This window comes from Anabaena sp. UHCC 0187 (assembly GCF_009712035.1).
Classification (GTDB): domain Bacteria; phylum Cyanobacteriota; class Cyanobacteriia; order Cyanobacteriales; family Nostocaceae; genus Dolichospermum.
The window spans coordinates 540,426-655,768 of record NZ_VILB01000013.1; the positions used below are offsets into that span (position 1 = coordinate 540,426).

The 115,343-nt window shown below is 38.8% G+C and carries 103 protein-coding genes and 4 pseudogenes (1 of these 107 only partly in view); 55 read left to right on the top strand and 52 right to left on the bottom strand.

Features of this window, described 5'->3' with window-relative positions:
• Both FJR11_RS23590 and FJR11_RS15390 read right to left on the bottom strand, forming a co-directional pair.
• Positions 1-365 (bottom strand): annotated as a pseudogene (locus FJR11_RS23590) (peptidase M23); the annotation flags it as partial.
• Between the two features lie 224 nt (positions 366-589).
• Positions 590-1,402 (bottom strand): biotin--[acetyl-CoA-carboxylase] ligase, encoded by an 813-nt coding sequence (locus FJR11_RS15390; protein ID WP_168505151.1) that lies wholly within the window; start codon positions 1,400-1,402, stop codon positions 590-592.
• A 117-nt stretch (positions 1,403-1,519) separates the two neighbouring features.
• Here FJR11_RS15390 and pgeF point away from each other — a divergent pair, with 117 nt between their 5' ends.
• The 9 genes from pgeF to gshB all read left to right on the top strand — a co-directional run bounded on the left by pgeF (position 1,520) and on the right by gshB (position 10,343).
• A complete protein-coding gene (gene pgeF, locus FJR11_RS15395) occupies positions 1,520-2,296 on the top strand; it encodes a peptidoglycan editing factor PgeF (protein ID WP_168505152.1) in 777 nt (258 codons plus the stop codon).
• 611 nt (positions 2,297-2,907) lie between these two features.
• Entirely contained in the window at positions 2,908-4,092 is a 1,185-nt protein-coding gene (locus FJR11_RS15400; RefSeq protein WP_168505581.1) for a trypsin-like serine protease, read from the top strand.
• Positions 4,093-4,498: 406 nt separating this feature from the next.
• The gene (locus FJR11_RS15405) at positions 4,499-4,744 is read left to right on the top strand and encodes a Calvin cycle protein CP12 (RefSeq protein WP_168505154.1); all 246 of its coding nucleotides are present in this window, start codon (positions 4,499-4,501) and stop codon (positions 4,742-4,744) included.
• Positions 4,745-4,908: 164 nt separating this feature from the next.
• Entirely contained in the window at positions 4,909-5,499 is a 591-nt protein-coding gene (locus FJR11_RS15410; RefSeq protein WP_168505156.1) for a DUF3177 family protein, read from the top strand.
• A 59-nt stretch (positions 5,500-5,558) separates the two neighbouring features.
• A complete protein-coding gene (locus FJR11_RS15415; RefSeq protein ID WP_168505158.1) occupies positions 5,559-5,858 on the top strand; it encodes a hypothetical protein in 300 nt (99 codons plus the stop codon).
• A gap of 34 nt (positions 5,859-5,892) precedes the next feature.
• Positions 5,893-7,008, top strand: a complete 1,116-nt coding sequence (gene cbiD, locus FJR11_RS15420) for a cobalt-precorrin-5B (C(1))-methyltransferase CbiD (protein WP_168505160.1) — start codon at positions 5,893-5,895, stop codon at positions 7,006-7,008.
• Positions 7,009-7,230: 222 nt separating this feature from the next.
• Entirely contained in the window at positions 7,231-8,853 is a 1,623-nt protein-coding gene (gene guaA, locus FJR11_RS15425) for a glutamine-hydrolyzing GMP synthase (protein WP_168505162.1), read from the top strand.
• 149 nt (positions 8,854-9,002) lie between these two features.
• Positions 9,003-9,263: a glutaredoxin 3 gene (gene grxC / locus FJR11_RS15430; RefSeq protein WP_168505164.1), complete on the top strand. Its 261-nt coding sequence runs from the start codon at positions 9,003-9,005 to the stop codon at positions 9,261-9,263.
• Between the two features lie 117 nt (positions 9,264-9,380).
• The gene (gene gshB, locus FJR11_RS15435) at positions 9,381-10,343 is read left to right on the top strand and encodes a glutathione synthase (protein WP_168505167.1); all 963 of its coding nucleotides are present in this window, start codon (positions 9,381-9,383) and stop codon (positions 10,341-10,343) included.
• 189 nt (positions 10,344-10,532) lie between these two features.
• Here gshB and ftsZ read toward each other — a convergent pair whose 3' ends face one another.
• From ftsZ to FJR11_RS15450, 3 genes are all read right to left on the bottom strand, one after another.
• Complete coding sequence (gene ftsZ / locus FJR11_RS15440; RefSeq protein ID WP_168505169.1) at positions 10,533-11,834, bottom strand: cell division protein FtsZ; 1,302 nt, start codon at positions 11,832-11,834, stop codon at positions 10,533-10,535.
• 826 nt (positions 11,835-12,660) lie between these two features.
• Complete coding sequence (locus FJR11_RS15445; protein WP_168505171.1) at positions 12,661-13,587, bottom strand: cell division protein FtsQ/DivIB; 927 nt, start codon at positions 13,585-13,587, stop codon at positions 12,661-12,663.
• 114 nt (positions 13,588-13,701) lie between these two features.
• Entirely contained in the window at positions 13,702-14,064 is a 363-nt protein-coding gene (locus FJR11_RS15450) for a hypothetical protein (protein WP_168505173.1), read from the bottom strand.
• 394 nt (positions 14,065-14,458) lie between these two features.
• On the opposite strand from FJR11_RS15450, the gene FJR11_RS15455 reads away from it, so the two are divergent.
• From FJR11_RS15455 to FJR11_RS15470, 4 genes are all read left to right on the top strand, one after another.
• A complete protein-coding gene (locus FJR11_RS15455) occupies positions 14,459-15,289 on the top strand; it encodes a photosystem II manganese-stabilizing polypeptide (protein ID WP_168505175.1) in 831 nt (276 codons plus the stop codon).
• 777 nt (positions 15,290-16,066) lie between these two features.
• A complete protein-coding gene (locus FJR11_RS15460; RefSeq protein WP_168505177.1) occupies positions 16,067-16,843 on the top strand; it encodes an RNA polymerase sigma factor SigF in 777 nt (258 codons plus the stop codon).
• A 296-nt stretch (positions 16,844-17,139) separates the two neighbouring features.
• The gene (locus FJR11_RS15465; protein WP_168505179.1) at positions 17,140-18,027 is read left to right on the top strand and encodes a hypothetical protein; all 888 of its coding nucleotides are present in this window, start codon (positions 17,140-17,142) and stop codon (positions 18,025-18,027) included.
• Between the two features lie 2 nt (positions 18,028-18,029).
• A complete protein-coding gene (locus tag FJR11_RS15470; RefSeq protein ID WP_168505181.1) occupies positions 18,030-18,296 on the top strand; it encodes a hypothetical protein in 267 nt (88 codons plus the stop codon).
• Between the two features lie 70 nt (positions 18,297-18,366).
• On the opposite strand, the pseudogene FJR11_RS23905 reads toward FJR11_RS15470, so the two are convergent.
• Both FJR11_RS23905 and FJR11_RS15480 read right to left on the bottom strand, forming a co-directional pair.
• A pseudogene (locus tag FJR11_RS23905) lies at positions 18,367-18,516 on the bottom strand (zinc ribbon domain-containing protein); the annotation flags it as partial.
• Between the two features lie 26 nt (positions 18,517-18,542).
• Positions 18,543-18,728: pseudogene (locus FJR11_RS15480) on the bottom strand (transposase); the annotation flags it as partial.
• Between the two features lie 916 nt (positions 18,729-19,644).
• On the opposite strand from FJR11_RS15480, the gene FJR11_RS15485 reads away from it, so the two are divergent.
• The 8 genes from FJR11_RS15485 (at position 19,645) to FJR11_RS15520 (ending at position 29,117) form a co-directional block, all read left to right on the top strand.
• The gene (locus tag FJR11_RS15485; RefSeq protein WP_168505183.1) at positions 19,645-22,002 is read left to right on the top strand and encodes a hypothetical protein; all 2,358 of its coding nucleotides are present in this window, start codon (positions 19,645-19,647) and stop codon (positions 22,000-22,002) included.
• A 260-nt stretch (positions 22,003-22,262) separates the two neighbouring features.
• Positions 22,263-24,032, top strand: coding sequence for a fatty acyl-AMP ligase (locus FJR11_RS15490; RefSeq protein WP_168505185.1), 1,770 nt, complete (start codon positions 22,263-22,265; stop codon positions 24,030-24,032).
• 144 nt (positions 24,033-24,176) lie between these two features.
• A complete protein-coding gene (locus tag FJR11_RS15495) occupies positions 24,177-25,163 on the top strand; it encodes an acyl-CoA desaturase (protein ID WP_168505187.1) in 987 nt (328 codons plus the stop codon).
• Between the two features lie 73 nt (positions 25,164-25,236).
• Entirely contained in the window at positions 25,237-26,190 is a 954-nt protein-coding gene (locus FJR11_RS15500) for an acyl-CoA desaturase (RefSeq protein WP_168505188.1), read from the top strand.
• A gap of 37 nt (positions 26,191-26,227) precedes the next feature.
• Positions 26,228-27,160, top strand: a complete 933-nt coding sequence (locus tag FJR11_RS15505; protein ID WP_168505190.1) for an acyl-CoA desaturase — start codon at positions 26,228-26,230, stop codon at positions 27,158-27,160.
• A gap of 48 nt (positions 27,161-27,208) precedes the next feature.
• Positions 27,209-28,189, top strand: coding sequence for an acyl-CoA desaturase (locus FJR11_RS15510; RefSeq protein WP_168505192.1), 981 nt, complete (start codon positions 27,209-27,211; stop codon positions 28,187-28,189).
• A gap of 65 nt (positions 28,190-28,254) precedes the next feature.
• Positions 28,255-28,527 (top strand): acyl carrier protein, encoded by a 273-nt coding sequence (locus tag FJR11_RS15515; protein WP_168505194.1) that lies wholly within the window; start codon positions 28,255-28,257, stop codon positions 28,525-28,527.
• A gap of 98 nt (positions 28,528-28,625) precedes the next feature.
• On the top strand, positions 28,626-29,117 hold the full coding sequence (locus tag FJR11_RS15520) for a DUF302 domain-containing protein (RefSeq protein ID WP_168505196.1): 492 nt from the start codon (positions 28,626-28,628) through the stop codon (positions 29,115-29,117).
• Positions 29,118-29,272: 155 nt separating this feature from the next.
• Here the strand turns inward: FJR11_RS15520 and FJR11_RS15525 are convergent, their stop codons facing one another.
• Positions 29,273-30,760: an FAD-linked oxidase C-terminal domain-containing protein gene (locus FJR11_RS15525; protein WP_168505198.1), complete on the bottom strand. Its 1,488-nt coding sequence runs from the start codon at positions 30,758-30,760 to the stop codon at positions 29,273-29,275.
• 40 nt (positions 30,761-30,800) lie between these two features.
• Between FJR11_RS15525 and grxC (FJR11_RS15530) the strand changes: the two genes are divergently transcribed.
• Positions 30,801-31,073, top strand: a complete 273-nt coding sequence (grxC, locus tag FJR11_RS15530; RefSeq protein ID WP_168505583.1) for a glutaredoxin 3 — start codon at positions 30,801-30,803, stop codon at positions 31,071-31,073.
• Here the strand turns inward: grxC (FJR11_RS15530) and gshA are convergent.
• Genes gshA through FJR11_RS15545 form a run of 3 tightly spaced genes read right to left on the bottom strand, consistent with a single transcriptional unit; the run spans position 31,050 to position 34,264 of the window.
• Positions 31,050-32,189, bottom strand: coding sequence for a glutamate--cysteine ligase (gene gshA / locus FJR11_RS15535; RefSeq protein ID WP_168505200.1), 1,140 nt, complete (start codon positions 32,187-32,189; stop codon positions 31,050-31,052). The two genes, grxC (FJR11_RS15530) and gshA, sit on opposite strands and share 24 nt — an antisense overlap.
• Before the next feature lie 19 nt (positions 32,190-32,208).
• Positions 32,209-33,231: a sterol desaturase family protein gene (locus FJR11_RS15540; RefSeq protein WP_168505202.1), complete on the bottom strand. Its 1,023-nt coding sequence runs from the start codon at positions 33,229-33,231 to the stop codon at positions 32,209-32,211.
• Between the two features lie 49 nt (positions 33,232-33,280).
• Positions 33,281-34,264, bottom strand: coding sequence for a DMT family transporter (locus tag FJR11_RS15545; protein ID WP_168505203.1), 984 nt, complete (start codon positions 34,262-34,264; stop codon positions 33,281-33,283).
• A gap of 219 nt (positions 34,265-34,483) precedes the next feature.
• Here FJR11_RS15545 and FJR11_RS15550 point away from each other — a divergent pair, with 219 nt between their 5' ends.
• Positions 34,484-39,256, top strand: a complete 4,773-nt coding sequence (locus tag FJR11_RS15550; RefSeq protein ID WP_168505204.1) for a type I polyketide synthase — start codon at positions 34,484-34,486, stop codon at positions 39,254-39,256.
• A gap of 220 nt (positions 39,257-39,476) precedes the next feature.
• A complete protein-coding gene (gene psaI, locus FJR11_RS15555; protein WP_168505205.1) occupies positions 39,477-39,617 on the top strand; it encodes a photosystem I reaction center subunit VIII in 141 nt (46 codons plus the stop codon).
• 182 nt (positions 39,618-39,799) lie between these two features.
• On the opposite strand, the gene FJR11_RS15560 is transcribed toward psaI, so the two are convergent.
• The gene (locus tag FJR11_RS15560) at positions 39,800-39,919 is read right to left on the bottom strand and encodes a photosystem II reaction center protein J (protein WP_071604787.1); all 120 of its coding nucleotides are present in this window, start codon (positions 39,917-39,919) and stop codon (positions 39,800-39,802) included.
• A gap of 30 nt (positions 39,920-39,949) precedes the next feature.
• On the opposite strand from FJR11_RS15560, the gene FJR11_RS15565 reads away from it, so the two are divergent.
• Positions 39,950-40,114: a hypothetical protein gene (locus FJR11_RS15565; RefSeq protein ID WP_168505207.1), complete on the top strand. Its 165-nt coding sequence runs from the start codon at positions 39,950-39,952 to the stop codon at positions 40,112-40,114.
• A gap of 26 nt (positions 40,115-40,140) precedes the next feature.
• Here the strand turns inward: FJR11_RS15565 and FJR11_RS15570 are convergent, their stop codons facing one another.
• From FJR11_RS15570 to gcvT, 7 genes are all read right to left on the bottom strand, one after another.
• Entirely contained in the window at positions 40,141-40,260 is a 120-nt protein-coding gene (locus FJR11_RS15570; RefSeq protein ID WP_084776858.1) for a photosystem II reaction center protein L, read from the bottom strand.
• 9 nt (positions 40,261-40,269) lie between these two features.
• The gene (gene psbF, locus FJR11_RS15575; protein ID WP_010997987.1) at positions 40,270-40,407 is read right to left on the bottom strand and encodes a cytochrome b559 subunit beta; all 138 of its coding nucleotides are present in this window, start codon (positions 40,405-40,407) and stop codon (positions 40,270-40,272) included.
• Between the two features lie 9 nt (positions 40,408-40,416).
• Positions 40,417-40,665: a cytochrome b559 subunit alpha gene (psbE, locus tag FJR11_RS15580; RefSeq protein WP_168505209.1), complete on the bottom strand. Its 249-nt coding sequence runs from the start codon at positions 40,663-40,665 to the stop codon at positions 40,417-40,419.
• Between the two features lie 112 nt (positions 40,666-40,777).
• Positions 40,778-41,797: a photosynthesis system II assembly factor Ycf48 gene (locus FJR11_RS15585; protein ID WP_168505211.1), complete on the bottom strand. Its 1,020-nt coding sequence runs from the start codon at positions 41,795-41,797 to the stop codon at positions 40,778-40,780.
• A 74-nt stretch (positions 41,798-41,871) separates the two neighbouring features.
• A complete protein-coding gene (locus FJR11_RS15590) occupies positions 41,872-42,216 on the bottom strand; it encodes a rubredoxin (RefSeq protein WP_168505213.1) in 345 nt (114 codons plus the stop codon).
• A gap of 233 nt (positions 42,217-42,449) precedes the next feature.
• The gene (gcvH, locus tag FJR11_RS15595; protein ID WP_168505215.1) at positions 42,450-42,839 is read right to left on the bottom strand and encodes a glycine cleavage system protein GcvH; all 390 of its coding nucleotides are present in this window, start codon (positions 42,837-42,839) and stop codon (positions 42,450-42,452) included.
• Between the two features lie 81 nt (positions 42,840-42,920).
• Positions 42,921-44,057: a glycine cleavage system aminomethyltransferase GcvT gene (gene gcvT / locus FJR11_RS15600; protein WP_168505217.1), complete on the bottom strand. Its 1,137-nt coding sequence runs from the start codon at positions 44,055-44,057 to the stop codon at positions 42,921-42,923.
• Between the two features lie 144 nt (positions 44,058-44,201).
• On the opposite strand from gcvT, the gene FJR11_RS15605 reads away from it, so the two are divergent.
• From FJR11_RS15605 to phnE, 5 genes are all read left to right on the top strand, one after another.
• Positions 44,202-44,699, top strand: a complete 498-nt coding sequence (locus FJR11_RS15605; protein ID WP_168505587.1) for a pentapeptide repeat-containing protein — start codon at positions 44,202-44,204, stop codon at positions 44,697-44,699.
• Between the two features lie 134 nt (positions 44,700-44,833).
• Positions 44,834-46,186 carry a C1 family peptidase gene (locus FJR11_RS15610; RefSeq protein WP_168505219.1) on the top strand — a complete coding sequence of 451 codons (1,353 nt, stop codon included), beginning with the start codon at positions 44,834-44,836 and terminating at the stop codon, positions 46,184-46,186.
• Between the two features lie 356 nt (positions 46,187-46,542).
• Positions 46,543-47,517 carry a phosphate/phosphite/phosphonate ABC transporter substrate-binding protein gene (locus FJR11_RS15615; protein WP_168505221.1) on the top strand — a complete coding sequence of 325 codons (975 nt, stop codon included), beginning with the start codon at positions 46,543-46,545 and terminating at the stop codon, positions 47,515-47,517.
• 99 nt (positions 47,518-47,616) lie between these two features.
• Positions 47,617-48,405, top strand: coding sequence for a phosphonate ABC transporter ATP-binding protein (locus FJR11_RS15620; protein ID WP_168505223.1), 789 nt, complete (start codon positions 47,617-47,619; stop codon positions 48,403-48,405).
• A gap of 55 nt (positions 48,406-48,460) precedes the next feature.
• Positions 48,461-49,255: a phosphonate ABC transporter, permease protein PhnE gene (gene phnE / locus FJR11_RS15625; RefSeq protein ID WP_168505225.1), complete on the top strand. Its 795-nt coding sequence runs from the start codon at positions 48,461-48,463 to the stop codon at positions 49,253-49,255.
• A 38-nt stretch (positions 49,256-49,293) separates the two neighbouring features.
• Here phnE and FJR11_RS15630 read toward each other — a convergent pair whose 3' ends face one another.
• The 5 genes from FJR11_RS15630 to larB form a co-directional block, all read right to left on the bottom strand.
• Positions 49,294-50,103, bottom strand: a complete 810-nt coding sequence (locus tag FJR11_RS15630) for an alpha/beta fold hydrolase (protein WP_168505227.1) — start codon at positions 50,101-50,103, stop codon at positions 49,294-49,296.
• 95 nt (positions 50,104-50,198) lie between these two features.
• A complete protein-coding gene (locus FJR11_RS15635) occupies positions 50,199-50,666 on the bottom strand; it encodes an NUDIX hydrolase (protein ID WP_174763060.1) in 468 nt (155 codons plus the stop codon).
• Positions 50,667-51,520: 854 nt separating this feature from the next.
• Positions 51,521-52,909: an argininosuccinate lyase gene (gene argH / locus FJR11_RS15645; protein WP_168505231.1), complete on the bottom strand. Its 1,389-nt coding sequence runs from the start codon at positions 52,907-52,909 to the stop codon at positions 51,521-51,523.
• 70 nt (positions 52,910-52,979) lie between these two features.
• On the bottom strand, positions 52,980-53,252 hold the full coding sequence (locus tag FJR11_RS15650) for a hypothetical protein (RefSeq protein ID WP_254444761.1): 273 nt from the start codon (positions 53,250-53,252) through the stop codon (positions 52,980-52,982).
• 3 nt (positions 53,253-53,255) lie between these two features.
• Positions 53,256-54,044 (bottom strand): nickel pincer cofactor biosynthesis protein LarB, encoded by a 789-nt coding sequence (gene larB / locus FJR11_RS15655; RefSeq protein WP_168505233.1) that lies wholly within the window; start codon positions 54,042-54,044, stop codon positions 53,256-53,258.
• 201 nt (positions 54,045-54,245) lie between these two features.
• Between larB and FJR11_RS15660 the strand changes: the two genes are divergently transcribed.
• The gene (locus tag FJR11_RS15660; protein WP_168505235.1) at positions 54,246-56,006 is read left to right on the top strand and encodes a mechanosensitive ion channel family protein; all 1,761 of its coding nucleotides are present in this window, start codon (positions 54,246-54,248) and stop codon (positions 56,004-56,006) included.
• Positions 56,007-56,042: 36 nt separating this feature from the next.
• Positions 56,043-56,957: a mechanosensitive ion channel domain-containing protein gene (locus FJR11_RS15665; protein WP_168505237.1), complete on the top strand. Its 915-nt coding sequence runs from the start codon at positions 56,043-56,045 to the stop codon at positions 56,955-56,957.
• A 231-nt stretch (positions 56,958-57,188) separates the two neighbouring features.
• On the opposite strand, the gene FJR11_RS15670 is transcribed toward FJR11_RS15665, so the two are convergent.
• From FJR11_RS15670 to trmD, 4 genes are all read right to left on the bottom strand, one after another.
• Complete coding sequence (locus FJR11_RS15670) at positions 57,189-58,973, bottom strand: ABC transporter substrate-binding protein (protein ID WP_168505239.1); 1,785 nt, start codon at positions 58,971-58,973, stop codon at positions 57,189-57,191.
• Positions 58,974-59,022: 49 nt separating this feature from the next.
• Positions 59,023-59,574, bottom strand: a complete 552-nt coding sequence (locus tag FJR11_RS15675) for a hypothetical protein (protein ID WP_168505241.1) — start codon at positions 59,572-59,574, stop codon at positions 59,023-59,025.
• Positions 59,575-59,600: 26 nt separating this feature from the next.
• Positions 59,601-60,083, bottom strand: a complete 483-nt coding sequence (ispF, locus tag FJR11_RS15680; protein ID WP_168505243.1) for a 2-C-methyl-D-erythritol 2,4-cyclodiphosphate synthase — start codon at positions 60,081-60,083, stop codon at positions 59,601-59,603.
• 66 nt (positions 60,084-60,149) lie between these two features.
• A complete protein-coding gene (gene trmD, locus FJR11_RS15685) occupies positions 60,150-60,872 on the bottom strand; it encodes a tRNA (guanosine(37)-N1)-methyltransferase TrmD (RefSeq protein ID WP_168505245.1) in 723 nt (240 codons plus the stop codon).
• A gap of 520 nt (positions 60,873-61,392) precedes the next feature.
• On the opposite strand from trmD, the gene FJR11_RS15690 reads away from it, so the two are divergent.
• Together FJR11_RS15690 and cphA are read left to right on the top strand one after the other, a co-directional pair.
• Complete coding sequence (locus FJR11_RS15690) at positions 61,393-62,256, top strand: cyanophycinase (RefSeq protein ID WP_168505247.1); 864 nt, start codon at positions 61,393-61,395, stop codon at positions 62,254-62,256.
• Positions 62,257-62,421: 165 nt separating this feature from the next.
• Entirely contained in the window at positions 62,422-65,118 is a 2,697-nt protein-coding gene (gene cphA / locus FJR11_RS15695) for a cyanophycin synthetase (RefSeq protein ID WP_168505591.1), read from the top strand.
• Positions 65,119-65,277: 159 nt separating this feature from the next.
• Here the strand turns inward: cphA and FJR11_RS15700 are convergent.
• A pseudogene (locus FJR11_RS15700) lies at positions 65,278-66,360 on the bottom strand (serine/threonine protein kinase); the annotation flags it as partial.
• A gap of 99 nt (positions 66,361-66,459) precedes the next feature.
• On the opposite strand from FJR11_RS15700, the gene cbiT reads away from it, so the two are divergent.
• Together cbiT and FJR11_RS15710 are read left to right on the top strand one after the other, a co-directional pair.
• Positions 66,460-67,062 (top strand): precorrin-6Y C5,15-methyltransferase subunit CbiT, encoded by a 603-nt coding sequence (gene cbiT, locus FJR11_RS15705; protein WP_168505249.1) that lies wholly within the window; start codon positions 66,460-66,462, stop codon positions 67,060-67,062.
• 59 nt (positions 67,063-67,121) lie between these two features.
• A complete protein-coding gene (locus FJR11_RS15710) occupies positions 67,122-68,012 on the top strand; it encodes a phosphatidate cytidylyltransferase (protein ID WP_168505251.1) in 891 nt (296 codons plus the stop codon).
• Positions 68,013-68,115: 103 nt separating this feature from the next.
• On the opposite strand, the gene FJR11_RS15715 is transcribed toward FJR11_RS15710, so the two are convergent.
• Positions 68,116-68,829: a DUF2993 domain-containing protein gene (locus FJR11_RS15715; protein WP_168505253.1), complete on the bottom strand. Its 714-nt coding sequence runs from the start codon at positions 68,827-68,829 to the stop codon at positions 68,116-68,118.
• Positions 68,830-68,971: 142 nt separating this feature from the next.
• Here FJR11_RS15715 and FJR11_RS15720 point away from each other — a divergent pair, with 142 nt between their 5' ends.
• A complete protein-coding gene (locus FJR11_RS15720) occupies positions 68,972-69,745 on the top strand; it encodes a pseudouridine synthase (protein WP_168505255.1) in 774 nt (257 codons plus the stop codon).
• Positions 69,746-69,761: 16 nt separating this feature from the next.
• A complete protein-coding gene (locus tag FJR11_RS15725) occupies positions 69,762-70,535 on the top strand; it encodes a RodZ domain-containing protein (protein WP_168505257.1) in 774 nt (257 codons plus the stop codon).
• Between the two features lie 170 nt (positions 70,536-70,705).
• Here the strand turns inward: FJR11_RS15725 and malQ are convergent, their stop codons facing one another.
• Positions 70,706-72,214, bottom strand: a complete 1,509-nt coding sequence (malQ, locus tag FJR11_RS15730; protein WP_168505259.1) for a 4-alpha-glucanotransferase — start codon at positions 72,212-72,214, stop codon at positions 70,706-70,708.
• Positions 72,215-72,344: 130 nt separating this feature from the next.
• On the opposite strand from malQ, the gene FJR11_RS15735 reads away from it, so the two are divergent.
• A complete protein-coding gene (locus FJR11_RS15735; protein ID WP_168505261.1) occupies positions 72,345-72,776 on the top strand; it encodes an NUDIX hydrolase in 432 nt (143 codons plus the stop codon).
• A 118-nt stretch (positions 72,777-72,894) separates the two neighbouring features.
• Here FJR11_RS15735 and FJR11_RS15740 read toward each other — a convergent pair whose 3' ends face one another.
• Together FJR11_RS15740 and FJR11_RS15745 are read right to left on the bottom strand one after the other, a co-directional pair.
• On the bottom strand, positions 72,895-73,473 hold the full coding sequence (locus FJR11_RS15740) for a 6-aminohexanoate hydrolase (RefSeq protein ID WP_168505263.1): 579 nt from the start codon (positions 73,471-73,473) through the stop codon (positions 72,895-72,897).
• Positions 73,470-73,706 (bottom strand): hypothetical protein, encoded by a 237-nt coding sequence (locus FJR11_RS15745; RefSeq protein ID WP_168505265.1) that lies wholly within the window; start codon positions 73,704-73,706, stop codon positions 73,470-73,472. The genes FJR11_RS15740 and FJR11_RS15745 overlap by 4 nt, the downstream gene beginning before the upstream one ends.
• A 121-nt stretch (positions 73,707-73,827) precedes the next feature.
• On the opposite strand from FJR11_RS15745, the gene FJR11_RS23815 reads away from it, so the two are divergent.
• A complete protein-coding gene (locus FJR11_RS23815; protein ID WP_168505267.1) occupies positions 73,828-75,087 on the top strand; it encodes a Rid family detoxifying hydrolase in 1,260 nt (419 codons plus the stop codon).
• A gap of 134 nt (positions 75,088-75,221) precedes the next feature.
• Here the strand turns inward: FJR11_RS23815 and FJR11_RS15755 are convergent, their stop codons facing one another.
• On the bottom strand, positions 75,222-75,557 hold the full coding sequence (locus FJR11_RS15755; RefSeq protein ID WP_168505269.1) for a ribbon-helix-helix domain-containing protein: 336 nt from the start codon (positions 75,555-75,557) through the stop codon (positions 75,222-75,224).
• A 400-nt stretch (positions 75,558-75,957) separates the two neighbouring features.
• On the opposite strand from FJR11_RS15755, the gene FJR11_RS15760 reads away from it, so the two are divergent.
• Positions 75,958-76,476, top strand: coding sequence for an HNH endonuclease (locus FJR11_RS15760; protein ID WP_168505270.1), 519 nt, complete (start codon positions 75,958-75,960; stop codon positions 76,474-76,476).
• A 16-nt stretch (positions 76,477-76,492) separates the two neighbouring features.
• Positions 76,493-76,882: an alr0857 family protein gene (locus FJR11_RS15765; RefSeq protein WP_168505272.1), complete on the top strand. Its 390-nt coding sequence runs from the start codon at positions 76,493-76,495 to the stop codon at positions 76,880-76,882.
• 2 nt (positions 76,883-76,884) lie between these two features.
• Here FJR11_RS15765 and FJR11_RS15770 read toward each other — a convergent pair whose 3' ends face one another.
• Positions 76,885-77,733: a polysaccharide deacetylase family protein gene (locus tag FJR11_RS15770; protein ID WP_168505274.1), complete on the bottom strand. Its 849-nt coding sequence runs from the start codon at positions 77,731-77,733 to the stop codon at positions 76,885-76,887.
• Between the two features lie 224 nt (positions 77,734-77,957).
• Between FJR11_RS15770 and FJR11_RS15775 the strand changes: the two genes are divergently transcribed.
• Positions 77,958-78,989, top strand: coding sequence for a VOC family protein (locus FJR11_RS15775; RefSeq protein WP_168505275.1), 1,032 nt, complete (start codon positions 77,958-77,960; stop codon positions 78,987-78,989).
• A gap of 44 nt (positions 78,990-79,033) precedes the next feature.
• Positions 79,034-79,849, top strand: coding sequence for a DUF1838 domain-containing protein (locus FJR11_RS15780; protein WP_168505277.1), 816 nt, complete (start codon positions 79,034-79,036; stop codon positions 79,847-79,849).
• A 4-nt stretch (positions 79,850-79,853) separates the two neighbouring features.
• Here FJR11_RS15780 and FJR11_RS15785 read toward each other — a convergent pair whose 3' ends face one another.
• Positions 79,854-80,222, bottom strand: coding sequence for a pentapeptide repeat-containing protein (locus FJR11_RS15785; protein ID WP_168505279.1), 369 nt, complete (start codon positions 80,220-80,222; stop codon positions 79,854-79,856).
• A 548-nt stretch (positions 80,223-80,770) separates the two neighbouring features.
• Positions 80,771-81,781 (bottom strand): LD-carboxypeptidase, encoded by a 1,011-nt coding sequence (locus FJR11_RS15790; protein ID WP_168505281.1) that lies wholly within the window; start codon positions 81,779-81,781, stop codon positions 80,771-80,773.
• Positions 81,782-81,860: 79 nt separating this feature from the next.
• Here FJR11_RS15790 and FJR11_RS15795 point away from each other — a divergent pair, with 79 nt between their 5' ends.
• The 3 genes from FJR11_RS15795 (at position 81,861) to FJR11_RS15805 (ending at position 83,551) form a co-directional block, all read left to right on the top strand.
• A complete protein-coding gene (locus FJR11_RS15795; RefSeq protein WP_168505283.1) occupies positions 81,861-82,226 on the top strand; it encodes a Lin0512 family protein in 366 nt (121 codons plus the stop codon).
• 111 nt (positions 82,227-82,337) lie between these two features.
• Positions 82,338-82,676: a hypothetical protein gene (locus tag FJR11_RS15800; protein ID WP_168505285.1), complete on the top strand. Its 339-nt coding sequence runs from the start codon at positions 82,338-82,340 to the stop codon at positions 82,674-82,676.
• 347 nt (positions 82,677-83,023) lie between these two features.
• A complete protein-coding gene (locus FJR11_RS15805) occupies positions 83,024-83,551 on the top strand; it encodes a hypothetical protein (protein WP_168505287.1) in 528 nt (175 codons plus the stop codon).
• Positions 83,552-83,645: 94 nt separating this feature from the next.
• Here FJR11_RS15805 and psbA read toward each other — a convergent pair whose 3' ends face one another.
• The 3 genes from psbA to FJR11_RS15820 form a co-directional block, all read right to left on the bottom strand.
• Positions 83,646-84,728 (bottom strand): photosystem II q(b) protein, encoded by a 1,083-nt coding sequence (psbA, locus tag FJR11_RS15810; protein ID WP_168505289.1) that lies wholly within the window; start codon positions 84,726-84,728, stop codon positions 83,646-83,648.
• A 182-nt stretch (positions 84,729-84,910) separates the two neighbouring features.
• Entirely contained in the window at positions 84,911-86,410 is a 1,500-nt protein-coding gene (locus FJR11_RS15815) for an MBOAT family protein (RefSeq protein ID WP_168505291.1), read from the bottom strand.
• Positions 86,411-86,492: 82 nt separating this feature from the next.
• Positions 86,493-89,516 carry a DUF1574 family protein gene (locus FJR11_RS15820; protein WP_168505293.1) on the bottom strand — a complete coding sequence of 1,008 codons (3,024 nt, stop codon included), beginning with the start codon at positions 89,514-89,516 and terminating at the stop codon, positions 86,493-86,495.
• 460 nt (positions 89,517-89,976) lie between these two features.
• Between FJR11_RS15820 and FJR11_RS15825 the strand changes: the two genes are divergently transcribed.
• Positions 89,977-90,201 (top strand): hypothetical protein, encoded by a 225-nt coding sequence (locus FJR11_RS15825; protein ID WP_168505295.1) that lies wholly within the window; start codon positions 89,977-89,979, stop codon positions 90,199-90,201.
• A 17-nt stretch (positions 90,202-90,218) separates the two neighbouring features.
• Positions 90,219-91,256 carry an isochorismatase gene (locus tag FJR11_RS15830; protein WP_168505297.1) on the top strand — a complete coding sequence of 346 codons (1,038 nt, stop codon included), beginning with the start codon at positions 90,219-90,221 and terminating at the stop codon, positions 91,254-91,256.
• Between the two features lie 66 nt (positions 91,257-91,322).
• Here FJR11_RS15830 and FJR11_RS15835 read toward each other — a convergent pair whose 3' ends face one another.
• Positions 91,323-92,198 carry a M23 family metallopeptidase gene (locus FJR11_RS15835; protein WP_168505299.1) on the bottom strand — a complete coding sequence of 292 codons (876 nt, stop codon included), beginning with the start codon at positions 92,196-92,198 and terminating at the stop codon, positions 91,323-91,325.
• Positions 92,199-92,455: 257 nt separating this feature from the next.
• Here FJR11_RS15835 and FJR11_RS15840 point away from each other — a divergent pair, with 257 nt between their 5' ends.
• Positions 92,456-93,658, top strand: coding sequence for an HhoA/HhoB/HtrA family serine endopeptidase (locus FJR11_RS15840; RefSeq protein ID WP_168505301.1), 1,203 nt, complete (start codon positions 92,456-92,458; stop codon positions 93,656-93,658).
• A gap of 109 nt (positions 93,659-93,767) precedes the next feature.
• Here FJR11_RS15840 and FJR11_RS15845 read toward each other — a convergent pair whose 3' ends face one another.
• From FJR11_RS15845 to ispD, 3 genes are all read right to left on the bottom strand, one after another.
• The gene (locus FJR11_RS15845) at positions 93,768-94,112 is read right to left on the bottom strand and encodes a DUF760 domain-containing protein (RefSeq protein ID WP_168505303.1); all 345 of its coding nucleotides are present in this window, start codon (positions 94,110-94,112) and stop codon (positions 93,768-93,770) included.
• 112 nt (positions 94,113-94,224) lie between these two features.
• Entirely contained in the window at positions 94,225-94,782 is a 558-nt protein-coding gene (gene scpB, locus FJR11_RS15850; protein ID WP_168505305.1) for an SMC-Scp complex subunit ScpB, read from the bottom strand.
• A gap of 66 nt (positions 94,783-94,848) precedes the next feature.
• On the bottom strand, positions 94,849-95,529 hold the full coding sequence (gene ispD, locus FJR11_RS15855; RefSeq protein WP_168505307.1) for a 2-C-methyl-D-erythritol 4-phosphate cytidylyltransferase: 681 nt from the start codon (positions 95,527-95,529) through the stop codon (positions 94,849-94,851).
• A gap of 113 nt (positions 95,530-95,642) precedes the next feature.
• Between ispD and FJR11_RS15860 the strand changes: the two genes are divergently transcribed.
• Complete coding sequence (locus FJR11_RS15860) at positions 95,643-96,584, top strand: glycosyltransferase family 9 protein (protein WP_168505308.1); 942 nt, start codon at positions 95,643-95,645, stop codon at positions 96,582-96,584.
• 99 nt (positions 96,585-96,683) lie between these two features.
• Here the strand turns inward: FJR11_RS15860 and FJR11_RS15865 are convergent, their stop codons facing one another.
• Positions 96,684-97,172, bottom strand: coding sequence for a CRR6 family NdhI maturation factor (locus FJR11_RS15865; RefSeq protein WP_168505310.1), 489 nt, complete (start codon positions 97,170-97,172; stop codon positions 96,684-96,686).
• 178 nt (positions 97,173-97,350) lie between these two features.
• Here FJR11_RS15865 and FJR11_RS15870 point away from each other — a divergent pair, with 178 nt between their 5' ends.
• On the top strand, positions 97,351-97,797 hold the full coding sequence (locus FJR11_RS15870) for a Fur family transcriptional regulator (protein WP_168505312.1): 447 nt from the start codon (positions 97,351-97,353) through the stop codon (positions 97,795-97,797).
• 197 nt (positions 97,798-97,994) lie between these two features.
• On the opposite strand, the gene FJR11_RS15875 is transcribed toward FJR11_RS15870, so the two are convergent.
• Positions 97,995-101,045: a pentapeptide repeat-containing protein gene (locus FJR11_RS15875; protein WP_168505314.1), complete on the bottom strand. Its 3,051-nt coding sequence runs from the start codon at positions 101,043-101,045 to the stop codon at positions 97,995-97,997.
• Positions 101,046-101,149: 104 nt separating this feature from the next.
• Here FJR11_RS15875 and FJR11_RS15880 point away from each other — a divergent pair, with 104 nt between their 5' ends.
• Positions 101,150-102,862: a DUF3685 domain-containing protein gene (locus tag FJR11_RS15880; RefSeq protein ID WP_168505316.1), complete on the top strand. Its 1,713-nt coding sequence runs from the start codon at positions 101,150-101,152 to the stop codon at positions 102,860-102,862.
• Positions 102,863-102,875: 13 nt separating this feature from the next.
• Here the strand turns inward: FJR11_RS15880 and FJR11_RS15885 are convergent, their stop codons facing one another.
• From FJR11_RS15885 to FJR11_RS15910, 6 genes are all read right to left on the bottom strand, one after another.
• The gene (locus tag FJR11_RS15885) at positions 102,876-107,231 is read right to left on the bottom strand and encodes a PAS domain S-box protein (RefSeq protein WP_217358235.1); all 4,356 of its coding nucleotides are present in this window, start codon (positions 107,229-107,231) and stop codon (positions 102,876-102,878) included.
• 96 nt (positions 107,232-107,327) lie between these two features.
• The gene (locus FJR11_RS15890; RefSeq protein ID WP_168505320.1) at positions 107,328-108,542 is read right to left on the bottom strand and encodes an RNA-guided endonuclease TnpB family protein; all 1,215 of its coding nucleotides are present in this window, start codon (positions 108,540-108,542) and stop codon (positions 107,328-107,330) included.
• 138 nt (positions 108,543-108,680) lie between these two features.
• Entirely contained in the window at positions 108,681-110,129 is a 1,449-nt protein-coding gene (locus FJR11_RS15895) for an NAD(P)/FAD-dependent oxidoreductase (RefSeq protein ID WP_168505322.1), read from the bottom strand.
• Positions 110,130-110,198: 69 nt separating this feature from the next.
• On the bottom strand, positions 110,199-111,275 hold the full coding sequence (cobD, locus tag FJR11_RS15900; RefSeq protein ID WP_168505324.1) for a threonine-phosphate decarboxylase CobD: 1,077 nt from the start codon (positions 111,273-111,275) through the stop codon (positions 110,199-110,201).
• A 26-nt stretch (positions 111,276-111,301) separates the two neighbouring features.
• The gene (locus tag FJR11_RS15905; RefSeq protein ID WP_168505326.1) at positions 111,302-111,595 is read right to left on the bottom strand and encodes an HU family DNA-binding protein; all 294 of its coding nucleotides are present in this window, start codon (positions 111,593-111,595) and stop codon (positions 111,302-111,304) included.
• Positions 111,596-111,972: 377 nt separating this feature from the next.
• Positions 111,973-112,425, bottom strand: coding sequence for a helix-turn-helix domain-containing protein (locus FJR11_RS15910; protein ID WP_168505328.1), 453 nt, complete (start codon positions 112,423-112,425; stop codon positions 111,973-111,975).
• A gap of 1,561 nt (positions 112,426-113,986) precedes the next feature.
• Between FJR11_RS15910 and FJR11_RS15915 the strand changes: the two genes are divergently transcribed.
• Together FJR11_RS15915 and uvrC are read left to right on the top strand one after the other, a co-directional pair.
• Positions 113,987-114,934, top strand: coding sequence for an NF038130 family PEP-CTERM protein (locus tag FJR11_RS15915; RefSeq protein WP_168505330.1), 948 nt, complete (start codon positions 113,987-113,989; stop codon positions 114,932-114,934).
• Between the two features lie 134 nt (positions 114,935-115,068).
• Positions 115,069-115,343, top strand: the start of a protein-coding gene (uvrC, locus tag FJR11_RS15920) for an excinuclease ABC subunit UvrC (protein ID WP_168505332.1). It continues 1,603 nt past the right edge of the window; the window shows 275 of its 1,878 coding nt (coding positions 1-275); the start codon lies at positions 115,069-115,071; its stop codon lies beyond the right edge, outside the window.

A 115,343-nucleotide genomic window follows, 5' to 3' on the forward strand; every position in this document is an offset into this window, starting at 1 on the left:
ACACTAGCTGTAGGTTTAGCGTCTCTGACAACTTCTGTAGATTCAGCAACACTTTTGCTATTTAGCCTCTTTTTTAGCCTAGCTTGGCGGTCAGAAAAATCTGGCTGTGGCTTTGGCTTGGCTATTTCTGGAATAATAGTTTCTTTCTGGACTGGATTTGTAACTGCTGTGGGTTGGGCATTCTCAATAGTGGGGACAATGTTGTCTATTGATGAAGTTTCCGTTTGAGCAGCCACAAACCCGCTACCGAGAAGACTAAAACTACTTAGCAAACAAAGGCTTTGTGCTGGTAGTCTAGAAGCAAAGCGTTTACTTGTACTACCATAATAAAAATTTTTATGGGCAGATTTATGGTGCTGCGTCATTTTTTCTCTTTTGTTGTGTGTAATAAAACCTAAAGAGTCAATTTTGGATTTTAGATCAACTCTATAGATTAGTTTAATTGCTTTAAAACAATCTGGATGTTTGTTATCCCTGGATAAAGTTGGGAACTGGAAACCCTAATCTCAAATCTCATGTCTCAAATCCAAAATCGTTTCCCTCAGTCGTTTGTTTGCCCAAATAACTAAATTTTTCACAAACTCAATCATTAAACAGAAGCTTGACGATAACCCAAACTAATTGTACCGGGTTGGCAGGAAATTTCTGGTGTTACCGCTGCTTTTGCATCATCAGTTGTCATTCTTAACCGGAGATTTCCCTCTTGAGTAACTCCAACGACTGTACCTAAAAGATTGTTGACATAAACCTGATCACCTATATTTGTGAGTACATCGAGGTAGTTAGATAAGAGGATGTTTATTCCTTCTACCTGTAGACACTCTATACCGGACTTAATTCCTAGTAAAACCTGTGAAGTTAGCCTTTCCAAATGCTGGATGATCTGACAATTCTGGGAATTTTGCCATAATTGCAGATTAATTCCCGTTTCTGGAACTTGATTTGCCCAGTTAATACCAACACCAATAATGGCTTGAGTAATTTGTCCTTTATTGACTTTGGTTTCAGTCAAAATGCCGCCTAATTTACGACCATCTAATACTAAATCATTTGGCCATTTTATGCCGACGGGTATACCACATTTTCGTAATTGCGCTGTAATTCCCCAAGCACTGGCCAAAGTAAGTTGATAACTGCTGGTGGCTTCTAACTTAGGAGCTATTGCCATTGAAAGATATACACCACCAGTAGAAGACTGCCATTGACGACCCCATTGCCCCCGTCCGGCGGTTTGCTCGGTGGCAATAACTACACAGCCTGATTTTTCTCCCTGGTCAATTAGTTGCCACAGGGTTTGATTTGTCGAGGATACAGTGTTAAAAATATGTAGAGAGAATGGTAAATCCTGATGCTTGTATTCTTCCTTGAGGGCATTTACCAAAAGTTGCCGATTAAATTCCACCGCAGTTCCCCATAGTTCAGTTCCAGATTTTTTTACTTTTGGGTAAATCTTTTTTGGCTGTTGTTCAAGTTAACATTGATTGAAGATTGTTAATTTTCTATTGAGGTTTGGTTAAAGATGCACACTTGGCACTGGCACAATTGGGAAGGTCTACCTTATCTGACTTGTAATCTTCTAACACCCTGGCCTCATGGTTTCTTTACCCAACAGTTTTGGCCACGTCCACCCCATGAGCTAACTCACGCACTACAACCAGAGGCTTTAGCTTATCGCTTACAACAGGTACATGGCAATACTGTTTTGACTCCCCAAGAGGTTGATAATCATGTCAACGCCAGTGATGATAATTTGGCCTTGGCAGATGGTTTAATAAGTCAGCGACCTTTACAAGCTGTCTGGGTGGCTTCTGCTGATTGTACACCTGTGTTGATTGGAGATGTTAAAACCGGACAGGTGGCGGCTTTACACGCTGGTTGGCGAGGTACAGCGGCTAAAATTGTTCCTGAAGCTATTATGAAAATGCAATCTCACGGTAGTAATTTAGCAGATTTGCGTGTGGCCATGGGTCCGGCTATTGCTGGGGAAGTTTACCAAGTTTCTGTGGAAGTGGCTGCGGAAATTGGCAACAGCATTATATCACATAATGAACCAGAAGAAATTGTTGCTGCTTTACATAATTTACCCAATTCACCTTTACTCAGAGATCCAGAACCAGGAAAGGTGCGTTTGGATGTGCGGCGGGTAAATGCTTTACAGTTGGAACAATTAGGAATTAGTGGAGAACAAATTGCGATCGCTCCCTATTGTACTTTCCAAACACCAGAACATTTCTTTTCTTATCGTCGAGAACGGGAGAAAAAGGTGCAATGGTCGGGAATTGTCAGTGGATGTTAACAGGCTTCGTAGTGCAAAGTCAGGATGTCTAGCGATAAAATGTAAAACGTGTAATCCATCATATTTCGCTTTTTCTAGTAGTATTACTGTTGACTATCCCATCCCTATAAAGGAATGGGGTGTTACGACGTTTTAAATACAGTAAATACTATAATCTACTCCGTTAAATTACTATGTATTCTCGACTGATTAAAAATCTTTATCTAAAATTTACGTAAAAACACTTGCGTAATTTAACTGAACGTGCAAATATTGATTTTGTGAATTCAAAATAGTTTTTTCCAAAAAGTAGCAGGGTAGTATAAGTAAGTTTGGTGCTTTTATTATATTAAGTAGTAAAAATGCTACTTATCTATAAGTCCAACCATTGATACTATCAATTCTGCAAAAAAGGGTAAAGTCGGTATTCGGTAGGGTAAAGTTTGATATTCCTCCAATAATAAAACCCTCAAGTTTTTATCATCTGCATATTATCTTGATTTAGTTATTGATGCAATTGCTGCCAATGACCCAAATATTCTATGCTCTGATCTAAACAAGCTAGGGTGACAGGGAGGCTGAAAATATGGGCATTATGTTTCCAAATCAACTTCGTAAAAGACATTGGAAAAATGACAATCCATTTTTTTCACAACACTTTCAAGCCATTAACAGCTTCTAACTCTGCTTTCCCCACACAGAGGGGATTTCTATATAAAACTCTGGCTTCAGTCGGTGTGGTTATGACTGCTGTTCTTCACTGGTCTGCAAGTGCAGTAGCAGTTTCATTCACCCCATCTAATTCCCAAGTTGAATACCACAAATTACCCAGCATTTTCACAGACTTTATAGACCCATTAATCGTTGCGGGAGATCCTAATGGTACTCCCCCAGATTCACCAAATCAACGGATTGATCCCAATACTACCACTTCTCCCTTTGCCGGAGTAGGTAGTCTATTCATGAATTTAGGTAATAATACAGGTTTCCTCTGTTCTGGTGCAGCAATTAGCCCACGGCATATTCTCAGTGCTGCTCATTGTCTTGATGCTAATGATGATGGCACTATTTATTTTCCACCTAACAACGTTAGCTTTATTCTCAACTACGGGAGGAGCTTTTCCAATATTATCACCACAGCGGCACTTAACATCCACCCTAATTTTACTGGTTTCAGCAACCCGACAATTAATGACGACCTTGCTATTTTCACTTTGGGGGAGGATTTGCCTACAGGAGTGCCTATTTACGAGCTTTACCGAGAGCCGATGTTAGCAGGTCAGACATTAACTATGGTCGGTTATGGAACAACGGGTGATGGCGTTAATGGGTACTACCCACAAACTGCCAGCTTTGATATCAAGCGTGTAGGTAAGAACAATGCAGACTTTTTTGAGGAAGATGATGAAGGCAGCGGAGAACCAGAAATTTTCTATTACGATTTTGATGGACCTGATTCATCTACCAACTTAATGGGAGGTTTAACACTCGGTAACACAGTGGAAACAAATTTAGGTGGTGGAGATTCTGGTGGACCGAGCTTTATCGAGAAAGATGGGAAGTTTTTACTAGCAGGTGTCAACACTTTTGGTTTTTGGTTTGATGAGCAACAAACACCTGGTACTTTTGGTACTGGTGGAGGTGGGATGATTGTTTCTAGCTATACATCTTGGATTGATAGCATTGTTAAGCCAAAATCAGTACCAGAACCATCTAATATCCTGGGAACTCTCATGATTGGAGTTTTAGGAGCAGGTTATTGGCGAAAACGTCAACAGAAAAAGCCTACTTCTCAATTTTTTGGTAGTTCTAAATAGGGCAAATTAATACTTCCCGCGTCTGTAGGCGCGGGGATTGTCAATAAATTCCAGACAAAATGATACATCTATCACATTTTTGGCATAATTACGTTAAAATAAGTTTTTATAAGAAATTAATCTTACAAGCAAACATATAGACTAATAATAATTAATTAAAAACTTATAAGCAATATTCCCAATCTGTATCCTATGAAAATCATGTAAGTTATAGGTATAACAGCTTATCATATTCATGGGATAATACCCTGGATATATCTTGCTCAACGAGCAAAGACCCTATTTGGAAGATACTACCCACCGGAATTATCACCAAAGGTGTACAACTAGTTATCTCAGCCAGAAAAAACTGCAATTTTCAAAGTTTTTCTATACTAGTAGAAACAAAACATAAAGAGACACAATCATGACCAATACCCAAACACAAACTACTGGCGACATTCAAGAAAAAATCCAAGAAGAAGTTGAACAAGCCCGCGCTGTATGCGACATCTCCGGTGGTAACTCCGCTGAGTGTGCTGCTGCTTGGGATGCTGTAGAAGAATTGCAAGCGGAAGCTTCTCACCAGCGTCAAACCAAGCCCAAAAACGCCCTAGAAAAATACTGCGATGATAATCCAGAAGCGGATGAGTGCCGTCTGTACGAAGACTAGAATCAGCCGCTATACTTTTTGTATTAAGTGACAACTGACGGGGATATCAATGGTTTTAAGCTCCATTACATAGATGGATTTGAACCAGACGGGGAGCTTTTCCCCGTCTTTCACTTTTTGATCAAATATCCATTCACAAATTTTCCTATTTTTTTATTGACTTTATGACACAAGTATGGTTTCGCCCTTATGTTTGGATGGACTATAGACTGGCTTTATTATTTACGCTGATTATTCCTTTGATTCTGCTGATTTGGGCATTTGTGCAAAAAGCAGAAGGAATGCAACGTTTATTAATGATTTATTGGCGAGTAGCTAGTTTATTAGCTATTAGTATGTACTTAATGATTGGCAGTTTTGGAGTTAGTTTTATCTCTGCTTTAATGGCGCGGATTCTCATCCCAATTGCGCTATGGTTTTGGGTAGATATCAATGATGAAATTGACTATTATCCCCATAGTCCCTTAAAACTAATTTTTACCTCTTGGCGTTGGGCGACAACGGTTTATTGTAGTTTAGGAGCAATAGCCCTTTTACCCTTCTTAGGTTGTGCTTTTTCAGGAACTGCGATTAAAACTCCTTACTGTAGCGTCTGGTTAGAAGCACCATTAATCTTTAAAGACTATTTCCACCACAACAGTAAACCTGCTTTTCTAGGGTTTCTGGGTATAGTTACTTTAGCAATTTATGTAATTTACTTAAGTTATTTTGTCGCGGTTAAACTCGGTAAACATGGACGTTCAGCTACACACTAAGCAAATAAATCATCTAAATCAAAATAATCACACAAATCATAGTTCCGACTTCTGAATTAATGAATAACTCTGTTGGTAAAAGACTGGAACAATATACAGTCAAAAAATCCCAAGAAGTTCTCATCGTCACCGTAGAAATTGATGATGAAACCGATGAAATTGCTATATTTAAGGGATTTTCTAGTTCTTTAATGCGTCCAACTGCTTATGATCCAGATGTTCCTGTGTTACCAGATACGGCTACAATTATCGCAATTGACAGGATAGCAAGTCCCTATAATCCTGAGTCACCCCGTTATCTTCAACAAAATATTTCTTGGGAAGATATGCAAGTTTTGTTATCAGAAATTGGGGTATGAGATAATTGATAATGAATAACTTTTAATTGTCACTATGTCCCGTTCTGGATACACTTTGCCGGTTTTCGCTTGTGCTGCTGCGGTTGCGGCTTTGCATTGGTTACGCTATCATCAACCCCTGAATGTGACTTCTATAGATTTGATTGAACCTGCTGAAATTGCCGAAATACCCATTGAACAAGTCGCAGGAATATCAGAAAATCAGGCTTTGGCTATGACTCGTAGTGATCCTGGTGATAACCTAGATTTAACCAAGAATACACCGATTTGGGCTGTGGTGGCATGGTACAAGGGAGATGGAGAAGCGGTAATTATTCAGGGTGGAGAGGGGATTGGGAAGCAACTCAATGGTGAGGGGAAAGCCGCAATTTATGGTTATGCTCAAAAGTTATTAAAGGAAAATTTACAGCGATTATTAAAACCGACAGAAAAAATCAAGGTAACAATTATTTTACCAGAGGGGCGATCGCTCGCGGTGCGGACTTCTAACCCCGCGTTTGGAGTAGTGGAAGGACTGTCTTTACTAGGAACAACAGGGATTTCCCAACCTTTAAGTACACCAGATCAATTAGCAGCTTTTCGCGCTGATTTAGCGGATAAAGCCAGTCAATTTACAACTTTGGTCTTTTGTATTGGGGAAAATGGCCTAGATTTAGCCCAGAAACTTGGTATCAACCCCGCACAACTGGTAAAAACCGCTAACTGGTTAGGCCCAATGTTAGTTGCGGCTGATGTTTTAGGTGTAAAAGAAATTTTATTATTTGGTTATCACGGTAAATTGATGAAATTAGCAGGGGGAATCTTTCATACTCATCATCATTTAGCTGATGGTCGGCGCGAAATTTTAACAGCCCATTGTGCCATGCTAGGATTAAAGTCTCCAGATGTTCAAACTATTTTTAATAGTCCCACAGCAGAAGCAGCACTAAAACACCTGAAAATTCTCGACAGTAATACTGGTAGTAATTGGGTAAATCAAGTATATAGTGCCATTGCGGAAACAATTGATACCCGTTGCCAAGAATATATGAATAGCCACAATGAACAAGGTAAAACCATCATAGCTTGCGGTTCTGTGCTTTTTGACCGCGATCGCCAAATCCTCGTTAAAAGTAAAACTGGTTGTATGTTAGTGGAAAAATTGTGCTAACTTAAGATGAATTATCGTCAGTATCTCCAATAAATATTTTTAACTATGATTTGCATGATTAATTTTAACTATGATTTGCATGATTAATTTTAACTACGATTTATATGATTAATTTGATTTAGATAATTAATTAATCTGTTATCACCATTAATCATAAAAATCACAAAAATCACAAAAATCATAGTTCAGACTTCTTATCCTTAACAACACATCCTCCATAGCATGAATACAGCGGTGACTCTACCAACAGAACAAGTACCTCAAACACAGGAAAATTTGGGGAAACTTAAAGGTCAAATAATTGTAATTTTAGACTTTGGCTCTCAATATTCTGAATTAATCGCTCGTCGTATCCGCGAAACTCAAGTATATTCAGAAGTTCTTTCCTATCGCACCACAGCCGAACAGTTACGTCAAATTAACCCCAAAGGTATTATCCTTTCCGGTGGACCAAATTCCGTATATAGCGACTACGCTCCCCATTGTGACCCAGAAATTTGGAAATTGGGAATACCCGTTCTCGGTGTTTGCTATGGAATGCAACTCATGGTTAATCAACTGGGGGGAGAAGTTATCAAAGCCGAACGGGGTGAATACGGTAAAGCATCCCTATACATAGATGACCCCACAGACTTATTAACTAATGTCGAAGAGGGTACAACCATGTGGATGAGTCATGGAGATTCAGTCACAATTATGCCTTCAGGCTTTGAGTTACTGGCCCATACCGATAATACCTCTTGTGCAGCGATCGCTGACCATGACAAAAAACTTTATGGTGTCCAGTTTCACCCTGAAGTTGTCCATTCTCAGGGTGGTTTAGCCTTAATTCGTAACTTTGTTTACCATATCTGTGACTGTGAACCAACTTGGACAACAGCCGCTTTTGTCGAAGAATCAATTCGGGAAATTCGCGCCAAGGTCGGAGACAAACGGGTATTATTAGCATTGTCTGGCGGTGTAGACTCTTCTACCCTAGCTTTTCTCCTGTATAAAGCCATTGGTGAGCAGCTAACCTGTGTATTTATTGATCAGGGTTTCATGCGGAAATTAGAACCCGAAAGATTAGTAAAGTTATTTAAAGAACAATTTCATATTCCTGTAGAATATGTCAATGCCCGCGAACGATTTATCTCATCTATAGCTGGAGTAACCGATCCAGAGGAAAAACGTCGCCGCATTGGACATGAATTTATCAGTGTTTTTGAGGAGACATCAAAGGAACTTGGTCATTTTGACTACTTAGCTCAAGGTACACTTTATCCAGATGTGATTGAATCTGCTGATACCAACGTTGATCCGAAAAGTGGTGAACGGGTAGCAGTGAAAATTAAAAGTCATCACAATGTAGGTGGTTTACCAAAGGACTTGAGATTTAAACTGGTAGAACCACTGCGGAAACTATTTAAAGATGAAGTTCGCAAAGTTGGGCGTTCCATTGGTTTACCAGAAGAAATTGTGCAACGTCAACCTTTCCCTGGACCTGGTTTAGCAATTCGTATTTTAGGTGAAGTCACCTCCGAACGCTTGAATATTTTGCGAGACGCTGATTTAATTGTCCGTCAAGAAATTAACCAACGTGGTTTATATAACGAAGTTTGGCAAGCTTTTGCTGTGTTATTACCTATTCGCAGTGTGGGAGTGATGGGTGATAAACGCACCTATGCTTACCCCATTGTTTTGCGGATTGTTACCAGCGAAGATGGCATGACCGCAGACTGGGCGCGGATTCCTTACGATGTCCTAGAAGCAATTTCTACTCGCATTGTGAATGAAGTGAAAGGTGTAAACCGTGTGGTTTATGACATTACCTCCAAGCCACCTGGAACTATTGAATGGGAATAGGTAATTGGGAATAGGTGATTGGTGATTGGTGATTGGTGATTGGGAAGAATTTTTTACCATTACCCATTACCCATTACCCATTACCCATTACCCATTACCACTAAACTTCCGTCTAAAATTAAGAAGTATTACATTTCTTTGAGAATATTATGAGTGCGAAAGTAGAAATTTACACTTGGACTACTTGCCCATTTTGTGTGCGTGCCAAAAGTCTACTCAAAAATAAAAGTGTTGATTTTATCGAATACAACATTGATGGAGATGAAATAGCAAGAGATAAAATGTCCCAAAGAGCTAATGGAAAACGTTCTTTACCACAAATTTTTATTAATGATATTCACATTGGTGGTTGTGACGATATCCATACTTTAGAACGTCAAGGTAAATTAGATCAAATGCTAGTTTCTTAAAATATTGTCTATGAGATCCCCGACTTCTGAAATTAATTTAGTCATATTAGCGAAAATTTTGGCAAAGAAGTCGGGGATATTTAGTATGAAAATTCCTAGTGAAAAGAGGTATAAAAGGTGAAACTGGCTTTTATTATTGATCCTATCCATCGGCTTGATCCATGTCATGATACCAGTGTCGCTTTGATGGAAGCAGCGCAAATTCTGGGACACGAAATTTGGATAACTCAAGCAAATTTGCTGAGTGTGATTGATGGCAAAGCTTGGGCTGTCTTGCAGCAGGTAGAACTTGTTCCCGTGGAGTTAGTAGAGGGACGTTGGTTAGCAGTTAATTCTTGGTTTAAATTAAGTCCTAGTGCCTTTACTGCCTTAGAAACAATGGATGCCGTATTTATGCGGACAGATCCACCAATCAATGATGCTTATCTCTATGCTACTTATATTCTCGATTACGTTGACCAAAACAAAACTTTGGTGATCAATAATCCGGCTGGGATTCGTAGTGCTAATGAGAAAATGTATGCCCTGCAATTTAGGGAATGTATTCCCGAAACAATTGTTAGTGCGGATAAACAAGTAATTCGCCAATTTGTCGCAGCCAAAGAAGCAACAATTCTCAAACCCTTGGGGAATAAGGCTGGGGAAGGAATTTTATTTTTACAATCAGGCGATCGCAATTTTAATTCCATTGTCGAACTTAGCACGCTCCAAGGTCAAGTTCCAGTTATGGTACAAAATTATTTACCCCAAGCCAAGGAGGGAGATAAACGGATTATCTTACTCAATGGTGAACCTATAGGTGCGCTAAATCGCCTTTCTAGTGGTAGTGATTTTCGTAATAATATGGCAACCGGTGGCACAGTGGCTCAAACTACTATTACCCCCAGAGAACAGGAAATTTGTAGCCATTTAGCCGCAAAACTCCGGCAAGATGGCTTAATTTTCGTGGGTATTGACGTAATTGGTGGCTACTTAACCGAAGTCAATGTCACAAGCCCCACAGGTATTCGTGAAATTGACCGTCTTGATGGTACTCATCTTGCTCATCAGGTCATTAAATGGGTAGAAGCCAATAAATAGGCAGGGGGCAGGGGGCAGGGGGCAGGGGGCAGGGGGCAGGGGGCAGGGGGCAGGGGATAAATTTATTTACTTCCTCCTCCTGAACTCCTGACAACTGACAACTAACAACTGATAACTAACAACTTGTATACAGCAATCAGCCTCAATTGAGACTGAGAATTTAATCTAAAATCTCATATCCACAATCATTTAATTTCTTGGTGGTGTGCGTCGTCTTTGCAGGAAATCAGGAATATCCAAGGAGGGTTTTTCTTTTGGTTGTTCTACAACTGGACTGGGGTTATTAACAGGTGGTTGTAGTGGAGTAGGTCTTCTAGTAGTGGTAGTGGGAGTGGGTGTAACAACTCTAGGAGTAACTACGGTTTGTGCTGATGGTGGTTGAATTTCACCAGTAAACCCAGTTGCAATTACAGTAATTCTGACTTCTCCTTGCAGTCTGTCATCAATTACCGCTCCAAAAATAATATTGGCATTAGGATCAACCACTTCATAGATTGTTTCCGCCGCAGCATTAACTTCATGGAGGGTCAGATCACTACCACCAGTAATATTAAAGACAACGCCTCTAGCTCCTTCAATGGAACATTCCAATAAAGGTGAAGAAATGGCGGCAATTGCGGCTTCTCTAGCTCTAGATTTACCCGAACTCACCCCAATTCCCATCAAAGCTGATCCAGCATCGGCCATGACAGCCCGCACATCGGCAAAGTCAACGTTAACTAATCCGGGAATGGTAATAATATCAGAAATTCCTTGCACACCTTGACGCAGCACATCATCGGCATAGCGAAAAGCTTCTTGCACAGGGGTTTGTTCCGGAATGACTTCCAACAACTTATTATTGGGAATAATAATTAACGTATCTACCCGACTTTTCAAGCCTTCAATCCCTTGTTCTGCTTGGCTAGTGCGTCTGCGTCCCTCAAAAATAAATGGCCGAGTCACCACACCAACGGTGAGAGCGCCCATTTCCTTGGCTATTTCTGCCACAATTGGGGCTGCACCTGTACCTGTTCCACCCCCCATGCCAGCAGTAATAAACACCAGGTCAGCACCTTCCAAAGCCGTGGCAATCTCATCACGAGATTCCTCTGCTGCCTTTTGACCAATAGCAGGATTGCCCCCTGCACCCAATCCTCTAGTTAGTTTCTGCCCAATTTGTAATCGGCTAGGAGCGCCCGCTAAAGTCAGAGCCTGAGCATCGGTGTTAATTGACCAAAACTCCACCCCAGATACATCAGATTCAATCATGCGGTTGACAGCATTACCACCACCACCACCCACACCAATTACTTTGATGTTGGCAACACGACCGGGAACAATTTCACCAATACCGCTATTTTCAGGAGCAATTCTTTTGCCATCTTTACTTTGAGCAAAGTTCAGCCCAGAATTATTAAAGGGATTGGTGGAGTTAACTGCCAGAGAGAACCCTGGTTGTCCCGCAGATTGAGAGTTATGGGTAAGCCCTTGGTTATTGTCAAGTGTCATTGGATTTGTGAAAGGTAGATAAACGACTTTTCTCGGTGTGATTCACCTAAGAGTCAACTATATTTTGAAATTGCCAGAATTTATTTTGGCACTGCGTTTTATTGTTTTTACTATTTCCCAGCCTACATGATGACAGGCGAGATCTGGCAATTTGTTACGGAGTCAGGTATACAGCCCGTGGGCTTTCTGACTTTTTATTGGTGCATTCTTGAGATGATTAGCTGTATAGTTTACGATCACAGCGGCTAATGTTGCTGACTCCCCCCTATTCTTAAAAAGTATAGTTCCAAAAAGCATAGACATTTATCTTATGCTTGTTATCAGCAGCAGATCACTCCGATAATAATGTTAACTCAACTCCGAAGCAGACAACACTATAACAACTCTATCCCCAGGTAAAAAGCTTTGGCGACAAATCGAACTCAGATATTTAACTGGTTATTAACTGTTTGATACAGCACTTTGTGTAACGGTTTGGTAGAAAACAAAATTCTCTAACCCTTGTCCCATAAACCTTTTAGATATTTAGGTGTGTACTTTAAAAAGAAAAGTGCTGTATAGTTGAGTCTTAGTCGAATTTTTAATGACCTCCTGATATTTTTTAGTTATCAATTTTACAACCTTTAGGATGACTTCTTGACTAATGGCTGAAAAATCCTGTGCATATATGTATAATATATACCTAGTTTACCAAAATATAAAATTAGCACCTGATATTATTAATTAAGAGAATTTGTCTATTCAGACAGGTAGAAGCATAGATAGGTAGCAGTAGAACCAAAATTCTTACCTTCAACGGATTGGTGTTTTGTTTAGTTGTTCTGATTTATTTATCACTAAGCCTACTTTTTTGATTCACTTGTACTACTGGAGTAGTAGGATTTTTGAGATCAATATAATCTATATTCCTAAGATTAACTTTAGTTGGTAAATGGCGCATTTGCACAAGTACCTGAATTTGTTCGGGGATTTTGTTGCTAGGGCTACCTAAATGGACATTTCCTAATTCAGTTTTCAAAATTAAATTTGTAGGATCTTGAAAATCAATTTCTGTCACTTTTAGAGAACTTTGGCTGATAGCTTTATACATTTGAGTCCAAAATAGCTTGTACTGTGCAGTTAAACCAATCACTATCATCTGGGGTAATTTTACTTTGGGATTAATAGATATATACTTGGCCATTGGCATCAACACCCCACTAGCATCAAGTAAACCTAGTTGATTTTCTTGATTAGCCCCATTGCTATTTTGTAAACAAGACTGAATATTACTAGGTTTACCCGTAAATGAAGGGGCAAGAATGCAATTAGTTACTGCTTGATCTTTGCGTATTTGGGCTATTGCCACGGGTACTCGTTCTTGGATTTCAATAATTAAACCAGGTGGTAACAAACGGCGATTAACAGTGGCTTGGGCAATATGTGGTTGTTTTCTTAAAGAGTCAGCAATTACAGAAGGTTCAATCCGCCATAAAGACTGGGGAGAGGATAGCCCCAACAGTGAATAAATATCCTTTTGTGTCAAAAGTTGAGTCCTAGGTCGCGCTTCGCTATCACCGGATTTGATGACTATTTGCTCTGAATCCTTTAATACCCACATTGGTTGGATTGCCACCCATAACAAAGCTGAGGCAAATCCAGTCACGGCAACTGTTCGCCAAATAGCTTGAATAACTTTGATTTGTCGCTGCCGCCGCAATTTCTGACGACGTTGAGCTAAATTTATCCGAGAAACTGACAATATCCCAGCCATTTTTTTCCCCTTGTGAATATCAGTCCAATGTATTTTGGATATTAAATTCGTCTGATGGTGATAGCATCACCATCCAATCCCAAAATATTTGATTTATTAATGTTAAATGTTGCACTATTCTGAGGAGTTATCAATCCTGAAAACATCATGAGTGTAGTTGGGAAGAGCATCCTCATCACTAGCTTCCTCTGATAAATTAACTAATAAAGCTTGTATTCGCATCCGGGCGATATAAGGCCAACCCCCCTCAGACTCAATATCTTTAAGAAGTGAATAGAGTCTTTGGCGATTATCAGGCAAATTTTCCTGAAATACTCCATCTCGAATTTCTTTGTGCAACTCTTCTAAATGCCTTAATAAAGCCAATATCGCAATGACATCCCCACCGCAAGCTTGGGCTACATCTTTAACAGCCGTAGAAATCGCCTCTAACTGCCAGGATAAATCCCTAGATGCCCAATTTTGATCATGATCCATAGAAAGCTTTACTCCATAAAACTAATACGATACTGGAAAAATTACTAAATTGATCAACAAAAGAATCCAAGATAACTTTCTCACTATTCTCAGGTAACAAGAATCCTTGATGGTAAGGTAGAGAAGGCTTTTCCATGATCTGTGCTGTATTACAGCAGGATTTAACCACTAGAGTGCTTTGATTTTGAGTTAAAAAAAATTGTATGATCTGGCTAATTTCCCTATCCAAACATTCTTGATGTCTGTACTGGCAACACATACATCATCCAAAATGGATGCGGTTCGCTGCTTAGTCTATGGTTTGAATTCTAGACTCAGAAACACAATGTGTTTAAGTCCGTTTAGCAAAGCAGTTTGACAACTTAGATATTAATTTTTGACATTGAGGTTGACCATGAGGTATCGCGCTTTAATTGTTGCTTTCTTCGCTCTATGCTTAGGGCTAATCACCGCGTGCAGTGATGCACCATCTACCAGCGCAGGTGATGTTCTCACCTACGAACAAATTCGTGGCACGGGATTGGCTAACAAATGCCCCCAACTGGCAGAAACTAGTCGTGGTTCCATTGCCGTTGATTCTAAATTGACATATACCATCAAAGAACTTTGTTTAGAACCAACCAATTTCTTTGTGAAAGAAGAACCTGCTAACAAACGTCAAGAAGCAGAATTTGTCCCTGGTAAAATTATGACCAGATATACTTCTACTATTGACCAAGTACAAGGTAAGCTCACCAGCAATCCAGATAATAGCTTGACTTTTACAGAAGAAGATGGTCTTGACTTCCAAGCTATCACTGTTAAACTTCCTGGTGGTGAACTAGTACCCTTCCTGTTTACCATCAAAAACTTAGTTGCACAAACACAACCTAATTTAACTAGCATCAACACATCCACTGACTTTGAAGGAACTTTTAAAGTCCCTTCCTATCGTGGTGCAGCTTTCTTAGATCCTAAAGGTCGTGGTGTTGTTAGTGGCTATGATAACGCTGTAGCGTTACCAGCCGGATCTGATAATGAAGATCTAACTCGCACTAATGTCAAGCGGGCAGAAGTTCTCAGTGGTAAAATTTCCTTGCAAGTAGCCAAAGTGGATAACACTTCTGGTGAAATTGCTGGGACTTTTGAAAGTGAACAACCTTCTGATACAGATTTAGGTGCAGGTGAACCTAAAGAAGTGAAGATTCGTGGTTTGTTCTATGGTCGCATTGAGCCTAGCGTTTAAATTTTTATACAAGTTCATGGGGGCGTAAAAATCCATAAAAATTCTGTTAATTTTTTGTGACCTAATATACCTCTCTGGATTTGAGAATAAAATACTTTTTTGGGTATCCCAAATCAAACAATCTCTCCAGATAGTTGTTTAACAGGCAAGATGCCTGACTCCGGAAGAATTTATTTGTTGGCATTCCCTTAACCAAGATGCACATTACTGATAAAGTGCATCTTGGTTTTTTTTAAGAAAACTGGAGCTTTTATCTACATAAATTTATTGACTTAAAATTTTATTGATTTTTAAATTTAAAGCTGAGATGAACTTAATTAATTAGTTACGTAATCTTACTTAGGTAATAGTCGGAGGAAAAAGAGGAGAGGGCAGATAAATAAAAGTAATCGCAGCCTAAACCTTGATAATCATCAACTTGATGGAAATTCTCCAGACCTATAAGCAAATCTCATAGTTAATTAGTTAAATATAGGTACAATCCCGGTTTAATATTGGATAGCTAATTGTATATTTTAATTCTAGGACAGTTTTTTAATAAACTAGGAAACACTCTCAACTAAGTTGAGTCAAAAAATATCCATCCCATCTTGCTGGTGCTAATTGTACTGTTTAACCTATTTACGGCAATTTTATACAGCTAAGACTTTTATTTGACATCAGGTTTTATAAATTCCGGCTCTCAACATCTATCTGATGACTAGGACACCCTTGCTCATTGCCGCTAAGTTTAAAAGCGACTATAAATCCACTTCACTTGTTTAAAAACCAAATATTATGTCTACTACAGCCACAAACGAATTAAAGCATGAAATTTCACAGTTATTGCGAGAGTACCAACAATCCCGTTCAGAAAGGGTTCGCAATCAACTGGTACAACTCAATTTGGGACTAGTTAGAAAAGAAGCACATTATTGGATTAATCAGTGCCATGAGAGCTATGAGGATTTGCTTCAGGTAGGTTGTATAGGCTTGATTAGGGCAATTGAAAAATTTGAACTTTCTAAGGGAAATGCTTTTAGTTCCTATGCGATGCCCTATATTCGTGGTGAAATTCAACACTATCTGCGAGATAAAGGCGTGACTGTGAGAATACCCAGACGTTGGTTAGCGCTGCAACAACAAGCTGTGGGAATTTCTCGTTCCCTCCGTGAGCAATATAATCGCCAACCTACAGATGGGGAATTAGCTACAGCATTAGAAATTACTCTCAGTGAATGGCAAGAAATTAAATTGGCATGGATTAACCGCGCCCCTTTGAGTCTGGATGTTCCCATACAAGATGGAGAAGAAGGTGCTACCTGTTTGGGTGAATTAGTTCCAGATAGCAACTATCGCAGTTTTCAACTAGCCCAAGAAGACCAAATTCGCTTACAACAAGCCCTGGTTCAGTTAGAACAACGGACTCGTGAAGTTGTTGAGTGTGTATTTTTGCAAGATCTAACTCAAAAACAAGTAGCAGAACTTTTGGGTATTAGTGTCGTGACAGTTTCTAGACAAGTGAAAAAGGGATTAAACTTGTTGAAAAATATTATGGGTGTGGCTGAAGATTAGTTATTGATTTTAGGTTCGTAATATTACAAGTAAAGCAACTTCTGAAATGTCAAAATTTAGACTATAGAGTTACTCAGTAAGTATAAAACTCAGTCACTTTAGGTCTAAGATACAAGGGACACTGCGATATCACTCAGTCATCGCGCTCTTTCTTTTTTGAACCACATATTTTATGTGATATGATTATCACTAAGTCAAAAATTAAGTATAATTAACACAACGTAAAAACTTAACTAGATTGGTTAAGTGCGTAGTCTCACCTAACAAAACTTTCCTATAGCATTTGAAAACAGCTAATGGGTACAAATTTACATATTACAGCCGCAGCTATTTTAACAACCTTGGCACTCACTGGATGTACAGTCGGTGAACAGCCAACAGCTACTAATACTGCTATTCCTACTGCTAGTCCTCAAGCAACTGCCCAGCCGACGACACAGCCACAATCTGTGGCTCCACCTTTTAGTAATCCTATTGTGTCTACCCAACCATCCGTGAATCCTGGTGCTGTTGCCAGCTTGATTCAACCGACCAATAGCACAGAGCGATTGATTGTATTACAGAAAGGACGAACAGACCCCTTTGGGCAAATTATCGAGCCGATATTTCCTCAAACTACTCCCCTAAGACCTGGCAACATTTCAGTTCCTAAGTTGCCCCCTTTGCCTACAACAAGCCAACCGAAACCAACTGGAACAACTGCAATCCCACCAAAACCAATCGGGACAACAGCAATTAAACCAGCAACTGCATTAACTAAAAAACCAATGCAGATAGCCCAAAAACCCAAACCCGTTTTACCAATAGTTTTACCTGGATCAGTCACATCTCCCCAACTCACAACTGTATTACCACCAGCACCACAGCCGGTAACTGCCAGAGCAGTTATTGTTACTGGTGTGGTCTTAATTGGTAAAGTCCCCCAAGCAATTATTAAAGTACCGGATGAGCCAACCAGTAGATATGTACAACCGGGACAAAGACTGGTTAATGGCGTATTAGTCAAACGGATTGAGATGAATCAAGGAGTCAGTCCTACTGTAATTTTGGAACAGTATGGTATTGAAGTTGCTAAACAGGTAGGAGAACAACCTACGCAAGAATCTAAACCAGCAACTACAGCTTCTCTAGGTAATGGGATTTCGGTAGTTAGTCCACAGGAAAATCTTGTGGGAGCTTCCTAAAGATGGAGACACAGGAAAAAATAGAATTCCCTGGTTTACCTTTGGCTGTATATCGAGAAATTGCCGCGCATTTACGCCAAGTTGTAGGGGTAGAAGTTGGATTAATACCCCAAACATCTTTAGAGTTTGATTACAGCCAAAGTCAAATTTCTGGCCTATGGATTTCGTGGACAGCAAATGCTGATGGGGAAAGTAGGGAAATATTTAAGCAGATAGTGTCTTATTATCAAAACCGCTATAGTCTGGGATTGGGTAGAAGTCAGGAGTAATTGACACTCCCCGGTCTAAATACACGGGGATTCTACATTCTACGTCAGAATTTGCTCTCTTCAGTTTTCACTCTCTTTGCAACTCACAACCACAACTACATTTGTAAGTACGAGTTGAAAGAGATTTTTTCACAATTACACCACAATTACTGCATTTTTGTGATGTGTAATGGGGAGCAACAGCAACAACAATACTGTTAAACTTCACAGCAAAATATTCGGCTCTTCCAGACTAGATATGATAACTTAGTAGCAGAAATACCAGTCTAGTAAAATCCTTCTTCTAAAACTATCAAAGTTAGTTAAGCCATAAGCTCTTCTTTTAATGAGCTTAATTTTCTGATTAATTCCTTCTACAACTCCTTGAGTGGTTCGGTTATCAAAATAAGCGAGAATCTCATCTATCCATCTACTTATCGTTCGACAACTTTTGGGGAAATATTTATGGCTCTCCTAGACTTGCTATGTAAAATTAATACTTAATTTCATCTGAAATCCTTAGATACAAAAGGTTTTAATATAAAAAAACAATATTTTTATTAAATCTGTATTTTTGGATTAATAAAATCTTTACCTGGTAAAGATTTTGAGATTTTTTTGTTATTAAATAACCATAACTAATCTGGGAGAGCCAGAACAAAAAAACATTTCGTATCTTCAAAAAATTGGTATGTATATAGTACGGGTTTTTACTTTGATAAAGTTTGTTGTCCGCGAAGCACTTCAAAAAGCACAATGAGTTCTCGCTGGTCTTTATGATGGTAATCCTAAGCGAGCTACTGCTCGTCGGGAGCAGCGCGATTTTGTGAGGTCAGGTAAAAAATGTGCTTTTAGCTACTCGCGCTACAGGCATAGCTAAAATATTTTTTTAGCCTTTAAGTAAATTAAATCACATTAAACAAATAAAATTGCCCAAAAAGGTATCTTCTCAAAATATCTCAAGAAGGTGTTTCTTTAATAATTTGGGGCTGAATTAAAATAAGTTACTTACGCAGTATTTCAATGAGTAGGTACTAATTAATACAGAAATGCTTATGAAACTAATCAATCACCCCGTTGGTGTTTCTAGTATACTACTATCATCTAATTCAACCACTGATATTGTCAATGAGCGTGTATATGCTTTGTAGATAAATACATTGAGCAGAAAAGAATAAATAAAATATAGTTGTCATAAATTCAACTGTCTGAATAATTTCTTTCAACTGTGTTGAAAATTAATTATCCAGAGGTTTTGTTTATGACTCGCTTACATCCCCGACCTACTAAGAGTTGAGGAAGGGGAATTGCGCGATGGTGTTAATGCAAAATATTAATTGGCTGCTCTTCGGTTTAGGCGTTACTTATAATGGAAAACTGGCAATTTCTGATACAGAAACAGGGAGATCACACTTGGCGGACCTTGGAATCGCCAAATTTAAAAATTTGGGCGGGTAATTACCGAGTTTTGGCTCGCTCTCATCTGAATAATACAGATGTAGAAGTGCGGGTAAGTCATATATCAACCCAGGAAGTTCCTCCTAAACGGCGAATTCTCAAGCGATCGCGCCGGACTAATGTTGAAGGACTGATGGCAGTAATTCCTTTTACCAACTTCAAACCAGGGATTTGGGAATTACGATGCTCTGGGGATGTGATGTCAGATATGCTAGGTAAATCCTGGCAACATACCCTCGTAATCCAAGTATTACCCCAAGAAACCAATTCACAATCTTCTCCTCAACTGACTGAAGAATCTGACATTGCTTCCGAGGCGGATACTGAAGTAAGCATTGTGATGAATCATGCTACTTCTACCTGGTTTAAGGGTGAAACAACAGAGCAGATTTTACAAAATTTATTAGATCTAGCTTTACCCCAAGATGAACCCTTATTAGAGGAGGAAACTATTGAGAATGCTCCTACCTTGCCGCCACCTCTAGCACTGAATTTGAGTCTAGATCAAGATACTTATGTTGCTCGTTGGGGAGATAATTTTATCATTCATGGCTATGTGGAAGTAAATGAAATAGAGAATTTGGAAAATGAGGGATTTTCTCCAGATGAAATCAGTCAGCTAAGACTAGAAATTGCACTGCGATCTCCTTTAGAGTCAAAAATCCTCAACCAAATCAAGCAGCCATTAACAGATCAAGTCTTACCTTTTGCCTTTAGTACCCTGATTGATATCCCCCCTAAGTGTGAATCAAAGTTACTTTTAGCAGATATTAATTTATATGGTGCATTAGCGGATGTTGGTGAAATTATACTTTTGGCTAGTCATACATTTACAATTACAGCCGATGTTACTGAATTATTAGCACTGCAAACTTTTTCATCGGATTCCCAAGACTTTTTACCAGAAAGTTACCAACCAACGAAGCTAAAGCCTTCTATAAATGTGGGGTTAGAACTTTTTAATTTGGCTAAGACTCCCAAACTAGCTCAGTTTCACATTTTAAAGCCATCCCCTAACCAACCTTTACCACCTCGAATTAAACCCCTGGTATCTTGGGAAGGTTTTTCACCACAACTGCCAAATTTACCTCACCATCCTACGCCAAGGATTACTACTAATTCAGGAAAAGATTCCTTGGACAAAACTCTAATTATTCCGCCAATTGATTTGAAAAAGCTGGTAATTAAACCAATTAACAATTCTTTGCCGTACTTAAAACGGTTAAAAGTTAAGCCAACTAAAGAGGAACCAATTAATAATAAGTTAGATGTGGGAGATTTACCAACTCTCGATTACTCCCCACAGTTACCAACCGTAGTAAATTTATCAGAAAACATACCAGAATTACCAGGAGATAATTTCCCGCAGAGCAATGAGCCTGTGATAGATGACACATCCTACGCAGAATTAATAGCGGAAATTGTGGCGGGGGTGATCCAACGTGAAGAACTAGTTGTGGTTGATACTCAGGAAAATTCCCTAATTCTCAATGGTGAGGAATTAGATGTGGTTGATACTCAAAACAATTCTCCGCTGTTGCAACAATGGATACAAAGCCAAGGATACTTATTAACGGAAGTTGTTTCTGAAGAATCCCCAGACAATAATGCTGAGGAAGAAACTCAAGCTGTAGATGTGCCAATGCTGTTAAATGGGGACATGGAAAGCCAAGAAAATCCTGTTGCTGACGAGAATCTTTCTTTAGAACTTCAGGAAGCGGAAATAGTCAATCTAATCACTCCAATACTAACCCAACCTGTATGGTTGTCTCAAGAAATAGTTATAGATGATCTCGTGATTGAACTGGATTTGGATAGCTTGAGTGGTGAGACTATAGAAGATAACAATTATTCCCCTTCGCTGGAGGAGGAAACTGCGGCAGATTTCTCTCCTGTGATAATGGAGTCTTTAGCAACTCCCCAATTGCATTTACCAGAGGGTGAACTTGTCGCGGGTACATCCATAATGGTGCGTGTAGAATTACCTGAAGTCTCATCTTCAGTAGCAGTCAAGTTATGGGTGGAAGATTACCAAACTCGTAGTTTACTAGATGGACCACATATTCTGCCAGATTTACGTTCTAACGCCTGGGGAGGAGGGGAAACGGCAATTTATCTGAAAATTCCCTTTGGCTGCCTAGAAATTCGCTTGGCCGCGATCGCTCTCAATCAGGCTACTCAGCAAGAAAGTAACAAATTTACCATCATCAAAACAGTAATTCCCCCTGATTTACCCAGGATAGAATTGGATGAAATGTTGGGACTTTGACACTATTCTTACCTCCTTCTAATTCTTCCTCCTGACTCCTGACTCCTAGCCCATGACTTACGTCACGCTGCGCTATCACGAAAAGACTTTTATGGCTTACGCCACGCCCCGCTATCAGCAAGCCCTATTTAAATAGGGTTTGCTCACCGCCAAACCAAACGCAGATGTTACAAATTGTCATAATCAGAATGGGGAATGTAGTTTAAAATCATCACGGTTGCAGTAAATTAATCCTATCTATTCTATTTATTAATGTTGGTATGAGGAATCCAGAAAAGCAATATTCAACTTTAGTACAAATGCTACGGCATCAGGCATTCCATCAACCTAACCAAATAGTATTTAGGTTTCTTCACAATGGAGAACAAGAAACAGATAAATTAACATATCAAGAGTTAGACCAAAAAGCCAGAGCCATTGCATATCAACTACGTCAAACTATTAATCGGGGTGAAAGGGTATTATTGCTATATCCGCCTGGTTTAGAATTTATTAGCGCCTTCTTTGGATGTTTATATGCTGATGCGATCGCCGTTCCCGTGAATCCCCCACGACCAAACAGACCAGCGAATCGACTTTTAGCAATCAAATCCGATTCACAAGCGACATTAGCAATCACTACAACCTCTCTATTAAACAAACTACAACTCAAACTAACTAATTATTTAGAATTAGCAACTTTACCTTTAATAACTACCGATGACATTAATCTTAACCTAGCTTCAGAATGGCAGCCATCAACAGCAAACATAGACTCTTTAGCCTTTCTCCAATACACATCAGGATCTACAGGTACACCTAAAGGAGTAATGGTCACTCATGGTAATCTACTGCATAATTCAGAGTATATAAAACAAGCATTTGAACTCACACCAGAAAGCGTGTCTGTCAGTTGGCTACCCAGTTTTCATGATATGGGTCTAATTGATGGGATTATTCAACCCTTGTACACCGGATTTCTGACAGTTTTGATGGGACCTGAATTTTTTATCCAGTCCCCTGGGCGATGGCTACAGGCGATTACAAACTATAAAGCTACTCACTGCGGTGGACCCAACTTTGCCTATGATATTTGCACTCAAAAGATTACACCTCAACAAATGGAATCCCTGGATCTAAGTAGCTGGGAAAGTGCTTACAGTGGTTCAGAACCGGTGAGAAGGGATACTTTAGAGAATTTTACTGCTAAATTTGCCCCTTATGGTTTCCGTGCCAACTGTTTCTACCCCTGCTATGGTATGGCTGAATCTACGTTAATGATTTCCGGCGGACGAATTCAAGAAAAACCAATTTACTGCACAGTTGCAGCAGAAGCATTAGAACAAAAATTGGTGATAGAAACATCTGAAGACAGCCAAAATATCAGACATATAGTTGGATGTGGACGAGCTTGGCTGAATACAGAAATCGTTATAGTTGAACCAGAATCGCTTCAGCAGTGTACTTCCGAACAAATAGGAGAAATATGGGTATCAGGTGAAAGTGTTGCCCAAGGCTATTGGAACCAACCAGAACTTTCAGAAACAGCCTTTGGTGCTTATTTAGCAAATACTAATGAAGGTCCGTTTCTCCGCACTGGGGATCTGGGATTTTTGCGAGATGGTGAGTTGTTCATTACTGGACGGATGAAGGATCTGATTATTATCAGAGGTCGCAATTATTATCCCCAAGATATCGAACTCACAGCAGAAAGCAGCCATCCAGCTTTGCGTGCTAATTGTTGTGCAACTTTTGCCATAGAACAAGACAATATAGAGCAGTTGATAGTTGTGGTTGAAGTTGAACGTACACACCTGCGGCATCTGAATGTCAAAGATGTAGTAGCAGCAATCTCCGAAGCAATCATGCAGCAACATGAAATCCATGCTTATGGTATGGTGCTGATTAAAACTGGCAGTATTCCTAAAACTTCCAGTGGCAAAATTCAACGGCGTATTTGCAAAGAAAAGTTTCTTGACCAAACTCTGAATATTGTAGGAGGAAAAATTGGCAACTCAGAGTTATCAAGTCCTTTAATTTTAACTGCATAAATTGTCAGAATTCAGGTGAGGCGATAAGATCCCCGACTTCTTTTATGATTGTGTCCATAAATTATAAATTGATCTGGTGAAGTCGGGGATCTGGATATGAATGATTTCTATAGCTGAATACTTACCATAAATTGAGGAAATACAATGTCCATACCATTGGATAGCCCCGCACAACATCAAGGACCAAAGATAACCATAGAAAATGATTATCTCAAATCCCTGCAACAGCGTTACGCCTTTGCTACTATCTTGATTCCTTTTTTTGGGTTAGTAATAGCCATCTATACAACTTTTAAGTTTGGTATCAGTCCAGTAGAAATTGAACTATTCCTGGTAATGTATACCTTGACAATGTTGGGAATAACAGTGGGTTTTCATCGACATTTTGCCCACTGTGCTTTTGCATCCAATACATTCATTAGAGTCCTATTGGCGATATTGGGGTCTATGTCCGCTCAAGGACCAGTCATCCAATGGGCAAGTATTCACCGTAGGCATCACAAATATAGCGATCGCCCCGGTGATCCCCATTCACCCCTAATCTACCAAGGAGAAAAATGGGGAACTTTGCGGGGATTGTGGCATGGGCAAGTTGCCTGGATGTTGAACAGTGACGTTACAAATACGGCTGTTTTTGCCAAAGACTTGCTCAGAGATCCAATTATCAGCAAAGTCAATCGTTTGTATCTGACTTGGGTTGTTCTTGGTTTAGCCATTCCTGCTATCTTAGACGGACTTTTTACCTGGACTTGGACAGGCATTTTACAGGGATTTCTTTGGGGAGGATTGGTGCGAATCTTTTGCGTCAATCATGCCTTTTGGACGATTAATTCCATTGCCCATTATTATGGACAGCGCCCTTTTGAGACAGAAGAACACAGCCATAACACATTCTGGCTATCCCTAGCCAACTTTGGCGAAGCTTGGCACAACAATCATCATGCCTTTCCCCACTCAGCCCTCTTGGGTTTGAAATGGTGGCAAATTGATATTGGTGGTTGGGTGATTCTTGCTCTAAAAAAAGTAGGTTTAGTTTGGGATCTCAAAACCCCCACAGCAGGGATGATCACAGAAAAATTGAATGTTCACAAACAGTCTGAATATTCAAAATTAGATGTCAACAACTTCTAGCCAACTTGACTAGAATCCAGATTGTTGTGTACTGACAAATTTTTCTATTGCCAAATATTAGAGGATTTAGAAAATGACAACACATTTCGATAGTACAATACCAAATCAAAAAACAAAAGTTATCATCAATGACTACATCAAAGGATTGCAATATAAGCATTTTTGGTGGTACAACTTCATTCCCTTTTTAGGAACAATTGTGGCGCTAATTTCCCTCTGGTGGCTACCCATTGGACCCATCGAGATCGGGATGCTGATTGCCATGTGGGCTTTGACCATGACCGGCGTAAGTGTAGGTTTTCATCGCTACTATACCCATCGTTCTTTTAAAACTCACCAGGTAATGCGGGTAATATTCGCCATCCTTGGTTCTATAGCTGGGCAAGGTCCATTAATTTCCTGGGTAGCCGTCCATCGTCGTCATCATGAATGTAGTGACCTACCCGGAGATCCCCATTCTCCAAATCTTCACGGTCAGGGATTTTTGGGAACTATCAAAGGATTATGGCATTCCCATGTCGGCTGGTTAATTGATCATGATTATCCTAATCCCACATATTATGCTCCCGAACTCCTGCGAGATCAAACCATATCCAAAATTAGCCGATTTTATCTAGTTTGGATACTTCTTGGTCTAGCTATTCCCACTGTGATCGGCGGACTACTTCATTGGTCATTGATAGGAGCATTGCAAGGCTTTCTTTGGGCTGGTATCGTGCGAATTTTTCTTGTAGATAACATTATCTTGAGTGTTAATTCTGTATCTCATGTCTATGGGACTCATCCTTATGAAACAGGAGATCAAAGTAAGAATAACCCTTGGATAGCAATCCCCACTTTTGGAGAGTCTTGGCAAAACAATCACCATGCCTTTGAAAGCTCCGCTGCTATTGGTTTGAAATGGTGGCAAGTTGACTTTGGTTATGCAGTGGTTTGGATATTAGCAAAATTAGGCTTGGTCTGGGATGTAAATCTACCCACAGTCAAGATGATGGCAGCGAAAAGAATTACCATAGCTCAGGACTAAATTCCCGACTACAAAATCAATGTAGGTTGAGCAAACAATGCAAGTAATAACAATCAAAAGCGATCGCCTGAAAAGACAACAGGAAATTCACGGCATCACTAATCTCATTATTCCCTTTCTCGGCTCTGTTGCCGCAGTCATCCTAGCTGTTCAGATCGGTGTGAGTGCCGTAGACATCTGGCTGCTGCTGATTATGTATTTTTTAACAGCGATTGGCGTAACAGTAGGACTACATAGACACTTTGCTCACTGCTCCTTTCAAGCTCATCAAACTGTCAAAATTATCCTTGCTGTCCTGGGTTCTATGGCCGCAGAAGGACCCCTAAATTATTGGGTAGCTACCCATCGTCGTCACCACAAATACAGCGATACCCCCGGAGATCCCCATTCCCCCTTTATCAAAGAAGACAAAAAATTGGGTTTTCTCGAAGGACTATGGCATTCTCATGTCGGTTGGACATTCAATCATGAACTCACTAACACTTTTATCTTTGCCAAAGACATGGTGCGAGATCCGATCATGAACAAAATTAGCCAACTCTATTATTTATGGTTGTTTTTAGGGGTAGCTATTCCCGGTGTTATTGGTGGCATCATCTCAGGAACTTGGATGGGTGCGTTAACAGGAACATTATGGGGTGGCTTTCTCCGCATCTTCCTCCAACACCATTTAGGCTTCTGGACCGTTGGCTCTCTTGCCCATCTATTAGGAAATCGTCCTTTTCATACTGACGACTATAGCCGTAATAACCTATGGGTGGCTTTGTTTACCTGTGGAGAATGGCACAACAACCATCACGCTTTTCCTAATGCAGCAATTCATAGTTTCCAATGGTGGCAATTAGATATGGGTGGCTTAGTGATTCAACTACTAGAAAAGCTCGGTTTGGTTTGGGATCTGAAAATGCCCACAAATGAGATGATCGCCGCTAAAAAAAGAAAGGTTAGTGCTACTGAAGCCATCAATTAACCTTCAAGTCAGGCATGAAATACACCAAAGCAATCATCAAGAGCAACAATGGATTTAACTTCTCAAGTAATTACAGAACCTCTTGTCAATCCAGATAAGAGACAAAAAACTGTAACAGCCCCTCATCTGACAGTTCCTCAAACCATTCACTTCATCTTGTTTGAAGTTGTACCTTTTTTGGGATTCATCACCGCCATTGTTTTACTGTGGTGGATTCCCCTTAATTGGGTGAACTTAGGACTGTTTATCAGTCTATGGTTTCTCACTCAAATTGGATTTACTGTGGGTTGGCATCGACTTTTTAGCCACAATGCTTTTAAGGCCAATGTCGTCGTTCGGGTAACTTTGGCAATTCTTGGCTCTATGGCTGCCCCCGGTCCTTTGCTTTTGGCAGTAGCCGCCCATCGTCGTCATCATGAATATGCTGATCAACCAGGAGATCCCCATTCTCCCCATCTCTTTGGAGCAGGATTTGGTGGTCAGATCAAAGGCTTTTGGCACGCTCATGACGGCTGGTTAGCTACCAATAGAGAACACCCCAATACCATCCACTATGTCCCGGACTTACTGCGCGATCAAGCACTTACAACAGTCAGCCGATATTATTTGCTGTGGGTGACTTTAGGACTGGTAATTCCTGCTATTGTAGGCGGAGTTTTCACAAACTCATGGCTGGGAGCATTCCAAGGCTTTCTTTGGGGAGGATTGGTGCGGATGTTCTTCGTTAATAACCTGATCAATGGTGTCAACTCTTTCTCTCACGTCCTTGGAGGTCGCTCCTTTAATACCCCAGATCACAGCCGAAACAATCTCTGGCTGGCTCTCCCTTCCTTGGGTGAAGGATGGCACAATAGTCACCATGCTTTTCCTCAATCAGCCATTTTCGGTTTCGACTGGTGGCAAATTGATATCGGTGGCTGGGTCGTCCTGCTTTTAGAAAAGCTGGGTTTAATTTCCGATGTCAAGATTCCTACAGCCGATACTATCAAAGCTAAAAAAGCCTTTTTAGCAGCTAGAAAGGCCACATAGCCGGATTGCACTTTTAACCACCTAATCAAAGTTTTTATCTCAGATCAATTCAGGAGAAAATACCGATGAAAATGCCAAATCAAGAGATTATTGCCGAAAAACAGCAAACTGTGACCGCTATTCAAGCCTGGTTAGTTTCCTATTTATCCCAACTTTTGGAAATTGATCAAAATGAAGTCAATGTGACAACTTCTTTTGACCGCTATGGTTTGGATTCCTCTGCAACTATTGGATTAACTACCGATTTAGGTGATTGGTTGGGACGTTCTATTGATCCAACTATCACCTATGATTACCCCTCAATTGAGTCTCTATCAGAACATCTATCTGGATCATAAGCTAATTCAGGTCTGAGAAAATATTAACCCCCTTGCTATTAGCTGGGGGGCTAAAAATTAGATATTTAGAATATTTGTCAAATCAGAAATCAAGAGATATGGAAATTATTAATTTCACAGTAACTCATGTAAAAGTTTGTTCAGAAAAATCTTATACCCAAGTTACCACTGCTATAGAGTCATTAGTTGGTAAAGCTAATAATCTAATTTTTCAAAAGCTGATAGATGCAAATGCCTCTTTTACAGATGTAGAAAATGCAGTTAAATCAATGGTTGGTAAAAATGATCTGATGATTTTTACACACCTGGAATCTGGTAAAGTGCTTTCCTTATGTGGCAAATTTAAACAAGCAAAACTCTATATTATTGGCAACCCGCTCATAGCTAATCGAATGTTTGAAGAAGATCCGTCCGTCGGGCTTTATGTTCCCCTGCGACTTTTTGTGTATGATGAATATAATGGTAAAACTTGCATTATCTATGACAAACCTTCATCTCTCTTAGCTAGATTTGAAAATCAGAAAATTTTGAGGGTTGCAGAAATGCTCGATCAAAAGTTGGCAGAATTAGTGACAATGGCTGTCCAATAGTATTAGGACTTACGCACAAGTTACGGAATAACGAACCGCAGAGGACGCAGAGAACACAGAGGAATGAGGGTTTGAGAGAGATTTTGCGTAAGTCCTAAGTATATCAGGAGTCAAAGTTAATAAAAGTTTCGCGCAAAGGCGCAAAGGAATAAAGACTAAAATACTTCTAAGCCCGGAAACTGTCCCATTTTTTGAGCTTGTGCAGCTTCTCCACAAGTATGAGGTGTAGGGAATATCTTACCAGGATTTGCTAAACCTTGAGGATTAAAAGCTAGGCGTAACAGTTGCATTGTCTCTAAGTCAGCATCATTGAACATTTCCGGCATTAAACATTTTTTATCAGCACCAATACCATGTTCTCCAGAAATACTTCCACCCACTCTTACACAAAGTTTGAGAATTTCGCCACTTAATTCTTCCACCTGTTTAAAAGCACCAGAAACAGAATGATTATAAAGAATGACTGGATGTAAGTTACCATCACCAGCATGAAGGGTGTTAGCAATACGATACCCATATTTATTTCCCAACGCGGCAATTTCTTTGAGGACAGATGCTAATTGAGTCCGCGGGATAACTCCATCTTGGAGAAAATAATTACTCTGATATCCTAAAGCAATTAGGGCAGTTTTACGCCCTTGCCATAGTTTCACGCGCATTTGTTGGTCACTAGCAATAATTACATTCCTGGCTCCGTTTTGTTGACAAATTTTAGCAACCTGCTGTTTATTGCTTTCCACTTCTACTGCTAAACCATCAAGCTCTATCAATAAAACCGCCGCCGCATCTCTAGGATAACATCCTGTATTAATAACATCTTCTATGGCATTAATTGTCATATTATCCATTAGTTCCATCGCCGCCGGCATAATTCCAGCACTAATAATATTAGTGACGGCATTTCCTGCGTCTTCAATAGTGGCAAAGTCTGCTAGAAGTGTACCAATGGCTTCAGGTGTCTTAATAATGCGTAAAGTGATTTCTGTAGCAATGCCTAAAGTGCCTTCTGAACCAACAAATAAGCCTGTGAGGTCATAACCAGGCATTTCTGGAATCATTCCCCCAACATCGACCACAGAACCATCAGTAATTACCAATTTTAATCCCAAAACATGATTGGTTGTCACACCATATTTCAAGCAATGAATACCACCAGCATTCTCCGCAATGTTGCCTCCAATTGTGCAAACAGTTTGACTGGAAGGATCTGGCGCATAGTAAAATCCACTACCACTAATGGCTTGAGTTACCCAATTATTGATGACCCCTGCTTGGACAATAATCAGTTGATTTTCTAGGTCAACTTTCAATATTTGCTTCATCAATGTGGTGACAATTAAAACACAATTTTCAACTGGTAGCGCACCTCCAGATATACCTGTCCCCGCACCCCGTGTCACCCAAGGAATTTGTTTTTGATGGCAAATTTTGACTACTTCTGCTACTTGTTCTGTGGTGCGTGGTAGTACAACTAATGCTGGACGTTGACGATAGCTAGTTAAACTATCACATTCATAGGTGAGTAATTCTTCTCGGCGTTGAATAACACTTTTTTTGCCCACTATTGCCTCAAATTTTTGGGCAATTTTTCGCCATTCAGTTGGTTTTGTTTGTAGATGAGGGAGAATATTTTTAGGAATCATGGCTACAATAGAAACACTATTACTCTACATTAAAAATTCCATGACTGCTAAAGTAGAAATTTACACTTGGACTTATTGTCCTTTCTGCCCTAGAGCCAAAGCCTTATTGAAAAACAAAGGTGTTGAATTTACGGAATACTCTATTGATGGGGATGAGGTTGCTAGAGCGAAGATGGCTGAACGGGCTAATGGCAGACGTAGTGTACCTCAAATTTTCATCAACGATCAACATATTGGTGGTTTTGACGACATTTCCGCATTAGACAAGCAGGGTAAGCTAGACGAACTTTTAAATACCAAACTGAGTGGCTAAGTCAATTTCTTGCTTGGCCATCTCTTGAATGGCTTTGGTAATAATTGAACGAATATCAGCACCTTGAGCATACATTTTTAACCATTTTTGTGCGGTATTACCTTCCTGTAAGATTGTTTGCACAGGCAAAATAAAATGCTCAAAGCCTTGTTGTTTAACTAATGGCAAAACATCATTATAAATCTCATTGATCCAATTACGAGCTAGAATTTTTCTGCCGTCTTGCCAATGTCTTAACTCAGCATCTAAACTTAATACCTTGACGGCGGCTTCATTAGCTTTTGTTAAATCAATTAAGTCTTGTTTTCTAGTTGTTGCTGGTAATTTACTCATTTCTAAAGGGTCGAGGTTAGGATCATTAACCAATTGCCAAAGACGGGCTTCTAACAAAGCAGTAATAGCTAGTAAAGAAGTAGGATCAGTAACTAAGTCACAGATTCTCAGTTCTAGCCGATTAATATCATAAGGACGGCGATCGCCATTCGGTCGCACATTATCCCAATGATGACGAACATTAAACATTGTCCCTGCGGCTAAATGTCCTTCTACCCATTCAATATATTCGCCGTGGTTTTCAAATAGGGGAATGTGATATTGGGAATGGGGTAAAATATGCCAGCGTGTAGAGTGATAACCTGTAGTTTGATTATCCAGAAATGGAGAGGAAGCACTTAAAGCTAAATATAGGGGTGCTTCCATTTTAATGAGACGACAAGCTCGGATTAATAATTCTGGGTCACTAAAACCAATGTTGATATGAACACTAGCAGTAACAACATTAGTGCCGTGGTTGCGTTCAATGTATTCTAAATAAGGACTTGTATCTCCTGAACGATAAAAGCGATCGCTTCTTCCTAATGATAATGTACTGCCAGGAATTACTGTATAATCTCCTAAAGTTTTTAGATATTCTCTGAGTTGAATTCGCGGTAATATTAATTGACTTAAAAGCTGTTCGTAGCTGTGCAGAGGTTCCGTTGTATATTCTATATGCCGTTCGTCTGTTTCTTGCATAAACCTATCCACTTTCCCCACAACTTTTTCAGCAAAGGGAATGGGATCACCTTGGGGAGTACCCAAAAACATTTCTAATTCAAAACCTTTAGTTAATAGCATAGAATTTAATTCAATTTGATCATTTTAATTCTACTTTCTCCAGGTATTTGGCAATTAGTAGACGGACTGCATTCACTACCGGATCTAAATAAGCCTTGGTTAAATTCGGATAAGGCTGTGGCTGGTTTTTGCCAATACCAAACTCTAGTTTCTCCTCTTTTTCTGGTATATATAAAGTGCCAAATATCCAATCCCAAATTCCCAAAAATTCCCCATAGTTCTTGTTAACGTGTTCGGGTGCTATACTGTGATGAATTTGGTGTAGCACTGGACTCATAAAAATGTGGTTCAATGTCTTTCCATAGGAAAGCCAGATGTGGGAATGGGCGAGATTACCACCTGCCATATAATATATAGCGACCAAAAAATTCAGACCAAACATGGTCATGAGATGGATTTTACCAAAAAACAGATAAATTAGTACCGCTTGTAAAGGGGCGCTGATGGCTGTAGTAATCAGCTTTTTATTGAGTTCATATAACGGGTGAGAACGATACAGAGTGATGGGGGTCAAGACTTCGCTGGAATGATGTAGACTATGAAATTGCCACAGGATAGGATTTTGGTGATGCCAAGCATGATTAAGGTAAGATGCAAAGTCAAAGACTACGATAAATAAGATGGTAAAAATCATTAGCGATAACCAATTTTCGGTTATAAATCCGCCGAAATCACCAAAGGTTTCTTGTAGCCAATTATTGACTAGGGATGCTACCAATGATGTCTCTAACCATGCTAGACGTAAACCACCCGGTGCAAGCATATTATTGATGATAAATAGCTGATAATCAAGCTTTGCTGAAGGATGAAGATAGATTTCTTTTGGGAAGCAAAAACTAATAAACCTTTTCAGATTAAGTTCAGACTGAGGTCGTAAACGCCAGTAAACGAATCCGGCTAACAATAAAGATGTTAATAAATATACCCAATAAAGGCGACGGCTACCATTAAGGTGATTGGATATCTGACTGCGGAAGTATTCAAGAATCTGCCATAACAATCTTTCTAAATCTGCTACCCAACGTGGTAATTCTGCTGTCATACTTCTTTGTGATTAGATGTACTAGAAGTGAAAATAGACTAAACAATATTTAGGCTTGTTGATCAAGTGAAATTTCTCTATCCGTTACTTTCTGAGAGCCTTGACCAGATTTAGCTAAATATATACCAGCCAACACTGTGAAAAAAGCGAACCAGTTGACAATACTTAACTTTTCCGCAAATATTACCCAGGCTAATATGGCAGTAATGATTGGATCAAGCAATAGGAACAAAGATACAAAACCTGATGAAAACTTTTTCAAGTTATGGAACATAATTACTGTAGCCAGCACTTGACAGAAAAGTGCTAAAGAAATCACCGCTAACCATCCGTTTACGGAAACGGGGAAAACTTGCTTATCAAAAATCAAAGTTATTGGTAACAGCCAAAGAGTTCTGAAAAAACAACTCCAGAGGATGATGGTTGTTGCAGAAAACTTGGCTCTTAGTTTTTCTGCACAGAGAGCATTTCCAGCATAAAACACAGCCGAGAGTAAAGCTATAGCATCACCTGTAAAGTGAGTGCTGGTCAAGTTAAAATCTTCAAAACCAATGGCGATCGCCCCGACTGAAGCTAAAATCAAACCCATAATAAATTTGCTGTCAAAACTGTGCTTTAAAAATAGCCACCCCCCTAAAGTGGCGAAAAATGGGGTGAAATTATGCAATAAATTAGAGTTAGCGATGTTGGTTTGAGTTAAAGACCAAGCCCAAGCAGTTAAGTTGGCTGCACCGAAGCCCGCAGCTAGTACAAACAGTCCTATATCCTGAAGAGTCCAAGACTCTGGTTGTTCAGGGGATTTCTGGGATACTTTACTACTGATAATTGTGATTACTTCCCACAGCCCAAGGATGACAGTAGAAATCCAAAAGCGATTAAAGACTGTAGCATTAGGACTAATTTCCAGTTCGCTGACCCTGATAAATATTGGCGCTAGAGATAACATAAACACTGCTATAGGAATTAGCAGTAGAGTATTCAAGGTTGGTTTTTTTTCAGTCTGTACTTCTGGAACATTGACTGTGGTGGTCATAATTTTTTTAGGAATGTTGATTGAACTGCACGTATATACTTACCCATGCTTCTACTACGTGGTTGTAGGTAATTCTACAATCAATATACTTGTTATCTGGAGATTTTTTGAACTCGATAGATAAAATGAGTGGTAAAATCCTAATTTAGCTATTCTTATAGTTGGCACTATCGTCATTATTACGAATTTTCTAGGAATAAATATACAAAGAATATCTTTATGGAAGCTATAGCAATAATTGGCATGGGTTGTCGTTTCCCAAAAGCTCAAGATATAGAATCTTTCTGGAAGCTACTCAGGGAAGGAGTAGATGCAATTACAGAGATACCTTTAGAACGATGGGATATTAATGATTTATATACTCCCACAGCAGGTACACCAGGAAAAACTGTCTCCCGCTGGGGAGGCTTCTTAGACAAGATAGATCATTTCGAGCCTGATTTTTTCGACATTTCCGCTAGTAATGCCCAACGTATTGATCCTCATCATAGACTGGTACTAGAGGTAGCTTGGGAATCTTTAGAAAATGCCGGTATCGTCCCCAAAACTCTAGCGGGTAGTAAAACTGGGGTATTCATTGGCATGAGCCAAAGCGATCATAATCGGCTCATTTATAAGGATATATCTACCATAGATGCCGAAGACGGACCCCATACTTTTCTTTGCTTTGTAGCTAATCGCTTATCTTATTTTTTAAATCTGCAAGGTCCAAGTTTAGCTATTGATACCGCTTGTTCTTCATCCTTGGTTGCAGTACATTTAGCCTGTCAGAGTTTACGTAGTGGTGAATCTAACTTGGCTATAACTGGAGGAGTATCCCTACGTTTATCCCCGGAGGAATCAATCGCTCTTTCTCTTAAAGGTATGCTATCACCTCAAGGTCGTTGCCAAACCTTCGATGCTGGAGCTAATGGTTTTGTCAGGGGTGAAGGTTGCGGTATTATTATACTTAAACGCCTTGACGATGCCCTCAAAGATCAAGACAATATTCTCGCCATCATTAGAGGTTCGGCCGTTAACCAAAATGGTCTTAGTCATGGCATTACATCACCTAATGGCATAGCTCAACAAACACTTCTCAGTCAAGCCCTGGAAAATGCGGGAGTAGAACCAACGGAAATTAGTTATGTGGAAACCCACGGAACTGCCTCCGGTTTAGGAGATGCTATCGAGTATAAAGCTTTAAAAGCAGTATTGATGCAAAATAGAGAATCACATCAACCTTGTTGGCTTGGCTCTGTCAAAACTAATATTGGTCATTTAGAAGCAGCCGCCGGTATAGCAGGACTGATCAAGACAACGCTATCATTACAACATCAGCAGATTTTTCCTAATCTACACTTTAAACAACTAAATCCTTATATTTCTTTAGCAGGAACCACCTTTTCTATCCCCACTGCTTTACAGTCTTGGCATTCTATCACACAGACAAGATTTGCCGGAGTTAGTTCTTTTGGTTTTGGTGGTACTAACTGTCATATCATTCTGGAAGCAGCCCCTTTATCGTCTCAGCAAAATATCGCCACAAGGGAACGCCCCCTACATATTCTGACTTTATCAGCTAAAACGGAAAAGGCACTATTAGACTTGGCAAATCTTTATCTAGAAAAGTTGCAGAACCGTGATCTCAATTTTTCACTGGCAGATTTATGCTTCACTGCTAATACTAGCAGAACTCATTTTCATCATCGTCTGGCTGTAGTAGCAGAATCACGAGAAATATTGATAGAGAAGTTAGCAGCTATTGTATCAGCAACAAATACTTTCGGAAAAGATCAGAAGCGATCGCTCAATGGTAAACAACCCAAAATAGTATTTTTATTTCCAGATCAAAGTAGTCAATATCTCAACTCATGTCGTCAACTTTATGAAACTCAACCTACCTTTCGGGCTATTCTAGAACGCTGTCAAGAAATTATTCGCCCTTATTTAGATCAGCCACTACTAGAAATTTTATATCCAGACAATCAACCAACAACAACTAATCTCCTCAATCAAACAGTCTATACCCAATTTGCCTTATTTGCCCTGGAATATGCCCTAGCTGAGTTATGGAAATCCTGGGGCATCATCCCAGATGCAGTTATGGGTTATAGTATGGGCGAATATGTGGCCGCTTGCGTGGCTGGGGTATTTAGTTTAGAAGATGCCTTTGAGTTAATTGCCCAACGGGAAAATTTAAGATCATCATTGTCCCATGAGGAAGCAACTGTAACTTATTCATCCCCAAAAATTAGGATCATTTCTCCAGTTACCGCACAACCAATTACAGCAGAAATTGCAACTCCAGAGTATTGGTGTCATCATATCAAGCAGCCAGTTCAATTCGCTGATAGTATCAAAACACTTCATAATCAAGGTTATCAAGTATTTATAGAGGTAAGTCCTGAGTCTTTACTTCTAGAAATGGGTTCTCAATTCCTAGATCATGGGGTAGGAATTTGGTTAACAGGTCTGAATGCAAACCAGGAAGACTGGCCACAACTGCTGCAAAATTTAGAAACGCTATATTTACAGGGAGTTTCTATAAATTGGCATGGCTTTGATCAGGATTATCCTCGACGGAGGGTGAAAATACCAACTTATCCATTTCAAAGACAACGGTACTGGTTTGATCAGAATGCAAATAGTTTTTACCAAACCACTCCATCATCAAATCATACTTCTAATACTTCAACTCCAGAAATAACTTGTGCAAATAGTCTGGAAACTTTATCAAACACAGAGTTACAAACTGCCACAAATAATGATTCTCCTGAATCAGCACCAGTTATTTTAACTCATACAGCCGCATCAATCGAGAATTGGATAGTCAACTGGCTGCATAAAAATTTAGAAGTACCAACCAAATTAACCGAGAATAGTAAATCTGAGCAATCTTTTCTAGATTATGGACTCAAATCCATAGAAGCAGTAAAATTAGCCAAAGATTTAGAAAAATTGCTAGGACGTTCCTTAGAAGCCATCATTGTTTGGAACTTTCCCACTGTGGAAACTTTAGCTCTTCACTTAGCTGGTGAACTAGAAAACCCAGTCTCAACCCCAAAAGAGGAGCAGAGAAGCTTAATAAAGCAATTACCAATCACCAATTATCAATCACCAAAAAAAGCCATGCAATTTAGTCTGTTATACTTTGCCAGTAACGAGGCTGAGTTTAACAGCGACAAGTATAGATTATTGATTGAGGGGTCAAAATTTGCCGATAAATACGGCTTAACCGCAGTTTGGATACCAGAACGGCATTTTCACGCCTTTGGTGGACTCTACCCCAATCCTGCCGTCTTAGGTTCTGCCCTAGCGATGGTAACTGATCGCATTCGTATCCGTGCTGGTAGCGTGGTTTTACCCCTACATAACCCCATCCGAGTAGCTGAAGAATGGGCGGTAGTAGATAATCTCTCCCAAGGACGAGTAGACATTGCTTTTGCCCGTGGTTGGAACCCGAATGATTTTGTGTTCGCACCTGATAATTTTGCCAATAGTGCAGAAGTGATGTTTTCAGGCATTAAAACAGTACAGAAACTCTGGCAAGGTGAATCAATCTCCTTACAGAATGGTATTGGTAAAGAAACCCAAACCAGAATTTACCCCCTACCCAAACAAAAGGAAATAGACATTTGGATTACTTGTACGGGGGGAAAAGAGAGATTTATGGAAGCTGGTGCTATGGGGGCGAATGTCTTAACAGCCCTTCTGTTTCAACCCATTGAAGAATTAGCTGAAAAAATCGCCTCTTATCGAGAGTCACGGGCAAAAAATGGTCATGATCCCGAAGCTGGTCAAGTTACCCTCATGCTGCATACTTTTATTGGCGAAGATATGAACTTAGTGCGCCATAAAGTCAGGAAGCCATTTACTAACTATCTAGAAAGTTCAGTCAATTTGTGGAGACATGGTATCACAAGTTTGGATGGTTTGGATGAGAAAGACAAAGAACATTTATTGGCTTATGCCTTTGAACGTTATTTTCAAAGTAGTGCCTTAATTGGTACACCAGAAAGCTGTCAGTTAATGGTTGAAAAACTACAAGCAATTGGCGTTGATGAAATCGCCTGTTTAATTGACTTCGGAATTGATGCAGATGCAGTCATGGCTTCTCTCTATTCCCTCAAAAAACTTAAAGAACAATCTGAGTTAATGATTGTAACCGATGAAGATAATATCAATCAATCGCTAACAGTAAAAGACAAACAGAGCGTCAATTTACAAACATCACAAACATTACAAATATCAGCAAAATGGATAATTAACCCCCAACGAAAAGCGAATGCTAAGTTACGTCTTTTCTGTTTACCTTATGCGGGAGGAGATATTTCTGTATTTAAAAATTGGTCTAATAATCTACCAGCAGATATTGAAGTTTATCCTCTCCAGCTTGCTTCTCAGAAATCCCCTGGAAGTAAACAACATTTTGATTGTTTGACTTCATTAGTAGCAGATTTGGCAGAATTTTTGTTGCCCCATCTTGATCAGAAATTTGCTTTTTATGGTCATAGTTTAGGAGCATTAATTAATTTTGAATTGTGTCGTTATTTGCGTCGTCACCATCATTTGCAACCGATTCATTTCTTTGTCGGCGCTCAACACGCGCCCCAACTTCCTTATCCTTATCCTTCCTTAGAAAATCTTTCTCGCTCCGAATTACTCAATTTTGTCAAAGATTTAACGAATCTAGAACTATCTGCATCAGTTGGGGAAGATGATACATTTTTGCAGTTGTTACTAAATTCTTTGAAAGCAGCATCTGTGATTCAAAAAGATAACTATTCTTATACAGAAGAAGTACCGCTAGATTTTCCCATTACTAGCTTTTTTGGTAGCGAGGATAAATTTTTGAACCAAGAACATCTTTCTGCTTGGAGCGTTCATACTAATAGTTCATTTAGGCTACATAAACTTGATGGTAAACATCTGTTTTTGGAGAGTCATCGAGAGCAAATTTTACAATTGATATCCCAAGATTTAAGGTTATTTGGTGAAAAGAGCGGTTAGAAACCGCACGAGATGCTTATATTTCAGCACGCTTTGTAATGCAAGTGAGCGGTTCGGTCTTGTGGTTCGCGTAGCGTCCCGCAGGAAAGGACTGAGCTTTACGGTTAACAGAAAACTTGTAATAAGCTGTGTTAAAAATCTTGATAATTTCGCAAATTAGGGAGGATTTTGCAGTAAGCTCAATTTGAATTGTAGTAAGACTTTACAGGACTTTAATTCTATGTCAAGTTCATTTTTGCCTACTGTTTTGGCTTATTCCTCCTTTTTGCCTTCTATCTTCGTTCCCCTAACTGGCTTGGTTTTACCAGCAGTAATTTTCGCGTTTTTGTTTTCATACATTGAACGTGAAGATATTGCTTAATTAAGGCTAGGTAATTGGTCACTTAATTTTTTCACCGATTACTTATTTGAAAACAAACAAAACCGCCTATCTCACAGAGTTAGGCGGTTTTTATGGTGATGTTTGAAGCAGTAGTTCAGAAATGATAATCAAACAAAAATCTAGTCTTTTGTATTTCTAACTACTATCTTCTTCCTGTAGCATTACATTGAAGAACCAATGCCTGCGTAAGATCCATAAAAGAAAATACCTACAACAGTAATTACACCTAAACCTGCAATCGTAGCGACGACCCACAGGGGAATTCTTCCACTTCCAGACACAGTTTTTTCCTCACTTATAAAAATTGTCAGTTGTCAGTTGTCAGTTGTCAGTTGTCAGTTGTCGGTTGTCGGTTGTCAGTTGTCAGTTGTCGGTTGTCGGTTGTCGGTTGTCGGTTGTCAGTTGTCAGTTGTCGGTTGTTAGTTGTGACCTATTACCTATTACCTATTACCTATTACCTATCACCTATCACCTAACTAGCAACTGACGTTAAAAAGACCAGTTAGTTAAAGAAGTAACTGGAAAATAGAATTCCCAAAACAAAGACTAATAGTAGTCCTAGATAGAGAGAGGTACGGTTTAATTCAACCGGTTGTTGATTAGGATTAGGGCTTCTTTCCATGATTAACTCCTAGCGTTGAATAAACTGCATTGAGGCGATCGCGCCCAAAAAGAATACAGTGGGGACAGCTAAGGTATGAACCGCGATCCATCTGACTGTAAAAATAGGATAGGTAACTGGTTGATTGATGTTATTACCGCTAGTCATGATCTCAAATTACTTTCCAATAAAGGTTTCTACTTGTTTTTTGGCTTCAAAACGATTTTTCACAATTGGCACTTCTTGACGGACTTGAGTAAAATACTCATTAGGACGAGGTGTGCCAAACGCATCATAAGCTAAACCAGTGCTGACAAATAACCAACCTGCAACAAATAATGCGGGAATGGTGATGCTGTGAATTACCCAGTAACGAATACTAGTGACAATGTCAGAAAACGGACGTTCTCCAGTGGTACCTGCCATTTATTTCACTCCCTTATCAAAAACTATTATTGAGTTTATTATCCTACAAAGTTTAGACAGAGTTACAACTTACAACTTTACTTATGGTGAATACATCCATAGTTGGGTGTAATTACGCCGCTGGGGCTGCTGTTGCTTCTGTTTTGGGGTTATATTTCAGCAAAACGCCGCGATCTCCAATGATAAAGCCTTGATCAGGGCTAAAAAATACAATTTTGTAAAGATTAGCTGCAACTGTTTCGACATCACGGTCTTTTTCCCAAGTTTTACCACCATCAGCGCTGCGGAGTAAATTACCGCTACCACCACCGACCCAAATTTCATCAGGTGTCCGATAAGCTAAATCCAGTAAACCCCAACTTGTGGATAACTCTGGGTATTCTGCCTCTAACCACTCTTCAGGTTTAGTCGGATCACTAAACTGAACTTGGCCACCCCGTGCTAACAACCACAGTTGTCCATCGTTAGTAAAACCCATATTTTCTAAACGTCGGGAACTATTGCGATTATGGGGTTGCCAAGCATTTTGACCCGGTTCCCAAGTCGAGTAAAAACTACCTTTAGCAGAAACAGCGATATACTTACCATCAGGCGATCGCTCCAGGTTGCGAACTACACCAACGGCTGCTTCCAAATTAGCTTTCCAGTTTTGACCACCATCTGTGGTTTGATAAATTGCCCCCACATCAGTGGCCATTTCCGCCGTATTCTTAGCTATTGCGGTAATTGCAATGGGATTACCAGGTAACTTTTCGCTTAAAGCAATCCGTGACCAAGACTTACCCTCATCAGTAGTATGGAGTAGCAGAGAAGGTTCTCCCGCAATCCAACCTTCCTGTCCAGAAAAACTGACAGAGTTAAAACGGTATCGAGGATCATCCAATTCTAATTTTAGCGGTTGCCAAGTCACACCACCATCATTAGTTTCCAACAGAGTGGCATTACCACCCACTAAATAACCATGTTGGGAGTTATTGGTAAAGCCAATATCTAGCAATTTCGCCTTTGTTGGCACATTAATCACCTGCCAAGGATTGTTGCTGATAGAAGGAACACTACTACACCCTATACAGGCGATAACTACTATTAACGCGGCAACAAAACTTTGCCACTTTTTCAAAATTGATTGCATCAGTATTACTGAGGGTTTCCAGTTCAGGTTTAATGAGATTTTCGCCGAATTGCGGTAAATAAAGATAACGGTTTTTACTGTAGTCCGTAAAGACTAATAAAAAACAAAAAGCCCAGAGCTAAAGCCCCAAAAATCAAAATGTTCTTTTGGGTTGGTGTCAGGGTATTCACACCCAAACCGTAACCTAAGTTTTCTTTGAAACCAGACGCAGTACCCGCTGGTCCAATGTTCGCAAAAACAGTTTTCTTAGCTACACAAACTGGACAACGCCAATTTGTAGGTAGTTCGGCAAAAAGTGTTCCTGCGGGAACATCACTCTTGTCGTCTCCCTTCTCAGGTTCATAAACGTAACCGCAAGAGCGACACTCATAGCGGTCTAACACTGGAGTTTCCACAGCTTGTTCAGCTTGTTCACTCATAGCTCGTAGTCTCGCAGAGGGGAATTATTAAATATACGTTACAAATTATGACATAATTGTTAGACTTTTCGATCATTGATCGCAAAGTCACGCCCAGGGGAATTAAAAATTAAAAATAGCAAAGGACACTGTACAGGCTGTTTAGGAATTTTTAATTATTTATCTCACTTTTACACGTAGAGATGTTCGAGGGGAACGTCTCTACATTTTGAGTGATCTGAAAGTTAAATTATTTATTCACCGTCTACTAAAGCCCGATATTCATCTGCTGTCATGGCTTCCTCAATTTCACCAGCGTCATTAATACGCACTTTAATAAACCAACCTTCGCCATAGGGGTCATCAGCTACCAGTTCAGGGGAGTTTACTAAAGTATCATTTCGTTCTATGACAGTACCAGTAATTGGTGAATTCAGTTCTTCCACGGCTTTTACTGATTCAATTGCGCCAAATCGCTCTCCTAGAGTGATAACCTCACCAATGTCTGGCAGTTCCAAAAAAACAATATCACCTAATTGATCAACAGCAAATTCAGAAATACCGATAGTAGCAATTTCGCCATCTAGACGAGCATATTCATGAGAATCTAAGTATCGCAAATCCTGGGGATATTCAAAAGACATATCACTTTCTCTTCCACGTTAAAAAAATAGTGTTACCAGAGTAACCTAAAACACATTATTCCTCAAAAACCTTAAAAGTTATCAATTATTGACACGATTTTTGGAACGATAAAATGGGCGTTTCACAACTACAGCCGGATAGGCTTTGCCACGAATTTCCACTTCTAGCTGCTGTTTAAGGCTTGCTAACTGGGTGGGAACGTAAGCTAAAGCGATGGGATAACCAAGTGTAGGGGAAAGAGTACCACTTGTTACTTCTCCTACAATTTTATCCGATGATAATACGGAGTAACCATGGCGAGCAATATTCCGTCCTTGTGTTTGTAAACCTACTAGTTTACGGGACATTCCTTGGGCTTTCTGCTGTGTTAAAACTTCCCGCCCCATAAAATCACCTTTGGTATCCAAATGTACCAGCCAACCTAAACCAGCCTCTAGAGGCGTAGTGGTATCGTCAATGTCTTGCCCGTAAAGTGCCATTGCTGCTTCTAAACGCAGGGTATCTCTACAACCAAGTCCGCAAGGAATCACACCAACATTATATAAACTTTGCCACAAGTCTATACCTACTGAATAATCTACCATGACTTCAAAACCATCTTCGCCAGTGTAGCCTGTACGGGCGAGGAAGGCGGATTTTCCAAAAATAGGTGTTTCTAAATGCCCAAAAGCCTTGATTGATGATAAATCTGCTGTAACTAAGGATTGCAGATGACTAGTTGCTGTTGGGCCTTGAATAGCAATTAAGATTTTATCTCGTGAAAGGTCTTGAAATTGAACTACATCAGGATCAAGATGTGCCAATATCCATGTTTTATCTTTATCGGTAGTAGAGGCGTTGACGATGATTACTAACTTTTGCGTACCAGTGCTGTCTGTACCTTGGTAGTAAATAATAATGTCGTCAATAATTCCGCCCTGGGGGTTCAATAATACAGTGTATTGCGCCTGTCCAGGTTGTAAACGACTCAAATCTGAAGGAACTAAATACTCAAGTTGGGAAATCAGGTTTTTACCCTGGAGGGTAAATTTGCCCATGTGAGAAATATCAAACATCCCCGCAGTATTTCTGACGGCGTGGTGTTCTTGGGTGATACCGCTGTATTGTATGGGCATTTCCCAGCCCCCAAAGCTGGTGAATCTGGCTTTGAGTTCTACACCCATTTGATATAAAGGGGTTCGCGCCAGAGAATGGGAAGTATTTTCTTGATTAGCCACTGTTATTTATATTTACGGGGGATAGCACCTCAACATTTATCCATCCTACGAGATCACTGCTAATTTAGCAGAGAATTACTTCTGAGTCCCTCCTGCGGTTTAATGATTAATAGTGGAATTGTTGAGATTTATTAAGCAAAGATGATGAAGTATCGCCTAATATTGGCTAGTCTGATTTTAGCCCTAGTGTTGTTTGTTTTCCCCTTATCAGCACAAGCCGCAAGTTCTTCTAGTGTTACAAATTCTCTGATTAACAAAGGAGAGAGTGGGAAGGACTTTTCTGGTCAAAGTTTAATTGGAACTGAATTTACAAGTTTGAAGTTAGAGAATACTAACTTTAGTAATGCTGACTTGCGAGGTGCGGTGTTTAATGGTTCTTTGTTAGAAGGTGTAAATCTACATGGTATAGATTTTAGTCAGGGAATTGCCTATTTAACAAGATTTAAGAACGCTGATTTAAGTGATGCAGTTTTTATAGATGCAATGATGCTGCGTTCCACCTTTGATCAGGTTAATGTCACTGATGCGGATTTTACTAATGCAATTTTAGATATGATCCAGGTAAAAAAACTCTGTATTAATGCCAGTGGTGTAAATTCTAAAACTGGCGTAGATACCCGTCAATCCTTAGGATGTAAGTAAAAACCCTTACCCCCTTCCCTAATTAGAAGGGGCGTTAAGAATAATTTAGTAATTCTTAAATTGTTACATCTTCCCATAGACATAATTTATAATTTTTATACTTTTTGCTCTGTGGATAATCCACATAAAATTCTATGTCTAAAAAAGCTGTATTATCTTATGTCGTAGATCGGAATACAGGTTTATGGAAAGCATTAAGTGGTTGCAGTGCTTCCCAACAAGAAATATACGGTTCTGAAGTCTACAATACGGAACGATTTACAGAAGAAGAATTACCTCCACAAGTTGATCTCCGTCCTTTTATGACTCCTGTAGAAAATCAAGCAGGTGCAAATAGTTGTACAGCAAATGCCGTTGTCGGCGGGTACGAGTACGTTATGAATCGTGTCGGGCAAGAAGTTGATTTTAGTCGTCTTTTTGTCTATTACAATGCCCGATTACTAGGACTAGAACATTTTGGTCAAGATAAAATTCAAGACCAAGGAAGTAGCATTACTTTAGCATTAATGAGCTTAGAGAAAAAGGGCATTTGTCACGAATCAACTTGGGCTTATGAAGTTACAGAAAATGGTAAAGTTAAAAATGTCAACACTCAACCAATTCCTCATGCCTATAATGAGGCTTATGAACTCCTAAATATTCCCGATTTTCAATGGGAAACACCAGAACAAGTTCCTGTTGATCTCCATGCCATGAAACATTGTTTAGCAGAAGGCTATCCTTTTGTTTTCGGACTCACTTTATTTAAATCTTTTGATCGCGTTACTGGCAAAGGAAGAGTTCCCATGCCAGATTTAAACAGCGATGAAGGTAGAGAAGAACATGGTAAACACGCTATGCTTTGCGTAGGTTATAAAGATAGTGCTGAAGTCTTTATTGTTCGTAATTCGTGGGGTGAAGAATGGGGAGAGGAAGGCTATTGCTACATTCCCTATGAGTATATGACCAACCCAGATTTATGTTTTGAATGCTGGAAAATTAAAGGCACAACTGACTTTGATTTAACTGCGGATATTTGGGTTGAAGAAGACGAAGATTTTGATGAAGAATTCTATGATGAAGAAGACGAAGAAGCAACAGATAATTGTTATTTAACTCTAGTAGAATCCATTGCGGTAATTTGTTTGTATGGTGCGGCTGTAGATGGTTTATCTGATGAAGAGTCAGAGTTATTAACTGGACTTTATGAAAGCTATGAAATTGATACCGAACTTCTTGCCGAAAAAATCAATAGTTTGATGGAAATTGGGGGATTTGAACTTCTTTATAATGCGGCTGTGCAAATTATTCTGGCTGAAGATGCAGCAGAGGAAACTTTCCAAATGTCTGTTGAATTTGCTCTCGCTGATGAATGTTTTAGTGATGAAGAATACGAATACTGGACTAAGTTATCACAAGACTTAGAACTTGATCAGGATAGAGCGACAGAACTCTTTAATGAGGTTTTGGAAGAATATGATTATGAACCCTTTGATAGTCTTTTTTAATCTGGTTATCGAAGTATTAACCATGCTTTAATCACGAAAACACTGATTTATTAAATAAGTCGGTGTTTTCATTATTTCTAGTTAGGAAAAAAGGGAACACATATTGAAGAAGGAGTCAGGAGTCAGAATGAAGAAGAAATAGAATATCCTTATTCACTCTATAATTACATATTGTAAGTATAAAAAATAACATAATAACCTTTTGTGACTGTTCCTCGTTGCCAATTTTACAGATAGATTAAATTTTTTTTTCTTGCTTATTGACTTTTTTTCTTAAAAAGCTTACAGTCTTTTACGGTAATAGTTGCGAGTAATTTGCAAAAACAGTTAAAAATATCCTAATGGGAGTCACAAAAATGATAGTGAATAAAAAAAGCTTACGGGGAATTAGTGGAGGCTTATTAGCCTTATCAGGAATGGTTTTCAGCAGTTTTGCTCCTGTGCAACTAGCTATGGCTAACTCTCCCAAGAATCAACCAGCACCACGCTTAGTTGCTCAGAAAATGAGAACTTTAACTATAGTTTTTCCTACTCGTTCTGATTCTACTGACTTACAAAATAAAGCTAATAATGTAGCGGCTTTTTTATCTAAAGAGTTAGGTATGCCTGTCAAAGCGCAACTAGGTGATGAAACAGCCGCAGTAGAATCATTAAGAGCAAATCGCGCTGATGTAGCGTTTCTAAGCAGTCGTCCCGCTTTAAAAGCTGAACAATTAGCAAATGCTCGTTTATATTTAGCTGAAGTTCGTAAAAATTACTCTGGTAGATACACTTACAATTCTATTTTTGTTGTTCCTAGTAATAGCGCATTAAAAAGCAAAAATTCTCCAAAAGCAACCTTAGAACAACTCCGAGGAAAAACTATTGCTTTTACTTCTCCAACATCTGGTTCTGGGTTTATGTTTCCAGTCAGTGAGTTAGTAAAACTGGGTTTTGTTCCTAACAGTGATCGTTTAGATAACTTCTTTGGTAAAGTCAATTATGGTGGGAATTATAGTAAAGCCTTAGATGCTGTAGTTAGAGGTCAAGCTGATGTGGCTGTAGTCTCAGAATACGCGCTTTTTCCTCCCTATCTTGCGGCTGAAAATAGAGATAAAGTTAGGATATTACATAAAATTTCTGGGGTTCCGGCTCATGGAATTGCTATTGATGATGATGTCCCCGTTGTAATCAGAGAAAAGCTAATTAATGCTTTATTAAAGTTAAATAAATCACAAAATAACCAATTACTAACTAGTTTATATAATTCTACAGAATTGGTAAGAATTGATCATAATCGTCATCTCAGACCCGTGAAGGAAGCTTTGAAAAATGTGGGTATAGATCCATAATTTTCAACCAACAAGTTAGAATAGAGAATTTTAAAAAGCAGAAAACTCTCTATTCTGACAAGATTGTGATATGTAGATTAGTTTTTGATACAATTAGCTATGACTGTTTACTCTCAAACAAGTACCAATTCCTATTTATCTCAAAGTAACGTGAATTTTATTGAATGTTGTCATCTACAGACAGATTATATTTCATCTCTACAGCGTCCGATATTAAATGGTATTAATTGCCAAATTAATCAAGGTGAATTTGTAGTATTATTAGGATTAAATGGGGCAGGTAAATCAACATTATTAAAATCCCTTGTCGGTTTAGTACCCTTGGTTAAGGGAGAAATTCAAATTAATGGTGTTTCCGTAAATAATCAAAACTTACCGCAAATTCGTCGAGATGTGGGAATGTTATTTCAAGGAGGGGGATTAATTCGGCAATTATCGGCAATTGATAATGTATTATGTGGAAGATTAGCTGTTAGAAAAACAGGGCAAACTTTATTTGGATTTCCCCAACGTGATCGGATATTAGCCGGGGAATTATTAACACAATTAGGACTCAAAGAACAAGCATATCAAAAAATTAGTAAATTGAGTGGTGGACAACAGCAAAGAGTAGCAATTGCTCGCGCATTAATTCAATCTCCACAAATACTTTTAGCTGATGAACCCACAACAGGTTTAGATGTAATAGCCTCACAACAAGTAATGGCAACTTTAGCCGAATTACATCAACAAGGCTTAACTATCATTACCGTTTTACATGATCTAGCACTAGCTACAGAATACGCCCAAAGAGCTATTATTTTAGATAATGGCAAAGTAGTTTATGATGGCAAATGTGAAAATTTACCAGCTAAATTTTCTGATATGAGAGAACAGAATTTAAATTAGACGTTGAAAATATCAAACGTTCTTATATTTATTGAATACCTGAGTAATTTAACAAATGAAAAACATTTCTAATCTGCAAATTTTCCATCGTTATCCTTGGATTATTCCTTCCCTTATTTTCCTATTGATGATAGGAGTTTATATGTGGGCATTACAAGGATTAAAAGTTGATTTTGAATTATTAAAAGATAGCTTGCCTTTTATCACAGATTTTATTTCTCGGTTATTTCCTCCCAATTTGCAAGTTTTAGACATTGCTATTAAAGGATTGATTGAAACTATACAAATGTCTGTATGGGGAACATCTATAGGGGCAATTTTATCATTACCAATTGCCATCGCTAGTGCCAATAATATCGCCCCTTTGTGGTTAAGATGGATCGCAAACTTACTGCAAAATGCTGTTCGTTCCGTACCTTCAATTATTTTAGGTTTAATTTTTGTAGCTGCAACAGGTTTAGGCGCACCTGCGGGTACATTAGCATTATCAATATATACCATTGGTTATCTGGCGAAATTTTATCAACAAGCTATAGAATCAGTAGATAATAGTTCCTTAGAATCTTTACAAGTTATTGGTGCATCAAGAATTCAAATTGCCCAATATGGTATATTCCCACAAATATTACCTTTAGGATTAGGTTATACCCTGTGGATGTTTGAATATAACATTCGTGCTGCTTCCGTATTAGGAGTAGTTGGTGCTGGAGGAATAGGTTTTCAATTAAAAAGCTATATAGATGGCTTTGAATATACCAAAGCCACAACTATGATGTTAGTGCTATTAGTAGTAGTCACAGTTATTGATTGGTTTAGTAGTAAGTTGCGTCGTTATTTAGAGTCAATGTAGTTTGATGAAATTAAGATTTCATCATATTTTCTAACTAACTAATTACTGATAAAATCCCGAATAGCTTCAGCGACAACCCCAGTGCAAGATTCTGGTAAATTACTTTCCCCATGGGCAATGATATTTAACTTAATATCAGGAATTAGTCGAGCATAAGTATTGCTTCTCGATATAGCAACTGCGGTATCTTGTCCACCTTGCAAAAGTAAACAGGGAACCTTAATTTCCGGTAAGTGTTTATCTAATAATTCTGCTTCTATTTCTGGTTTTTTACGGTTAAATAGTAAATGACAAGCTGTAGAGGATTGTAACAATGTTTTTCTTAATTCTAAATCTCTAGTAATTTTTTCTTCCCAACCAATTAACTTAAGTATAGGAGTAATTAAGCGTAAAAATTTAATTATTAATGGTGAATAATTAAATAAGCGTCGTCTTTTTTGCCAATACTTTTCTTGTCCTTCCGCTGTTACTCCTTCTGGTGCTAACAGGATCAAACCATATATTTGCTCTGGATATTTTAAAGCATAACTAGCCGCAATCCAACCTCCTAGAGAATTACCAACTAAATAGACTTTTTCTAATTTTAAAGCTTCTAAAAAATTAGCTAAACACTCCACCTGCAAATCTATGGAATGGTGAATATTAGGATTTGCTGATTCACCAAAACCTAATAAGTCTGGTGTAAAACAATGGATATTTCCGGTCATTAATTTCATTGTTGATACCCATTCACTGCCATCATTCCATGCACCATGTAAAAAAACTATGGGGATTCCTGCACCAACTTCACGCCAAAACAATACCCCTTGAGAAAGCTTTCTTCGGGAGTTGCGAAATAAAATATTCATCTTCAGTTTACTAATTTACTGGTCTAAGTTTTGCAATTCCCAATTATAGATTTTGGATTTAATTTAAAAACCCAAAATCCTAAATTTTAAATCTTTTATGCCAGGGTTGTTAAGCCATTTAAGTAGTCTTTTAACTGACGAAAATGATCATGAGACATATCTGGTTTTGGCAAAGAACTAGGAGGGAAAGCTTGAATTTCTATAACTTCCAAAGGATCTTTGACAACCATTTGTCCTTGGACTTCAGCTTCAACAACAATACAGATAGAATGAATACGAGGATCACGGTTTGGTGAAGAGTAAACTCCTACTAAACGGCGAATTGTGACTAATTCTAGCCCTGTTTCCTCCATCAATTCTCGACGGACTGCATGAGGAACATCTTCTCCCCAATCAACCATACCACCAGGTAGTGACCAACGACCATCATCCTTTCTTCTAATTAGCACTATCTGACCATCAGGTAAAATAGGGATAATACTTGTACCAGTAATGGGATGGCGGAAGATAATACCCAGTACTGCTTGTCCAAAGTGCCATAAGCTACGTGTGGACTGAATCATTGGTGTAAAAAAAGCAAGAATTTTCAAGTTTCAAATTGCTTTGTTGTATTCTATATTTTCTTAACACTTGTATAGACTCAATTACTAAAATGATAATCAAGTTTTTATTTATACAAATATTTTTGTTTTGTTGATAATCCTAGAAATTTTTCTAGAATAAACCAATTTTAGCATCTGCTTTAAATAACGGCATTATTAGGATTAAAAGCAGCTTATATGGTGATGTAAATAATATTATCTCCGTTATTATCAATTATAAATACTAGAGTACGGACATAGATTCAGGAAACTTTTACTAATGATCTAAACTGGTAAGATGTATTACTGATATGTTAAAAAGGCAATAGGTAACAGAGAATAGGCAATAAATACGGATTGTCAACCTAAATTTAGGTTGACATTAAACTTTTTAGTACGATATAATGGTATGCTGTTTGAAGTGTATTGATTGCTGCACTAGGCTAAAAAAGTATATCTATAATATCGGTAGCTGATATGGCCTAAGTCATGCCTAGATGCCAATTTTTTGTTGTTTATTAATGAGGTAAGTATGGCAAAGCGCCGTAACCCGAAAAAAGAAAAGGCGCTACGGAACCAGGCTTATGCCCGGAAGTTTCGTAAACGGACCACCACAGGTAGAATGGGCAGACGATTCCAACAAAGACCGCCCAAGAGTGAAGAGGAAGAATCCACAGGGGCAGCAGCAATGGACGCTGCTGATTAATGTATCTGGTTAAATTTTACTCTTTCATATTCTGAATTTTTAGGGTGTACTCATGTACACCCTTACTTGTGTCAGTTGTCAGTTGGAAGAAAGAATGGAATTTCTCCCCTGTTCCCTGTTCCCTGCCCCTTTAATTGACATTGAGTCGAGTCCGGGCATTAACAATAGCTTGTCTAACTTGTACAAATCCTGTACCTCCGTAGCTGTTGCGGGCTGCAACTACTTGACGGGGAGATATTGCTTCATAAATATCGGCTGCAAATGCAGGATGAATTTCTTGCCATTCTTCTATCTGCAAATCTTTGAGGAGTTTACCAGCAGCAATACTGGTTTTGACGACTTTGCCCACAATGTTATAAGCTTCGCGGAAGGGTACACCCCGCGCGGCAAGATAGTCTGCGACATCAGTAGCGTTAGCAAAATCTTCTGTAACCGCTGTGGCTAATCGCTGATGACGAAATTCTAAACCTTCTTGCAGCAAAATTGTCATTGCTTCTAAACAGCCTTTGACGGTGTTTACGCTGTCAAATATGCCTTCTTTGTCTTCTTGGAGGTCTTTGTTATAAGCCAGAGGTAAACCCTTCATAATTACTAACATGGCTTGCAAATGACCAAATACTCGCCCTGTTTTGCCGCGGACTAATTCTGGTACGTCGGGGTTTTTCTTTTGGGGCATAATGCTAGAACCTGTGGCACAGCTATCTTTGAGGGTGATGAACCGAAATTCTTCTGATGCCCACAAAATTACTTCTTCAGAAAGACGGCTGAGGTGAACCATGATAATACTAGCAGCACAGAGAAATTCTATGGCAAAATCCCGATCGCTTACGCCATCCAAGCTATTATCATAAACATTGTCAAAATGCAATAAATTGGCTGCATAGTGGCGGTCAATGGGAAAAGTTGTTCCCGCTAAAGCACCACAACCCAAAGGGGAGATATTGACTCGGCTATAAACGTCTTCCAAGCGTTCCCAATCCCGTTGTGCCATCTGAAAGTATGCCAGCAAATGGTGGGCTAAACTCACCGGTTGGGCGCGTTGGAGGTGGGTATAGCCGGGAATTAGGGTTTCTACATTCTTTTCAGCTATATCAACTAAGACTGTCTGAAAACCCCGTAATAGCTGGCGGATTTGTTGAATTTGATCCCGGAGGTATAACCTCGTATCAGTCCCTACTTGGTCATTGCGAGAACGGGCTGTGTGTAGCTTTTTACCTACATCCCCGACAATTTCCGTAAGTCGTTTTTCTACGGCAAAATGGACATCTTCGGCATCAATACCCGGTTGAAATTGCCCTTGGCGGTATTCTTGTCGAACTTGTTCTAAACCTGTAGATAATGCTTCCCCTTCTGCATGGGAAATTATCCCCGTGTGAGCCAGCATTTTGGCATGGGCTTGAGAACCAGTAATGTCATATTCGATAAGTTCAATGTCAAAACTTATACTGGCATTAAAACGAGCGATAGCTGGATGCAGCGCGGACTCAAACCGCTGACTCCAAGTTTGTTTTTCGGTCATAAATCTGAAGGAAGAGGCAAAAATTATTTTTAGATTTTGAATCATTATCAATCCAAAATCTAAAATCACTTTAACTGTAACTAGTTAAACTTTTGAACATATAGCCAAGAACTACACCAATCAACAACGCCCAAATTTGCCCAGTTTTGACAAAATTATTCCAAGCAGCCTGCATTTGACCCACAACATCTGTTTCTGTTACCTGACCATATAAAAAGTAGTCGGTGTGATTACTAACAGTAAAATTGATATGAAAGTCTAAATTTCCTAAGACGAGGAATAGTGAATCGTTAAGGTGTTCCATGGGATAAATATCGTAATTATACGCAGTTCTTACTGTCATACTTTAATATTTTTCTGCTGCCAAGCGTAATTTTTCTGAAGTTCGTAAAATTTGTCCTGCTAAAACCGCTGCACCAAAGCCATTATCTATATTTACCACACCTATACCAGCCGCACAAGAGTTAAGCATTGTTAATAGAGGTGCTAAACCGGAGAAACTTGCACCATAACCAATGCTAGTAGGAACAGCAATCACGGGACAATCAGCCAAACCTGCTACTACACTGGGCAATGCTCCTTCCATACCCGCTACGACGATTAATACCGATGCTGATTCCAATAGGTGAAGGTTATTTAGTAACCGGTGTATTCCTGCCACACCCACATCCCAGAGCCGCTGTACAGAGAAACCAGACAGTTCAGCCGTAACAGCGGCTTCTTCAGCAACAGCTAAATCAGCAGTACCAGCGGAAAGAATGGTAATTGTACCCGGAAATCTGACTTCAATCACAGGGGGAACAATGGCACAAATTCGGGCTTGTTCGTAATATTGGATACCTCTAACTTTTTTTTGCAGTGCTGAATATACTTTTGCTTCAATACGAGTAGCCATAACCACAGAGGTACGGTGGCGCATGACTTCCATAATTTGAGCAATTTGTTCAGGTGTTTTACCTGGGCCCCAAATTACTTCCGGGAAACCTGTTCTTAATTGACGGTGGTTGTCTATTTTGGCAAACTCACCTACAGATTCATATTGTAGGTTTTTGAGGGAGTCAAAGGCTATCTCTGGGCTAATTTTACCATTGGCGACGGATTCTAAGAGCGATCGCAAAGCTTCGGGTTGTGTCACAGCAATTTTAGATTTTAAATTAACTATGGATAATTATCTTTGATATGTGCTTTATGTATGAAAGCATTAATTTGGACTATAAATCTATTCTAAATAAAAATTGTTCAAAATATTATCTCTGCTTTTATGGTGATGATCTTTCTAAGCCTAATGATACTATATCAAGGATAGTTTCTCGAATTTAATAAATACAATAAAACCATGAAAAACCAGCCCAAAAAACATAAATATCTCCATATTTGGCATGAATTTATTATTATTAGCTTGATATGTTTTATTTTTATAATTAATATACCTATCAGCTATTCTCAAGATAAAACTCTAACTGTTCCAGAGAAAACAACACCTGTTGCTCAAAATTCAGAAATTGTGAATAAAATAGATGGAACTCCTGTATTGTTAGGAGATACCACACTATTTGTAATTCAAAAGAATGTGGGTTCATTTTCTCCCCAAGAGAGAGCAAAAGCCGTAATCAATAGACTGGAAACAATTGCTAATGATCCATCAATATCTCTAGATAAAATCCAAGTTGTAGATGAATCAGATACAACTAATATTATTATGGAAGATAAACTGTTATTTACACTTACAGATAAAGATGGTAAGGCTGCAAATAAAACTAGACAAATATTAGGTAAGGAATATGCAGAAATAATTAAAAAGACTATGATTCAATATCGGAAAGAGCGTACTATAGAAAATATTTCAAAAGGAATACTGTATAGTTTTATTTCGACTCTGATTTTATTAATAGTTTTGAAAGTATTTAATCAAGTTTATCCGAGAGTTATTATTAGGCTACAAGCTTGGAGAGGAATTAGAATTCCTGAATTAAGGATTCAGAACATAGAACTTTTACCCGCAGCTAGAGTTAGTAATATTATAACTAGGATAGTTAAAATTATTCGCACAATTATAGTAATTAGTATTTTCTATATTTATATTTCTTTAGTGTTAGGATTTTTTCCTTGGACAAGAGAAATCAGTTCTAAATTAGTTAGTTACTTTTTACAAGCAATTTATAAAATTTGGTTAGCATTTGCTGCTTATTTACCAAGCTTTTTTGCCTTGGCTTTAATTTTCTTTATCAGCTATTATAGTCTTAAATTTATTCGCTATCTGTTCATAGAATTAGGTAATGGAAATCTCTCTATTCCCGGCTTTTATGATGACTGGGCAGAACCAACTTATAACCTGGTATTCTTAATTATCGTGGCTTTGTCATTAGTCTTAGCATTTCCTTATTTACCAGGATTTGGTTCACCAGCATTTCAAGGTATATCAGTATTCTTAGGGATTTTATTTTCCTTAGGTTCAACGGCTGTTGTTGCTAACGTTGTCGCTGGAACTATTCTTATTTATACCCGTGCTTTCCAAATGGGCGATCGCATTAAAATTGGTGATGCTATTGGTGATATAGTAGAAAAAACCCTGCTAGTTACCCGCATTCGTACCATCAAAAATGTCATCATTACTATTCCTAATGGATCTGTATTAACTAGCCAAATTATTAACTATACTGCTCTATCCCAAGACCCTAATTATTATCTAATATTACATACAACAATCACACTTGGGTATGATGTGCCTTGGCGAAAAATTCATCAAGTTTTAATTGATGCAGCAATAGCGACAAATCACATTTTAGCCGAACCTGTTCCCTTTGTATTCCAAACCAGTTTGGATGATTTTTATGTCAGCTATGAATTAAATGCTTACACCAATAAACCCATGCTTATGGCAAGTATTTATTCAGAACTCCACCAAAACATTCAAGATAAATGTAATGAAGCAGAAATTGAAATTCTGTCTCCCCATTACTCTGCTGTCAGAGACGGTAATCAGACGACTATACCAGAACATTATTTGCCTCAAGATTACAAAGCACCAGGATTTCGGCTATCTTCTTTAAATAATTTGTTCAACAGTGATAACAGTAAAAATACACCAGATTCATGAATGTAAATTAACTGTTTATTTGATAAGGAGTAACTTGTGGAAAATGCTTTAAAGACAATTCAAAAATTATTAGATGATGCTATAGTTATCAAATTGATTGAAGTAACTTCAGGAATTATTATAGTTGCCATTATTTTCCGAATTTTAGCTCAAGTTTTACCGCGTCAGGTTCAAGACACTGATTTGCGCTATCATATCCGCAAAGCCATTACCTTTGTTGGCTATGCAATTATGGCTTTATTAATTGTTTTGATATTTAGTGATAGCCTGGGAAAACTGACAGTAATTTTTGGGGTAATTGGTGCTGGTATCGCCTTTGCATTACAAGAAGTAATTGGGAGTTTTGCCGGTTGGGTAGCTATTTCCTTCGGTCAATATTACAAACCAGGAGATAGAGTATTACTGGGTGGGATAATGGGAGATGTTATAGATATTAGTATTTTACGGACTACCTTAATGGAGTGCGGTGCTTGGGTAAAAGCTGATCTTTATAATGGCAGAATTGTCAGAATTGCGAATAGCTTTGTATTTAAAACACCCGTATTTAATTATTCGGCAGATTTTCCCTTTGTCTGGGATGAAATCACTGTACCAATAAAATACGGGAGCGATCGCTCTTTAACCAGAGAAATTCTGCAACAGGTAGCCAACGAAGTCGTCGGGGAATATATGCTTCAAGCCAAGGCAAAATGGCAACACATGGTACACAAATACTTAATTGAAGATGCCAGCATCGAACCTGCTGTCACCCTAGCAGCTAACGATAATTGGCTAGAATTTACCCTGCGTTATGTAGTGGACTACAAACAACGTCGAGGTAAAAAAGATATCATCTTTAGCCGTATTCTTGACAAATTCGACAACACAAACGGAAGTATAAGCATTGCCTCCACCACCATTCATATAGTAGAAACACCCGCATTTAACGTCAAACTGACGGACAACACATAAAAAAGTTCTCAAACTTTTGTAGTCGTTAAATCATAGCCCCCTCCTCGCTTGCGGTGAACCAGCGCTGTAGGCGGGTTTCCCACCGTAGGCGACTGGTGTTCGCGTAGCGTGCCGGAGGCATTCACCCGAAGGGGGAGGGGGTTGGGGGTGGGGTTTTTGTATCTCACTTAACCGATAACCGCTATAAAAATTCCTAACTTCCCAGAAGAATATGTGCCAATATCCATTTCCCTACTTCGTAATTTTAATTTCATGAATATTCCAGAAAGTACCACCAAGGGCAGAATATTGAATACCTTCAAACCGATTTCTAATTGCAGACATAGCATAGGAATTAACCAAGTAAATAAAAGGTAAATACTCCTGGGTTAATTGTTGACTTTCCCCATAAATTTCCTTTAATTTAGCCTCATCAAATTCCTGTGCGCCTTGAATATAAAGTTGATTAATTTTCTTTTCCCAGTCGGAAACTTCCCAACCTTCAATCGGTTTTTGTCCCGCTTGAGGTTTTTGATTAAACATATGTAATCCCCCTTCAGGCGACCAAACATTTGCACCATCATTAGGTTCTAAACCACCAGTTAAACCTATTAAACAAGCATCCCAGTCTAAGGTATTAGAAAGTTTATCTATAAAGGTATTCCAAGCTAAAGGTGTAAAATCTACTTGAATACCGATTTTTTTTAAATCCTGTTTAATTTGCGAACCCATTGATTCCCGAATTTTATTCCCAGCATTAGTTAATAATGCAAATCTCACCTCATTACCTTGATCATCTACTAAAAGATTTTTATCATTATATTTAAATCCGGCAGCTATTAGCAATTCTTTAGCTTTTTCAGGATTGTGATTGTAAACTTTCAAGCCTTTTTCCGGTGATAAAAAATAAGGACTTTGGACAGAAATAGGAGAATCTTGGGGTGTACCCAAACCACGAAAAGTATTATTCAACATGGTTTGTCTATCAATAGCATAAGCTACCGCTTGACGAAATTGGACATTATTAAACCATTTAGACTTAATAGGATCAACTAGTGGTTGATTATTTCTTTTTCCCTTATTTAAATTAAAAGAAATAAAGGAAGTGCTAGAACTCGGACCACCATTATATATTGTAAAATTACCTTGTTTTTCCTGGACTTTTAACAGAGAAAAATAATCAGGAGAAACACCAATAGAATCTAAATCTCCAGAGCGAAATTGCAGTAAAGAAGTATCAGTTGATTCGACAATTTGCCAAATTATGCGTTCAATATAAGGTTGTGGTTTACCTTGAGCATCTTTACGCCAATAATAGGGGTTACGACGAAAAATTACCCGTTGACTCGTATCATATCTTTCCAGCTTATAAGGTCCATTAACAATTAATTCTGCGGGAGGAGTATCAACACCCCATTTACTTAAAAATTCCAATTTACCATCTTGATTTTTTGTTTTGACTGATTTTTCTAAAATATGAGCAGGTAAAATAGATGCTCCTGTATTCAGTAAAAAAGGTCTAAATGGTTCAGGAACACTAAATTCTACTCTTCGAGTATCTATTTTTTTGACAGTTGGTAATTTGCGATCTTTACCGATTCTCAAAACATCTCTAATGTCTGTGGGGATATTTTCATTAAGATAAATATCATTATAGGTAAATACGACATCATCAACTGTTAATGGTTGTCCGTCTGACCATTTTAAACCTTCGCGCATGGTAAAGGTAATTTTAGTTTTATCTGGTGATATTTCCCATGATTCGGCTAATGCTCCTTCTATTTTACCGTCAATAGGATTTTGAGTTAATAATCCTTCATAAGTGTAACCAAAAATATTTGGTGATTCGGAACTCAGCGCAGCATTAAATGTTTTTGGATCACTGAGAATACTCGTTACTAATTGGGGTACTTGAGCCGCATTGGTTTTTAAGTTAGTTGGGCTACAAGCGGTAATTGTTATTGCTGTGAAAGCAATGATTGTGATTAATAAGAGAAAGCGTTTTGTAAGATTGAGTATTTTTTTAGTTAATGTCATAGTTTTAATATTTTGATATTCCTGGTACTGGTAATTAAATATAAATTATCTACTCTTGTTCATAGTTTTGTGAATATGTTTCTCCATTTTTTATCTTTGCTAATAAACCTATTTTTTCAAATTTTTCAGAGGCAGGTGGTATTTCTGATTTCCAGTGATAAGTCAAATCTCTTAACCAAGATACTATGAGGGTTTTCAAATAGAAATTAAATATTTTTTTCTCACAAAATTCTGAATCATAATGGCTGAGAATTTTTCCTGTATTTAATGATATCTCTGGTTTATAAAATACACCATTAGTAGATTTAAAAACATTAATTTCTGTTAAATTTGCTAAAATAACAAATCGCGGGTTTTCCTGAGAGTTTTGTAAATATAGTTTGCTGACTTTTGATAAACTATTTTCATGATTTTTCAGAATTCCTTGCGCTTTGACATCTACTAATAATGCAATTTGCTGATTTTGATCTAAGACGATAATATCTGGAGAAGACAGTTGAAATAAACTTTCCATTTTCTCTGGTGAATCAAATTGATTATTCCAAATACTAGAAATAAGTCTGATTTTAATTAGTTCTTCTGGTTTATCTAAACTAAACATTCTGTGATTCTCCTATTAGTTATGAATTAATCACCAGCCACCAACAAAACCACAGCATAGGCACAAATCCCTTCTTCTCTCCCCGTTGGTCCTAATTTTTCGTTAGTAGTAGCTTTAACACCAATTTGATTTGGTTCTACTTCTAAAACTGCGGCTAACTTATCCCGCATTTTGTGAATATGGGGTTTTAATTTGGGACGTTCAGCCACAACTACAGAATCAATATTGCCAATTTTCCAACCTTGGTCACGAATTAGTTGATGGACTTGATCTAATAATACTAAACTATCAGCCCCAGCCCATTGGGGATCTGTAGGGGGGAAATAATGACCAATATCTCCTAAAGATAAAGCTCCTAGCATTGCGTCCATGATGGCATGAGTAAGAACATCAGCGTCACTATGCCCTAACAAGCCGAGTTCATGAGGAATGTGAATACCGCCTAAAATTAATTTGCGATCGCTCACCAATCTGTGTATATCGTAGCCGTTACCAATTCTGATGTTCATAGTTTGTCAGTTGTCAGTTACAAAAGAATATTACTTCCCCTACTTCCCCTACTTCCCCTACTTCCCCTACTCCCCCTGTTCCCTGTTCCCTGTTCCCTGTTCCCTTTCCTCTTGCCATTGTTTGAGCAAATCGGGACGACGGATACCTGTGCGCTCAATTTGTTGATGATAGCGCCAACGGGCTATTGCCGCATGATTACCACTTAGTAGCACATCTGGGACTTGCCAACCACGAAAATTAGCAGGACGAGTGTATTGGGGAAAATCTAATAAACCTGCTTCAAAACTTTCCGTTTTGAGAGATTCCTCCTTACCCACAGTACCTGGGAGGAGACGCACCACACCATTAATCAAGGCCATCGAAGGAATTTCTCCTCCAGTCAGGATAAAATCGCCCAAGGATACCTCACGAGTGACTAAATTTAGTACCCGATCATCTACCCCTTCATAATGACCACAGATAACAATTAATTGGTCGTAATTCGTGGCTAATTCGCGCAGCAAGGGCTGGTTCATCGGTTGTCCTTGGGGACTCATTAAAATCACATCCCGGCGGGGTAGAATCGGCAAAGACTCCACAGCCGCAAAAATCGGTTCTGGCTTCATTAGCATTCCCACACCACCACCATAGGGTTCATCATCTACCTTGTGATGCTTGTCCGTGGTAAAGTCTCTGGGATTAGTCAGATGCACTTGAGCAATCTGTTTGGCTAAGGCTTTAGCTAGTAAGCCAGAATTGAGAATTGACGTAAAACAGTCAGGAAAAAGTGTAACTATATCAAAACGCACAGTAATTCGTATTGGATAGAACTAATCTTAAGGGTAGATACTTAGCAAATATAATAACTAAAAAAACACTAGCAATAGAGAAAGAATCTACCAATAGTATCTAAAAGTACCAGAACTTCTAGTTTTTTGGTTGGATCAAAAGTTTTTCTAATTACTGAATTTATGTTTAAATATTGTCACCACTAAATTTAAATTAATAATCCCACGAAAGTTCACAACTTCCGGGATACATCCAGCCAGCCTTAGAAGTAAGAGTGTCAAGACCTGCTAAACTCTAAGTCCAGAAGGGAATCCTAGTTCCCCCAGCACTATGAAATCCCATGCAAAAGTGGATAGGTAAAAAACAAAGCGCTGGCTATGAGAACGATGGACATGATGTTCGCGTAGCATGGCGTAAGCCATAGTTGAGGCATCCTGTGCGTCAAGCAGTGTCCACTCACAGAAAGCTTAGGGCCAAAATAAACAGGTAAAAACCTTGTTCAATTAACCTGAAGTTGTTGACTCCCAGAGCAGAAATACAATGCCGCAGTTAGAAGTTAAATCGCTGGAAATGAGGACACCCCAAGCAACTAAAACCGCCGTTCTGGTTATCGGAGGCGCAGAAGATAAGGTTCATGGACGAGAAATCCTGAGAACTTTTTTTGTTCGTGCTGGTGGTAACAAGGCGTATATTACAATAATCCCATCAGCCTCCCGCGAGCCTGCCATCATCGGTGGTAGGTATATTCGCATTTTTGAAGAAATGGGTGCGGAAAAGGTGGAAATTTTAGACATTCGTGAACGGGAACAATGCGAAAATCCTGAGATTAAAGCATCCCTCGAAGCCTGTACTGGTGTCTTCTTGACAGGGGGAGACCAACTACGCCTTTGTGGAGTCTTATCCGACACACCAGCAATGGAAATTATCCGCCAACGGGTGAGAGCCGGACAACTGACTTTGGCAGGAACAAGTGCTGGAGCAGCAGTCATGGGACATCACATGATTGCAGGCGGCGGGAGTGGTGAAACACCCAATCGTTCCCTAGTAGACATGGCAACGGGCTTAGGATTCATTCCTGAAGTTGTCGTTGACCAACATTTCCATAACCGGAATCGCATGGGAAGACTTGTCAGTGCGATCGCCGCTCACCCTGATAGATTAGGCATTGGTATTGACGAAGATACTTGTGCTGTGTTTGAACGAGATGGTTGGCTACAAGTCATGGGTAAAGGCAGTGTCACAATTGTTGATCCCACAGAACTTACCCACACCAATGAACCCAACGTTAGTGCTAACGAACCCTTAACCGTACATAATTTACGACTACATATCCTCAGTTACGGAGATCGCTTCCATCTTTACCAACGTACTGTTTTACCTGCTGTGCATCGCATCTCTAGCTGATGGTATAGAGTATCTCAGATGACAATGATTTGACCGCGCTTTGATTTCTTCTAGATTTAGATAAATACTATCTAAGAAGAAGAAACTGGTTTAAATACACAGTTTAGCGGTCAATCTCAGTAAGAAACTAGAATTTTGGTTCCGAATCTCCATCTACCTATTCCCATGAGAATCCTCAAGATCCAAACCTTACGCGGCCCAAACTATTGGAGTATTCGACGGCACAAACTAATTGTTATGCGCCTCGACCTGGAAAACCTTGCTGAAACGCCCTCCAATGAAATACCTGGCTTTTATGAAGGATTAGTAGAGGCACTCCCAAGTTTGGAGGGTCACTATTGCTCCCCTGGCTGTCGTGGTGGGTTTCTAATGCGGGTGCGAGAAGGCACTATGATGGGTCATATAGTGGAACACGTAGCCTTGGAACTCCAGGAATTAGCTGGAATGCACGTAGGTTTTGGTCGCACCCGTGAAACTGCTACATCTGGAATTTACCAGATAGTGCTTGAGTACCTAAACGAAGAAGCGGGTCGCTACGCAGCCAGAGCAGCAGTCAGGCTATGTCAAAGTATTATTGACCGTAATCGTTATCCCAAAGCCGAACTAGAGCAAGACGTTCAAGACCTCAAAGATTTTTGGCGTGATGCTTCCCTGGGACCTTCAACAGAAGCGATTATCAAAGAAGCCGAAAAGAAAGGTATTCCTTGGATGCCTTTACCAGCTAGATTCTTAATTCAATTGGGCTATGGTATCCATCAAAAACGGATTCAGGCCACAATGACCAATAACACAGGCATTCTTGGTGTCGAACTAGCTGGTGACAAAGAAGCAACTAAACGGATTCTTGATGCCAACGGTGTCCCAGTTCCGAGAGGGACAGTCATCAATTTCTTTGACGACTTGGAAGAAGCCGTTGAATATGTTGGTGGTTATCCTATTGTGATTAAACCCTCAGATGGTAATCATGGCCGGGGTATCACCATTGATATCCGCAACTGGGAAGACGCAGAAGCCGCTTATGAAATGGCTAGACAGGTTTCTCGTTCAGTTATCGTGGAAAGATATTATGCGGGACGAGATCATCGGGTATTGGTAGTTAATGGCAAGGTAGTTGCTGTAGCGGAGAGAATCCCCGCCCATGTCGTGGGTAATGGCAAATCTACGATTACAGAACTAATTGAAGAAACAAACCAAGATCCCAATCGCGGTGAAGGTCATGATAATATCCTCACGAAGATTGAACTAGACCGTACCAGCTATCAACTGCTAGATAGACAAGGGTACACCATCAATAGTGTGCCACCCCAGGGAGCAATTTGTTATCTGCGGGCCACAGCCAACTTGAGTACAGGTGGTAGTGCTGTAGATCGCACAGACGAAATTCACCCGGAAAACATTTGGTTGGCACAACGGGTAGTGAGAATAATTGGGTTAGATATTGCTGGTATAGATATTGTAACTTCCGATATTAGCCGTCCTCTACGAGAAGTAGATGCGGTAATTGTCGAAGTCAATGCTGCCCCTGGGTTCCGAATGCACGTCGCCCCCAGCATTGGTATCCCCCGCAATGTGGCTGGTGCGGTCATGGATATGTTGTTCCCCAATGAACAATCTAGCCGAATTCCGCTGCTCTCGATTACAGGTACAAACGGCAAAACCACCACTACCCGCTTGTTAGCACATATATATAAACAAACAGGTAAAGTCGTCGGTTATACAACTACAGATGGTACTTATATCGGTGATTTCTTAGTAGAATCAGGAGATAATACTGGACCCCAAAGCGCCCATGTCATCCTCCAAGATCCGACTGTAGAAGTAGCGGTATTGGAATCCGCTCGCGGTGGTATTCTGCGCTCTGGGTTGGGTTTTGAAAATGCTAATGTGGGTGTGGTATTAAATGTATCTGCTGACCATTTAGGCATTGGGGATATAGATACCATTGAGCAATTAGCCCATCTTAAAAGCGTCGTCGCTGAAGCTGTCTTCCCTGATGGTTATGCCGTTCTCAATGCCGATGATCATCGTGTTGCGGCTATGGCAGAGAAAACTAAGGCCAATATTGCCTACTTCACCATGAATCCCGATTCGGAACTGGTACGGAAACATATCCAAAAGGGTGGAGTGGCCGCAGTTTATGAACATGGTTATCTATCAATTGTCAAAGGTGATTGGACACACCGCATCGAAAGAGCAGAAAATATTCCCTTGACAATGGGTGCAAGAGCGCCATTTATGATTGCTAATGCTTTAGCAGCTAGTTTGGCAGCATTTGTCCAGGATGTGACCATTGAGCAAATTCGCGCTGGTTTAAGAGGCTTTCGGGCTTCCGTGAGTCAAACCCCAGGACGCATGAATTTGTTTAACTTGGGTAAATACCATGCTTTGGTAGATTATGCCCACAATGCGGCTAGTTATGAGGCTTTGGGTTCATTTGTTCGCAATTGGACAACGGGACAACGCATTGGTGTAGTTGGTGGTCCTGGCGATCGCCGTGATGAAGACTTTGTTAACCTGGGTAAGTTATCAGCAGATATCTTTGACTACATTATTGTTAAAGAAGATGATGATACCAGAGGCAGACCGCGAGGTTCGGCTTCAGATTTGATTATTCAAGGTATTACCCAGATTAAGCCTAATTACCGCTTTGAATCAATTCTGGATGAAAGCACAGCTATTAACAAAGCCTTAGATATGGCTCCTGATGGTAGTTTGGTGGTAATTTTGCCAGAAAGCGTCAATAGGGCTATTAAGTTAATTAAGGTGCGCGGTGTCCAGGAAGAAATACAGCCACAGCACTCAAATAACAACGATTCCCAAAATGGGATAGCACCTTCTTCTGTCGCTAATACGCTGATTTAGGAGATTATCCCTTGTTTGTAAATTGCCCTCAGACTAATTCATAATTTAAGTCTGGGGGTTAATTTTATCGTGATTAAGCTGTTAAGCAGCTAAATTTAATATTTTGTTTGCAGCCTAGAGTCCTTTTAGTAAGGCTTTTTAGCCCGCCTCAAACCAAATGTATAATATACCATATATCATACCCCCACCAGCAGCCCAAAAAGGCAGAGAAAACAAGGCAAAGAATATATTTATAGGAAAAGGCCCAGAAAGAGCGCCATGAGTCCAAAACAAAACAAATGAATTCCAAGCTATGGCAAATGGAATCAGAACTATGATGATTGGGTGGAATCCCAACGCAGGAATAATAATTTTTAAAGATTCTTCATTTTTTGTGAGTTGAATTTTACTACCTGCTGGTTTCCCAACAGGTAAAGCTATGATCTCACTGTATTCTGGATTTTCTAAAGCGGTGAGTGCGACAGTTGCACTAGAAAACCGCTTTTCTAAACTAGGTTCTGTGATTTGCTGCAACCACTTAACAAAACTGGGACTAATATTAGCAAATTGCTGAAATTGAATGCGAAAATCCTTTTGTGGTAAATCCGCTGGGTTAGTCCCTGTCACCAAATAAATCAGAGTTGCACCTAAACTATAAAGGTCAGAAGCGGGGACGGTACGCCCTCCAAACTGTTCCTGTGGCATATAACCATAAGTGCCAACAACAGTTCTTGTCCCTGCTTCTGCGGCTAAAACGGTTTGGACTGAACCAAAATCTATTAAATAAACTAAACCGACACTATTACCAGAGCGCTCTCCTAATAAAATATTGCTAGGCTTAATATCACGGTGGACAACTGGTGGATTTAACTCATGTAAATATATAAGAATTTCTAAAACCGCTTTGGCAATTTCTTGGACTTCAATTTGTGTAAATTTCCTCCCCGCTTGTAAATATTGTTCTAGAGTTTGGGCTGGAATATAAGTCTGAACAAGGGCAAAACCTTTATATGTAGAGGAATTGATCTCAAAATAGTCTAAGTAAGCAGGAATATGGGGATGTGATAAAGATTTTAATGTTTGAGCTTCTCTCTCAAATAATTTGAGATCATCCCATTCAAAATCACTACTAAAAGCAAGTAACTTGACAATTACCGATTTTCCAGTTACTAAATCAGTAGCTAAGAAAGTCCTTCGGCCGGCTTTTTTGCCTAGCTGTTGTTGAACTTCATAGCGATTAGCTAATATTTCCCTATTCATCATCATTGCGGTTTGCTGGTGTCACTTATTATCAGTATAACTACCAGAATTATCGTCCCCATTTCCAATTGTTAAATTTTAATTGTTAATTTTTAATTGCTTATGCCTTCCCCACTTTGGCCTTACATTACCCCAGGTATTCCCGACGAGTTATTTGAGAATTTACCAGGTATTCCCCTAAGTCAGCGAGAATTAAGATTGCTGATGATTTCCCAACTGCGACTAGAAGCCAATTCGGTATTGTGGGATATTGGCGCGGGAACAGGTACAATTCCTATAGAGGTGAGCTTATTGTGTCCCCAAGGACGAGTGATTGCTATCGAAAGAGATGAGGATGTTGCTAACTTAATTAGACGCAACTGTGATCGCTTTGAAGTTAAAAACGTCGAAGTCATTGAAGGTAGCGCCCCAGAATGCTTAGACCAAATCAAGTTACGACCTAATCGCATCTGTATTGAAGGTGGAAAAGCCATACAGGAAATTGTCCAAGCTGCGTGGCAATATTTACCAACATCTGGCCGAGTGGTCGCCACTGCTGCTAGTCTAGAAAGTCTGTATGCTATTTCTCAAAGCTTTTCTGAGTTGAGAGTTAGGAATATTGAAGTTGTCCAGTCAGCGGTTAATCGCTTAGAAACACGGGGCTATTCTCAAACCTTTGTAGCAGCCGATCCTATATTCATTCTCAGTGGTGAGAAACTAGATTAAATTCTTTCGGTTTTGGGTTGCATCCAAAATCCAAAATCTAAAATCCCAAATACTATCCTATGCCCTGGCCTCGAATTATTAGTGGAATTATTGCGATTATCATGGCGCTATCTGCCACCCTATTAGGGGGTTGGTACTTTACAATAGCGATCGCTATTGTCGTATTTTTAGGTCAGCAAGAATATTTTAATTTGGTGCGCTCTAGAGGCATCACACCATCGGTAAAAACTACTATGTTTGTCAGTCAAATTTTACTGGCAATTTGTACCCTCGATGGTAGTTTGGCTGATGCCGTGATGCCAGTAGCCGGTACACTTATCTGTTTTTACCTGCTGTTTCAACCCAAATTAGCCACCATTGCGGATATTTCTGCTTCTATTATGGGTTTGTTTTATGTAGGTTACTTACCAAGTTACTGGGTGCGGTTACGGGGAATAAATCATGCTATGAGCAGTAATTTGCCTTTAGGTGGTTATTGGCCATCTAATTGGCAAGATATTGGACAAGGTAATTTTAATTCTTTGCCAGCAGGTTTAACGGCTACTATTCTCACATTCTTGTGTATTTGGGCTGCTGATATTGGGGCTTATATTATTGGTAAATTCTTCGGTAAAACTCGCTTATCGGATATTAGTCCCAAGAAAACTGTGGAAGGTGCAGTTTTCGGGATTACTGCCAGTGTAGCTGTTGCCATCACAGGAGCTTACTTTCTTCATTTTCCTGACTGGTTAATCACTGGGAGCACATTGGGTTTGATTATTGGTATTGCTAGTTTATTAGGTGATTTAACAGAATCCTTACTTAAACGTGACGCAGGGGTGAAAGATTCAGGACAATTAATACCGGGACATGGTGGGATTTTAGATCGCACCGATAGTTATATTTTTACTGCTCCTTTAGTGTATTATTTTTTTACATTGCTTTTACCTCTCTTAGAAAAAACACCGTAAAAGAAAATAGGATTAAGATATAATTCCCAGTTGCCAATGTTGATCAAAATAGTCCTATAATTTAAATTAAATTCAAAGAATATTGAGTTTTGATTTTTTATAGTTATGGGTTAACGTTAATACGTCCATAACAACTCAGTTGTTCTGATATCAAAGAAATTTCGGCGATATCAACATCTGTTCCCATATTGATAATATAAGGAGAATTCCTTTCTAAAAGCGTCCCTTGATGGTTCTTGATCTGAACTTGTGTTAATTGCAGTTCTTGACCATTGATTAATTCTAAGCCTAAATAAATATTGAAGAATGCCCCTTCAGGGTCAGAAGTTGGGATACCATGCAGTATCAGTAGCTGATTGTCAAGGGTGATTTTTCGCCAAGTAATGGACTTGGAATTTAGGCTGTATTCTGCTAATAGTGTAACGAGTAGATCGTTTACAGCAGTCAATAATAATGGCGATGAAAGGGAGTTATTAAGATCCTGTTCGGCTATTATCAGTTTGCCGATCACAGGAACTACTTCTAATAATTGCAGCGGTTGTCCTTTCAATATTGAGGCAACATTGAGCTTGATATTTTCTGCCCGGAGTTCGATTTGCGTAACATGAAGACCTTGATACACTAAGTGACTAGCAGAAATGGATACCCCTGGAATACGACCGGAAAGAAGTTGGCGATCACTTGCTTTAATCTGTACCTCTAAATGAGATACTTGAGTTAATTGGCTTCTTAACCATAGCTTGATCGCTGATGTTAAAACTTTTGTAATGATCCTGACTTTTCTGTTATCTGTATTTGAGGAACTTGGTTCTATCATTTTCCGACGATTCTATCAATGTAAATATGCTCAGTTATTGAGTATCTTAAACAGTTCTTAACTTTAGCACGGAAGTTTGTTAACAACAAAGTGCCAAGATTAGTTGTATAAAAGTATTCAGCGAAAAATTAACAATTTAGACATGGAGGCACGGTTACAAAAGATATTAGCTCAATGGGGTATTGCCTCACGTCGTGAAGCTGAAGAAATGATTAGGCAATCACGGGTGTGTGTTAATGGGATATTGGCACATTTAGGACAAAAAGTCGATCCCCACCAGGACAAAATCTCCATTGATGGTAAACCTGTGTTATCAGAACAGCGTCCATCGTTAATGTATTTATTATTGCATAAGCCAGTAGGAGTTGTATCCACTTGCCATGATCCCCAAGGAAGACCAACAGTTTTGGATCTGCTACCCTCAGAATTAAGCACAGGATTGGGTATTCACCCTGTAGGCCGTTTAGATGTAGACTCTACAGGAGCATTAATCTTAACAAATGATGGGGAATTGACTTATGCACTTACCCATCCAAGTCATAGTATTTCTAAGACTTATCGTGTAGTGGTTGAAGGAAATCCTCCAGCAACAGTTCTCAAAACCTGGAGTCAGGGTATAGTTTTGGAAGGAAAAATCACCAGACCGGCTCAGGTGCGTTTAATTGAAAATTACATTGATCGAAGCTGTTTAGAAATCATCTTACAGGAGGGAAGAAATCGGCAAATCCGCCGTGTAGCGCAACAACTAGGATATCCAGTCATCAAGCTACATCGTACGGCTATTGGTTCAATTCAATTAAAAACGTCAATAACACCATTTTTGCCAGTCGGCAAATATCGTTATCTCACTAAAGATGAGATGAGTTTTTTACATAAACAGATAAGTCCCACACCTATTAAGACAAAGCTGAGTTAAGGAGTAAAGGTAAAGCATGAAATGGTTCTCAAAGAAGGAAGAACAGCCAATCCAACCTTCTATCCAGGAACACCAAGCCCAAAAGTTGGCACTACTTGGCACTCAACTAGCTTCACTACGGCAGGAAAAGAATTTAACTCTTGACGAGTTAGTTCAACTAACCAGAATTCCTCGACGACTTTTGCAAGCGATTGAAGAAGGTAACTTAACTGACTTACCAGAACCAATTTATATTCAAGGCTTAATTAGACAGTTTGCAGACGCTTTAGGAATTCAAGGAGGTGAATTTGCCAGTCACTTTCCCATTGGTCCACAATCAGTAGGTTTTCAATCTCCTGGGAAAGTCCAAAGCATTCCTCAATTACGTCCGGTTCATCTTTACCTGCTTTACATTTTTCTGGTTTTCTGTTCTGTTAATGGTTTATCGCAGTTATTGAATAATGCTACATTGCAGGCAAATAACAGCAAATTTCAACCCAGCACGGAAGCGCAGTTATCTAAACAAGAACCAAGTAATAAAGTATTAGTCAGCAGTAAAAAGATTAATTCTGTACAAGTGGGTGTTACCTTAAAAGCCTCATCTTGGATTAGTGTGGTTGCAGATGGCAAAATAGCCTTTGAGGGAGTTTTGCCAGAAGGTTCTAGTCGCACATGGAAAGCCACTCAGCAACTAACAGTAAAGACTGATAATGCTGGTGGTGTGTTAATGAGCGTAAATCAGCAGACAGCCAAGGAAATGGGAGAACTTGGGAAAACTCAAGAAATCCAGATTGCTGCCAAACTGAATTAAATAAAAAATCATTAGATTTTGGATTTTGGCTTACTGTCATATCCGACTGATTTTGCCAAAAAATGGAGGTTTAGGTAAACTAAGCCAACCTCGAAATAAATGGACAAAACATCAGGTGTTGAGTGTGGATTAAGCCAAAATTGCCAATCTCAAATCCAGAATTGTCTGATTTATTCCTGTCTAGGAGCGCGTCCATAACGGAAAGTGAGAGTTTTTAAGCGATCGCTTAATTCTTGCGTTAATACACCTGATTGGTAACGCCATTCCCAATTTCCTTCCGCTGTACTGGGAAAATTCATGCGGGCATCAGTTCCCAAACCTAATACATCCTGCAAAGGCATAATCGCCTGATTGGCGATAGAACTTAAAGCTAATCTAATTAAATCCCAGTGTATACCATCAGGACTGATACAACCCAAATACAACAATAAATTTTGCTTTTCGTAATCATTCGCAGCATTAAACCAGCCTAGAGTTGTATCATTGTCGTGAGTACCAGTATAAACTACGGCATTACGAGTGTAGTTAAATGGTAAAAATGGATTACCGGGATCAGAACCAAAAGCAAACTGCAATACCTTCATTCCGGGAAACTCAAACTGATCTCGCAGTGCTTCCACTTCTGGGGTAATGATCCCCAAATCCTCCGCCAAAACAGGTAACTTACCTAAATTCTTTCTAATAGTCTCAAACAAGGCTAAACCAGGGGCTTCTACCCATTCGCCATTCATAGCAGTTGTTTCTCCCTGGGGTACAGCCCAATAAGCCTCAAAACCCCGGAAATGATCAATGCGAATTATATCCACATAATCCAGCATCGCCTCAAAGCGTAATATCCACCATTTAAAGTCTTGTTTTTGTAATTCTTCCCAGTTATAAACCGGATTTCCCCATAATTGACCAGTGGAGCTAAAGTAATCCGGTGGAACTCCCGCCATTAAAGCCGCTGCTCCCGTTTCCTCATCTAAAGCAAAAATCTCAGGATTCGCCCACACATCAGCACTATCATGGGCTACATAAATGGGGATATCACCAATAATATCTATACCGTTCTTATTAGCATATTTTTTCAGTTCTGACCACTGCCGGAAGAACTCATATTGGACAAACTTGTAATAAAAAATCTCCTCTTTTAACTCTTGTGTAATTTTTGCTAAAGCTGCTGGTTCACGCTTTGCTAATTCCGGTTGCCAATTATGCCAACCTTTACCATTTTGGGTATCTTTAATCGCCATAAATAGGGCATAATTATTTAACCAATAGCCTTTATCAGCACAAAACTTAGCAAAAGCTTGTTTTTGAGTCGAATTTGCTTTGGTTTTAAAATCCTCACAAGCTTTAATCAGTAGATTGACCTTAATAGGGATAACTTCGTTAAAATCTACTTTATTTACCGAAAAATCTGGTAAATCAGCCAAATCTTCCGGAATTAACAAACCCTCATCTAGCAACTTGTCGGGACTAATCAAAAAGTAATTTCCCGCCATTGCGGAGTAGCACATATAGGGGGAATTACCATAACCAGTTGGTCCTAGAGGTAAAACTTGCCAATATTGCTGATGACTATTTTTGAGAAAATCAATAAACCGATAAGCTTCCAAACCCAAATCTCCAATACCAAAACGACTGGGGAAGGAACTGGGATGCAGTAAAATACCACTTGATCTAGGAAAAGGCATATTTAACCTGAAATATAGAAAAACGTAATTGCTTATAAGCCACGCATCGAATTTATCATGGCATAGTCAGTCTTCAGTGTTCTGATTCGTGAAGAAATGAGAAGATAAATCAAGATAATAATTAACAAATATGACTTACAGAAACCCTGCACCCACCGTTGATATCATTATTGAATTAATTGATAGACCTCATCGCCCTATTATCCTGATTGAAAGACATAATGAACCTTTAGGTTGGGCGTTACCCGGCGGTTTTGTTGATTATGGTGAATCGGTAGAAAAGGCAGCAATTAGGGAAGCAGAGGAAGAAATAGGTTTAAAAGTAGAGTTAATCGAACAGTTATTAGTTTATTCTGATCCCAATCGTGATCCTCGTAAACATACGATTAGTATTGTATTTTTAGCAACAGCTACAGGTGAACCTTTGGCGGGTGATGATGCTAAGAATGTGGGTATTTTCGAGCCTTGGTGTATTCCTGGTAATTTGTGTTTTGACCATGACCGGATTTTGCGAGATTATTGGCAATATCGGCATTATGGGATTCGTCCGAGGTTGGGATAAGAGAAATGAACCACGTTCGCGCAGCGTCCCGGAGGGATATAGAAGCGAAGAACACGAAGGAAGAGAGGAAGAGGGAAGAAATATGTAGGGGTAAAGCACAATGCTAAACCCAAGCTGTTCAACTTCCTGACTGTCTCAACAGATAGTCTAAAACTCGGTCAATTCGTTCCAATGCTGCATTAGTTGTCAGTTGATACTCCTGAAACTGTGATTTCTGCTCTTCATAGTTTCGATCAAGTTTTAACATTAATGCTTCTAATCTTTCGGTTCTTGCCTTTGTTTCTTCTATCTCACCACCTGCTTTGTTAAATAGGCGCTGAGTATGAAAGATAAATTCATCAACTCGGCTTGATAATTGGTCAACTCGCATTCCTAACTGGTCAAGTTGTGTCTGAGTGCGGTCTTGTTTTGTACCCAACTCATCCAGCATGATTTGCGTACGGTCTTGTTTTGTACCCAACTCATCCAGCATGATTTGCGTACGGTCTTGTTTTGCACCTAACCCATCCAGCATGATTTGAGTGCGATCTTGTTTTATACCTAAATCATCCAGCATGATTTGGGTACGGTCTTGTTTTATACCCAAATCATCAATCCGCCGATTCGCTGACTCAGCATAGGTAGCGGCTGAAATTAGTAGTTGACGAATGGTAGCAAATTCAGTTTCTACTCGGTCAAGTCTTTGTTCTGTAGTCATGTTAGTTCTTTTTGTTTTTGGTGTTGACGCTTCGCTATGGCATCACTGACAAGTATTTTTATCATTTGGCTCATCGAGCGTTTTTCGTTTTTCGCTGCTGTTGATATTTCTGCATAAAGCTTTAAATCGTCTTCATCAGTGAAATATATGTTTAGTCTTTTTCCTTCAGGCATAATGGCAATGCTTAGTATTTCTATGCTTTCATTTTCTCTTGATTTTCCTCTTTTTGTCATACAGTGTTAGATAGTGCTATTGTAACACTATAATTAGTCATTAGGGAATATTGCCATCAATACCTGTACTTTAGTGTCAAGCATTGTTTTATACTATTACAATAGTATTCAATGGTGCATGATGGACGCTGAAGAACTTTTAGAGAAATACGCCGCTGGGGAACGGAATTTTCATACTTTAAATCTAAGAGGGATAGACCTTAAAGGTGCAAATCTGAGTGGAATAGACTTCACAAGTGCAGATTTGTCGGGTGCATATTTGAATGATGCTAACTTGAGTAAAGCAAATCTTAAAAACGTAAACCTAACAAGGGCATCTTTAACAAACACTAATTTGAGTGAGTTAGTGAATGGTTATAGTTTAAATTTGACTTGGGCTGACTTGAGTGGTGCTAATTTGGGGAAAGCACACCTAGATAATGCAAATTTTAATAATGCTAATTTGGATAATGCTAACTTGAGAGATGCTACTTTACAGTCTGCTAATTTCACTGAAGCTTCTTTGATAGATGCAAACTTAGCCAGAACTAATCTCAATTCTGTTAATTTTACTAATGCTAACTTGACTGATTGTAATTTGAGTCAAGCAAAATTAAATAATGTGATACTCAAAAATACCAATTTCCAACGAGCAAAAATTCGGGGTGTTAATCTATTACAAAAAGATTTATCTGGTATAAATTTTGCTGAAGCTGATTTGGGTGCAGCAAACCTCAATAGTGTAAATTTCCGAAAAGCCAATTTACAAGGAACAAATTTAGAAAGAGCAGAATTGCAAAAAACCGATTTAATGAAAGCAAATCTGGACAATGCAAATCTAAAAAGAGCAGATTTAACCGGCGCGAATATTTACGGTGCAACCTTTAAAAATGCTGACCTCACAGGTGCGATAATGCCAGATGGAGAAGTTTACCAAACATCTACAGATTTAGAATTCGGTAAACCAGAAACACCATTAGCAAAAGAGCCAAAAGAGATAAATATTATGACTCGTAAAGTAATCCGTACCGATAAAGCACCTGCACCAGTTGGCCCCTACAATCAAGCAATTCTCGCTTCTGGACAAATGTTGTTTGTAGCTGGACAAATTGCCATAGATCCGCGTTTGGGTGATGTTGTCTACACCGAAGATGTAGTTAAACAAACTGAACAGGTGATGAGAAATATTGAAGCTATCTTAACAGAAGCAGGGGCTACATTTGCCGATGTGGTGAAAACAGGTGTATTTTTAGCTGATATGAATGATTTCGCTGCTGTTAATGCGGTTTATGCAAAATATTTTTCCGAAGATACAGCCCCAGCGCGTGCTTGTGTTGAGGTTTCCCGTTTACCTAAAAATGTGTTGGTAGAAATTGACTGTATTGCTGTTATTGGTGGTTAATTATACGGTGGGTAATGCCCACCCTTAGAGATATTGCTACATCCCGCAGCTATTACCCAGGCGTGTCCTCCTGAGTCGGACACACCTTCAAGGGTTTTCGGCATTTTCCTGGTAAAACTGACTAAAATTGCCGATTAGCCAGCCAAACTCTCAAGACTGAGAGGAACCATGTCACCATTCCTAGTCAGTCCTAATAACATTGACTGTTGCGGTTCAATTAATTTACCTGTGAGGACACAACGCTCTTCTTGTTGCGCCACAGCAGCAATACTAGCGCGAATATCAGATTTAGAAAAACGGGGTTTCCACTCACCTGATTTTTGCTGGACATAATTCCAGAGAATATCTCGAATTAGAGATTGATATCCCTGATTGCCAGCGATATCTTTAAGTTTCTCCTTTAATTCCCGTTCGAGACGAATACTGGTAACTTCCATATCAGTTGTTGGGGTGCGTGTAATGGTCTGCATGATTTTTTCTCCTTATAGGTATAGACAGGATAGTAATACAAGTGTAGTATGTTTAAAGGAATGTTCAATAGGTGAAATTTTCTGTGAAATCCATTTATCCCATCTCTACTTCTTCACAAGCTACCAAATGCCTCGGCAGTTGGGAATTTGCTGCTGCGGACGTGGAGTATTTATTTATGGGCGAGGATAGCCAACATCAAGGGCAAAAAACAAAAGGCAATTATGATTTTAAATATCCCAGCATAAATTTGCCCAATAGAAACCCAAAAATAGAGAACAAACGCGGGAGGTACAAGTAAAAAAATGCTGTACCAAAATAAGACGAAAAACCATCAGGTCAATTGTTAACCCCCGCCACGTCTAAGACAGAAGCGGGGGTTTTTTTATAAGGAGTCAGGCTGTGACAAGCGCAATCCAAGTATTAGAGCAATCTGTGGTCGTGTTTTCCCAGAATTACTTGCCACTGTGTCGGGTAAATATCAAGCGGGCGATAGTGTTGCTAGTCAGCAATAAAGCCGAACCATTGGAATTTTCTACAGAAGGCGGTTGGTTGATTCACTCATCTAGATTTGTCCTATCTGTACCTAAACACATCCGCTTAAAAATTACTGCTACAGAACGGATGTGGAGAGTTCCGCCGGTGAATCGTCGAGAGGTTTTGCGACGAGATCATAGCAGTTGTCAATATTGCGGCACTAACAAACATCTCACCCTAGATCATGTCATCCCCCGATCTAAAGGCGGCCGACATACTTGGGATAACGTAGTCATAGCTTGCGAAAAATGTAACTCTCGTAAAGGCGATAAAACACCCGCTGAAGCTGGGATGTCCTTGCGGAAATTACCTAAAGCACCTGTTCACCCCACCGTGACATTTGCAGAAAAGTTTTGGATTGATATGCAAGCAAACCTGGAATAACAGGAGAGCAAGAGGAATGCTGAAATTAACTTACACCGAAAACTGTTTTTATTTAGAGTGTCTCACTCAATCTCTCGAAGAATGGGTAGCGCAAAGAGTGATTTTGGCACTGCGTGTCAGTCAAACTTTGCGTGTTGAACCCACCACAGCTTCCTTTTTGCTACCTCTTGATTTGCCGGGAGTAGAAAGACTGAAGACGGAAGTAAATCGCCATGATAGTGAAATCATGGGCTTATGTAACTGTGATGCTGAATACTTAGAAGTTACCCTAGATGGTTCTTGGTTATGTGATGGTAATAATGATGCTGTAGGTGTTTTTGTCACAACTATGAGCTATAGTGCCGAATTTTTTTTGTATAAACTTTGGCAAGAGGCTCAAGTCTGTGCTTCCGTCGTCAGTGAGTAAAATCATGGCATTTCTAGGAGTTCAGGAACTGTAACAAATCGGTAGCCTTGCTGTTTGAGTCCGTTGATGATTTCTGGCAAGGCTTTTACCGTTCTGTAGCGATTCCCACCACCATCGTGCATTAACACAATTGCCCCTGGTTTAGCATCTCTGAGAACATTCTTCACAAATACTTGATATTTTGCACGAGGATCGGTGTCTGCTGAAGTCACTGACCACATGACAACGGAGTTTTTTTGGCTTTTAGCATAAGCGGCTAATCCATTGTTTAAATAGCCTCCTGGGGGACGGAAAAAAGATGTTTTTACACCTGTAGTTTTATAAATCAGGTCATTTGTGCGCTCAATTTCACTTTTAGCCGTGGCTTCATCCATCTTTCGATACCAATGATGCCAAGTATGATTACCAATAGCGTGGCCTTCGGCTACAACTCGTTTAGCAATTTCGGGATTTTCTTGTAAGGAACTTCCTACCCAAAAGAATGTGGCTTTTACATCATTTTGTTTGAGGATATCTAACATTTCTAAAGTTGTTTTTGGCCAAGGACCATCATCAATAGTTAAAGCAATTACTTTCTCTGTTTTGCTGGGTTCGGCTTTATAAATGGTTTTTGCCTGATATTTAGCAGGAACGGTAAAAGTGAGGTTTTCAACCTTAGCAGATTCCTGGGATTTTTGCTGAATTTGATTGTTAGGAGTAGCAACTTTTAAAGCTTGGCTATTCGTTTTTAATTGGGGGTTAATTTCGCTGGTGTTACAAGCAGTCAGAGAGAATAGTATTGTGGCAATACTAATTATTTTGATTGTTTTATTGGGGTAGTTAGTAGAAATAGAACTGTAATTTTGGGGCATAAGTTTTATCTATGATAGATATATGTTCTAATTTTATTTTACTCTCTCTGGAAGTCATGGAACAGGGTTAGGTTTATTCATAAAATAATAACCGTTGTCGCAAATTCCCCAAACACATCTGCTAATTCTAATTTATCTCCCTCAATGGGAGTGATCATAGGTTCAATTTCTGCTATCTTAGCTTCATAACTTTTCCCATTTGAAGGATTGGAATTAGATCAATTATGAATTCAAACAATAATACAAGAATTGGCGGTATATATGAAGTGTGCATTGGTGTCACAAATGCTATTTCCGCAATTCAATATTGGCAGCAATTTGGCTATCGGATTGGAGAAATAGGAGAATTAACCGCAACAACAGCTTATCAATTATATCGGGTAAATTCATCTTTACAGACTATTCGACTTGATCATCAAAATGCAGATCATGGATTAATTAGGTTAATGATTTGGCAAAATCCCACATCTCAGGGTTTAGGTATTAGTTCTATGAAAGTAAAAGGTAATCGTTGGGCTACTACCTTAACTGCTGATATATTAGGTATTTTAAATCATGCAGAAGCAGCAAAATCAATTGGTGAAATTATTCATTATACTCAACCTAACTGGGAAATAATTTACAACAAAGATCAAAAAACTCGTCCTTTTGTAGAACCTTTAGTAGGAGTGCGAGAAATGCTATTACTCCAACCATTAACTCGGCAAGTTTTATTTCAACGCTTTGGTTATCATGTTCCTGATTATGGACATATTAATCATCATGCACCTTTCCAAACCAGTCAGTTTACCCATATGGGTATAGTTGTTCAAGATGACAGTAAAGAAATTCTCAAATTCTATGAAGAAACTTTAGGTTTATTGCGTGTGCGTGATGATGTCGAAACTACTTATGAATCATCTTTAGCAGCAAGAGAAATTTTTGAACTTAACCCAGGAGAAAATTTTATACTTACTGCTTTTGATCATCCTCGTTCTTCTCCAACTGACTTTATGGCAGCGCAAAGTGGTAGACTTTATATTATTCGGTTTCCAGAAAATATTACCTTAAAATCGCGCTTTGCAGATGCCCAACCGGGAAGTTTAGGAATGTGCCTTTATACTTACCGAGTGCAGGGAATAGAGACTTATTGGCAACGAGTGAGGGAAAGTGCAGCAACAGGAATTACAGAAATTGTTAATAATGAGTTTGCGGAAATGAGTTTTTCTTTTGTTGCACCAGATGGTTATTTTTGGAATATAGTGGAAAGTAAGTAAATAATTACAAAGTTCAAGATTTTTAGTATTTAAGGAGATATAGCATGATAGCCCAAACCAAATTAGTAGATGTTCAACAATGGATTAAAACTCGTGCTTCTCTAGATGCCAACGAGTCTAATTTTCTGAGTTGGACAGGTAATATTTATAGTTTTATTCCTGGAGAAAAACGACAATTATTATTTAAAATTGTGGGTATGAGTGTGAGTCGGTGTATTTCCACCGGTGAAGATAGTTGGGATTTTACTTCTAGAGAATTAACTTATTACCTCAACCCAGAAACCAATGAGATTGTCCATAAATGGGAGAACCCTTGGACACAGGAAATAGTCACCGTTATGCACGTTGCTAATAGTCCCGTTCAAGGTCAATTCAAAGGCAAATTACCTGTACAAATAGAAGGAGAAAAAACTAATTTTATCTTTGATATTTTTCCTAATTATCCTAATCCTTTAGCTGAAAATCCTGAATTTACTGATTATTGCCCAAGGGGAATTTACCAAGCAGCAGAATTATTTAAAATCTCTGTTTCCACGGCAGATTTAGAGAATTCAGAATTAAATTCAGTTACACAATTAAGCCTATCCTGGGATAGAATTGGTCAATGGTTGCCCTGGATGAAAATGGGTGAGCATCCTGGTTATTTAATCTACAGTGCTACAGGTAAAAAAGTTAGCAGTTTAGCAAAATTGCACCCAATTTTACAACAGGAAATAAATACCCGCGTTCCCTTATATAAAGTAGCACCAAAAAGTTATGTTGAGGGGGAAGATATGACATCTTGGCTTTATTTTCAAAAGCATTTTTCCGCATATTTAGCTGGAGAAATATTCCCCATACCAGCGCCAGAAGAAGTTTGAATAGTTACAACTTTTGCATATTGTGACTAAGAGGATCAAAATTTCTAGGAAATTTGGTACTTTCATCATAATATGCACCATGTAAATTCGCTCCATATAACTTAGTATAATGCAGCGTAGCACCTCGAAGATTTGCTTCAGTGAGATTAACACCAGATAAATTTGCTCTAGTGAAATTTGCCCTGGCTAAATTCGCTCTACTCAAATCTGCTCCCCAGAGTTTAGCTTTAGCACAGTTAGCTTGACTTAAATCTGCTCCCCATAAATTAATTCCTGGTAAGTAGGCATTAATTAATTTAGCCTTGATTAATTTAGCAGAAACAAAATACCTTTCACCTGCAAGATAACGCCGTTTTAGTTCCTCAGTTTCCATATCTTATTAACCTGTTTGAGCAACAAAACCTCTATCTTCAGAATACTTCTTAAGTTGTTTGTTGGCGTTTTGTCACCGCAAAAATTTTTGTTTGTTAGCGTATTTAGTATTATTAAATACAAATATATTAATACTGCTTATGCAGGTATAACTATTTTACACATGAAAAACGCCTGAGTTTCTTTAACCCAAGCGTTTCCCCGTATAACTTTCTACCAATTCACTATTTCTGTGACATTTGAAACCCGCAACTCAAATAACAAAAAGTATAAGCAGTGCGAGGAAATTTGTAACAAATATACAGTGAAGTGGTATCACTCCTTGCATTTACCAAGGATATCTCTTTTAAAATCAAATGGCTAGTGTAGAGAGTGACACTTTCTTAACTGACACTACTTAAAAATAACTCATGACATATAGTAGCTAAAAAAACAGTGATAAATAAGTAAATAGCGCAGTTTTTTAGTATCAAAACGTTAGAGTTTGTTATGATACTGTCAATACTAAAGTAAAATTTTACTCATGTTTCCCTGGGCAAAAAAAAGCGGTTAAATGACAGCAGCTTCTAACATCCTGATTCGGCCATAATTAGCATCTATTTCTACTGATACACCTACAGGTATGGTAAATTTGTCTGAAATATGACCAATCATTGAACCATACCAAGCGGGAATTCCTAATGGTTTGATATGCTGTTGTAATACTTCTATTAATGTAAATGCAGGTTGATCATCAACTTTGCAATTTGTACATTGTCCAAAAATAAAACCCGAAATTTGATGAAGAATTCCTGCGTTTTTCAACTGGGTTAACATTCTGTCAATTCGATAAATATCTTCACCAATATCTTCGACAAATAAAATATTTTTGCGCCATGATGGTAGGTAGGATGAACCTATCATTGATGATAAAACTGATAAATTACCACCAATTAATTTTCCTTTTGCTGTTCCAGGAGTAATTACTTCTATTTTCCCTATGGGTGTGGCGTTATTTGCCATTGTGACTAATTCCCCATCAAAAAGGATAGTTTTGAGGTAATCTACTGTAAATTGATTCCAGGTTGATGTTGCTACTGCTCCATGAAAAGTAATTAATTGACTACGAGCATTAATAGCTAATAATAAGGAAGTGATATCACTGTAACCCATGATAATTTTGGGATTTTTACTAATTAGAGGATAATTAAGTAAAGGTAAAATTCGATTACAACCCCAACCTCCACGCATGGCAATAATAGCTTTTACCGATTGATCAGCAAACATGATATTAATATCTTGGGCGCGGTCGGCATCTTTTCCAGCTAAATAACCATAACGATCTAAAATATGTCTACCAGTCTTGATTTGTAAACCTAATTTTTGTAAAGCCTGTTTGGCATCTTCTATATCTTGGGTTTCAATGATACTAGCCGGGGAAATTAAGCCCACAGTATCGCCTATTTTTAGCCGTGATGGTTTGAGGTTACTTACTGAATTTTTGGCAATTACTGGGGGGATTTGGGTAGCTATAGTGGTTAGTCCCAATGTGGTGAGAAATTGACGACGGTTGATGTGCATAGGAAATGTATAATTAATAGTGTTTTATATGCCCTATAAAACGATAAATTAAAAAGTATAAAACTTACAAAAAACACTGATGCCACTAAAACGCTTTATTATTGAAATGGGAATGGGTGTAGACCAGCACGGACAAGAACCCACCGTAGCAGCAGCCAGAGCAGTGAGGAATGCGATCGCTCACAATGCCCTACTTGGTATTATGGAAGTAGCGGGGTTAAAAGATCCCAATGAGATGATTGTCGAGGTAAAAGTTGCAGTTCCTTACCCCGAACAAGTACGGGAAGCAGAAGTATTAGCTGTCCTTCCGTTTGGTCAAAAAACCCTCATATTAGAACCAGGAGGAATGGTAGTTGATGGTTTAGCAATTGCTTCTCTCAACGATAAAAATGATGAAATGTTGATAGCTGTAGCCGCAGTTACAGTTTTAGTGGAAACTGCATAATTAACCTGAAAATATTGATTTTCTCTGGATTTTCTGAGCTAGACTAGAGGTGGTGGGATCATCTCTGGTAGTAAGTTCTCTAAATTACACATCTACATAACTCCAGCGAAAATGTCTCAAGATCCTCACAAATCATCTCAAATCCAAGAAATAATTGGACTAAAAGCACAACACTTTGCTGACTTAATTAGAGCCGCACAATTAGTTTTTGATCCGACTGCGGGAGTGACCGGCAGAAATGTAAAAATTGATTGGGAAGATTTTGGTATTCCTCGGAATATAGAGGACAATCTCAGAATTATTGGTGAAGAGTTTCAATATGCTTCTCCCCATATTCCTGTTGATGTTATTTGGGGTAAGTTAACTACAGAAACTCGCATTTGGTTTCTAAAAAATAAAGATCAATTGTGGCAATTTGAAGAAATTTTACCTGCACTTGACGAAGATTAACGATTGCCAAAAATACTTTTTGAAAGTAGGATATATACATTTTATATCCTACTTATTTGTTAATATTTATTCGTTAGCTAATGGTTTACGGCACGCTAGGCGTTATCTCAATACTTATCGGTTAAGGAAATGTAGGTTGGGTTGAGCGACAGCGAAACCCAACAAAATCCTTGATAATGTTGGGTTTCGTTCCTCAACCCAACCTACCATACAATAAATTTTTAGGCTTAACCGAGCAGTATTGGGCGTTATCTAAGGCTGAAATACAGGTAATTAAAACATCTTCTTCTTTGCTATTTCTGCTGATAAGCTGAATACTTACAATTATTCATGAGAACATAAAGTTGATGAAAATTTTAGATTCCCAGGTTTTATTAGGTTTTTTATCTTTGATATTGGGGGTGACAACTCCGATTGTAACTAACTCTAGTATCGCTTTCGGAGAAAGTACACCAAAATATGCTCAGTCAATTAGTAATCAACAACCGATTGTTAATAAAACTGAATTTGGAGTCAGGATAATTAACTCAGAAGGTAAGGTCAATTTTTTCCCAACCACTACAGTTCCCTTAAAACAGGGTGATGCTTATGGTTGGAAAATTAAACTTGATAACTATCAAGGTAAAGTCAAATGGCGTGAAGTTTTAACTTTACCACAAGCTCCCGAAACTTGGACAACACAAGATAATAAGAATTTTTCTATATCAGCAGATGGAAAAACAGCAATTTCCAAGCGGATAGAAACACCTGTTAATGGTGTGATTGAAAATTTTTGGACTGTTTCTCCTGGAGATCCTTTGGGTAAACATCAAGTAAAAGTTTATATTGATGAACGTCTGATTGCTACTTTTGACTTTGAAATAGTACCGTTTTAAACAGAAGATTATTGGTTGGAATTTTTATGCAAAAAAACACCCCCCATTTCTGGAGGGCGTTTTTTTAATTAAGCTATTAACAAAGCTTTAATTATTAACCGTTGATTGCAGGAGCGCTCATTGCTACGGGAGCAACTTCACCAGCAGCCAAGTCTAGAGGGAAGTTGTGAGCGTTGCGCTCGTGCATTACTTCCATACCTAGGTTAGCGCGGTTGATTACATCAGCCCAAGTAGCAATTACGCGACCTTGAGAATCAATAATGGATTGGTTGAAGTTGAAACCGTTCAAGTTGAACGCCATTGTGCTTACGCCCAAAGCTGTAAACCAAATACCAATTACTGGCCATGCAGCGAGTAAGAAGTGTAGTTGACGGCTGTTGTTGAAAGAAGCGTATTGGAAAATCAAGCGACCGAAGTAGCCGTGGGCTGCAACGATGTTGTAGGTTTCTTCTTCTTGACCGAACTTGTAACCGTAGTTTTGAGATTCGGTTTCAGTTGTTTCCTTAACCAAGGAAGAAGTTACCAAAGAACCGTGCATTGCAGAGAACAAAGAACCACCGAATACACCAGCTACACCCAACATATGGAAGGGGTGCATCAAGATGTTGTGTTCAGCTTGGAACACGATCATGAAGTTGAATGTTCCGGAGATACCCAAAGGCATACCGTCAGAGAATGAACCTTGACCAATTGGGTAGATCAAGAATACTGCGGTTGCTGCTGCTAAAGGTGCAGAGAATGCTACGCAAATCCAAGGACGCATACCCAAGCGGTAAGACAATTCCCACTCACGGCCTAAGTAGCAAGCTACACCGATTAAGAAGTGGAAAACTACCAATTGGTAAGGGCCACCGTTGTACAACCACTCATCTAAGGAAGCTGCTTCCCAGATTGGGTAGAAGTGCAAACCGATAGCGTTGGAAGAAGGAACAACTGCACCAGAGATGATGTTGTTTCCGTAAATCAAAGAACCTGCAACTGGCTCACGGATACCGTCAATGTCAACGGGAGGCGCAGCAATGAAAGCGATGATGAAGCAGGTGGTAGCAGCTAACAGGGTAGGAATCATCAAAACACCGAACCAACCGATATAAATACGGTTGTCAGTGCTGGTGATCCACTCGCAAAAGCGATCCCATACGTTAGCGTTTGAACGCTGTTGTAAGGTTGTGGTCATTTTATGAGTGCTTTATTTTCTTATGATTTTGATAGGTTTTTTTGCCTACCTGCAAACCATGTTAGAGGATAAGTTTAAATTTGTAAAGATAATTAAAATTAGTATTGTTTATATCAGTTATATTTTTTTCTAATGTAATGATATTTACAAAGTTGTCTTTGCCGATTTAGGTTGGCTATCACCTAAAAATCAAAGTAGATATAGGGTAAGCTACCTTCAGGAGCTAGTAACCAAACTGCATAAAAGCATAAGGGGACAAAAACGACTTTAATTGGCCAGCTAAATTCTAATTTCAGCCCTCGTTTAAAAGTATACGAAATGCTCATGAGCAAAGCTATTCCTAGCAACAAATAAGAGAGTTGGTATTGACTTATATTTAAGGCTTCTACATAGACTTTTTCCGCAAATTGTTGATCACCCGCATGACCCCAAAGGTTTTGAATCACTAAAGTAGAGTCTTGGAAGTTGGGGAGACGAAACCAAATCCAAGAGGTAAAAACCATGATTTGTGTCAAAAGCCAAGCACAAATTATTCCTAGAGGATTTTGCCAAAATAGATTAAGAACTTGAAAGCGAGCGCTTAATACACCTGTAAGGCGATGAACTGCTAAAGCGATGCCATGCAATACACCCCAAATAATAAAACCCCAGGCTGAACCGTGCCAGATACCAGCTATTAACATTACTATTAATAAATTTACGCAGGTACGCATTAATCCGCGACGAGAACCACCTAAAGGAAAGTACAGATAATTACGCAACCAATCACCCAATGTTATATGCCAGCGTCGCCAAAAATCGGCAATACTGGTACTAAAGTACGGAAAATCAAAATTTTCAGGCAGAACTAAACCAAACAGTAAAGCACTACCACGAGCAATATCTACATAACCATTAAAATCTAAATATAACTGTAGTCCGTAGGCAAAGATAGCTAACCACAAATCTGTACTACCTGCCCTTTGCAAGTTACCAAAACATAAATCCACAAATATGCCCAAATTATCAGCAAGAATACCTTTTTTAACAGCACCTCTCGCAATTAACCACAGTCCTTCAGCCACTCTATCTATGCCGGGGAATTGTAGTGTATTGAATTGAACTGCCAGATGATGGTAACGAGTAATTGGCCCAGAAATGAGTTTGGCAAAAAATAATTTGTATGTAGCAAATTGAATAAATTTAGCAGCAGCAGGAGCACCACGATAAACATCTATTAAATAGGCAATACATTCAAATGTAAAGAAAGAAATTCCCAAAGGAGCAACTAACTTAATTAATGATTCTGGTGAATTTGTCGGCTGATTAAAAGCTAAATTTAGGAAATGATTGATGTATTTAAAACCTAAAAGAATAAAAACATTAAAACCTATACCAATCCACAATAGTTTTAGACGGCGTTGATTCCAGTCAGCTTGAGCAAATTGCCATTCTTCATTAGATAAACTCCAGTTTTGAGAATGCTTTCCCGGTGAGGTATTGTTGCCAATTTCTAATCCTAAACGGAAATTGATAAAAGTTAGTGTTAAAAGTAGTGGTAAATATTGAATGTGTAAAGATGAGTAGAAAATAAGACTAGCTATTAGCAGTATCCATAATCTTATATTGGTTAAATTAACAGTCCAATATATGCCTAAAACACTCAACAGAAAAAAAGCATAAAAAATTGATATGAATTTCATTTTTCGGTCATTATTTATTGATAATTTTGAATTATTGATAAGGAATAAAGAACCTAATTTTTTGGCTCTTTTCCCCACTTAATTACTTTGTTTTCCAAGTAATAACTGGATCTACCGCCAGTTTTTTTGATACTTCATAAGCACCATAGCGGTTGAGGTGACTGGGATCAGAAAAATAATCATTTGCTTTTGGCCATAGCTGACTTAAATCGCGGTAAATAAAGTGAGGATTACCAGTAAAGCTTAATAAATACTGTTGAAACTGTTGTTCATATTTTGTACGGACAGGATCTAAATAATCCGAGGTAAGAGGCATATTCACAAATACTAGAGAGATATTATTATTTTTGGTAAATTCTAACACTGATTGAAATGCTTGATCTTGTTTACCTGCTAGTTGGAAAGATTTATAATCATTGTCGTAATCTCCAGAAACTTTGGGATGTTTTTGATAATATGTTGTGGGATTAAAACGAATAGATAAAGGCAGAAATCCATCAAAATCAACTGCTTGTAGGGAATTATCTATTTCCGAATCGTTTGTAATATTAATTTTTGATTTTACCTGGGGATATTTATCACTAAAAGGTAGATGTTGAAGTTGTTTTTGCAGAAGAGTTTTAATTTGATCACGGTTTTTGTAACTTGAAGATAAATTAGCTACAGACTGATTTAACAAATCGTTAGCTGCTTCATAGATGTTGATATTTTCTTTTTTGGAGTCACTATTTATTGTTTTTGAGGAGTCTTCTTTATTTTTATTTACTGCTTCAGCTTCTACCGTTGTTCTGACTTTCTGTAATATGTGTTTGTATCCTTCTGAGGCTTCAATTGTATTGAAAGTAATATCTTCCCGTCCATTATTAAATGCGCGAGAACCATCTGCCCACAGAATCATTTTTGGCAACTCTCCAGGTTCTAAAACTTGATGAAGAATGACATCAACAACTTGGGCTGTTGCTCCATTAATGCCAAAGTTAAATATATCAATATTTTGATGTCCTTGGGTGACTAAAGCTTTAGAAAGAGCTACGGGATCAATTCCTCTGAGTGCGCGGGAAGAACCAATAATTAACACATCTGGTGGGCGTTTTTTTACGGATAAACGCTGTTTATATAGGGCTAGTTGCTCATCTAATTGCCTAGCATTAAAACTGGGCATTTGTGATCGCGCTGCTAGGAGAATAGCCGTGGCAGTAGCTTTTTCTTTTAATGGTGGGGCTGACAAATTTTCTGCCTGGGAATCATTACTATTAATGAATCCAGAAGCATTAAAAGCAGACTGATTATAATTAGGTAATTCTGTTGTTTCTGATTGATTTAAAAATGATTTTTTTTGATTATTCTGTACTGGTAAAGATGCCTGAGATTGTGAGGATAAGGGCGAAACTATATTATTAGTAACTTTGGGTGAACTCTTAGCAATATGTGCGACAACATAACCTAACATTAAATCACTTTGAAAGGCAAGAAGTAATCCTAATGTTAGCCAAATCATGCCACTACCAATTCCTAGATTATCAGGACTTTGATCAGATTCCTGATGAGATGTTGCAAATAATTGGCTGTTTAAAAGTAAGTTTCTAATTTGTTTATTGGTATTTGCCACCCAATTTTTTGCTACTTCCTTGACAAAATTTTGTACTTCTTCATTTGTTAAATCAGGACGTAAAATTGGCTCATTAGTTTCACTGTTAATTAGGGAATTTACATATTCAGATGTAGCAGCAAATTCCGGTGTTGCTTCGGGAACTAATCGGGAACGTTCTCCTAGATCAATACCATGATGCCACACAGGTTCTTTATCACCAGCACGACGACCGTAAACACGGACACCAGTAATACCAGAAATTTTCAGTTGGCGGATAAATTGAGTCACTTTACTAGAAACTTGATGGCGTGTGGGACAAACGGGAGCATCACACATAATATGTAATAAATCTTCTTTGCGAACTAGCAGCACCCGGATACCACCTGTTTTCAATCGCCAATCTAGGTCAGGATTGAGTAACCGTTCTAGTAAAAAGATAATTGCACAGTTGTCACCTCCATGGGCAAGATCCAAGGCGGATGTAACTAAAGCAGGATGCTGGTATGCTGGCAAAGACACCCAATCTATCCAGGTTGGTTGTTTATCCGTTGTTTTTTGTCCATAGATAGCGGCTGAGAGAATGGCTTGAGGGGCGATGGTTTCTAGCAGGGGAACAATAGCCTGTAAAGTAATTGCCTTATCTGGTGCGGGGGCGGTTTCTAAGGGATCAAAAGCTGGAGTGCAGAATATGTGTAAGGTGGATTCTTTCAGAGAAGTTTGCACTGCGATTTTGAAACCTAACAATTTCTCAGTTAATATTCTAGCGATCGCTTGCACATCTCCCCAACGCGCCCATTCTTTTAACATCACCTCGGTCGGTGTCAAATCTATACGCAGTCGCCAATCTGGCTCTATTTCCCCTCGAACTTGAGAAACAATGATGGCATCTTGATAACCAACAAGCTGTAAATATCTCAGCTTTTGGGCTACTGTTTCTGCCAATAATGACGGATCAGGGCTATAGCTTGACTGACAAAATACCCAGAGACGATTAACGATAATCTGAGAGTTATCTTTCGATGGATAGGGATTAATTTTTACCTGTATTGCTACACCTAAATGACTGAGGTGTTCACTCAGATACCGAGCAATGGCATCCACATTTCCTTGGCGTGCCAAACTCTCATTAGAGATAATTAGCGAGCCACTTGAGCTTATGGGTGTTTCTGTTTGTGCTAATAGTAACTCTTCTACCTGTTCCAAGTGTCTATCTAGTTGATTTAAGTAGACCCGATGACACCACTGGGGACGATGTTCCCCTTTTTTTCGACCATAAATTAATACTTGGTATATTGAGGGTTGTTCGTCATTGGTGAGGGTATCTACATCGGTTTGCTGTAGTGCTTGTAGCAACTCTGACAAAGTTTGCCAACGTTGTGGACACTCGACACTTTCACACAAAATATGCAGATCATTACCTAGCAACCGAACTTTCACCCCGAAAGTATTTATACCTGTTGCTTGACTTACCCATTGCACTAAGGGTTGTTGACTATTGAGTAATACTGTTTTCATGGGCAGTGAAATTTAACAGGAAGGGAGTATTGGGGGATTTTGCCTGTGCTTGTAAACTAGAATCATAGAATTATCACATTTTGCCGTTTTTTTTTAACAATTTTGTTACCTTAGCAGCTTGCAAAATTGACAAAGATAGTCTTATGGAAGAATTCACCAAGTCAAGAGTCAGGAGGAAGAAAGAATAAAGGAAGATTGGAAGTATAAAAACACTAATTTTGTCATCAGTATTTCCTGCCATGGATACATCAAACATAACTAATGCTACGCTATGCTATTCAGAGATCAAAATCCCTTTAACCTTTTTCCATGTTCCTTGGTATATCTTTCTCCTGTTAACATTGATGTACTATACCGTAGGCATAGATATGACGTTGTGAGACTTCGATAAATTTTGTCTCCTGAATGGAAGATTGACTTTTTGTCTATTGTACTCATCTACTAATTATTAAGAATTACAATGCCACCTGTAAACCAACAGTTCTTTTCTCCAACCGGATTAAATTTGATTGCATTCACTATTGCCCCATCTTGTCTTTTACAGGTAGGGACAGTATCTATACTGATGTTACTCATTGCTCAAAAAGCTACAAGTGAAGCATTAGTCAGCCTGGGTGAAGCAAGTGAAGAATTATTTCGAGGTGATCGCTTACCTATGCTCAATTTTCCAGATCATCAGGAATAAAATCGCAGCATCTTTCCATGAATACCCAAAATATAACCCAATTACCGATTCCCTCCCACTTTAACCCGGCAAAAGTCGGTGAAGTCTGGCGCGTACCTTATCAACAACTTGCCGCTGAAGCTGAAACTTATGGAAAACAACAAAACATCCAACCGGCAGCTTTAGATAAAAACCGCATTTGTCTATTATTAATAGATGTACAAAATACCTTTTGTATTCCTGATTTTGAATTATTTGTAGGTGGACAAACTGGAACAGGTGCAGTTGCAGATAATCAAAGGTTGTGTGCATTTATTTATCGCCATTTGGGAATAATTACCAAAATTATTCCTACCCTAGATACGCACACAGCAATGCAAATCTTTCATCCCATATTTTGGGTAAATGCTAACGGTGAACATCCGACACCAGCCGCAACCAACATTACACCCACAGATATTGAACAAGGTATTTGGCAAGTTAACCCAGCCGTTGCTAATAGTATAAGTAATGGTGATTATGAATTATTAGTAAAACAGGCGTTTCATTACGTTCAACAACTTAGCCAAAACGGTAAATACCCGTTAACAGTTTGGCCTTATCATTCCATGTTAGGCGGAATTGGTCATGCTTTGGTTTCATCAGTAGAAGAAGCAATATTTTTTCATAGTATCGCCCGTCAAAGTCAAACCCAATTTGAATTAAAAGGGGAAAATCCTTTAACAGAAAATTATTCTATTTTACGCCCCGAAGTTTTAATAGGATTTGATAAACAGCCAATTGGACAAAAAAATACAAATTTAATCAAACAACTTTTAGAATATGATGCGGTGATTATTGCTGGACAAGCTAAAAGTCATTGCGTTGCTTGGACAATTGATGATTTATTAACAGAAATTCAACAGGTAGATAGTACCCTAACAAAGAAAATTTATCTTTTAGAAGATTGCACTTCTCCTGTTGTCGTTCCTGGTGTAGTTGACTATACGGAACAGGCTAATAACACATTTGCTAGATTTGCAGAAGCTGGAATGCACATTATTCAATCAACTGAAGAATTGGTAATTGGTAATTAGTAATTGGCAAATTCTTTCTCCCCTGCTCCCTGCTCCCTGCCTCTTTCCCCCTGCCTCCTGGACTCCTTACCTTAAAAACCCCTTGGGATCTTTTGCTTCCCAACCGAGGGAACCGTTAGAACGCATTTCAAAATGAAGATGGGGTTGAGTGGAGGTTGGTTGTCCGGTAGTTCCCACTGTTCCCAAAATATCGCCTTTATTGATTTTTTGACCTAGAGTAACTTTAATGCTGTCAAGTTGGGCGTAACGGCTTTGTAAGCCATCTGCATGGTTAATAATGACTAATTTGCCATAACTACCCTGTTCTTTAGCAAACACAACGATTCCAGGAGCGATCGCTGCCACAGGAGTATTTACTGGTGCTAACAAATCTACGCCACTATGAAAGAAAACGTCTCCTGTAATGGGGTGAATTTGCCAACCATAAGCTAATCCAACATCTGTACTGCTTGGTAAGGGATAACCAGTAATGTTTCCAGTGGGGTTACTAGGTGCGGTAGCAATCATCCTAGGAGCAGTAGCTATCCCTGGAAGTATTGGTAAAAAGACAAATTTAGGGTTTTTCTGACAACCATTAATTTCAAATACCGTATCTGGACGGACTTTATACTTAGATGCTATTTGTTTCCAGCTTTGATTAGGAGGGACTTCAACAACAATTCCATTGAAAGGGAGAATTTGCAGTTCTGTTCCCGGTCTTACCACTCCATTCTTAACAGATGGATTGATACCAGTAATTGTTTCTGGTGCTAGATTATATTGATTAGCTATAGATGCTAAAGTTTCACCAGAATTCACTTGATGACGTTGAATGCGAGCTAAAGCGGGAATTGGACAACTCCCTGTACCAGCGCTTGCACTTTGTGGCTGTGCCATTGTAGATAATAAACCCAACGTGCTAAATAAGCTTAAAAAAGATAGTGAACGATAGAAAAATTTCATGTAAACAAGTCCAGAAATCGCTAATTTTTAGATTTTAGTTGGGGATTCTTAAAGATAGGATAAAGTTTTCCCTCCATACTTTCTACTACCTATTTTGAGTAAATTCATGATCAAATCTGATCACTAGATGTGATCCCCGAATATGCTGACAAATTTCTGCTATTTATATCTAAAATGATCTGTTCAGAGAACGTTTGTTTGACTACACTAAAGACATTAGGAGAAGCTGTCCTTGAGCGCAATTATTCTTAATTATTATGAAAGTATCTTTGAAGCAACTTGCTGTTTATCTGGGTTTGGTGGTAATTGGTGGGTGTGTAGGTGTATTTACTAGTCGTTATTTTTGGACACACAATCTTTCGTTTCAAGAGTTAAAAAATGTGGCAGTAGCTTTGCCTGCTGAACCTATTGTTCCTCAACCTATCAACGGAACTTTTAACTCTCCTGCAAATGATAATGTCAATTTTATCGCTACCGCTGTAGGCAGGGTGGGACCTGCGGTTGTGCGAATTAATGCAATTCGGAAAGTATCAAATCCGATGACTGAAGCTTTAAAAAATCCTTTATTTCGTCATTTTCTCAAAAAAGATGAACAACCAATGCCCCCAGAAAAAATTGAGCGGGGGACAGGTTCAGGATTTATCCTCAGCGAAGATGGCAAGTTATTGACTAATGCTCATGTAGTCGCAGATACAGATACAGTCCAAGTTACCCTCAAAGATGGACGAACTTTTGAGGGAAAGGTGGTAGGAGTTGATACTGTGACAGATATAGCCGCAGTCAAAATTTCAGCCCATAAATTGCCAATAGTCAAGTTAGGTAATTCACAAAATTTAATTCCTGGGCAATGGGCGATCGCTATTGGCAATCCTTTAGGCTTAGATAATACTGTCACTATTGGCATTATCAGCGCCACGGACAGAACTAGCGCCCAAGTGGGTGTTCCTAATAAGCGTGTAAGTTTTATCCAAACAGATGCAGCCATTAACCCTGGCAATTCTGGCGGACCTCTCTTAAATGCTCAAGGGCAAGTTATTGGCGTGAATACCGCTATCCGTGCCGATGCTCAAGGACTCGGTTTTGCTATCCCCATTGAAACCGCTTTTCGCGTAGCTAATGAACTATTTACCAAAGGAGAAGTTGCTCACCCCTTCTTAGGAATTGAGATGATAGACATTTCCGCAACCACAAAACAGCGACTTCAAGAAGAAGATCAACTAAATATTCAGCCAGATGTGGGAATTGTCATTAGAAAAGTTATGGAAAAATCACCAGCACAGATAGGAGGATTACTTCCTGGTGATGTGATTCAAAAAATTAATGGTAAACAAATTAAAATTGCGGCTCAAGTTCAGAAGATAGTTGAATCTAGTACCGTTGGGGACATTCTCGTCATAGAAGTCAACCGCAATGGTAAAACTCAAGTCTTTAAAGTCCGTTCTGGAAATTATCCTAAATAGCAGGTGCTACGCCACGGTGACAGGTGACAGAGGGAAGCAGGGAAAGAATTTTTCTTTTTGTTCTTTGTTCTTTGTTCTTTATTCTTTCTAATCTTCTGACTCCTGACTCCTATTGATTAGATAAATGTTCCAATTGCATTCTCTGTTCCATTTGGCGGAGAAAATAACCCGTCATCATTGCCGATGCTAATAATCCCGCTAGATTATCCCGGTCTGTTGTAATTTGGACGTTAAAATGTTCTGTCGGTATCACTCCCACTAGTCCTTGGACATTTTGGGAAATGATTTGCTTAATTTCGGGGCTGACAGCTTGGGCGACACGGGCTAAAACTTCAGGAGATTGATGCTGTAAATATTTAAGTAATTGATTTGGGTTTTCCCCAAAATGATCATTCAGAAGTTGATTAGGGTGTTGCGGGGAGTCGTCATGTAAAAAGTCAGGATCAAACACCATTGGCGATTTATATTGGCTTAATTGCTGATTCTACTCTAAACCATATTCATATTTATAGAGTAGCGTATTTTCTATAGGGAATGGGGGAAGAGACAGGGGGCAGCAGTTATCTTTAATTTTTAATTGTTTCCTCTTCTACTTCTAGTCCCTCTAACTCCAGTTCTAGTTGTTGTTCTTTTTCTGGAATCGTCAAAATTTGGGGAAGTTGTTCGATTTGAAAATACTGATGAAATTTTGGGGTTATTTGCAGAGCAAAGGAGCGAGAATCATTGTCTCGACGTTTACGGACAAAACCAGATTCTACTAATTCTTGAACGTGCTGATAAGCACCAGAACCCCGTAAATTAATTAATTCGCTTTGCAATATGGGATTATGGAGAGCGATCGCTGCTAATGTCCGTAAAGCACCTACACCAAATTCTACAGGGATGAGGGCTTGGACTAAATCATGAAAATCTGAACGCAGTTGTAAACTATAACCATTTTCAGTTTCTATAACTTCTAACGCGGTATCTCGACGGGCATAATTCTCCATGAGTTCGATAATGCCTTCTTCTGCTGTGAAGCGATCACATTTCGCATATTCAGCAATTTCCCCCAGAGATAAGGGTTTACCCTTTAAATAAAGAATCGCTTCTATTTTCGCGGCTATGGGTATATTTTTGGGCATTCAGGATTTTAGATTTTGGACTTGAGATTTGTAACTAGAAAAAAATTCTTACCCCCTACTCTCTAGCTATTCCCGATAACTAAGTATAAATTCGGCGATCGCTAAATCTTGAGGAGTGGTAATTTTCAAATTAGTCTCCTCCCCCGGAACTATTCTTACTTCAATACCGCATTTTTCAAACAAAGCCGCATCATCAGTTACTTCCCAACCTTGACGGACACCTTCAGCATGGCACTGTTTTAATAATTTGACATCGAACCCTTGGGGAGTTTGAGCAGCCCAAAGTTGCTTACGCTCTGGTGTGCTTTTAATAATGCCATTGTCATCAACAACTTTAATCGTATCTTTAACAGGGACAGCCGCAATTAAACCAGGATAATGCCGAATTGCTTCCGAACAAGCATTAAATAAATTTGGTGTTGCCAAACAACGAGCGCCATCATGAATTAAAACTTGTGCTGCATTAGTTGGCAATGCCTGTAAACCATTGTAAACTGACTCCTGACGGGTAGAACCACCAGGAATTAATTCTATTGTTTTTTTCAGGTTTAAGTCAGCGATAATGGCCTTGAAGTCATCCCAATCTGGAGGTTGAGAAACAATTCCGATCCAACTAATAGAACTTGCAGCTTCTGCTGCTAACAAAGTCCAAGCAATCAAAGGTTTTGAACGTACCTGTAATAAAAGTTTATTACGATCAGCACCCATTCTTTTGCCACTTCCGGCAGCGGGAATTAGTAAATGCACAACTTTTCCTTAATCTTCAATTAAATAAATTCCAAAACTTCTAACTCGGTGACTTCTAATTCTCAATACCTATATTCTCCTAAAATATAAAACGATTAGCGTTAATAAATATTATGCGTGTAGTAGCCCTTGTCCCTGGTTCAATTGATAACCAAATTCTTTTTTTTGCCACTCTTGATGATCTTAAGCGTTACTATCCCCACGCGCAGATAGATGTCATTGTAGAACCCCAGTCAAAGGCTGCTTACCGGGTAAGCAAGTCAGTTCATGATGTATTAACCTTTGATTACAAAGATCGGAATAGTCTAGCTGATTGGGGTAACTTAGTCGGCATGATCCGAGATCGTGAGTATGATGTGGCTATTATTGTCGGACAAAGTTGGTTAGTCGGCTTACTAATGTGGTTAACAGGAATCCCCACACGCATTGGTTACCAAGGCCAAGGTGCGGTTTTTCTCACTAACCCCATCACGCCTAAACTATCCCAGTATGTAGCTAAGATGTACCATAACTTACTCAAGCCCCTAAAGATTGATACTGATTGTCCAGCATTATCTGTAAATGTGCCTAAAGTAGATATAGAATGGGCGCAAAATGAGCAAAAACGTTTAGGGGTAAGTGAAACAGGTTTTATCCTCATCAATGGAGGTGGGAATAATTTAGATACAAGCTATCCTGTGGAAAGTTGGCAAGAAATTATTACAGCTTGTCAACAAAAACAGCCTGATTTACCCGTTGTTGTCATTAAAGAAGCCAATAATGAGCCTTTAGTCAGATCGCTGCTAGAACATTGTCACAATCTTCAAGTTACTTCCCCCGATGATATTGGCAAATTAACAGCCATGATTGGTGGTGCTAGTTTAATGTTATCAGTGGAAAATAGCCTTCTCCAACTGAGTGTAGCAGTAGAAACATATACAATTGTCCTGTTAAGTTCTACGGACTCAGAAAAATTATTACCTGCAAGCGAAAAAGTCTTAACTATTACCTCACCAACTAGAAAAGTAGCAGATATCTCACCCCAAATAGTGTTAGAAAAAATCTGGGGAAGTTGACTATTATCAATTTTAGATTTTGGATTTTAGATTTTAGATTCAAAATCCAAAATCATTAAAGAACTTTTAGCAGTATTGTCTTTCTGTTCCCTGTTGCCGTTACGAATTAGTTTTTTGAATCATTTCAAAGAAAGCATCATCTAATTCATAACCCAGGATTTGCGCTAAAGATTTAAGTCGAGATGGACTAGGAATATTTTTTTGGTGCAACCAATCACTTAAAATAAAGATTTTGTGCATCAAAAATATTTCTAAAGCTTCGGGATTATACTGGATACCTTCTTTAGAACTAAACTGATGAGGTACTAACATAGCTGCATATCGAGCTAATTCTCCTGCTTTCCAGTCTAGTAAAAATGGCAACCAAGGATACTTAGTATCAAGACGCACGAACCACAGTCTTACCTCTGGAATTTCTGATAATTCCCGTGGATCATTTGCAACGCGTTCATAATTAATTTCTAAACGTAGTTGCTGTTCATAGGAGGAAACGTTTCCCTCTTGCAGCAGTGGTTCAATCACCGCTAAAGCAGGTGATATATCTAAACTATAAATGGAGTCGTTGTTGAGGGTGATTGTGATTGTCATTGATAGCTACTTTTTTACTTGCTCAACAGTGTTGAGAATCCACAGTAGCAGCTTTTTAACCTCTTTAGGTAGACATTTAGACGAATTTTAAGTTAAAGTTGTAATGAGTTTGTTTTAAATTAAGAATTAATCAATTACATTAGCAGTTACTACTTCCTAATAGTTTATAAACTGAAATATGTACAAGCAAGCGAGTTCTCCTAAATCTATTCGTTCCTTAGAAGATGCTCTAGATCGGTGTCAAATCTTGGGTATGCGTGTCAGTCGGCAGCGACGCTTTGTTTTGGAGCTATTGTGGGAAGCGAAGGAACACCTTTCAGCTAGGGAGATTTATGATCGTCTTAACCAAAAAGGTAAGGAAATAGGACATACTTCAGTATATCAAAATCTAGAAGCTTTATCTAGCCAAGGTATTATAGAGTGTATTGAACATTGCGGTGGACGATTATACGGAAATATTAGTGATTCCCATAGTCATGTTAATTGTATAGATACAAATCAAATTTTAGATGTGCATATAGAATTGCCAGAGGACTTGTTACGTCAAGTAGAAGCGCAAACAGGAATGAAGATTTCTGAATATAGGATTAATTTTTATGGTTATCGTCAGCAACCAATTGATTAGTAAGTTGTTGTAATTATAGTTTGTACATTGAAGCAGCAGGGAGCAGGGAGCAGGGGGTAGGGGGTAGGGAGCAGGGAGCAGGGGGCAGGGAGCAGGGAGCAGGGAGAAAGAATTTGCCAATTACTAATTACCAATTACCAATTACCAATTACCAATTACCAATTACCAATTACCAATTACCAATTACCAATTACCAATTACAGAGAATGATAAACATCTTCATCTAAGTCCGTTGATAAGATAGGAATACCTTCTGCCATTTGAATTGATGGATCAATTGATGTATGAGATACCCAAATTCCTGTGTCGCTATGACTGTTAATAGCATCAGGATTGGGAGATAACTCATTTAACTGTAAATCAATGATTGAGGGAAAGTCATTTGCAGATAATAAAGCACCATTAAGGATGGCAAATTCCTTATCAGCATCATTTAGAATAGCACCAAATAAGCAAGTATTAGTGAGATTGACGGAGTTGAGATTTACTCCTGTTAAATTGGCGTTAGAGAGGTTAGCATTAGAGAGATTGGTATTAGTAAGGCTGACTCGTTGAAGATTTGCACCACTGAGGTTTGCGTCACTAAGATTGGCTCGTTGTAAATTAGCCTGTTGTAAGTTGGTATTAACTAAATTTGCACCGATTAACTCGGCATCAGATAAATTAACACCTTGAAGATTTGCACCATTCCACATGGCATTTGCTAATGATGCACCGGAAAGATTGATACCAATTAGAGATTGGGAAAGAATTCGAGATGAAAAAGCGTGTTTGTGTAAAATTCCTATCCGATTCATTAACTCAATAAGTGCATTAGGATAGAATTCTCTTAAATTTGAGGGATTGCCACAAGGCCAAAAAGTTCTTTTCACTGCGGTAGCAAGATTACAAAGTAGTAAAAATACATTTAATCCGACAACGGCATTTATTTGCTCAACATTAATAGGATTATGGAGAGTTTGTAAATAATTCCAAGCTTGATGGACTATACCTTCATTTAACCAACGACATTGACAGTAATCACGCCAAAAATCTTCTAGACGTTGATATAAAATTGCCAGGGAAAATGTTTGGTTTTGCCCTTGTTGTAATCCTTCTAATAGGAGTATTTCCATATCCTCCGAGAGAATACCATAACCAAATAGTTGATAAATCTGCTGGGCAAAACTTACGGAAGAATCAACAATAAAGGTAATTTTCCCATAAGTATCCTCTTGCTGTTGGGTAAGTGCTTGTAGTTGACTAACTATAGCTTGGACACAAAGATATTCTCCTAGTTTGGGGTGAGAGAATTCAACTGTGATTTGTGGTTCTTTGTCTGTATTAGTGAGACGAGAACGAAAATAAAAAATTGGTAAATTTTGGTTAGTTAATTCTAAAAGTAAGTTAACTTGATAGCGATCGCTATGGAGAATTTTTAAAGCAATTTCTTGCATTTGATTGAGTAAATCTTGGGGATGACAACCCATAAGCAAATTAGCAATTGCTTCCGGTGTCCGATGAATGTGGTTAGTTCCTGCCTGTAATAACATGGTTTTGATGCCATCTGCATGGGGATATCCCAACAACCAACGACTTAAACGATGATATTTTTCCCACAGTAAAGCCCCATAATTACCTTGTTCATTATGAACTCCTAATTCCAGTAATTCATCATCTAGTAAACCTTCACGGTGTAGAATTCCCAAGATATATAACATCAAAGGTTGACGCACCAGAGTAGATAATCCTGGTAAATTGGATGGCTTGGCAAATAACCCAGATTTTTTTAAGAAAGTAAAGAAGTTTTGGGCAATAGATAAAGATTGTACTACTGACCAATGCTGAAACCATTGTCTGAGTTCATCTACATCAAAGGGCTGAATTTTAATTCTTCGTGATATTGGTAATAATTCGGGAGCAATTTCCGCGAAAGTTTTGCACCGACTGGTTAATAAAATTTTGTGTTTAGCCTGAGATTGAAATTTAAGCAACTGGTTAATAAAAATGGTTTTTGCCCGATTATTTTGCCCAATTGGAGATAATTCATCCAAGCCATCTAGGATTAATAAACACCGAGGATAATCTTGTTGTAGCCAATTTTCTAGATTAATATTTTGATCTGCAAAAAAAGCAGAATCAAGAGTTTCTATCAAGGTTTTGCCATAATTGATATCTCGTAAACGAATCAATACTGGTATCCAACTAGGATAATATTGCTGTGCTATTTGTGCTGCCCAAGTTTGACAAAAAGTGGTTTTACCATAACCAGGTTCTGATTCAATCACAGCTATAGTTGTTAAATCATCTAATTGTTGCTGACACCAAGCCATTATATCTAAAGGTTTAACATCTTTTTTCTCCGCATCAGTACCACTTTCCTCCCCTAGCAAACCAGTGAGAGGAACATATATATCCTGCAAAGCAAAGGATTCCATAAATAAAGGTATACTGCGATTTTGCAGGAAGCTGGCTCGGTAATATTCCCGGTATAAATCAATTTTGTCAGCAACTGTCGAGAAATTAACTATACCTGATAATTCAATTTGTGAGTTAATAGTATCAGGGGATAATGAATTACCCAAACGGACAAATTTTTGCAGTTGAGCTAAGGGGGCAGCATTATTAGCAATAACTATGATTAAGTGACCTGGAAGCGAGTGTAGCAGCCGCTTGATTAATAATTTGGCTTCTGCTTCTTCTGCACCATTAATCACTAACCAGCCTATTGTGGCATTATTCATCTGTTGAACTAGCAAGGAGTCGGCCACTAAAGTCAATGCTTGTTCAGCTTGTTTATCCGTTAACTTACCTGGACTAAGATTTTTGAGCAGTTCTTCTAATTTGCTATCCAAGAGGGTCAGTTCTTCTATTTCTTCATGAATAGGAGCAATAGGAATGATAGCTCTATTCAACCATTGTCTGTTGAGACTGGCTTCTTGGAGGAGAACTTGTTGTAAAGCTTGGAGATAGGTAATTTGAAACGCTAACCATGTTCCTTCGTTACGTCTTAAAGCCTTTTTTTTGCTGAGACTACCTAAGACAGTTGCCGTTAATTGGCAGAGCAGGGGCATTTCCTGCCACACTGTATTTAGTGGTAATATTAATACCTCAGCTAAAGTACAAATGTCAAATGGTGTCAGGGTTTGAGCTTCTATCTCTTGGACGATACGATAGGCAATAGCACCGATTTGCCCAGTTGACAACTCTTGATTTTGATTAAGAGGAAGATGACGCTCTTTTAACCAGCGTCTAATACTAAAGTTCATTTAATTACACAGTAAATGGCTGGATATTGAAATTATCATACAATTTATGACACACTGATTAATAAACAAAAATAGATAACTGTTGGAACTATTTGAGTATACTAATGAACGATTGTCTTTTACAATTATTATTAATTGATCCAGATCCAATTTTCCGTTTAGGACTAAAGGTAACGCTGGAAGCTACTCCGAATTTACAAGTAATAGCAGATGTTCCCACAGATACTGCTGCTTTACAGATTTTAGCGGAAATACTGACTGAAAATCCTCGGAAAATTAAATTAATCATTTTAGCATTAGATCATGATCAGCTAGGTTGGCAATTTTGTCGGCAACTAAAAACTTTATACCCTCACATACCTATATTAATCCTGGGTTCCATCTCTCAACCAGAACTACTCATAGCTGCAAAAGCGACAGGGATAAATGGTTATTGTCCTAAAGGTATATCAATTTCTCAATTAACCCCCATTATTCAAAAAGTAGCTAATGGTGGTTATTATTGGGTAACAGATCCAGAAGTTGCTAATTTTCCCTCTTCTTCTCTACCATTCGGGAAGTTGCGAAATAATTTACAAACTTCAGGAACTCACTACATTGATCAGACTCTGGATAAAGTTATAGAACAATTAAAACTACCGGGAATAACCCTATTAGATCAAGCAATTTTAGCAGGACAACGGCGCGAACTTTTAGCGGCTCGCTGGATTGTTAATCACTTATTGATAGTACCCAAGGAAAGACAAAAACCATTACCAGAACAACCATTGCCATCCTTAGATATTTCTCCTAGTCAGGCTATTATCAAATCAGATATAGGAACATTAATAAATGTACCATCTGTAGTTAGTTCGCAACAATTACATTCTGAATTATTGACATTATGTTTAAGTAAACTCCAATTTCCTTTGGAAAATATCAGTAATACTCCTTTGGAAATTGATATGCTCCGAGAAGATAAAAAACGGGAGTTGCTTTATATTATTTTCCATAAATTTTCTAAGCAGTTGGATGAAATAAGTTCTTTTAATTTTGATAGCAATCAACTATTCAATTTAAAAGATCAGATTGTATTAGAGTTATGGCAATTTACTATCACAGAGTTTTTTGGTAATTACTCCCGTATTTATTTAGATAAACAAGAAATTAATTTGGTTAAATTCTTATTAGATAAAACCACAAGTTCACAAACAGAAATAATCAAGAAAGTTCCCTTGCTTTTTGAACTATTATCTTATTTATTATTATTTACAGATTTATATGTTGATAATATTTCTTATCCAGCAGGTAGCAAAGAAGCTCAATCTCAAGCCTTAGTAATTTTAGAAAATTTATTAATTCACATCGCTAATACTGTAATTCAACCATTGTTAAATTATTTAGCAGATGTCGAAACCATCAAGCAAAACTTTTATCATCGGCAAATGATTTCCACCAGAGAAATTGAGAAATTTAGAAATAATTTATCTTGGAAATACCAATTAAATCAATATATAAATGAAGCGCAAACAATTTTTGAAAGTCGTTATGAATTATTTATTTTTGCCCCTCGTGGTATTGCTAAAATATCAATTTATGCTGCTCGTAACCAAGAACTAGCCGAACTTTCTGGTATTCCTCTAGGGGTAACATTGATCTTAGAATTTCGGGATGCTATTTCTCCACGCATACAATCATTAGTAGGTTTTTTAGGAAATGGAATTGTGTTTGTCCTGACTCAAGTAATTGGCAAAGGTTTAGGTTTAATTGGTCGGGGTATTTTACAAGGAATTGGTAGCGTTTCTTTCATAGAAAAGAGACAACGTAAGAATAGGTAATTTGCTCTTCTACCTATTCCCTATTTTCTAAAATTTGTTTGAGCATTTCTGCAAGCTGTTTTAGTTTTACAGGTTTACTTAAATACTCATTAGCACCTGCTTTTAGACATTTTTCCTGATCACCAGACATAGCTAAGGCTGTGAGAGCAATAATGGGAATGGAGGCTAATTGGGGATTGGCACGAATTTGGCGGATTGCTTCTAATCCGTCCATTTCTGGCATTTGGATATCCATGAGAATCACATTAGGACTGCGAAGGGTAGCCAGGTTGATTGCCTCCTGGCCATTGGTAGCTAAGATGAGATCATAGCCGCGAGCTTCCAGATAATCCCAAATGGTATCCACGTTTGTTTGATTATCTTCTGCCACTAAGATTAATGGCCGATAAGTGACCGATTTGGGTGCAATAATGTCAGCTTCGTCTACAGTAGAAGTGCCAGTAGGTGGTAAAGTAGAAGCAAGTGGCTGTTTGCGGATGTAGGGTAAGCTCACGGTAAAGCAACTACCTTGGTCTATTTCACTGGTGATAGTGATGGAAGCACCATGTAATTCGACAATTTGTTTAACTAAAGTCAGTCCTAAACCTGTACCTGCATACTTACGATTTAGGTTGCTGTCAATCTGAATAAAGGGTTGAAAGAGTTTATCTTGATCAGTGGCAGCGATGCCAATACCTGTGTCAATGATGGAAAAGCAGAGAGAATAGAGAAATTCTGACTCACTTGGACAATTATGTTCATTGAGTGGACAGACTTCTAGATATTCTAGATGAACGCGTAGGGTTACTTGCCCACCATTGGGAGTAAATTTGACAGCATTATTGAGTAAATTAATTAATACCTGCCGCATTCTTCGTTCATCAACAATGATTTCTCCCAAGTCTTCTTGAAAGTCACTTTTGAGTTGAATGCTTTTGTGAATTGCCTGTTGTTTCACAAAGGCTAGACTAGAGTTGCACAGTTGGATGACCGCAACGGGGGTCATTTCCAGTTCTAGCTTGCCGGCTTCAATTTTAGAGACATCGAGGATGTCGTTAATTAATTCCAGTAGATGTCTACCACTGCGTTCAATTGTGGCGATTAGTTTTTGCTGACGTTCATTAAGTCCGCCAAAAACTTCTTCCTGTAAAGCTTCGGACATACCCAAAATAGCATTCAGGGGAGTACGGAGTTCATGACTCATGTTAGCGAGGAATTCATCTTTGAGGCGGGTAGCGCGGATAAGTTCGGCATTGGAACGTTCTAGTTTTTGCTCGTATTCCTTACGAACTCGCATATCACGGAGAATGGTTGAGAAAAATTCTACCTCTCCTTGGAGAGATTTATGGGCGATAATCAGTTGGGATACAGGAATTTCTTCTCCCTGAGCATTTAACAATGCTGTTTCTCCTACCCACGTACCGTTAGCGATCGCAGTTGGTAATCCCTGCTGCATAACCAGTTCTATTGCCCATTGGGGATGATAATCGCCAATGTGACGTTGTTTAATGAGTTGATGATCATCCACACCCCAAAGCCGTTTAAACTCAGTATTACTCCAGAGGATATTACCTGTTGCGTCTGACATCCCAATGTAATCGGTTGAACCTTCGAGGATGGCAATTAGTCGCTGTTGTTCTTGTTCTAGGCGTTTGCGTTCATTAATATCAGTAACTGTACCAACGTAACCAATAACTGTGCCGTTTATGTCTTTTTCTTCTACAGACTGTCCAAATACCCAGTATGTTTTACCGTCAGGTCGTTGAAAACGATATTCTAAACTGAACATTTCGCCAGATTGAGTGCAATCATACCATTTCGCAGCGATCGCTGGACGATCTTCAGGGTGTAGGGCATTCTCCCATCCGTAGCCTAAAGCGGAATCATAACTTATTCCCGCTAATTCGCACCAGCGCTCATTGACATATAGACAACGTCCCTGGGCATCGGTGCGGAATATACCCACAGGGGCGGCGGCTGCCAAGGTTAAGTAGCGTTGTTCACTAGCTTTTAAGGCTTCCTCTGCTAGTTTGCGAGCGGTAATATCCTGAGCAGTGCCAATAGTTTGCTTAACTTTGCCGTTTTTATCTCGCATAAATACGGAATCTCGACTATAAAGCCAACGCCACTGGCCATTAGCGTGCTGCATCCGATATTCAAATTCTACAATTTCCTCATTCTGGGCAGCATAAAATTGCTCATAGTGGGCTGGGACTCGCAGCAGATCATCGGGATGAATGACATTGTGGAAGAAGTCAGATTTCATGTCCTTAACCTCTTCGGGCGTATAGCCTAAGATAGTCGCAATCTCCCGGTTGACGTAAACATTGCGCTTCTCTTCTATGTCATAGAGATAGAGTATGTTAGGGGAGGCATTGGCAATCTGCTCAATAAATTGCTGACTTTCTTGGAAAGCAATTTCTGCTTGTTTGCGGGCTGTAATGTCTGTCGTTGAGCCGCTGATCCGAATAACCTCACCGGATTCATCCCGTAATGCTTGCCCTCGATCCAGTACCCACATATAGGAACAGTCTTTGCATTGCACCCGATATTCCATTTCAAAAAACTCGGTTTTGCCGACAAGGTGATCCTCAAGGGCGATGATGAACTGATCATAATCATCGGGATGAATACGGGTTAAACATTCTTCTATACTGTCGCCAATTTCATCTTCACTGAACCCACGCATGGTTTTCCAGCGGCTGGAGAAGAAGACTTTATTGGTTTTAAAATTCCGATCCCAGATACCATCATTAGTTCCCTTAAGAGCGAACTGCCAGCGTTCTTCACTGTCTCGCAGTGCCGCGGTTCGTTCTTCCACCTTAATTTCTAGTTCCTGGTTTAACTGCTCCAATACTTTTTCTGTCTGCACGCGCAAAGTCAGGGCTTTTTGATGTCCGATTGCTTGCTGAATAGCTATCGCTAATTGCACGGCTATCTCATCTAGTAAGGTCAAGTCGTCAGCGTCCCAAGTATAATAGTTTGCACAGTGATGCCCAATTAATAATCCCCACAAGTTTCCCGAAACCAAAATTGGGACAACTAGATTGGCTTTTACCTGATATGTCCCTAATAGTTGCAGGTAACATTCTGGATACCCAGCTTCGTGGATGTTATTAATGGCAATGATCTGCCCTGTTCCATATAGTTCCACGGCTTGCTGTTGAAAACATGAATCTTCAATACGATCATTGATAGATATAGCCCAACCTTCACCTACAGACTCGGCAACAACGATACCGCTAAAATCTAACTCAAACCGATACACAAGAAGGCGATCGCATTTTAAAAGTCTCCGCACTTCTGTTACGGTTGTATTGAGAATTTCCTGTACATTTAGGGAAGACCGCAGTTGAATAGAAATTCTGGCCAATAATTTTTCCCGTTGTACCTGCATCTCTAAAGCGGCAGTGCGCTCTTGTACTTGAGCTTCTAGTTCAGCATTGCGAGCTTCTAATAACTCTAGTTTCTCAGACTCCAAGCGGGATACTTTTTCTTCTAGGGTTTCTACCATGCGGTAGATTTCCGTAGGATTGAGTACATTTAACAGACTGGTTTGGGTAACAATTCCCAATAACCTATTCTCTGCGTCAGTCACTACCACCCGATTAATTTGTCGTTCTTGCATCAATATCCGTACTGACCAAAGGGAGATATCTCCCCGCATAGAAAACACAGGGGTACTCATGACTACCTGTGCCTGTATTGATGCAAAATCTAGCTCTAACGCTAAAAACTGGACGATATCCCGCTCGGTGACAATTCCTAGGGGAAATAAATCCTGCTCTAGTGTCTCCACAATTACCACTGAACTAACCTGATATTCCGTCATCAGTTGGGTTAGTTCCAAGATGGTAGCAGTAGGTTGAGCGTGAATCACTTGTGTAGTCATCACTTCGGACGCTACCCGCAAATGTAATAAATCAATGGGGCGCAATAGTTGCCGTAAGCTATCATGGGTAAGTAATCCTACTACTGCTCCATGTTTATCTAATAAAGGTAAATGGCGAATATGATGGCGTTGAAAAATTTCCAGCGCCACAAAGATGTTTGTAAATTCTGTAATTTCCAGGCTCAGAACTGGAGAAATCATCACTTCCGCAATGAGCAAATCTGCTAAATTATTTTCTGTAGCACTCAGTCTCACTAAATCACGTTCGGTAACAACCCCCACTAACTGATTGTCTTCTACTACTAACACACAACTACTCTGAGCATGAGCCAGCATCAGTTGGGCTTCGCTGTCAACCTCACAGCTAAAGGAGCAAGTTTTGCCACCCGCACTCATTAAAGCGATTGCTTCTACTACATGAGCAGTTGGCGCTATTATCAAAGGATGGCGAGCAATAGCAGTTTCTAAGTTGATGTCTGTAAGAGTAATGGGAGACATTTTGTTAGTTAACACAGAATTTGTGCCTGGGCTGAGTGCTTAATAACAGATTTTTATTAGTATATTTGAATATAATGCACTTTGACACTCTCAGGGCTAAAGCCGCTGAGATTCTTTGATCAAAGACATGACTTGCTCAGACAGGATTACTCCAACCTGAGTAGAGGACTCATCTCCTAAAGCGTTACTCATGTCTAGCATGAAGGTTTCGGTATGCCCTACCGTACCCAATCCCCGACGAAGGATATTTCTAGCTGCATTTTCATCTCTATCCATGACACAACCACACCGACAAACGTGGGTGCGAATAGATAGAGTTTTCTTCACAATTTCACCACAGCTAGAACATTCCTGGCTAGTATATTGCGGATTAACCGCAACTGTGAGCTTCTTGAACACCTGACCAAAGTATTCCAGCCAGACACGAAACTGATACCAAGATGCGTCGTTAATAGACTTAGCTAAACAATGATTTTTCACCAAATTTTTAATTCTCAAATCTTCATAAGCTATCAAGTCGTTAGACTGAACTACGCACCGTGCTAACTTCACAGCATGGTCTTTACGTTGCCTACTTATTTTGAGATGGCGTTTTCCTAAAATCTGTCTAGCTTTGCCCCTATTTTTTGAACCTTTTACCTTTCTGGAAACACGACGTTGCGAACGTTTAAGAACCTTTTCTCCAATACGGAGAAATTTGGGATTCTCAATCATTACGCCCTCAGAATCGGTGTAGTATTCTTTCAAACCTACATCCAACCCAATTGTATTTCCTGATAGTGCTATATCTTCTTGACGGTTTACATTAATACAAAATTGAACATAAATACCGTCCGCACGTTTTACCAATCTTACCCGTTTAATTTGGTTAATTTGGTAAAAATGCAGATCACGAGTTCCTTTAAGTTTTAATCGCCCAATCCCTTTTTTATCGGTGAAGGTGATAAACTTACGGTCATCGGTTAGTTTCCAGCCAGAAGTTTTGTATTCGATAGAACGACAATCTTTCTGGAATTGAGGAAAGCCCTTTTTACCGGAAGCCCCTTTTTTGCAATTATCATAAAACCGAGAGATAGAAAACCATGCTCGTTCTGCACTGGCTTGTCTTGCCATTGAATTGAGTTCATTTGCAAAGGGGAATTTAGCAGCAAGTACGGCACAATATTTGTTTAAATCATTTTTGCCTGTGTTTTTCACATCTATCCATAGCCGAATACAGCTATTGCGAATAAACTGTGCAGTCCGAATTGCATCACCTACTGCTTTTATTTGCGCTGACTTCCCGTAAGCTTTAAACTCAAAAACAAGCATCTTTTTCCCTCCCATTTTGATGCTACTCTGTCTAAAATAAAATAGCAAGCCCAGTAGAAAGATGACTGCGACTAAAGTCGCAGGAGTCGCTTATATCTCAGCCCTAAAGGGACTGAGTTTTACGCTTACCCAGTTATTTTATAAATTCCAATCACGACGATAGTTAAAGAAACTTAGTAACAATTCTGAGAAAGTATGGTTTTTATTAATTCTCTGTCTATGCCATTCTCGCGCTGTTTCGATGATAATTTCGGAAAAACTAGGATAAATAGGCGATAATTTTGCTAAATGCTGAACTTTAATATTTTGTGATATTGCCAAACTAATTAAATTAATTAATTCTCCTGCTGCTATTCCTAAAATAGAACATCCTAAGATTTTGCCATTGTCGAGAACTATTAATTTACAAATACCTGTAATTTCTCCTTGTATTTGTGCGGCTGTAGCTGTTTTAAAATATTGGTTAAAAACTAAAACTTGATTTTGAGAATATCGGTTTTTAGCTTGAATTTCTGTTAAACCGACTTGTGCCACCTGTGGCTGGGAATATATTCCCCAAGGCACAGATTCATAATTAACTTTTAGTCTAGGAAAAAATAGGGCATTTTTTATGGCAATATTAGCTTCATAATTACCAATATTCTGAATATCATAACCACCTAGCACATCACCACAAGCGTAAATACGATGATTTGTAGTTTGTAATTTTTCATTGACAACCAGGCGATGTTGATGCCATTTTACTCCTACTGCTGGTAAATTCAGATATTCTAAATTTGGCTGTTGTCCAGTGGCAATAAAAATTTCATCAGTTTCCATGGCTTGATTTCCAGCTTGCACCCATTTTTTATTGTCTATGTGTCGGACTTGGGTAACTTGGGTTTGTGTGAGAACACGCACACCATCAACTTCTAATTGTGCTATTAATAATTGGGCAATTTCTGCATCAAGATGAGGCAGAATATGAGAATGTTTCACTATTAATGTGACTTGACAACCGAATCTGGCTAAAATTTGGGCAATTTCTATACTTTGAGGAACGCCACCCAAAATTACCCAATTTTTAGGTAATGTGGTTGTTTCTAATGATTGCCAAATATTAGCTAGAGTCAGATATTCAATAGTATCTAATCCTGGTATATCAGGAACTAATGGACGAGAACCATTAGCGAGTAAATAAGTGCGACTATATAACCGTCGTTTATTCACTGTAAAACTTAATTTCGGAGAAGATTGGAATTGACCATTACCAATAATAATATCAACTCCTTGGGCGGCTAAATTAGAAAGGGAATTGATTTGATCAAGATTTTTGGTAACAGCATGAGCATAAGATAATCCTTTTGTCCAATCAAGAGATTCTCTGTTTAGGTGAATATTTGTTGCGTAAATTCCTAGCTTTTCTAAATTACGAGATTGCTGAGTAATTTCACTAAGTACATATTGATAATTTGAATTATAGTTATGAGAAAAATCCGCGCTGACAATTAAGGCAACTTTAGCGTGTAACCGAGTAGCGGTTAAAGCGGCTTGGTATCCAGTAATACTGCCACCAATAATAAGAATATCATAATCAATATTGGTCATTGGTCAGTTGTTCGTTGTCAGTTGTCAGTTGTTTACATACATTTTTTTCTATTCCCTGTTCCCTAGCTCTTAATTTTTAATTGTTTTAAGTGCAGTTAATAGGCGTTGGTTGTCGGATTCAGTTCGGACTGCGACGCGGAAATAATGATCGCCTAATTCTTTGAAGCTTAAACAATCACGAATTAAAATCTGGTGTTGCTGAAGTAAGTTTTGTTGTAACTGGGAGGTAGACTGTTGGGATTCTACTAATAGGTAGTTGACAGTTCCTTCTAGGGGGTTTAAACCGGGAATTGAGGCTAGACCTTGAAATAGTTGATTCCTTGCGGCTGGCAGCCATTTCCAGGTGTGGTTTTGGAATTCCGTATCTTGGAGGGCGGCGATCGCTGCGGCTGCGGCTAAAGTATTGACAGGCCAGGGATCTCGCCATAATTTCCATTTTGCCAACCGCTGGGGGTGAGCGATGGCATATCCCAATCTTAGCCCTGGTAGACTGTAAAATTTGGTGAGCGATCGTAATATTACTAAATTCTCATATTCCTGCACTAACCCAATGAGGCTTTGTTCCTGATCAGGGGGCAAAAAATCCATAAACGCTTCATCTACCACCACCAAGGCAAACTGTTGTAAATACGGTAAAACAGATTCCCGTGAAAATAACTTTCCCGTGGGGTTATGAGGATTATTCAGCAGTAACCCCCATTTTGGAGATGGTGGGTAGAGAGACTCAGGGGAGCAGAGGCAGTTTTCCCAGTTCCCTCTGCCCAAATCCACGGGAAACTCCAGCACTCTAGCGTTATAAGCCGCAAGGGTGCGGTAATAATCGCCAAAGGCTGGAGTTAGTAAAACTGTTGCTGGTAATTGTGCTAATTCTCTACCCACCAGAGTTAATAATTCTGCTGAACCATTACCAGGCAAAATCCACTCAGAAGGCAATTGATGAAACTGACTTAGAGCCAGTCTCAGTTCACTATACTCTGGGTCAGGGTAATTTCTCAGATTACCCAGTTGGGACACAATCGCCGCAATGACGCTGTTTGGTGGTCCCAAAGGGCTGATACTGGCAGAAAAATCCACAATAGCATCCGGGGAACAGCCAGCCAGTGCTGCTGCCCAAGCTAAGTTTCCCCCGTGTGCTTGTTGTGGCATCAAAAATATCTTTCCGCTAACTGAACTTATTCTTTTGGCTCTTTTGGGGGTGCTACTCTTTCTCTAAACTGTTTCCCAGCGGAGAACGCGGGAACTCTGGTAGCAGGAATTTCCATTTTTTCGTTGGTTTTGGGGTTACGTCCTTCACGGGCTTTGCGTTCCCGTGATTCAAAAGAACCAAATCCCACCAATGTTACCTTATCGCCGGAAGAAACCGCCTCGATAATGGTTTCTATGGCAGCACTCAAAACTTGGTCAACTTGTTTCTTGGTCACGTTAGCCTTTTCAGCCACTGCATCAACTAATTCACCCTTGTTCATATCAAACTCCTAAAGTTTTACTAGAGATTCTTTAAAGATGCACTATGAGAACATCTTTACGTAAATGTCTGTTTGTACAAATACAAAAATCGTTTCTTGAGAGTATTTACACTCAAAATCGCCGGAAATCCCATTGACTCGACTTTTCAATGAATCATTCTAAGACGTTGTCGCCCGAAGTGGATAGATGAAACTATTAATTTATATAGATTTCAGGATTTTTTGTGTTTTTTACCTCTTTTTTGTATCAAAAATATCCTATTTTTAGGAATATATACTTATGGGGGCTAAAGATGATGTTGATATAGTGGGTGATTGGGAACTGGGAAGAAAAAGAAAAATATTCTCTCCTGCTTCCCTGTTCTAATATTTAGCTATCAAACTTCATTATTCCTGGATTTTTGACGGGTGTTGATGACTTTCCCCCTTTCTTTCAGAACTCTTCGGAGTCTGTCAGCACTCAAGTAAACTTGTCGCTCAGATCCTAGCTTCTCGGCTAGTTGTTTAGAGCTATAAGTGTGAGGTTCTTGAAATAGGCAGTTTTCTAGATATTCTAAATCATCTTCTGAGTACCGGGGTTTTCCTCCTCGACCTGGAGCATCCCATAATCCTGCTAAACCCATTTTTTCCCAACGATGTAGGGTCTGACGGACTGTAGAAATTGCCCAGTTTAAACCTTGAGCAATTTCCTCGTTTTTTAAGCCCCGCGCGTTCAATAGTAGAACTTGAGCGCGGTCTTTAGTTCGTTGAGGAACGTCCTTGGCTTTTCTCAATTCTTCTAAAGTTAGCTTTTCCTCGTCAGTTAAAAAAATTCTTAGTCGGCATCCCATAGGCGTTTTACTTTGCTTTGATTAATCTATTTGGTATACTAATCTGTATTATCGCTCCTATACTCAAAATCAAAGTATATAGTAGCACTCTACATTTAGATAAACCACAGGAATTTTAGTGGCTTTAGTGTAGCCGTAAACATTCTATGAAATATTTTTTAATCTTGTTAAGTATACCATCATACAATAATAACCCAAGTTGCTAGTTATCTAAATTGAGGTTAATTATGGGAATTACTGCCTGTTCTCTCTTTTCTTCACTAGCAACTTACGTTAGTAGTTATAATATTTTTTATGTATTACTTGAAGACTTGAAGCAAAAAAAAGGTTTGGTTATAGTACCAAACCTCAATAATTGCTGTGCTTAACAACGTACTCAATTAATTTAGTGCTACTTGCCTGACAGATCATCTTCCTATAGGATGTGTCCAATTTTCCCTAAAGATGATAAAGCAGAATATACAGTAGCTTTCAGTGGTCAGCGGTCAGCACCACATCTTTGTTGGTGCGGCACTCTGTAATCAAAATATTGACACTACACATAGTAATTTGTATAAATACTTCCTGCACTCCCTCAACACAAAAAAGGCTTGGGTGTTAGCCAAGCCTTTATATATACCAGGTGTTTACCATATATAGCTACTTTAAACCCTATTTTATTCCTATTCATCTTCCTATGAGGTGTGTACAAATTTCAGAAAGTCTGATATGGACGATAGGTATGGAAATTTTAACTTGGGTGGTAAATAGGAGAAAGGGTCAGGGTTAAAGGCTTTCTCTAGGCGTTTTCTTTTTTGCTGTTCTGGAAAGAACCCCAAAAATCATCAAAAAAAAGACCCTGAAATTATTTTCAGGGTACATACACGTTTTTCAGGCATTAATAAAATTAAGACTACTCAATCTTAAAAAATATTTCTACTACCTAAAGTAGAATTAATTGAGATATTTATGCTTTGGATGAATCACAAGGTACATTGATATAAAAAAGGTCTAGCCTCATAGCTAAACCCTCATAGAAAGCAGTTATTCGACACACCAGAATTAATGTAAATCTACTTTTATTTCTCTGCATCTTCCTATGGAGTGTGTTTACTTATCCATGAACATGATATGAACTCAACTATTTAAAATTAATTAAAGCTGTATTTTTTTCTTCTCGCTTTATTGCTGGTTATTTAATTATCTAATTATAATATGAATTATTACTTATTGATATAAGTAAGTAGTTACACTTAAGTAGCTAAGAAGAGTCATTGTTTAGACATTTAGTTAATATGTTTATTTTTAGTAAAGTTCTTGCAGTGTAAGCTTTTTAGGTTTTTCAAGCTATAAATATAAATGTATTTTAGGTTATTTAAAGTCTTCTTTATATTTGGATGAAGAAAATACAAAAACTTTATCTAAGTAGATGAAAATTTTCGTATACTGGGATTGTAGCTTAAACAACTAAATGTAATACTAGTAATCGTAGTGTTCCCAGACTACTAGATGACTAAATAAAAAAAGTTCAGTTCTACCGACAGTCCTAATACATCACTCAAAAACTAACAGGGGTAAAAACGTGAGTAAGAATCTTGGTAAATTATTAATCGGTGCTTCAATGGTTATTGGCATGGGTGCTTTAGCAGCTAACCCAGTACAAGCGGGAACTCTTACTGGTGCGACTATCGGTGGAACAGCAGCAAATGATTATTACGTCTATGATGTTGTTGGTAGCCAGACCACACCTGTAACCAGCAATTTGACTAATGTAAAGAAAGTTCTAGATGGTGATGCTGAAAGCCCTACTGGTAACGTTGAATTGAGAGCCAGCACTGAACAAGTTGGTTTTAATGCTACTGAATTCGCTAAAAACACCACTTTAGAAGGAAAAATTGGTGGTAAAAATATTACTCTGAGTAGCTTAACCTCTGCTGATTGGTTTGGACCTAGCTTAAATATGGCCTACGGACAAACTAACCTCGCTAATACTTGGTTTAACCAATTTTATGTTGCTGCTGGTTTAGATACTAAAGAAACTCAACTCAAAACAGCATTGGGTTTACCATTACCAAATAACACTCCTAATCTTAGCACCATAATTCGTACTAGTGTATTTAACGTTTTTACAAGTATTGGAGGTTTTCAACGCGCTAGTGACCCTAACATTGCTTATGTTAACCAAGATGACAACACGGGCTTAATTAAGATTGGGTTAGCAGGTCACTTGGACATGAAAAGCTATTATGCTCCTATTTTTGGATCTTTGACCAACTTGATTAATAATAATTTCCAAGCTAGTGAAGTAGTTAAGTATACCTACAATGGCGTAACTGACTATCTCTACAGTTTCACCGCGACAAATTCTGGTTTAACATCAACTCAGGCCAATGGTGATCACAGTGGTAATTATGAAGTTACCATAGTAGGTGTACCTAGAAAAGCACCTGAACCTTCAGCAATGTTAGGTATTTTGGGTGTTGCGGGTGTTTTTGCTGCACAACGTAAGTTGAAAAAAGCTTCTGCTTAAGACTGAAATTTCCACATTATTAATTTAGAAAGTAGGGGTAAAGCGCAATGCTTTACCCCTAAAAATTTTGTTTTCTCAGAAATGTTTCTTAAAATAGAGTTGGGGTATGTTTGTAAAATTACCTAACTTTAGCCGTGAATCTATCTTCGTCAACACTACCACTAGTTAAAAATCCCGAAAGACTGGAAAACCGTCTGGGAGAAATTCCCGCACAACCGGGGGTTTATTTGCTGCGGGATGGCAGCGATCGCTTAATATATATAGGTAAATCTCGTAAATTGCGTTCTCGTGTCCGTTCCTATTTCCGCGACTCCACCAACAAGACGGAACGCATTAATATGATGGTTAAGTTAGTGACAGAAATTGAATTTATTGTTACTGATACCGAAGCTGAAGCATTAGCACTGGA

What these genes read in the sequence shown, in the direction of transcription:
- cbiD (WP_168505160.1), top strand. Translation starts at nt 5,893, where the DNA reads ATGTCCCGTTCTGGATACACTTTGCCGGTTTTCGCTTGTGCTGCTGCG.
- psbF (WP_010997987.1), bottom strand. Translation starts at nt 40,407, where the DNA reads ATGACTAGCGGTAATAACATCAATCAACCAGTTACCTATCCTATTTTT.
- argH (WP_168505231.1), bottom strand. Translation starts at nt 52,909, where the DNA reads ATGACCGAAAAACAAACTTGGAGTCAGCGGTTTGAGTCCGCGCTGCAT.
- FJR11_RS15835 (WP_168505299.1), bottom strand. Translation starts at nt 92,198, where the DNA reads ATGAAATTTTTCTATCGTTCACTATCTTTTTTAAGCTTATTTAGCACG.
- FJR11_RS15880 (WP_168505316.1), top strand. Translation starts at nt 101,150, where the DNA reads ATGAACGATTGTCTTTTACAATTATTATTAATTGATCCAGATCCAATT.
- FJR11_RS15710 (WP_168505251.1), top strand. Translation starts at nt 67,122, where the DNA reads ATGCCCTGGCCTCGAATTATTAGTGGAATTATTGCGATTATCATGGCG.
- FJR11_RS15505 (WP_168505190.1), top strand. Translation starts at nt 26,228, where the DNA reads ATGCAAGTAATAACAATCAAAAGCGATCGCCTGAAAAGACAACAGGAA.
- FJR11_RS15890 (WP_168505320.1), bottom strand. Translation starts at nt 108,542, where the DNA reads ATGCTTGTTTTTGAGTTTAAAGCTTACGGGAAGTCAGCGCAAATAAAA.
- FJR11_RS15725 (WP_168505257.1), top strand. Translation starts at nt 69,762, where the DNA reads ATGAAATGGTTCTCAAAGAAGGAAGAACAGCCAATCCAACCTTCTATC.
- FJR11_RS15845 (WP_168505303.1), bottom strand. Translation starts at nt 94,112, where the DNA reads ATGGTGTTTGATCCTGACTTTTTACATGACGACTCCCCGCAACACCCT.
- FJR11_RS15500 (WP_168505188.1), top strand. Translation starts at nt 25,237, where the DNA reads ATGACAACACATTTCGATAGTACAATACCAAATCAAAAAACAAAAGTT.
- FJR11_RS15410 (WP_168505156.1), top strand. Translation starts at nt 4,909, where the DNA reads ATGACACAAGTATGGTTTCGCCCTTATGTTTGGATGGACTATAGACTG.
- FJR11_RS15405 (WP_168505154.1), top strand. Translation starts at nt 4,499, where the DNA reads ATGACCAATACCCAAACACAAACTACTGGCGACATTCAAGAAAAAATC.
- guaA (WP_168505162.1), top strand. Translation starts at nt 7,231, where the DNA reads ATGAATACAGCGGTGACTCTACCAACAGAACAAGTACCTCAAACACAG.
- FJR11_RS15895 (WP_168505322.1), bottom strand. Translation starts at nt 110,129, where the DNA reads ATGACCAATATTGATTATGATATTCTTATTATTGGTGGCAGTATTACT.
- FJR11_RS15635 (WP_174763060.1), bottom strand. Translation starts at nt 50,666, where the DNA reads ATGATTCAGTCCACACGTAGCTTATGGCACTTTGGACAAGCAGTACTG.
- cbiT (WP_168505249.1), top strand. Translation starts at nt 66,460, where the DNA reads ATGCCTTCCCCACTTTGGCCTTACATTACCCCAGGTATTCCCGACGAG.
- FJR11_RS15905 (WP_168505326.1), bottom strand. Translation starts at nt 111,595, where the DNA reads ATGAACAAGGGTGAATTAGTTGATGCAGTGGCTGAAAAGGCTAACGTG.
- FJR11_RS15490 (WP_168505185.1), top strand. Translation starts at nt 22,263, where the DNA reads ATGAGGAATCCAGAAAAGCAATATTCAACTTTAGTACAAATGCTACGG.
- FJR11_RS15775 (WP_168505275.1), top strand. Translation starts at nt 77,958, where the DNA reads ATGAATTCAAACAATAATACAAGAATTGGCGGTATATATGAAGTGTGC.
- FJR11_RS15445 (WP_168505171.1), bottom strand. Translation starts at nt 13,587, where the DNA reads ATGGCTGGGATATTGTCAGTTTCTCGGATAAATTTAGCTCAACGTCGT.
- FJR11_RS15550 (WP_168505204.1), top strand. Translation starts at nt 34,484, where the DNA reads ATGGAAGCTATAGCAATAATTGGCATGGGTTGTCGTTTCCCAAAAGCT.
- FJR11_RS15620 (WP_168505223.1), top strand. Translation starts at nt 47,617, where the DNA reads ATGACTGTTTACTCTCAAACAAGTACCAATTCCTATTTATCTCAAAGT.
- FJR11_RS15670 (WP_168505239.1), bottom strand. Translation starts at nt 58,973, where the DNA reads ATGACATTAACTAAAAAAATACTCAATCTTACAAAACGCTTTCTCTTA.
- FJR11_RS15650 (WP_254444761.1), bottom strand. Translation starts at nt 53,252, where the DNA reads ATGACAGTAAGAACTGCGTATAATTACGATATTTATCCCATGGAACAC.
- cphA (WP_168505591.1), top strand. Translation starts at nt 62,422, where the DNA reads ATGAGAATCCTCAAGATCCAAACCTTACGCGGCCCAAACTATTGGAGT.
- FJR11_RS15690 (WP_168505247.1), top strand. Translation starts at nt 61,393, where the DNA reads ATGCCGCAGTTAGAAGTTAAATCGCTGGAAATGAGGACACCCCAAGCA.
- grxC (WP_168505583.1), top strand. Translation starts at nt 30,801, where the DNA reads ATGACTGCTAAAGTAGAAATTTACACTTGGACTTATTGTCCTTTCTGC.
- psbA (WP_168505289.1), bottom strand. Translation starts at nt 84,728, where the DNA reads ATGACCACAACCTTACAACAGCGTTCAAACGCTAACGTATGGGATCGC.
- gcvH (WP_168505215.1), bottom strand. Translation starts at nt 42,839, where the DNA reads ATGTCTTTTGAATATCCCCAGGATTTGCGATACTTAGATTCTCATGAA.
- FJR11_RS15885 (WP_217358235.1), bottom strand. Translation starts at nt 107,231, where the DNA reads ATGTCTCCCATTACTCTTACAGACATCAACTTAGAAACTGCTATTGCT.
- FJR11_RS15840 (WP_168505301.1), top strand. Translation starts at nt 92,456, where the DNA reads ATGAAAGTATCTTTGAAGCAACTTGCTGTTTATCTGGGTTTGGTGGTA.
- phnE (WP_168505225.1), top strand. Translation starts at nt 48,461, where the DNA reads ATGAAAAACATTTCTAATCTGCAAATTTTCCATCGTTATCCTTGGATT.
- FJR11_RS23815 (WP_168505267.1), top strand. Translation starts at nt 73,828, where the DNA reads ATGGACGCTGAAGAACTTTTAGAGAAATACGCCGCTGGGGAACGGAAT.
- FJR11_RS15755 (WP_168505269.1), bottom strand. Translation starts at nt 75,557, where the DNA reads ATGCAGACCATTACACGCACCCCAACAACTGATATGGAAGTTACCAGT.
- gshA (WP_168505200.1), bottom strand. Translation starts at nt 32,189, where the DNA reads ATGCTATTAACTAAAGGTTTTGAATTAGAAATGTTTTTGGGTACTCCC.
- FJR11_RS15400 (WP_168505581.1), top strand. Translation starts at nt 2,908, where the DNA reads ATGACAATCCATTTTTTTCACAACACTTTCAAGCCATTAACAGCTTCT.
- FJR11_RS15630 (WP_168505227.1), bottom strand. Translation starts at nt 50,103, where the DNA reads ATGAATATTTTATTTCGCAACTCCCGAAGAAAGCTTTCTCAAGGGGTA.
- FJR11_RS15785 (WP_168505279.1), bottom strand. Translation starts at nt 80,222, where the DNA reads ATGGAAACTGAGGAACTAAAACGGCGTTATCTTGCAGGTGAAAGGTAT.
- FJR11_RS15460 (WP_168505177.1), top strand. Translation starts at nt 16,067, where the DNA reads ATGTCTACTACAGCCACAAACGAATTAAAGCATGAAATTTCACAGTTA.
- ftsZ (WP_168505169.1), bottom strand. Translation starts at nt 11,834, where the DNA reads ATGACACTTGACAATAACCAAGGGCTTACCCATAACTCTCAATCTGCG.
- FJR11_RS15805 (WP_168505287.1), top strand. Translation starts at nt 83,024, where the DNA reads ATGAAAATTTTAGATTCCCAGGTTTTATTAGGTTTTTTATCTTTGATA.
- scpB (WP_168505305.1), bottom strand. Translation starts at nt 94,782, where the DNA reads ATGCCCAAAAATATACCCATAGCCGCGAAAATAGAAGCGATTCTTTAT.
- FJR11_RS15795 (WP_168505283.1), top strand. Translation starts at nt 81,861, where the DNA reads ATGCCACTAAAACGCTTTATTATTGAAATGGGAATGGGTGTAGACCAG.
- ispF (WP_168505243.1), bottom strand. Translation starts at nt 60,083, where the DNA reads ATGAACATCAGAATTGGTAACGGCTACGATATACACAGATTGGTGAGC.
- FJR11_RS15780 (WP_168505277.1), top strand. Translation starts at nt 79,034, where the DNA reads ATGATAGCCCAAACCAAATTAGTAGATGTTCAACAATGGATTAAAACT.
- FJR11_RS15875 (WP_168505314.1), bottom strand. Translation starts at nt 101,045, where the DNA reads ATGAACTTTAGTATTAGACGCTGGTTAAAAGAGCGTCATCTTCCTCTT.
- FJR11_RS15910 (WP_168505328.1), bottom strand. Translation starts at nt 112,425, where the DNA reads ATGGGATGCCGACTAAGAATTTTTTTAACTGACGAGGAAAAGCTAACT.
- psaI (WP_168505205.1), top strand. Translation starts at nt 39,477, where the DNA reads ATGTCAAGTTCATTTTTGCCTACTGTTTTGGCTTATTCCTCCTTTTTG.
- FJR11_RS15470 (WP_168505181.1), top strand. Translation starts at nt 18,030, where the DNA reads ATGGAGACACAGGAAAAAATAGAATTCCCTGGTTTACCTTTGGCTGTA.
- FJR11_RS15545 (WP_168505203.1), bottom strand. Translation starts at nt 34,264, where the DNA reads ATGACCACCACAGTCAATGTTCCAGAAGTACAGACTGAAAAAAAACCA.
- FJR11_RS15585 (WP_168505211.1), bottom strand. Translation starts at nt 41,797, where the DNA reads ATGCAATCAATTTTGAAAAAGTGGCAAAGTTTTGTTGCCGCGTTAATA.
- FJR11_RS15455 (WP_168505175.1), top strand. Translation starts at nt 14,459, where the DNA reads ATGAGGTATCGCGCTTTAATTGTTGCTTTCTTCGCTCTATGCTTAGGG.
- FJR11_RS15675 (WP_168505241.1), bottom strand. Translation starts at nt 59,574, where the DNA reads ATGTTTAGTTTAGATAAACCAGAAGAACTAATTAAAATCAGACTTATT.
- FJR11_RS15830 (WP_168505297.1), top strand. Translation starts at nt 90,219, where the DNA reads ATGAATACCCAAAATATAACCCAATTACCGATTCCCTCCCACTTTAAC.
- FJR11_RS15740 (WP_168505263.1), bottom strand. Translation starts at nt 73,473, where the DNA reads ATGACTACAGAACAAAGACTTGACCGAGTAGAAACTGAATTTGCTACC.
- cobD (WP_168505324.1), bottom strand. Translation starts at nt 111,275, where the DNA reads ATGCCACAACAAGCACACGGGGGAAACTTAGCTTGGGCAGCAGCACTG.
- FJR11_RS15660 (WP_168505235.1), top strand. Translation starts at nt 54,246, where the DNA reads ATGAAAAACCAGCCCAAAAAACATAAATATCTCCATATTTGGCATGAA.
- FJR11_RS15570 (WP_084776858.1), bottom strand. Translation starts at nt 40,260, where the DNA reads ATGGAAAGAAGCCCTAATCCTAATCAACAACCGGTTGAATTAAACCGT.
- FJR11_RS15720 (WP_168505255.1), top strand. Translation starts at nt 68,972, where the DNA reads ATGGAGGCACGGTTACAAAAGATATTAGCTCAATGGGGTATTGCCTCA.
- FJR11_RS15520 (WP_168505196.1), top strand. Translation starts at nt 28,626, where the DNA reads ATGGAAATTATTAATTTCACAGTAACTCATGTAAAAGTTTGTTCAGAA.
- FJR11_RS15450 (WP_168505173.1), bottom strand. Translation starts at nt 14,064, where the DNA reads ATGGATCATGATCAAAATTGGGCATCTAGGGATTTATCCTGGCAGTTA.
- psbE (WP_168505209.1), bottom strand. Translation starts at nt 40,665, where the DNA reads ATGGCAGGTACCACTGGAGAACGTCCGTTTTCTGACATTGTCACTAGT.
- FJR11_RS15745 (WP_168505265.1), bottom strand. Translation starts at nt 73,706, where the DNA reads ATGACAAAAAGAGGAAAATCAAGAGAAAATGAAAGCATAGAAATACTA.
- FJR11_RS15415 (WP_168505158.1), top strand. Translation starts at nt 5,559, where the DNA reads ATGAATAACTCTGTTGGTAAAAGACTGGAACAATATACAGTCAAAAAA.
- FJR11_RS15715 (WP_168505253.1), bottom strand. Translation starts at nt 68,829, where the DNA reads ATGATAGAACCAAGTTCCTCAAATACAGATAACAGAAAAGTCAGGATC.
- FJR11_RS15790 (WP_168505281.1), bottom strand. Translation starts at nt 81,781, where the DNA reads ATGCACATCAACCGTCGTCAATTTCTCACCACATTGGGACTAACCACT.
- FJR11_RS15735 (WP_168505261.1), top strand. Translation starts at nt 72,345, where the DNA reads ATGACTTACAGAAACCCTGCACCCACCGTTGATATCATTATTGAATTA.
- FJR11_RS15615 (WP_168505221.1), top strand. Translation starts at nt 46,543, where the DNA reads ATGATAGTGAATAAAAAAAGCTTACGGGGAATTAGTGGAGGCTTATTA.
- FJR11_RS15495 (WP_168505187.1), top strand. Translation starts at nt 24,177, where the DNA reads ATGTCCATACCATTGGATAGCCCCGCACAACATCAAGGACCAAAGATA.
- FJR11_RS15485 (WP_168505183.1), top strand. Translation starts at nt 19,645, where the DNA reads ATGGAAAACTGGCAATTTCTGATACAGAAACAGGGAGATCACACTTGG.
- FJR11_RS15860 (WP_168505308.1), top strand. Translation starts at nt 95,643, where the DNA reads ATGCGTGTAGTAGCCCTTGTCCCTGGTTCAATTGATAACCAAATTCTT.
- malQ (WP_168505259.1), bottom strand. Translation starts at nt 72,214, where the DNA reads ATGCCTTTTCCTAGATCAAGTGGTATTTTACTGCATCCCAGTTCCTTC.
- FJR11_RS15610 (WP_168505219.1), top strand. Translation starts at nt 44,834, where the DNA reads ATGTCTAAAAAAGCTGTATTATCTTATGTCGTAGATCGGAATACAGGT.
- FJR11_RS15540 (WP_168505202.1), bottom strand. Translation starts at nt 33,231, where the DNA reads ATGACAGCAGAATTACCACGTTGGGTAGCAGATTTAGAAAGATTGTTA.
- FJR11_RS15825 (WP_168505295.1), top strand. Translation starts at nt 89,977, where the DNA reads ATGCCACCTGTAAACCAACAGTTCTTTTCTCCAACCGGATTAAATTTG.
- FJR11_RS15515 (WP_168505194.1), top strand. Translation starts at nt 28,255, where the DNA reads ATGAAAATGCCAAATCAAGAGATTATTGCCGAAAAACAGCAAACTGTG.
- grxC (WP_168505164.1), top strand. Translation starts at nt 9,003, where the DNA reads ATGAGTGCGAAAGTAGAAATTTACACTTGGACTACTTGCCCATTTTGT.
- FJR11_RS15605 (WP_168505587.1), top strand. Translation starts at nt 44,202, where the DNA reads ATGAAGTATCGCCTAATATTGGCTAGTCTGATTTTAGCCCTAGTGTTG.
- FJR11_RS15865 (WP_168505310.1), bottom strand. Translation starts at nt 97,172, where the DNA reads ATGACAATCACAATCACCCTCAACAACGACTCCATTTATAGTTTAGAT.
- FJR11_RS15510 (WP_168505192.1), top strand. Translation starts at nt 27,209, where the DNA reads ATGGATTTAACTTCTCAAGTAATTACAGAACCTCTTGTCAATCCAGAT.
- FJR11_RS15800 (WP_168505285.1), top strand. Translation starts at nt 82,338, where the DNA reads ATGTCTCAAGATCCTCACAAATCATCTCAAATCCAAGAAATAATTGGA.
- FJR11_RS15590 (WP_168505213.1), bottom strand. Translation starts at nt 42,216, where the DNA reads ATGAGTGAACAAGCTGAACAAGCTGTGGAAACTCCAGTGTTAGACCGC.
- FJR11_RS15765 (WP_168505272.1), top strand. Translation starts at nt 76,493, where the DNA reads ATGCTGAAATTAACTTACACCGAAAACTGTTTTTATTTAGAGTGTCTC.
- FJR11_RS15870 (WP_168505312.1), top strand. Translation starts at nt 97,351, where the DNA reads ATGTACAAGCAAGCGAGTTCTCCTAAATCTATTCGTTCCTTAGAAGAT.
- FJR11_RS15820 (WP_168505293.1), bottom strand. Translation starts at nt 89,516, where the DNA reads ATGAAAACAGTATTACTCAATAGTCAACAACCCTTAGTGCAATGGGTA.
- FJR11_RS15465 (WP_168505179.1), top strand. Translation starts at nt 17,140, where the DNA reads ATGGGTACAAATTTACATATTACAGCCGCAGCTATTTTAACAACCTTG.
- FJR11_RS15525 (WP_168505198.1), bottom strand. Translation starts at nt 30,760, where the DNA reads ATGATTCCTAAAAATATTCTCCCTCATCTACAAACAAAACCAACTGAA.
- FJR11_RS15770 (WP_168505274.1), bottom strand. Translation starts at nt 77,733, where the DNA reads ATGCCCCAAAATTACAGTTCTATTTCTACTAACTACCCCAATAAAACA.
- pgeF (WP_168505152.1), top strand. Translation starts at nt 1,520, where the DNA reads ATGCACACTTGGCACTGGCACAATTGGGAAGGTCTACCTTATCTGACT.
- FJR11_RS15815 (WP_168505291.1), bottom strand. Translation starts at nt 86,410, where the DNA reads ATGAAATTCATATCAATTTTTTATGCTTTTTTTCTGTTGAGTGTTTTA.